This is a genomic window from Marinobacter sp. F4218, from assembly GCF_019443085.1.
GTDB classification, from domain to species: domain Bacteria; phylum Pseudomonadota; class Gammaproteobacteria; order Pseudomonadales; family Oleiphilaceae; genus Marinobacter; species Marinobacter albus.
This window is the reverse complement of sequence record NZ_JAHZIL010000003.1, coordinates 2162000-2277342: the sequence shown is the minus strand read 5'-3', so window position 1 is coordinate 2277342 and position 115343 is coordinate 2162000. Positions and strand designations below refer to the sequence as shown.

Below are 115343 nucleotides of genomic sequence, written 5' to 3'. Positions count from 1 at the left end.
GGGCCAGACCCATCGAACACATGTTGATGTGGCGCTGGGCAAAGCGGAGCTTGTGCCACTCCGACATCAGGTAACTGCCATGAACCTCGCAGAACTCATTGGTGGTCAGCGCGCCAACATGCGGCATCAGGCGGAAGTAGGGAGCCGTGGCCCGCACAACGCCCGGGTTCAGAACCGTGTCGCCATCGACCACTGCCGCTACGGCGTTATCATCCGGCACGTCCCGGGAAATGGCCCGGAACCCGTAGGCCAGACCGTCGCGTTTACCGGTGCCGGGAATCCGGACCAGCCGCAGCTTCACCCGCTCGGGCGGATCCAGACGACGCCAAAGCGCCCGCATCAACATCTCGTCTGAGAGTTCGACGATGGACGCCACTACCGTTGTCGGCCAGCCGCAATCAATCGCCTCCTGAATGATGGAGGCGTACACCTTGGCCGTCGTCTCCGCGTCAATCCGGAAACTGGTCACCATGAGATAGACGTGGGAAGGCGCGGCCTCATCGCCCAGCTTCCTGGCCTGGGCCCGGATTCGGGGGTAGGCAACGTGCAGAAAGTACATGCCCCGGACAAAATGGATGATGCCCACCGAATAGCGCCAGAGGCCGATGCCACCCACCAACAGAATAAAGTGCGCCCCGCCCGGCACGATGAACTCCCGCGGCAGCGAGACCGCAAGGGCACCAAGAATGGCCACGTAAAACAGCCAGCCTGCTGCCCGCGACAGGGCGTTATCCGTCATCCACGACATGCTCATGCTCTCCAGATACCTGCATACATCTCATTCGAACCGGTTCCCCGACCCCGCCGGTGCGGGGCCGGGGCGTGCCTTTACCAGCAGATGCCTTCGAGCACGTCATTGGTGGTGGTCTTCATGAAGCCCACCAGGTCCACCACGCGCTTGCCCTCGGGCACGTCCGCGATGATGGTTTCGAACAGCTCATCGTTGTTGCCCACGACGACAACATCGCCGTGCTCCACCACGCCGCGGAGGTCACTGTCCATGAGGTTGGAGAGATGGGGGATTTTCTGGTTGATGTATTCGCGGTTCGCGCCATGGGTGCGGGCGTAATCCACGTTGCGATCGAAGATCTTGAGGTCGTAGCCTTTGCCAATCAGCATCTCGGCCAACTCAACCAGCGGACTTTCGCGCAGGTCATCGGTGTTGGATTTGAAGCTCAGGCCCAGCATGCTGATCTTGCGACGGCCGTAGCCGGTCACAATATTGAACGCATGGGTTACCTGCTCGTCGTTGCTGCTCATGATGGAACTGAGCAACGGATTGCGAACGTCCAGCTGGTTGGCGCGGTAAGTCAGTGCCCGCACGTCCTTGGGCAGGCATGAGCCGCCGAAGGCAAAGCCCGGGCGCATGTAGTAGCGGGAGATGTTCAGCTTGTTGTCCACGCACATCACGTCCATGACGTCCCGGCCATCGACGCCCATGGATTTGGCGATGTTGCCGATCTCATTGGCAAAGCTGACCTTGGTGGCGTGCCAGACATTGCAGGTGTACTTGATCATTTCCGCCACTTCGATGGGCTTGCGGATCAGCGGCGCATCCAGATCCGCGTACAGCTCCGCCAGCAGCTCACCGGAACGCTCGTCCAGCTCGCCAATGACCGTCATGGGCGGCTGGTCATAGTCCTTGATCGCCGTGCTTTCGCGCAGGAACTCCGGGTTCACACACACGCCAAAGCCTTCGCCGGCCCTCTTCCCTGACACCTCTTCCAGAATCGGGATGACCAGGTCACGGACGGTGCCCGGCAGGACAGTGCTGCGTACCACCACCAGGTGCCAGTCAGGCTTTTCCTTCAGAGCCAGGCCGATATCGCCAGCAACCTTCTCGACGAAAGTCAGGTCGAGGTCGCCATTGCTCTTGCTGGGCGTACCGACACAGATCATGGAAAGATCGGAATTCTGGACAGCGTCATAACCGTCCGTGACGCCACGAATGCGACGACTGCGAACGCCCTCACCCAGCAACTCCTCGAGGCCCGGTTCAACGATCGGGGAACGGCCACTGTTAATCAGATCAATCTTCACCGGCGATACATCCACACCGATCACCTCATGACCGCGGCGCGCCAGACTGGCTGTACACACAGCGCCAACGTAACCCAATCCAAATATGCTTACTCTCATCGCACTCGTCCTCTTCTCGTTACATCAACGATTCATGTATTTGACGTCTTTACCGGACCACCGTCTGGTTTCCGTCGTTCTCAGGCTGGAACGCCTGTATTGGCTCGCCAACTCCAACGTGTTGCCGGTAACAGCACACCTTTACACCGGCTGTCTCAGAAAACTCCTGCAGATCGGAACTGACATTCGGCGCACCCGTACTGCGCTTGAAGTCGGGTGTAACCGTTGCGTTACAGTGCAAAAACGTACAGAAACAAAACCTTAAACTCCTGTTACAAAAGGATAATTTTTTTGAGGTGCCGACATTGACATGTCTTCGATGCGGTTCTGGCGTTGAAAAAGACAGACTGGTGCGCAAACTTATGTTTTGAGGGGAATGAACTGTGAAACTGCGCCAGAAACAGTGGCGGTGCTTGCGGCAGATTTTTGACTTTCGAGGGAATCTTTAATTCAAAAGGAATTAGAAAAGCAGAGAAGTATGCATAATTGATATTAGGGTGCGGAGCTATCCATTACACACTTGTGGCGGTTTCCAAATCGTCATAAACAAGAAACATCTTTTATTCAGGATTCGGATTTTGCAGTCGACCAACCGTAACTGGTGGAAAAGACGGATCGGCGGGAAGGGCTGGACAGAAGGGAGCTTCGCACGTAAGATTGCGCACTCGAAATTGACGCACTGCCGTCAACTTTCGTTCCGCCCGTAGCTCAGCTGGATAGAGCGCTGCCCTCCGGAGGCAGAGGTCAGAGGTTCGAATCCTCTCGGGCGGGCCATTTTTCACTCGAAAACAACTCACACTCTCCTTTCGCAATAGCGACATTTCCTTCGGCAACTCTCAAACATCTTGGGAAGCCTTCTTGCTGCATGGCATAAAAGAATAAGATCAACGTTCAATCGCAGTGGGCATCATCATAAACTCCAAGCTGCCGATCGGTAGTGACCTTAATCCTGAATCCCCCGGCCCGTCTTGATGCTCTTCCGAATGCTATGCTCTGCGATAAGGAAATCGTTATTTCCGCTCATCGCCCTCTGCTGAAATACACTCTAAAAAGCCGGGAACGGTTAAGCTAGAGGGACCCAAGTCAGCTTGGATTAATCGTACGGAAGCGAGTAAGGCCTTGTGACCAAAATCATCGTAATCAACATCGACGAAGCCAAGGACAGATGGGAGCATATCTCGCGACAGCTCAGCGAGATGGGCCTCGTCGCTGAGCGATTTGCTGCAATTGATGGAAGAAAACAAAATCACCCCCTCTTCGATCGCTATGACGATCGCCTGAGAAAGAAGATAAAGGGTGATTCATTGAGCCTTGGACAGCTGGGATGCTTCGCAAGCCACTTCCTTGTCTGGAAGCGTTGCCTGGAGCTTGGTGAGCCCGTGATTGTGTTAGAGGACGACGTTACCGTAGTCGGCGAAAGACTAGAGGAGTTTCTGGAAGTAGCGGGCAAGCTTGACGATCGAATTGAATGTGTTCGCCTTTTCAAAAACAAGACAAAGCACCATAAGGTTCTCCCCTACGCTTCCTGTGGCGACCTGGCCATCGTCAAATATACCAAGGGCCCGATGAGTGCTATGGGTTACTATTTAACGCCCAAAGGTGCCCACAAGCTCATCTCAAACGCCGACAAATGGTATCTTGCTGTTGATATGTATATGGACCGTTTCTGGGTAAATAATGTGGAATGCTTCGGGACCGTACCCGAATGTATAAAACACGATTATCTTTTCGACTCCATGATTGGCTACGAGGACAAACCGAAAAGAGCCCTTTCAACAAAAACTAGAAGGGAGCTGTTTTCGCTCACTGAAAACACTCGTCGCTTTTTTCATAACCTGAAATTCCGGATCTATCATTCCGGTCACCCCTACCCTGTTCGTAACGAAAGAACCGTTTGATGGCGGAAAAAAAGCAGAAAATCCCGAAAAAACTTCATTTCATCTGGGTCGGTGACGACAAGCTTCGCCCCAACGCCTACATCGAAACCTGGCGAAAAATGCACGAGGGCTTTGAAGTAAAGGTTTGGGATAACGATGATCTTCGTGATACTCCCTGGAAGACGAAGCATTTAATGGAGCATGCCCTGAAGGTCGGGGGGCAATATGCCGCGATTGCCGACCTCATGAGGTGGGAGATTCTTTTGGCTGAGGGCGGAATAGCCCTCGATGCTGACTCGGTATGTTTGGAAACGCTACCTGACTGGTTATTGGAGTGTGACCTTTTTGCAGTCTGGGAAAATGAATATAGCCGACCGGGTCTTGTCGCAAACGGGTACGTTGGATGCGCACCTCAACACCCGGTCATTCAGAGTATCGTCGAGGATCTGTCAGAGCTCGAACGCTGGCCAAGAAGATTCTCTTTCTCAAGAAGGGCGTGGCGTTATTCGCCCGCGTGGAAATTGACGGGACCCGGCGCATTTACAAAAGCCTTGATGTCGTCCACTGACAAGACTGCAACGATTTTGCCGAGCCATTTTTTTATACCAGTTCATTACTCCGGGATAAAATATAAGGGCAATGGACCTGTCTATGCGTGCGAGTTCTTCTCCAGCACACCTCAATCTTCTCAAATGATGGACCTTTCCTTATCCGCTGACGAATTAATTGCAGTAGCCAAAGGCTTGCTTAATGAATGATTTTACCTTGAGGAGGCTGGAGGGGCTTGTCGCCGCAGCCGTCTTGTTGTTTTTCGCATGTTCAATACTATTTCCCTGGGCAGAAATTGCTCGTTTCTTTTTCTTCGGGTTGTCGCTCCCGTTAGCTTTTTATTATGTCTACAAACGAAAACTACCCAGTGAGTTTTTGTCTTTTCCAATACTGATAATGATCGCCCTGGTTGGTTATTTGGTCGTTAACTCTTTCCTTTTAAGTGATGTGAGCGGTTATCAGGATTTTCGTCGGCTTCGTTGGGGATTAGAGATCGCTCTTTTCTTACTCGCGATCACGATAGCTTGCCGTTACTGGGTCGCCAACCCTTGTACGATGGGTCGAAGTTTTGCTTTAACCTCGGGTCTGGCCGCTCTGCTACCTGTTGCGGTCTATGTCGTGGACGGGGATTTTTCTCAGAGGATCACCGGCGCGGGCTTCCTCGATCATCCGATCCGGGGTGCCTCGACATTGTTGGTGTTGTGGGCTTTTGGAGCAATTGGGTTCTTGCTGGCAAAAAATCGAGTGGGGCTACTTGACTGGATTCTTCTGGTTATTTCGGGTGCCCTGGTTTTTTTATTCGTTGTGCTCTCACAAAGCCGAGGCCCGATAGGGTCTGCCGTTCTGCTGTTTGGGCTACTGCTGTTCAGTATTTCCATAAAAACCGCGAACAGAAAGAGTCTTTTCCTCTGGGGAAGCGGTCTGCTGGTGGGGCTTGCCGCCTCGTTATGGTTTTCTGGCGCTTATGAATCGATTGTAGAGAAGGCCAGTGATCGAGGGCTCTCATACCGGCTGGAAATCTGGACGGCAGTCATTCAGCATGCTTCGTCGTTCTGGACATTTGGCGTGGGACAGGCGACAGCCTTCAGCGACACGCTTCCTGGAAAGGATCTGGTGACAAGTGTCGGCGTGACGTTTGATCATACTCATAACATCTTCCTTCAGGCACTATTGGTTGGCGGGGTCCCCGCACTGGTGTTGGTTGTCGTGATTATCGGCTCTTTGATGCTCAGGCTCGCATTAATGAAGCAGGAACCACTGGAGGTGCGCGTGGGGATGTTGGCGCTGGTGCTGTTAGTCGTCTCTATTAACGTAACGGATACCGTCCGTTTCCTATCTTCGCCGAAGCCTGACTGGGTTCTTTTTTGGGCGCCCTTAGCATTTTGTGCGGTGTTCACAGGTGCAGCACCAAAAACGGCCTCAGGGTCTGGCGATCATGATTGATCCATCATTGGACTTTCACCACTATAGTGGGACCATCCGGAGTAGGGTTTTACAAACGAATCTATAGACCATCTAATCGCTTGAATCACCTTGTGGCAGCCCAATTAGAGACTCACTAGAACACCCTAAAAACACCCCAAAATAGAGCCCTCCGGAGGCAGAGGTCAGAGGTTCGAATCCTCTCTGGGGGCATTTTTTTGGATGTGTCCACGGTATTTCCAAGCAGTTCAAATCTTCTGCCAACTCTAACCACCATTGACCCTTCCCCAGCTTGTCAATCGCTATCCGGGAACTCTCATAACTTGAACCTTTTTGTGTTAACAAGCGGTTTTTTGGTAGTCACTTTGCATGCATTTCGTCAGCAAATTCAACGAGTAACAGGCCATAGAAATTCGCAACAAGGCCCGGACCCGCCGTTTATGGGCAAAAGTCTGTAAGTAATAAGTTTTCAATTGACGGTCGGTTCGTGATTTACAGGACAGAAACGAACGAGCCGGGTTTCCGTTTTTGGCACCTACATTTCAATCAGAGCAAAATAATGGACCCGAATCCCCTGCTGTAAAATCTCACGTCTTGCAGTAAGCTCGGCTCACACAACAAGAAATGCGGCACTAGAGGGAAACGTTTTGCTCATCCTGACGGGATTTGGTCTCGGCTGTCTGGTTTGCCTGTTCTTCATTATCCTGCGGGATTTTCGACATCAGCTGGTGGGGCAGATCTTTCTGCTGATTCTTCTCTCCGCCACGGCCTATCTCGTTGCTCCGTTGGTTCCACAGGACTGGCGCTGGATTGCCTCCGACCTCCAAACCGCCATGCCCGGCCTGTTCTGGGTTGTCTGCCAACTCATATTCGCGTCGCGCCCCCGATTTCGCTCGGTCTGGGGATTCCTGGCGCTTTACAGCTTCGTGGTCCCGGCCCTGGCAAGACCCCATGTGATCGCTGGCGAATCTTCTGACCTGGCGGTCTTCTTTGGCTGGGAACTGGGCCGGTGGTTTGAATACATAGTGGTCCTGCATGCGCTCATGCACGTCATCCGACACTGGCGAGCGGATCTGGTGGAGTCCCGCCGACGCGCCCGGCTGGCGTTCCTGCTGATTGTTGGCGGCTCCGTCGGTATCGCGACCGTCAGCCTGAACTTCGGCCTCTACCACGAGTATTCCCGAAGCATCATCGTCAGCTTTGCGGCCCTGACCACCCTGCTCTGTTTCGTGTCCGCCCGCGAGGGCATTCTTGAATTGTCGCCCGAAACCCAGACTGAACAGGCGCAACCGTCAGGACACGCGGTTGCGCCCGCCTCGGGGGCAACCGCCGATTTGGAGAACAACGAGGATCTGACTGCCTTGAACAGGCTGATGGACGAAGGGTTTTACACCACCGAGAAACTGACACTAAAGCGGCTGGCCGAATCCCTCCAAATTCCCGAGTACCGGGTGCGCAAAACCATCAACCAGACACTCGGGTATCGCAACTTCAATGACTACATCAACCACCTGAGAATCGAAGACGCCGCACGACGGTTGGCCCGGGAACCGGAAACGCCCATTCTCAACATCTCTCTTGATGTCGGGTATCGCACCCTCAGTTCCTTTAATCGGGCCTTCCGGGACATCATGGAGACCACACCAACTGAATTCCGCCTGGAAAACCATCCTGACAAAAAAAAGCCACCCCTGGGGGGTGGCAAAGGTCAGAGATAACTCTTCAGGTCAGCTTCTGGAATAGGCTCCGGCCCCCGAGAAACCATCCTGAGCCGTCGAGGTTTCCTTCCGCTGGCTCTGGACGGGGCATTCCGGTTCGTCTGGTTGCTTTGCAAGCGAGCGGTCGCGGAACAACACCGCCGCGATCGCCGGCAACAGCAGAATGGCGCCGAACAGGTTCACCAGGAACATGAACGCCAGCAGGATCCCCATATCGGCCTGGAACTTCAGGTCCGAGAAGTACCAGGTCGCCACGGAGACGGTCATGGTCAACGCCGTAAACGCCGACGCCGTGCCACGCTGCTTCAGTGCTTCGAAAAACGCCTCCTGAATGCTGCAGTCGCGGGCATCCAGCTCGTGCTTCATGCGCTCGAACAGGTAGATGCCGTAGTCGATACCACTGCCCACACCCAGGGCGATGACCGGCAGGGTGTTCACCTTCAGGCCGATGCCCAGCAATGACATGAAGGCGTTGCACAGCAGCGTCACCAGGGCCAGCGGCAGGATGATGCACAGGCTGATCCGGAGACTGCGGAACATGGCCAGACACAGCAGGGTCACCGAGGCGAACAGCGCGCCGTTGACCCACGGGTTTGCCGCGGTTACCGCTTCGTTGGTGGCGGCCATCACCCCGACGTTGCCGGAAGCCAGACGATAGGTCAGGGTGTCGTTGTCATAGACGGACTTGAACTCCTTAATGGCCGTGACAATGCCGGATATGGTCTCGGCCTTGTGATCGCTCAGGAACACCGAAATGGCCATCGCGTCACAGGCGGTGTTCATCAGCGTACTGCCATCGCGGGTCGCAAACGCGACACCCTGGGCTACCTGGGCGCGGTTGCCCGGCACCACGTGCCACTTGGGGTTGGTTTCCGCGTAGTTCTGGGTAACGCCCTTCACAAACCCCGGCAGCGCACCGACAGAAGCCACACCCGGCTGCTGACGAAGGAACAGTTCAAATTCTTCCAACTGCTGCATCAGCTCAGGCTGAACACAGGGCATGTTGTCGCCGTCGGCTTCAACCACGACCTGCAGTACGTCAACACCGACGGAATACTGCGAGGTGACCGCCCTGACGTCCTGGTTGTAGCGGGCGTCATCACGTAGCTCCGGTACGCCGTCCCCGAGATCCCCCACGTGCATCTGGTCCGCCTGGTAGATGCCATAGCCCGTCAGAGCCAGAGCGCAGACAATGGGCACCCACGCTTTCGGTGTGGTTGCCAGTACGCTGAGCTTTTCCCAGAACCAGTAGTGAGAGCCTTTACCCGTCAGTCGGTCCAGTGCGTGCTGATCCATCTTGGTAAACGACAGGAGAGGCGGCAGCACCAACGAGTTGGTGAGAATCATGACGCCAACCCCCAGGGTCGCGGTGACGGCCAGCTCATGCACCATCTGGATATCGACGAATGCAATGACCAGGAAACCCAGTACGTTGGCCGCCAACGCGACCACACTGGGAACCACCAGATCGGTCAGGCTGTCTTCAGCCGCGGTGCGGATATTGGCACCGGCCAGCACATCAAGTTTCCAGGAATTGCACATCTGCACCGCGTGCGACACGGCGATGGCAAAGATCAGGAAGGGCACCAGAATCGACATCGGGTCCAGGCTGAGCCCCAGCAGCGGCAGCAGGCCCAACAGCCAGACAACCGGCAGCGATGCGGTGACCAGGGTGAGCAGGGTCAGGCGCTTCGAGCGGGTGTACCAGTACAGCAACACCGCGATAATAACGACCGCAACGGCGAAGAACACGAGCACACCACGGGCGCCGTTGGCGATATCACCAATGGCCTTGGAGAAACCGATGATGTTGACTTCAAGGGACTCGTTCTCAAGTTCGGAACGGATGTCCTCGAGGTTGTTCGCAACGGCTTGCAGGTCAATCTTCTCACCCGTGTCCGGATTCACTTCCTGAAGGGTTGCGACGACCATTGCCGATCGCAGGTCATTGGCGACAATCTGGCCAACCCAACTGGATTTGAGGGTCCGCTCCCGGATTTCTTTCAGTTCTGCCTGTGTACCGGAGTAGTCGGCTTCAATCAGGTTACCCCCGACAAAACCTTCCTCAACCACCTCGGAGTAGCGAACATTCGGCGTGAACATCGACGTCACAGAGCTTCGTTCAACGCCCTCCAGATAAAACACGGATTCGGTCGCCTGCTTTAACGAGCTCAGGAATTCCTTGTCGAACACCGTGCCATTTTCGTTGCGCAGGGACACCATGATCCGGTTCGCACCCACAAACTCGCCCTGGTAGTCCAGGAAGGTGCCCATGTACTCGTGACTGAGCGGGATCATCTTCATGAAGCCCGCATCCACGCGCAAATGACTGGCGGAGTAGCCGAGGGCCAGCGTGATGGCCGCCATGACCACCAGCAAGGTAATACGGAATCGGAACACCCCGCGGGCCAGTACTCGGGTCAAGCCCGTTTTCTTCTGCTCTGAATTCATGACTTATTCTCCCTGACCATTCCAAAGGCGAACGCCCGCGGTGCCGGCCACCAGCCACTTGCCGTTGATTCTGGTCGCGGCGGTAATATCACCCGGCAACCCACTGCGTGAAGCAGGCGAGAAATGACGGCCGTCGTCCTCGCTCACCAGCACCTGTCCGCCATTGCCGAACAGGAAGACCTGGCCCTCGGGCCCGGTTTCATGGGCATTGATGGCGGTGGCGAGGTCCACTTTCGCCTTCTTCCAGGTCGCACCGCCGTCTTCGGTACGCCAGATCTGCCCACGCATGCCATAGAGCAGCCAGGCACCATCGGGCGTCTGCAGGCCGCCAAAGAAGGATCCCTCGTACGGCGACGCGAGTTTTTCCCACTGCTCGCCGCCATCGGCGCTGACAAACAGCGAACCGCTCTCGCCGATCAGCAGCCAGTCATCACCCGCCCGGGCGATGCTGTACAGGTGCCGGTCGAAGTAGTCCTCGGAAATGCTCGCGGGCTGCCAGGTTTCACCGCCATCCACTGATTCCATGACCAGTCCGAACGCACCCACCGCCAGGAACCGCCCGCTTCCCAGGTAGGCGACATCCATGAACGGATCCCCTCGCCCATGCTCGGACACATCCACCGGCGTCCAGGTGGTGCCATGGTCAGTGGTGTACAGAATCATGCTGCCGTGGCCGACCACGACGCCCCGGCCATTCTCCCCGAAGGCGATACCCATCACCGAGTCGGTGGCGGGCAGACGTTGGCTCTGCCACGCATCCGGCACAGGCCCGGTGCTGGTCAGCAGAACGCCCCGCTCACCGACGGCGTAATAGACCTGTTCATTGCTCGCGAGGTCGAAGATGGCCACCCGGTCGGCGGAAATGTCGTAAGACAGGGGCGGCTTTTCAGCCCAAACAGCAGGCGCACACGCCCCCAGAGCCAGAGCGACGGCCCCGGCCCGAAAGTTTGAATTAGCCATGAGAGGTTTACCTGATCGGAAAAGAAGAAACGGCGGGCGTTGAACCCCCGCCGTGGTCACTCAGCGCCCGCTACGACGAAGCGCGTCCGGCTGGAACTCAATGTAGCGACCCTTGACACCAAACTCCCAGGGTTCGTCAATTTCGTTGGCCAGGTTCGATACCAGGTAAGAGCCGTTATTCAGATCGTGGTAAATATTGGCCCGGTACCAGGGCACCATGACATCGTAGAACTGGATGAGCGGGTGGATCGCGACGCGCCACAGGTCACCGCGGGTGTCGTAGGCGTCTTCCATCAGAACGTTCCAGGAGTCCTCATCGAGGTAGAAGGTACGCTTGCCATAGATGTGGCTGCTGTTCTCGCGCAGCGTCGCCTCAACCACCCACACCCGGTGCAGTTCATAACGCATCAGATCCGAATTGATGGTGTTGGTGCGAAGAATATCCTTCTCGTAGTTCAGGGACTTATCGCTCAGCTTATAGGCGTTGTAGGGAACGTAGATTTCCTTCTTGCCCACCAGCTTCCAGTTGTAGCGATCGGGCGCACCGTTGTAAGCATCGAACTGGTCGGTGACACGAATCCCCTCGGTACCGTCGTTGGCGTTGTCGTAGGCCAGATCCGGAGCGCGTCGCACCCGGCGCTGCCCGACATTGTAAATCCAGGCAGACCGTACTTCCTCGACCTGGTCAATCGGTTCGTGAACCAGCTGGACCGTGCCTTCCAGCGTCGGTGGCGAGGTGTACTTCGCGGTGTAGTTCAACAGGCGGTTCTCGGACTGACGGTCCATGTTCTCATCGAAAATCCGCTTCTCGAGGAAGCCCACCTTGTAGAAATCGCCGTCGCCCTGCACCGGGAACCAGTGGTACTGACGCTCAACGCCGCCACCCAGGTAACGGACGTTGTGGTTCCAGATTGCTTCCAGTCCGTTTTCCGGAATCGGGAACGGCACGTTGGCGCCATCCAGGTTCTTGATGCCAAAACCCTCCAGCTTCACGTCCGGCGCCTCGGCCTTGATGGTGTCATACACCTTCTGGGGCAAGGCCGCGGTACGGCGGGTTTCGTACACCGGCATCCGGAAGTTGTCGTACTTCTCGAGCAGGGCAATCTGACCGGCGCTCAGCTTGTCACGGTACTGGTCGAGGTTGTCCCCCGTGATGGTGAACTTCACCTCGTCCTGCGGGAACGGATCGATATACCCCTGCTCCGGCTCCCAGCCTTCCGGGGGCGACGTCAGCCCTCCGGTCCACGCCGGGATGGTGCCGTCGTCGTTGGCATTCGGGTTGGCACCCACCGGCGTCAGTTCCGTTCCCAGCTTTGCCACTTCCTCAGGGGAAAGCTCGGCCATGGCGGGAGCGGTAAAGGCGAAGGCGGCAGAAACCGCCAGCGCCCGATACAGTCTGTTTCTGGAAAATTGCATGTCAGTATCCTCGGATTTTTGTTTTAGAAGGTGTAGCTGTAATTGACGGAGGCATAGTCACGGTCGCGCAGATCGTTGTAATCCGCAGAGTCCGCGAAGTGCACGTAGCTTGCGCCAAACTTGTGTCGCTTCAGGTAGGTGAAGTCGGTCGCCAGGGTGGTTGAGATCCGGCCTTCCTGGAACTGACCATCAAGAGAGTTACCCTTGACGTCGTGACCGACGAACAGGGAGGGCTGCACCAGGAGACCCAGACCAAACGGGTTTTGGTAATCCAGCGAGCCGCGCACCCGGTAGCCCCAGGAGAAGTCCGTGACATAGCCCTCGTTCTTGCAACCGGCCGGGGAGGTGTTTGCGCCCACCGAGCAGGGATCGGCGCCATCGAAAAAGTCTTCGTGCTGGCCGAAGCCGAAGGTAAACCCGCGACCATGCCTGACACCGGTATAGGTGTCAGGCACATCGCCGTACTGGAATCCCACCTCGGCAATCAACAGAGCCGTCTGCGCGCCCAGAATGTTGGACCAAAGGTTCAGACCGTTGATCTGGAACTGGGTCTTGTTGTAGCGCCGGAACCCGTCGACACTCTCATTGGCCTCAGCCGTGGCGAAGGTTTCCCCCAGTGGCCCCACACCCTGGGCCGCACCAACAACCAGGTCTGCGCCGTTGAGGATGACAGGAAAGTTCCTGGAATGGGTCAGTTCCGCGCCCACCGACCAGCTGGCGATGTTGGCGGCAGCACTGATGCCGTACAGCTGAATATCTTCCGGATAGACCCAGGAGACATCCCCCGGCGTGGTGCCGAACTGGGAATCCAGCTGCATGGGAATCAGGGTCGCTACGCCGGTACCGGGACCACTGCCGGTATTGATGCCCAGTACCGGCATCTTGGAGTGGTAGTTAATGGCGTAGAGACCGAATTCAGTGCCGATGGCATCGGCCGGGAAGCGCAAGGCAACACCGAACTGGCCCTGGTCACTGGTATCGTTTCGGGCGGCCTGGGGATAATAGGTGCCGCCCTGCAAGTCATCCGGGGAACTGCCCGGTCCCACGCCCACGGCGCTCACGCAGCCACTGAGGTCAGGCGAGATCAGGTTCTCGGTGACCGCCCAGTAATGGCCACAGCCCTCAATCGGGGAATTCTGCCATTCGAACTGATAGTAGGCTTCAACGGACACGCCACTGCCAAGCCCCATGTTCGCGTAGAGCATGTTCGTGGGCAGCAGTACCTCGCGCAGTTCTGTGCCGGGACGGCGGAAGGCGGGCACGTCAATGGGGTTGATCCCCTGGTTCACGCCCTGGATGAACAGGCTTTCACCCCAGTTCACTACCTGTCGCCCCAGGCGAATCTGCAAGGGCTTGTAGTTAATGTCCCAGGTGTTATAGACAAACGCGTCCATGAGCTGGACACCAGAGAATTTCTGGAGATTCTGATAGCCGCGATCCGACAGCGGTTCACCCTGCTGGTAGCCGTTGGCCTGGTTGCCGAAGCGGACATCCTCGTCCTCCAGGGCCTGGTCGTACCAGCCCTTTACCCGGACGAGCGCGCCCATGTAGTCTTTTTCGAGGGAGAATTCGGTCAGAAACTTGGCCACGGTGGAAAACCGGTCGCCCTTGTCGTAGTTCAGGTTACCGCCATCCGACTTGCCACCGGTGCCCGGCTCTTCGCCAACCAGCGCAGCATTCTGTGCGCTGTACAGGGCAGGATCAGGGTCCTGCATACGCCAGCTCGATCCGAACGAAATGGTGGTATTGAGGCCGCCATCCCACTCGCCCGCATCGAAATTGAAGGCGGTCGCCGTATTGGCACCACCGAGGGTCAGCGCCATCACAATACCCGCACTGAGTCGGTTAACCCGGAAAGACTTCGCATTATTCATGTTTTGATCACTCCGCCACACACCCGATGGGATGCATGGAATGTTGTTTTTGTGTTTCAAGCGAGCGTCAGTATTCCGTAGAAATACCTAGGCACGTTTGCTCTTCAGTGCCACAAATTTGGCTTTTAGCGCCAGTCAGGCCGAATGGTTCTCCCCGCGCTTGAGGAGATTGTTTTCGAGCTCCTCCAGGGCATCAACCATGCCCACAGCCAGCCGCTGCACATGGGGCACCCGGTCCCGGCAGGCCACCATGCCGAAGTTCAGGAAATCGCCGTGACTGACGCAGGTGAAGTTCAAGGGAATGCCCGGCATGATCAGGCTGACGGGGTAGACGTGAAGCAATTCAGCACCATCCAGATAGCGGGCTTCGCGCTGTCCGGGGACGTTAGAGACTGTGGTATTGAACAGCTGACGCCCGGCCCTGCCGATGCCAAGCACCACGGACGACAGAAAGGGACCGGTCGAAAGCAGTGAATAGACATTGACGGCATGGGCAGGAAGCTCGTTCAGCATGGCCTTCCCGGCTTGTGTCGACCGTTTGACGTACTCCAGACGAAGGGCTGGATCAGCAATGTTGGTTCCCAGGCTGCCAAATAACAGGCTCACCTGATTGCCAATACTGACGTCACCGGGTTTTCTCGTGGACACCGGCAGCGCTGCGGTGAGCGAATCCTCAGGCAATGCATTTGCCTCGAGCAGGTACTCGCGCAAGGCGCCACCCACAATCGCCAGCACCACATCATTGACCGTGGCTCCTGTCGTCTTCGCCAGCGTTTTCAGCCGTGCCAGTTCAAAGTGCTGGGTGGCCACCCGGCGATGGGCGCCAATCGGGCCATTCAGGATGGTCTCGGGCGTCGATCTGAACGTTGTCAGGGTCTCGTTTTTGGTGCGCAGCTTCAGGGACGCTGCGACACCCGCCTTCAGGTCTGAGAGGCTTGGCAACGCGCCTCTGTCCGACGCTTTGGCCCCGCCCGTGTCGATCTCCGCCTGCACCTTGGCCCACATCGGGGTACTCAGTGAGTCCGCGTCCGTCGACAGGCTGCCCACCACCAGACGGGTGCCACTGATGCCGTCGACAAGCGCGTGATGGATCTTTACGTAGAGAGCAAACCGGTTGTCGGAGAGCCCTTCGATGAAGTGGCACTCCCAGAGCGGCTTTTCCAGATCCATCGGTAATTCGTGAATCCAGGCGATCATGTGGCCCAGCTCTTTTTCACCACCGGGCGCCGGCAAGGACCACTGCCTCAGGTGATATTCCAGGTCCAGATCGTAGACTTCCCGGGTGGCAGGCCTGAGCTGCCAGCGGGTGGGACGCGTGAGCACCTGATTCCAGGGATAGACGACCCGGGTTTCCTCTCGCCAGCGAGCGATCAGGCTACTGACGAACGTTTTGCGTTCGTGATCGGTCAGCGAGGTGGGATAGGAAAAGGTCATCAGCGCCGCAATGTGCATCGGCATGTTCTTGCCTTCCAGTTGCAGGGACGCGGCATCCAGCAACGGCATTTTTCTCAGGGTCATACCGCCTCCTCGACAGCGTGGGCCACCGCCGCTTTCGCTGGCTCACCAACGCCCAGTTTCTCCTCGAGCTCCCTACATGCCTCCTCCATTCCGAGCGCCAGTTTCTGCATGTGCGGAACGGTATCCCGACAGGCGGTGATACCCACGTTGAGGGTTCCCGCATGGCTGTAGCAGGTGAAGCTCACCGCCATCCCCGGGAACACGATGTTCGCCGGATACAGATTCACCAGGCGCGCGCCCCTGAGGAACTTTTCCTCGCTGCCGCCAGGCACGTTGGACACCACCGTGTTGAATAGCGGACGGGTTTTTCCGGTGACACCAATGAGCATCCGGAGCACCGAAGGCATCATGCTTACCAGGGAATAGGGCACCCGCATTTCCTGGGGCAGACCCAGCACCTGCTGTTTGGCCAGGTCGGTGGACTGATGAATCTTCTGCAGGCGCACCACCGGGTCCGCAATGTTGGTTCCGAGAATGCTGAAGATCATGCCCACGGCATTGCCGCAACTCTGATCGCCCTCGGCACGCAGGGAGATGGGGATGGCCGCGGTCAGGCTATCCCCCGGAAGCGCGGTAACGCGCTGCAGATATCGGCGGAGCGTACCGCCGACGAGACAGAGCAGCACATCGTTGAGGCTGACCCCCGCCTGTCGGGCCACGGCCTTGATCCGATCCATCGAAAAGCTCTGGGTGGCGAAACGCCGCTGGGCTGCAATCGGGCCATTCAAGGGCGTGTAGGGCGCCGAGCGAAAGGTGGTGAGCTCATCATCTCTGCCGAACAACTTGAGGACGTTCGCCGCGGTACTCATCAACGCCTGGGCGGAGGGAATCTGGAGTGGTCCTGGCTGGAACGGTTTTTCCGGTGCCGAGTGAACCCAGAACGGCGCCGTTTTATTGTCGGCGCGGCGCTCTGACAGCCCCTTCATCAGCAGGATATTCGCGCTGATGCCATCGACCATCGAATGGTGGAATTTCATGTAGATGGCGAAGCGGTTGTCGGCCAGGCCCTCGATGATGAAGCATTCCCACAGCAGTTTTCTCAGATCCATGGGCTGGCTGTGCAGGCGGGCAACCAACTGCCCCAGCTCCCTCTGGCCACCCGGCTTGGGCAAGAACAGGTGGCGGACATGGTATTCGAGGTCCGGGTCGTGGCAGGTCTTCAGCCTTGGCGCCAGCTGCCACCGGGACGGAGACACCAGTTTCTGGTTCCAGGGGGCCTTGATCCGGGTTTCGTTACGCCAGTCCTCGACCAGCCGGGTCACGAAATCGGCACCGGCTTTTGCCGGCAGCTCGAAGATCATTAATCCGGCCACGTGCATGGGCGCATTGGGGTTTTCCAGCTGGACAAAGGCCGCGTCCAATGGCGTCAATTTCTTATAATTTGTCATCTTCTCTCTCCCGAGCATCCGGCTCCTTTCTGGAGCTGCTCTTTCATAAACGTTGTTATTTGTTGTCTGGCACCGGAGGCTTCCGGAAACCAATCCTCCAGCAGCGGGAAGGCGTGCGGGAGGTGGGGCCACAGGGCCAGTTCGGTAGGAACGCCGGCCGCGGCGAGTCGGCGGGCAAACAACACACTGTCGTCCCTCAGCAGTTCCGCCTCGCTGGCGACGATCAGGGTCGGTGGCAAGCCCCGGCATTCGCCCAGCAGCGGTGATATTTCCGGGTTGGCGCTGTCAGCGCCGTCCAGGTACCAGTCCAGGGCTTGCGCCAGCGAGGCAACTGGAAGCATGGCGTCGCGACCGGCATTGGCGAACCGGGATGGCGAACCGTGCAGACGGCCAAGGTCAAGCGCGGGCGAGACCGCGATGGCACACGCCGGCATCGGCATTCCGCGACCCCGGATTCGGTACAGCAGCGACACCAGCAGATTACCTCCGGCCGACTCGCCGCCCAGCACAATCCGCTCAGCGGGAATCCCGGAATCAAGCAGCAGACGGTATGCGGCCTCACAGTCGTCGAGGGCGGCGGGAAAGGGGTTGGCGGGCGCCAGCCGGTAATCCGGAATAAAGGCGCTGGCCGCCAGGGGGTCACAAAGGCGCTCTGTGAAGGACAGGTGTCCCCTGGGCATCGCCGGAAGAACAAACGCGCCGCCATGCAACCACAGAAGTACCGGATCACCGGTACTGGTAAACGGTGTACCCAGCGAGTGGCCTGCTACCGCCCCGCCCTCACCCCAGTGGTAGTCATAGCGAAACCGCTCCCTCTGACGGGCGCTTGCCCAGCGACCGGCGATGCCAATCTGCGCACGGGCTACGCGTCGGGGGTGCCCGCGCAACAGGTAGGCCATAAACGGCCGCAGCAGCCAACGCAGCACAAGGAGTTTGCACCGAGTCGTGAATGAGAGTTCGAGCGGGCGCGTTGAATACTTGGTGGGGTCAGGGCCTGAATTCATGTAAAGCCAATCCGTTGGGTAATTTCTGCCCACACTATGACCAATTAGTCGTACTTGCTCCTTGGCTTACAACGTCAACAGCTTGTTATTTCACGCCATAAAATAACTGGCGTGTTTTACCTGTAATTTGTCGTGAATTGAAAAATACGGGCATCAAAAACTACGCACGATAGGAACAACACAATAAACAGAACAGGAGCCACCCCATGTCTCTTCCAACTGGTCGGGACGGGCAGAAGCCCTCCCTCCCCTCAAAAGTCTTCATAACCGGCGCCAACGGTTTCATTGGTCGCACCATCTACCGCCGCTACCGCGAGCTGGGCTGCGAGGTCTGCGGCATGGATTTGCAGGCGGATGAAGAGCGCAACGTCATAGCCGGAGACCTGACCAATCCATCAGGCTGGCGCGATCATGCCAAAGGCTGCGACCTCTTTATCAACACCGCGGCGGTGGTGTCGCTGGCCGCCGACTGGGAGACTTATTCCACCACATCGCTGGTCGGCGTTCGCAACGCCCTGGACGTCGCCATTGCCGGCGGTGCACAGCGCTTCGTGCATTTTTCATCCATCGCGGCCATGGGCTACGACTACGAACCCGGAGCGGACGAGACGGCTCCCGTGGTGATTGGTGAACACTACCGCTACGGCGTGGCCAAGGGCGCCTCCGAACACACGGTGCTCGCCGCCCACGCCGCCGGTGAAATCGACTGCACCATCATCCGCCCGGGTGACGTCTATGGTCCGGGCTCCCGCCCCTGGTTGCTGGAACCCTTGAAGATGGCCCGGGCCGGCCAACTGATCCTGCCCAACCGGGGCAAGGGCATCTTTACCCCTGTGTACATCGATGACCTGGTCGACGGCACCCTTCTCGCCGCCGGCCTGCCCGCGGGAAGCGGCCGTATTTTCATTCTCTGGGGCGACGAGCCCGTGACCTGCCGGGAATTCTTCATGAATCACTGGCGCTGGGCCGGCAACTCGGGTTTCCCACCCAGCATGCCTCTGGCAGCTGCCCTGAAACTCACCCAGGGCATCTGGTGGCTGAACCGCACGCTCAAGCGCCCCAACGAGGTCACGCCCGACGCCATGCTGATGTTCGCGCGCAAGGGCGGATTTTCCATTGAGAACGCACGGAAACACCTCGGCTTCGAACCCAAGGTCAACCTCGAAGAGGGGATGAAACGTTCCGAAGCGTGGCTCAGAGAGATGGGCGAGCTGAGCGGAACCGAGAGTCAGTCCTTTGACAAGGAAGCCCGCACCTAACGCGGGCTTCTGACTATGCCACCAAAAAACACCAAGGAGACACCCAATGCGTAGTGCCATCGTTGAAAACAACAACCTGAAGATCGTGGATCTGCCGGAACCCAAACCACGTGAGAACGAGCTCCTCATCAAATCTCTGGTTTGCGGCATTTGCGGGTCCGACCTGCATTGCCGGCACCACACCCATGAGCTAGCCGACAGCTCCCGCGAGGTCGTCGGTAGCGCCATCATCGACGCCGACAGACCCATATTGATGGGACACGAGTTTGTCGGGGAAGTCCTGGAGACTCGGCAAGGCTCGACGTTCAAGGCTGGCGACCAGGTCGTCTCCCTGCCCTTCCTGATGCGGGAAGAGGGTCTTGCCATGATTGGCTTCAGTTCCGCCGACGTTCCCGGGGGCTTTTCCGAGCAGATGCTGGTCGACAGCCGGCTCACCATGAAAGTCCCCAATGGCCTGAGCCCGGACATGGCGGCCCTGACCGAGCCCATGGCCGTTGCCCTGCACGCGGTCAACCGGGGCGAGCCAACCCGGAACCACGTACCCCTGGTCATCGGCTGCGGCCCGATCGGTCTTGCCGTTATTGCCGTGTTGAAGATGATGAAGATTGGCCCCATCGTGGCGTCGGATTTCTCGAGAGCGCGTCGCGACCTTGCCAGAAAAATGGGCGCGGATGTGGTGGTCAACCCGGCCGAGCATTCACCCTATGACAGCTGGAAAGAAGCAGCCCAGACCGCGAATCCGGAAGAGGCCGGCCCGATCTCTCCCCTGTTCGGAGGCGCGGACCTGAGACCCTCGCTGATTTTCGAATGTGTGGGTGTACCTGGCCTGATCCAGAATGTCTGTGCTGGCGCACCCTACGGGGCTCGGGTCGTGGTTGTGGGTCTGTGCATGGAAAAGGACACGATAATGCCATCCTACCCGGTCATGAAAGAAATCGATCTCCGCTTTGTCAGTTTCTACAGCGGTGAGGAGTTCGGAGCGACCTTGAACCACCTTGCCAACGGCGAGCTCGATGCCGGTGGGTTGATTTCCGACACGGTGGGCCTGAGTGATATCGAATCCGCCTTCGACCGATTGGGCAAGCCTGAAAACGACGTCAAGATTCTGGTAAAACCGTCAGAATAAGCCGTCGAATACGACAAAAAAGCCGCTGTTTCCAGCGGCTTTTTTGTTTATTGCTCCCGCCGGGCCAGCCATCGGCGCAGCAACCGGAGGAGCGCGTCCAGGCGAAGGCTCGGAAGAAACCCGGTCACCCGGTAGGCAAATTTTCGGGGGTACAGAAGCTCTATGCTATTACCGTCCGGATCATTGATGTACATGACTTTGAATATGCCCGCCTCCAGAGCCTTTCCATTAGCCCGAAACCCCGACCAGAGGGCTTGGGCATACACCTCGTCCCATTCAATACGGGACTGGGTGTTAAGGGCAAAGTTCATGAAACCGTGCTGGTACAACGGCGGACGTTGACCTCCCGGAAACGGCTCAGCGGTGCGACAGATTTCCACCACAACGCCGCCGCCACGCAGGTACCTCGGTTCTGACAGACCCTGCTTCACCACGGAAAGACGCTGAGCCCACCCCTCGGGCATCTGCACCGGCGTCACGCCAAGTGAGCCAGACCAGGCACGCGCCACGCCTTCGGCATCGTGGGAATTGAGCCGGATCAGCCGCACTGCGCACGGTTGCTTCCGGCCATTCCAGCCAGCGTCCGGCAGCGGATCCCGTTCATAGATTTCCAGCGCGTTACCCTCGGGGTCACTGGCGTACGCCACCCTGCCACCGGTTTCTCCCTCCACGGCCTGCAGACGCTGCTGGGCCGACAGGGCATCAACGCAACACTGGAACCGTTGGCTATAGATTCCGATACAGGCATAACCCGGCATCGCCGGGCTCCAGTGTTCCGGGCGGGGCCGCATTTCCGGCGACCGGAAGTCGAAGAACTCCAGCTGGAACATATCGGCATTGCCATCGAGAGACCAATAGCAGCGCGTATTTACGCCGTCGATTCCCATCACCCGGGTAGACAGCTTGCCCGCATAGATGGTCCGCCCCGACGACACAAAACCGAACAGGGCGCCGTACCAGGACCGGAGGGCCCTGGCATCCTGACACACGAAGGCAATCTGACTGCAGTATGTGCTCATCGGAATCCCACCTCAGACAACGCGCAGATCCTTCCTCAGGATCTTGCCAACGTTTGACTTGGGCAGCTCCTGCAGCACCTCGATTTCCTTCGGAACCTTGTAGGCGGCGAGACTCTGCCGGCAATGTGCCATCACCGCGTCTTTGTCGATCGCTGATCCCTCGGTCGGCGCCACGAACAGGCGGATGCGCTCACCGGTTTTCTCGTCCGGCACACCGATACAGGCCGCTTCAGCAACCTCGGGCAACTCACTGGCAACGGCTTCCACCTCGTTGGGGTAAACGTTGAAACCCGAGACAATGATCATGTCTTTCTTGCGATCAACAATCTCGAACTGACCGTCCGGGTGCATGACCGCCACATCACCGGTTTTGAAAAAGCCATCTTCGGTGAAGGTATCGGCCGTTGCCTGCTCGCGGTTCCAGTACCCCTTCATGACCTGGGGGCCACGGGCACAGAGTTCGCCCGGCGTTCCGGCAGGCAGGGCGTTGCCCTGCTCATCGATGACCTTGACCTCAGTGGACGGTACCGGATAGCCCACTGTACCGCTGAATGCTTCCTTCCCCATCAGGTTCAGGGTGAGGATCGGCGAGGTTTCGGACAAACCGAAGCCTTCCAGGATGTGAGCGCCGGTGAAAGCCTTCCAGGCCTTGGAGGTGCTCGGGAAGATCTTGGAGCCACCCCCAAATGCCACTTTGTAACGGGACAGGTCCACGTCCTTGAACAAGGGATGCTGGGTCATGCCCGCGTACAGGGTATTGACGCCACCAATAACGGTGAACCTGGAATCCTTGATGGCCTTCAGGTAGGCGTCCATGTCACGGGGATTGGGAATCAGGATGGCTTTGGCGCCGATTGCCGCGTAGGCCACGAAAATCATCAGGCCAAAGATGTGATACATCGGCAGTGCCAGCACCAGCACCTCCTCCCCCGGCTCGTTCGCCTCGGGCATGAAGCTCCGGAACTGGAGGCTGTTGGCAATCAGGTTACGTTGAGTCAGTGTCGCGCCCTTGGAGGGGCCTGTGGTGCCGCCGGTGTATTGCAGAAACAGGACATCATCGCCGGACACTGGTACCGCAGTGGGTTTATTACCCGCGTTGCGCGCCAACAGGTCCGCCATGCCGGTAAACTCGCCCAGTTCGGCGGAAACGTCTCCACCCGGAATCGGGAGGCCGGCCCCATCACCGGGATTGACCACAATCACCTGCGAAACGGACGTGGCGTCACGGATCGGGGTCAGCGACGCCACGGATCCCGAATAGATAAACATCGTTTCGGCGCCGGAATCATTCAGCTGGTGTTCCAGCTCCCTCGACGTGTACAGAGGGTTCACGTTCACCTGGATTGCGCCCACCTTGAGAATCGCCAACATGGCCACCGGATAGGCAAAGATATTCGGCAACATAACCGCGACCCGGTCGCCCTTCTTCACCCCGTATTGCTGCTGCAGGGCGCTGGCTAGGGCATCCGAGGCTTCATCAAGCTGGCCATACGTCATGGTGTGACCAAAGCACTCCAGCGCGGCGTGCTCCGGGAAACGCTTGATGGCGTCATTAAACAAGCTGGTAACGGAGGCGTGGGTGTCAGGGTCAATCGTGGGGGGAACATCCGCGGGGTATGAATCAAGCCAGGGTTTCATGGTTTTCTCTACCTTTATTGACTGTTCGGATACAAAAAAACGCCCTACCCGGGAAAACCTGTTTTGGCCGGGAGGGCGCTTCTGTACTGGCTGTCTTACTTGACGTTACGGACCCGGGCATTGTGGTCCGGCTGGGGCGGCGTAATGTAGTTCGCCGGCTCCAGGCCTCGTTCCCGGATCAGGTTGTCCAGCATGATCATGATGTCGCTGGCATCCATGATGCCCAGGTAGTTGCCATCGTCGTCGAAATTGACGTTGGCGCCGTGCACCACCATCAGGGTCTCTGTCGGCCCGGTGTTGGTCGCTGGCGTGGTGAACTGGTGAATGGAACCGCCCGGCTCGTACAGGTAGCAACCGTCGGTCTGGGGATCGTTGGGGTATTCCTTGTATTCCCAATGACCCGAAATCGTGAACAGGTGCACCGTGCCCGTGTGGTAGTGACGGGGCAGCGTCACACCCGGATGGAACCAGACTTTCAGCACCCAGACACCGTTATGCGGATCAAGGAAAAGCGGTTGTACATCAATGCCTGGCACGCCGGGCATGGCGTCTTCATAAACAGGCTGATTCTTGGAATTCACATAAAGCAGTTCGTGGTGCTCAAAAACCTGGTTTGGCGTCGTCATGGTCGACCTCTCTTGTAGATTGTTTTGCCGTTGGCAATACCTGCCAGATTTCATGGTCACCCGATTCCGATGACGGCACATGATAGAAAATGCCGTTTTCTTGTTATTTCCCGCCAATGCAGCTAGCGTTACCCGTTACAATCGTGAACAACAATTACACCTCATTATGGTTACGACAGATCTCACCAGAGCCTCGTCCCTGGCACGACTGGACGAGTTTTGCGCCAAATACGGCCTGGATTACCGGGCGATGCTCCGTGAAGCCAGGTTGCCCGAGGACGTTCTCGAACATCCCGAAAGCCTGATTTCCTATTCCCGGATGGCAACACTGCTCGAAAACTGCGCCAACCGGACAGAGCACCCATTGTTCGGGTTGGAATACGGTATCTTCCAGGGCACGACCATCTTTGGACGTTTGCTTTATCTATTCAAAAACGCCCAGACCGTGGGCGATTCGCTGAACGAACTGATGCAGTATTATCATCTGCACTCCTCCAGCGGACTGGTGACGGCCACCATCGAGGACAAGATGGCCATTCTCAGCTACGAACCCTTGTTGAGCGAGGGGGTCGCCAGCAAGCAGGCCGTGGAACTGGCCATCGGGGTGGGCAAGGCCTTGCTGAAAATGCTGCTTGGGACCCAGTGGCGACCCAGTGGCGTGCATTTCCGACACGGGCCCAGCAGTTCGCCGCAGGCCTACAGCCGGCTGCTTGGCCTGCCTCCCCAGTTCGACAGCACCATCAATGGCTGGGTGTTTGAAGCCCGCCTGCTGGACCTGCCCCTGAGCGATTCCGATCCGAAGCTGCATGCCCTGATGCGCGAGCATCTGGAAAAAATGGATGAACTGTCAGTCCAGGAATTGCCCGCCTACGTTCAGCATCTCATGAAGAATTTTCTGCCCAACGGCCGGGTGACCATTGATCTTGTGGCGGATTACATGATGCTCAGCTCCCGCTCTCTGCAGCGCTACCTGACTGAGGAAGGCACCTCCTTCCAAAAGCTCCTGGACGAGACCCGCAAGAGCATGGCCGAGCGCTACCTCCAGGAATCCGGCATCAGCCTGACCCAGCTTTCCGGGATTCTCGGCTACTCCGACCTGGCAGCTTTCTCCCGAGCCTTCCAGCGCTGGTACGGTGTCAGTCCGCGGCAATGGCGAAAAAATCAGGGAATCCAGTCGTCCCCGCGACTGCTATCCTTGCGGAAAAAAGCACCCGGCTGGCTTCGCTGAGCGAAAAAGACCCCTTCGGCGCGAAGGGGCTGAAAGGGACACAGTTTTGGGCCGAAATGGCCCGGTGCGAAGTGCGCAGACGGCACAAACAGCAAGGGTAGGAACTTCCGCCTGCGGGATTGCCGGAGCAACCCTCTCCTCACCTGCTCGCACTATACAAACCCGCCTGACCGGTTATTTAACTTTAACCGCCAACAACTTAACCTTTTAAGTATTGACCGGGACATTCGGAGCGCGGCCGTTACTCGCGTGCAATGAAGGCTTCCAGACCTTCCCGGTCCTTCAGATGGATAACGCCGTACCGAAACTCGATCAGGTCTTCGCCGAGCAATACCTGGAGAGCCCGGTATGCTGCCTGCCGGGAAATGCCCAGCATGCTGCCAAGTTGCTCCTGGGTCAGTCGAAGCGACACAGGCGGCTCGGGATTGCCATGCTGAAAGGTGGCAATAAACAACAGTCGTCTGGCCAGCCGGGCCGGAATTCCTCGCAGCGCATCATCCTCAATGACCATCAGAGCGGCCCGCAGCCGTTGCCCCAATTGCCTGACAATCACCGGGTAACATTCGGGAAAGGCGTCCAGCAGCCTCGCGAACGTATCGGACCTGAATTCAATCAGTCTGGTGGACTCATGGGCCACGGCTCCATACAGCCGCGGCGTATCTTCCCAGAACACGCCGTCGCCGAACCAGTTTCCCGGCCCACAAATCATCAGGGTCAGCTCCTTGCCGGCACCGCTGATGGCGTTCACCCGGACCGACCCGGATTCAATCACCGCCAGGGTCTTCTGGGAGCTGCCCTTCCTATAAATGGTCTGTCCCTCGGAAAAGCTCCGCACCGTCGCCAGGCGCGCGGCCTCGGCAATCCCCTCCGGTGGCAACCCGGCCAGAAGGTCACAGCTTCCAAGTGTGTCGGGAACATTGGTCATATTGGATTGTTACTCTGGTTACAGTGTTGCCCGAGGCTCCTGCCGTAGACTCGAAGCAAGCGAACAAAGCCAACCTCTGACAATAACGCTTGCGAGCTTCGACAGGAGAACAAAATGACTACCGGAAGCCTCTACCGGAGTGCCACCCGCCTGATCCTGGGCGTTGGCCTGATCAGCCTCCATTTGGCGTCCGCCGCCGCAGAACGCCCCAATATTCTTGTCATCATGGGTGATGATATCGGTATTACCAATATCAGCAAGTACAGCCATGGCATGATGGGATACCAGACGCCAAACATCGACCGCATCGCCAACGAAGGCATGATGTTCACGGATTACTATGGGGAACAAAGTTGCACCGCCGGCCGGTCCGCCTTTATCACCGGCCAGCATCCAATCCGGACCGGGCTGACCAAGGTCGGCATTCCGGGAGCCCCGATTGGCATCCAGCCGGAAGATCCCACCCTGGCAGAACTGCTGAAACCCCTGGGGTATGCCACGGGCCAGTTCGGCAAGAACCACCTGGGTGACCGGGACGAGTTCCTGCCCACCAACCACGGCTTCGATGAATTCTTCGGCAACCTGTACCACCTGAACGCCGAAGAAGCACCGGAAGACCCGGCCTGGCCCAACGATCCCAAGCTTGCCCAGATGATTACCCCACGGGGGGTCATCCGCTCCACCGCAGACGGTAAGGTCGAGGATCTCGGTCCGTTGAATACCACACGGATGGAGACCATCGACGAGGAATTCCTGCAGGCGTCCCTGAACTTCATGGAGAAAGCCCACAACCAGGACGAGCCCTTCTTCGTCTGGTTCAATTCGACGCGCATGCATTACTACACCCACATCAAGGACGAGACTCGAGGCCTGTCCGGCCAGGGTTTTTACAACGATGGCATGGTCGAACACGACAACCACGTTGGCGAATTGCTGGCCAAACTTGATGAACTCGGGGTCGCGGATAACACCATTGTTCTTTACACCACCGACAACGGCGTTCATTACAACCACTGGCCCGATGCCGGCATTACCCCCTTCCGGGGCGAGAAAAACACCAACTGGGAAGGCGGCTTCCGGGTGCCAGCCCTGGTCCGCTGGCCTGGCAAGATCGATTCCAACAGCATTTCCAACGACATCATGTCCCACCTGGACTGGGTGCCGACACTGATGGCCGCAGCGGGCGTTCCCGACGTCAAGCAGGAACTGCTGGAGGGCCACGAGGCCAACGGCAAAACCTACAATGTGCATCTCGATGGCTATAACTTCCTGCCCTACCTCACTGGCGAGGTCGAGGAAGGCCCTCGCAACGAGTTCATTTACGCAAGTGATGGTGGCGATATCCTGGCCTTGCGGGATGGCCCCTGGAAGCTGGTCTTTGCCGAACAGCGTTCACACAAGTTTAACGTCTGGTCCGAGCCTTTCGTGAAACTGCGCATCCCTAAGGTATTCAATCTGCGCCAGGATCCGTTCGAGCGTGCCGATATCGACTCCAACTCCTACCAGGTCTGGTGGGACCGAAAGATCCAGGCCCGCGGCATGGCGACACTGATCAAGGTCAAACAGTTCCTGAACACCTTCAGGGAGTACCCACCCCGCCAGAGACCGGCGACCTTTACCATTGATCAGATGATGGAACAGTTCCTCAACTACCAGCAATGAGAGTCAGGGGGAACGCGGCCCATGGCGGCGTTTCCCCACTTTCCGGGCACGGTTCTTTTACGAGGACGGTTATGAATACCCACGATTCTGTGGTCACCCTGATCGATCGCCTGAAGTCCGATGTGCTGGGTCAGGAGCAGCTGATCGAGCAACTGGTTCTTGCGCTACTCTCCGATGGCCATGTGCTGATCGAGAGTTTGCCCGGGTTGGCCAAGACTCGCACGGTGAAACGGCTTGCCCATCACCTGGAGGCGCAGATGCGCCGGATCCAGTTCACACCGGACCTGCTGCCCTCCGACCTCACCGGATCGGAGGTACTGCATTACACCAACGGCGTGCAATCCCTGGCGTTCGAACCCGGCCCGCTGTTTGGCAATCTGATACTGGCGGACGAGATCAATCGGGCCCCCGCCAAGGTCCAGTCTGCCCTCCTCGAGGTCATGGAGGAACGCCAGATTACCGTTTCCGGTGCTACCCACCGGATGGACGACCTGTTCATGGTGCTGGCCACGCAGAATCCAATCGAGCAGGAAGGCACCTATCCCCTGCCCGAAGCCCAGATGGATCGTTTTCTCATGAAACTGGTGCTGGATTATCCGAGCCACGAACACGAATGCGACATGCTGAGGCTGGTCAGGTCCGAGCAGGACAACGAATCGCCCCAACCGGTGTCGGCACCGGACTTTCAGCCCGGCATTTTGCTGGCCGCCCGCCGGGAAATCGTCCGGCTTTTTGTCTCCCCGAAAATCGATCAGTACCTCGTCAGTCTGGTCCAGTCGACGCGCCCGGCATTGGCACCCGACGCAACACTCCGTGGCTGGCTCGATACCGGGGCCAGTCCACGGGGAGCCATTGCCCTGGACCGGGCCGCTCGGGCTCACGCCTGGCTCCACCAGCAGCCTCACGTCACCCCGGACAACGTGCGCGCAGTCGCCCTGCCGGTTCTACGTCACCGGGTGAGGCTCAGCTACGATGCCATCGCGGATGGGGTCACCGAGGATCAAATCGTTGATCGACTGCTCGATCAGGTTGCGATTCCCGCCTGAGGGGAGCCACCATGATCCAAAGCCGCACTGACAACACCGGCGTCTTCACCACGACAGATCGGCTGATGGCGCTCGAGCCGGAGGGACGACTCCCCGACTTCCATGGCCGCCAGCGTTCAAACAGCCTGCTGGCAGGGCAACACGGCTCAAGGATGCGCGGACGCGGGCTCGACTTCGATGAGCTACGTCGTTACACCAGGGGTGACGATATCCGCCACGTGGACTGGCGTGCCACCCGCAGGGCCGGAACCCCCTTCGTTCGCAGCTTCACCGAGGAACGCGACCGGCCGACCATGATCCTGTGTGATCAACGCATGGATATGCTGTTCGGTTCGTCGCTCCTGCTGAAAGCGACGGCAGCCGCGGAAGTGTCGGCATTGGCAGCGTGGATAGCCTTCCACGCCGGCGACCGGGTCGGTGGCATTGTCTTCAACGATCAGCGCCTTGATACGGTTACGCCACACCGGAGCCGGCGTCGGGTTGCCGATCTACTCACCCGGATAGCCCGTCAAAACCAGGCCTTGCGTGTCGATAACGACGCTCCGCGCAAGGTCGGACAGCTGGACAAGGTCATCTCGGGCTGCCTTGCGAAAGCCTACCATGACCAGACCGTCTGCATCGTCAGCGATTTTGCCGGCATTACGGAACGAACCCTGGGCCTGCTGCAACAACTCTCCTTTCACAATGACGTGCTTGCCATTCAGGTTTACGACCCGCTGGCTGTGACGCTGCCCGACGCCGGAGTGGTAACCGTTGCCGAAGACCAGGTGGAGGTGACCCTCGACCTTGGCCATGCAGGCATCCGAAACAGCGTCACGGATTTTCTAACCGAACGGTTCCGGATCGTCGAGGAGCACCTCACGCGCAGCCGGGTCGCTCATCTGAAAATCAGCACGGGCGAAGCCACTGTGCCCCAACTCCGGCGGGCTCTTGGACTGGTGGGAGCACCGCGTCGATGAGTCTGGTCAGCGATCTGGAACAGCTCCGGGAACTTCCATCCCCGCCCATGCCCTCACTGTGGCCACAGACCTGGGGCTGGGCCCTGGTACTGACCCTGCTGCTGGTCCTGGTCGTGGCCGGCCTGCTTTTCTGGAGACAACGCCGGAAAACCAACGCCTACCGGGACGCGGCACTGGCGGAACTCGACGTCCTGGAAGCACAGTGGCGCCGGGATCCTGTCAGCACTGCGCCACTGAGGGATATACCCGAACTGCTCAAGCGTGCGGTGCTCAACCGTCCGGGAAACCCGGCACCCGAGTTGGCGCGCATGGGAGGCCCGGACTGGCAAGGCGAACTGCAACGCATGGCCGCCACCCCGCTTTCCGAAACCTTTGCCGAATCTCTGGCCGATTTGGCCTACGCCAGTGACGAGACCCTCACGCGCCTGGATGCGGCAGCCGTGATCGCCGAGTGCCGGCAGTGGCTGGAGACCCATCATGATCCAGTTTGATTTTCCCTGGCTCTGGCTGTTGCTGCCCCTACCCCTATTGGCGTACCACGGGTTGCCCGCCTACCGGGCGCCCCATCGGAAACTCCGGGTGCCGTTCACGGTCGCCTTCAAGGATCGGATAGAGCAGAAAGCCAGCCCAATGGCCGCCGGAATCTCCCGGGCCGCCCTCGCCCTGCGTTGGCTGATCTGGGCCCTGCTGCTGACGGCGGCCGCACGGCCGGCCTACCTCGGGCCTCCGATAACGCACATCGAACCCAGGCGCGACCTGGTTCTCGCCATCGACCTGTCCCAATCCATGTCCGAACCCGATGCCACCACCTCGGACGGAGCTGACACCCCGCGGCTGGTCGCGGTCAAGCGGGCCGCCAGCCAGTTCATTAACTGGCGCACGGATGACCGCATCGGACTGGTCGGCTTCGGGGACCGCGCCTTTGCCCTGGCGCCCCCATCCCGGGAACACGATACGCTGCAACAAATCCTGGCAATGACCGAGACCGGCATGGCCGGCGCCAACACCGCGCTCGGCGACGCCATTGGCGTCACCCTGAAACTGCTGGAGCAAAGTGACCGTCCCGACAAACTCCTGATCCTGCTCACCGACGGCAATGACAACCGCAGCCGGCTCGACCCAATACAGGCAGCGCGTATCGCCAACAATCGGGGCCTGACCATCCACACCATTGGCTTTGGCCGGACCGACACAGGGACTGACGATGCCTTGGATGCGCCAACCCTGGCGCGCATTGCAGGGATGACCGGCGGCCAGTCATTTCTCGCGACAGACCGGACGGCGCTGGAGCGGGTCTACAGGACCATCGATGCCATGACACCGCATAACGCGGAAGAACTGAGAGCCCGGCCCCGCCGGGAGTTGTTCTGGATTCCCGTGCTGATCGCTTCGGGGTTACTGCTTCTGCATCTGCTGGCCGATCTGCGGTCATCGCAGGCACAGCCTCAGGCGGGCTGGCGAGAAACGGAGAGGCGCGAGCCATGACGGAATCGATTGCCCAGTTTCATTTTCTGCGCGCCTGGGGCCTGCTGATCACGCTCGCGGGCCTTGCGTTGCTGCCAGCATGCCACATGATCAGCCGCCGCCGGGATGCGCTGAGCCGGATGATTGCGCCGCACCTGCTGCCGCACCTCGCGCTGAACAGCAACAACCAGACACGTTTCCGGCCCCTACATGGTTTCAGCCTGCTGCTGGTGGTAGCCGGGCTGTCGGTTGCCGGGCCCACCTGGGACCGACTGCTGCCGCCCAATTTCGACGACCAGACCCGGGTGACCGTCGTCCTCGACCTGTCCGCATCCATGGCCGACACCGGTACACTGGCTCTGGCCCAGGACCGCATTCAATCACTCGCGGAACGCCGGCCCGGCTGGCACACAGGCCTGATCGGATACGCCCGAAGCGCCCATCGGGTGTTACCCCACAGCCGGGACAGGCAGCTGCTCAGCCTGTATCTCAACTCCCTTGAGGCGGGCATGATTCCGGGCCAGGGACGCAACCTGGCAGCCGCACTGGACCTGGCCACGGCACCATTCGGAGCTGGTGCCGGCCCGCAAACGGTCATCCTGGTTTCCGATAACCTGGCGTCAGCGCAGTTCTCCCCCTCACAAAGTGAGGGTCCGGGTGGACTAAAGGTGCTGGCACTGCTGCCAGAAGAAACCCTGGCCTCCGGCGCAACCCACGCGGTTCTGAACACGCTCTCTGCCGACACCCGAGCCTTCACGACGACGGAGCAGGACGTCCGCTGGCTCGAGCGTCAGGTCCAGACCCATTTCCAGCGTCAACAGAACCTTGATGACACACTCAAGTGGCGCGACTACGGCTACTGGCTGGTCTGGCCTGCCCTGCTGCTGGCCCTGGTGTCCATGCGCAAGGGTTGGAACCTTCAGTGGTGCCTGGTCGCCCTGCCACTGCTGATGGCTCCGGCGCCACCGGCCAACGCGGACGCTCTGGCCAATGCGTTTCTGACACCGGACCAGCAGGGGCGGCTGGCATTCGAAGCCGGAGACTACGCAGACGCTGCGCGACTGTTCCGCGATCCTTACCTGCGAGGCCTGGCGGCCTACCGCGCTGCCGATTTCGAGACCGCCATCGAGAGTTTCAGCCAACTGGATTCACCCCGGGCCTGGTTTTACCTTGGCAACAGTTACGCCCGGCAACTGGAACTGGGAAAGGCCAAGGTCGCCTTTGAAACGGCACTTGAGAAAGATCCCGGGCTGGAGGCTGCCAGGGCCAACCTCAGGCTCGTCGAAAAGATCTCGGAAGATCTCAATGAAGGCCGGACAAAAGCGCCGGATATTGGCGCTGACGCCGTCCGGTTCGACAAGCAATCCGGTCAGGGAGTGAGCACCAGAATCCAGGGGCAGGAGGCCATCACCGACGCGATCTGGCTGGAGAACCTGAACACCTCGGTCACGGACTTCCTGAAACGTAAGTTCGCTGCGGAGCAGCGCAACCAGACCGGAGAACAGCCATGAGAGTGCCGGGAAAGCCGGTACTCGCCGCTATACTCGTTTCCCATCTGGCGGGTCACACTCTGGCCGCGGAAGTGAGGATTGAGACCCGGCTGGTTCCGGATGCCGACATCCGCTCCGGCCAATCGGTCTCCTACGAAGTGGATGTCCTGACCGACACCTGGCTGACCGGTACCCCGGAATTCCGGCCGCTGGAGGTCGCAGGCGCCTTGGTGTCTTTCCAGGGCAGCCAGGGCCGGAGCATTCAGCGCACGATCGAGGGCAAGCGCTATTTCGGCGTCACCTACAGCTATCGCCTGATTCCCCTGGACCCGGGCGTCACGACACTGCCGTCATTTCGCATCAAGGCCCCGGTGGGTCAGGAAGATGCCCCGGTTGCCGTGACCACCCCGGAGCGTTCGTTTGCCGTTCAGCCACTCCCGGCCGTCGAGTCTGCCGACATTTCACTTCTGGCGGCGGACGTCCAATTGAGCCAGAGCCTCAGCACGACCGGCGGCGGCATCGCCGCCGGCCACCCCGTCGTTCGGGAAATTCGGGTACGGGCCCATCAGGCCCTGGCGCTGTCCATCCCTCCCCTGACTTCTTCCTCATCCGGTGAGGCAGTGGGCACTCGCCTGCCGGCAGACATTCGCCCGATCACCGACGAAGGCGGCTCGATCACCGGCGGGGAGCGCATCGAGCGCATCCGCTACAGCCCTGACCAAGCAGGGACTTATAGACTGCCGGCCCTCTCACTCACCTGGTGGGACATTGACGATGACAGGATCCGGCAGTCGACGTTACCGGCTCTGCCGATCGAGGTCCTGCCCGGAGCCGGCCCATCGGAAACCCGGTTTCCGACAAGCTGGCTCCTTGTCATCCTGGCCGCTGGGGCATCGATGGCGATCCTGACAGGCTACCGGCGGACAATCCGCTCGCGCACAGGACACTTAATCAGGCGGGTTCGCCGCCGGTGGCTGAATTCCCTGCCCGGACAAAAGCAGGCCGCCATCCGACAGCTCAGGGGAACGCCCAGAGAACTGACGGAGCTTTTCCGGCTCGCGGACAAACGGACCGGCGCTCATTCTCTGCGCGGCTGCCCCCAGGAGTCCCGGCAGCGAGAAGCCCTGATGACAGGCATTGCCGAATACTACGCCCCCCGCCCGGAACCGGAAACGAGCACCCGCAGACTGATCCCGCTGATACGAAAGATCAAAAGCGACCCCCGGACCGACCGTGGCCCACGCCCCGCGCAACTCCCACCTCTCAACCCCCGTCAACGATAAAAAAGCCCGGACCAAACGGCCCGGGCGAAAAAGGGAGCACAACAACAAGGGGTTCCTTCTGGTTCAACGGCGGTAGTTCGGATCCAGGCACATCAACACACCGGTAAATTCTTCCAGGGCCTGGACCGGAATCGGGTTATTGGTCATGCAGGCCCAACCTTCTTCCGTGAAAGTGACGTCCCGGGTGTAGGTGCCACGCAGGGGTGCCGGGTAGGCGATGAATCTCTCCTGCTCAGGATCAAACCGGTAAATATGGTCTGTCATGGTCTCATTGACCCAGACATCCCCGGTTTTCGGCGCAATGTTCAGGGAATAGGGACCTGGACGGGCGTCCGGCGCAAATTCCGGCATTTCGTAGACCTTCATATCCATGGTTTTGGTATCGATACGCGCGATCTCACCGTGACCGTAACCGGTCTGCCAGAGGATGCCATCCTCGGCAAAACGCAAACGGCGCGGGCCGAACACCGGGGATTCAATCTCGGTCACTTCCAGGGTGTCCGGGTCGATCCGGCCGATGCGGTTACCCCAGAGCCGGCTGTACCAGATCGAACCATCGAGCGTACTGACCGCCACCCCATAGGTCAGAACCGACGGCGTGATGGCCACCGGGCGCGGCTCCGGCAAATCGATCAGGGTGACTTCCTGGCTTTTTGGATCCAGTCGCCCAATCTGCTCGGTACCAACCACACTGAACCAGAGGATGCCTTTTCTATCCACGCGAATGGTGTGCGGGTAGGGCGCGTTGCCCGGCAGCGGGATCTTCTGTTCCCACGCATTGGTTTCCGGGTTGAACACACCGATGGAGGCGGAGTAGGAATTGGTCACGTACAGCTTGCCATCGTGGCCTTCGGCCAGTGAATGCGGGCCGTGGCGCACGTTGACCTTGTTCATCGCCGGCGGAACACCCAGCACCGTGAAGATGCCACCCAGCGGCATACCTTGCTCCGGATGCGGTACAAACTCCGTCTCGCCCTTCTCCAGGTTGGTAACGTACATGCCATCGGCAAACTGATCCACGGTGTAGACCAGGCCGTTTTCCGAGTGCACATAGGCATCGTGCGGCACACCGGAACTGGGCAACTGGTACTCGTAGACCTTGGTGTGGGCTAACGCGTCATCGAACGGGAATTCCGGTCGCATTTCCGTGGGCTTGCCATCAAACCCCTCCGCAAAGATCTCAGCCCGGCGGCGGTCCTTCTCGGTAATGTCCATGGCGCCCATGTAGGCGTGCATACGCTGCACCGTTTGCTGCCAGGACTCCGCCGGGCGAACGGTACGGGTAAAGGGATTGCCCAGCTGGTGACAGGACAGGCACTCGAGCTGGAACTTATCCCGGGTAAATGGCTCGTCTTCGCCGGTATCGAACGGCAACTCGTTAAAATGATACGACGCCGCCAGACTCTCCGAGACTTCACGATCCGCGTCGAGCGCGGTCATACGGACATCTTTACCAAGGCTTGCTGAAGCATCAGGCAGAACGATCTGTTCCTCGTGATCGGCGAAGTAATGGGCGCGAAACCTCAGGCGGAGTTCGCCTTGCAGGTCCGTTTCCAATACATATTCGCCCCTGGCATCACTGTAAACAGACTCGGAGATTCCCGCTTGCACGTCCGTCAGTCGAATGATGGCACCGGCGATCGCGTCGCCGTCGGCACTGGTCAGTTTGCCGGACACGGTTCCCGCGGACACAGGGGAAGCGGCAAACAGCATGGCCGAGATTACGACCGCGTTCGCGACGGCCTTATTGTTTCTTGTAGTCATAACGCTCTCCGTCAATGGATCTCGAGCCGGGCATAACGAAACCATCGCAGCCCAGATCGCCTTATCCTAGGTCGAAGCGCAATCGATCATTTAACCCATCGCGAACAATTCTTGTTTTTTCACGCCAAACCATACCCTGGCATTTTTTATCAAGCTTTAGGCGCCCTTTATCACTTCTCTGTGTGTTTCCCGCTGTACAACTACCGCTACCCCTATCCGTCCCCCGCTTTGATTCGGGGAGTCCCGGATAACGAATAGTCAAACAACAGATGGGTAAACAGACATGCTTCAAAACAAGAAAACCATTATTACCGGTGGCGCCTCCGGAATCGGAGAACAGGCGGTTCGCCTGTTCCACGAGAACGGCGCGAAGGTGATCATCGCCGACATGAATGAAGACAACGGCACGGCACTGGCTAACGAACTGGGCGAAGGCGTGTCCTTCATCAAGGTCGACCTGAGCATTCCGCAAGAGATCGAGCAGATGATCGCCTCGGCTGTTGAGACTCTGGGCGGCCTGGACATTCTGATCAATAACGCCGGCTTCGGAACCTACGGGCGCACCCATCTGATTGAGCCGGAAACCTGGTACAAGGTGATGGAGGTCAACCTCAATGCCCTGTTCCACACCTGCCGGCACGCCATTCCCCACCTGATGAAAAATGGCGGCAACATCATCAACACCGCGTCTGTCTCCGGCACCCGCGCCGATTACGGATTCAACGCTTATGCCGCGGCCAAAGGCGGGGTAATCAACTACACCCGCAACCTGGCGCTGGATTACGCGACGGACAACATCCGGGTTAACAGCATCAGCCCCGGGCTGATCAAAACGCCGTTGACCGGCCCGCTGACGGGCCAGCCGGACGCGTACCGGGAATACATGCACAACATTCCGATGAGCCGCGCGGGCGAGCCGCAGGAAATTGCCAAGGTGATGCTGTTTCTGGCCTCGGACCTGGCCAGTTTCGTCACGGGCCAGAACATCTGCGTCGACGGGGGGGCTTCCGCCTGGAACGGCCAACCCCGCTTCACCGAGATTTTCGGTGACGTCACCATCCCCTAACGCCGACATCAACGATTTCAGGAGTCCTTCAGACATGACATTCAAAGCGTACAAACTGGCGAAACGCCCGACCGGAAAATTCACCGACGACTGTTTCCAGGCGATTGAACTCGAGACCCCGAAACTCGAGAAAGGCGACTTCCTGGTCAAACAGACCCACATGTCGCTGGACCCGGCCATGCGGACTTGGGTTCAGGACAACGAGGACAGCTACATCGAGCCGGTTCGCCCGGGTGACATCATGCGTTCCTATGGCGTGGGCGAGGTGGTTGAATCTGAGAATCCGGACTATCCGGTGGGTGCCCGCGTCGTCGGCATCACCGGCTGGGCGGAGTACACCCTGGGCGGTGAGGACATGCAGGTGGTCGACAAGTCCGTCGATGTGCAGGCGCTCCTGTCGGTACTTTACGTCCCGGGTTTCACCGCCTATGTCGGCCTGATGAAGATCGGCCGCCCGGTCAAGGGCGAAACCATGGTGGTCAGTGGCGCCGCCGGCTCCGTCGGCTCCCTCGTGGGCCAGATGGGCAAGGCCGAGGGCCTGCGCGTCATCGGTGTCGCCGGCAGTGACGAGAAGTGCCGTTGGCTGGAAGAGGAACTCGGCTTCGACAAGGCTCTCAACTACAAGGATGCGGACCTTGAGGAACAGTTGGCCGCTGCCACGCCGGATGGTATCGACCTTTACTTCGAGAATACCGGCGGTCCGATCCAGCACATGGTGTTCAACCGGATGAATCGCCTCGGCAAGATTGTCGTGTGCGGCAACATCGCCGAGTACACCAACGAAGTTCCGAACCCCGGTCCAAGCTGGGTGGACATCAACCTGAAAGCACTGAGGGTCGAGGGCTTCGTAATCACGGATCACTACGACAAGGTCGATGAGTCCATGGGGGCGATGATGAACTACCTCCAGAACGGCCAGATCAAATTCCGCAGTCATGTACTTCAGGGGCTCGACAGTGCCGTGGAAGGGGTTCAGCTCCTGTTCTCGGGCCAGAATCAGGGCAAGCTGTTTGTCGAGCTCTGATGTGAGGGGATTGACCTAACCTCGGCGATCTGATGACCCCAAAGCCCACCCTCGGTGGGCTTTTTTATTGGCAGCCGGAGTTCCAACGTCTTCCCTTCAGCCGCCAACGCGAGCCGAGAGATCGCGTATCAGCCGATCAACCTGTTGATCATTCGGGTGCGCCGCCTTCAGTTTGCGGGCGAACGCCAGCGCTTCTGACAGATGCCCCTGCTGAAGTTTCAGATAGATCATGGCGCTCAGAAGTCCGTGGTCCTCGGGATGACGCGCCAGCGCCTGACCAAGAACCTGTTCCGCCTCCGGCACCTTGCCCATCTGCGCAAGAACGAGGCCATGGTTGTACGCAACCCGGGGGTTGCCCGGATTAAGCGCACCGGCCTGCTCGAAGCGTGGAAGGGCTTCGGATGGACGCTTCTCTTCGACCAGCGCAAGCGCCAGCAGGTAGGCCAGATGCCCCCGGTCTGCGTCAGGCAGCCCATCAAGCTCCGCCCCCTCCGTCAGCATCTCAACGGCCAGTCCGATCCGGCCCTGTTCGCTGGCAAGCGTCGCCAGGTTGACCCGGGCCGGAACAAACAGCGGATCCATTGCCAGCGCCCGTCGGTACTGGGCGATGGCCTCATCGGGTCGGCCCTCCCGCTGCAGGTAGGTGGCAAGGTTCAGGCGATTGCCGGGCAGCGTCGCCAGCGCTCGCAGCCTCTGCTCATAATCCGCTTTCAGTGCCGCGATCCGGGCCCGGTCCTGGTCCGGAAGGGTCGACAGATCGACACCCGCCAGCGACCTCAGCGCCTGATCCCGCACCGCTACCGCCTGATCCTCTGCCAGCTGTTTACGCAGCCAGTTCACCCGATCGGAGGCAGGCAGTTGTGCCACGCTGTTGGCCGCATACGCCTGGACCAGGGGATCATCGGTCAGCAGACCGGTACGCAGCGCGGATCCGGCCCGTGGCCCAAAGTCGCCGAGATGCTCCGCCGCTGTGGCCCGGGCGATGGCCGGTGCACCGGTATCACGGATCAGTGCCGCCAGACGGATGAAGCCATCGGCTTCGGCCCGCCGGAAGGCGCTCAGGGCGTTGGCGAAATGCGGGGGGCGTCGGGGCGATTCGAACCAGTCATCAATGGCAGCCACCGCCCAGTCGGCACTCTTGTCATCGTGGCAATCGTTACAGGCATTGGGGCTGCCAGTCGTCAGAGTCAGGTCCGGCCGGGGAATCCGGAAGCTGTGGTCACGGCGCGGATCGACCTCCATGTAGGTTTTGTCCGGCATATGGCAATTCACACACTGGGCGCCCTCGGAATCCGCCGGATGCCGGTGATGGCTGCGGTCATCATAATCGCCGGCGGCGAGCTGGGGAAAACGTTCGGGGGGCGAGGCATTGTGGCATTGCAGACACAAGCCATTGCCCTCCACCAGAAGTTCGGTGGTGTGGGGATCATGACAGTCCAGGCAATCCACTCCGGCCGCCGCCATCTTGCTCTGGACAAAGGAGCCGTACACGTAGACCTCGCCCTGGATCTGGCCATCGGCGTGATAGAGATCGGGCCGCAGTGTCGCCGGCAGCGCCTTGTCAAAATAGGGCTCCTGAACGTGCTGGCCATCCTTCAGGCTCTGCCGCCGGCTATGGCAGAAAGCGCAAGTCTCAACCACTTCCGGCCCCGCCAGGGCATCGAAATCAATCTTGAGGCCGTTGCCTTCGTTCCTCGGGTACTCGCCGGGGTCATCAGATTTCGTCCGTGCCCAATCGACGTGATCCTGGCCGGGGCCGTGACAGCCCTGGCAACCGACATTCTGTTCCTGCCAGGTGGTGGCAAAGCTGTCGGTTTGCGCGTCGTAGTTCATGCTCAGATAGGTGGAGTGGCAGTCCGCGCACATGGCGTTCCAGTTCTGGTAACGCCCGGTCCAGTGCAGGGCATCGTCCGGCGCAAAGCGCTCCCCCGGATACAGGGAAAACCAGCGCTGGCCGCCTTCGTCCCGGGTCCGGGTATCCCAGGCGATGGTTAACGCCTGCAACCGACCGCCGGGAAACGCCACCAGGTATTGTTGCAGCGGGAAATGACCGAAGGTGTAGGCGATGCGGAACTGCCCGGGCTTCCCGTCCTCACCTTCGGTCTCGACCCAGTAGTCGCCATCACGTTGGAAAAAGCGGGCGGTGACGGCGCCATCGCTGAACGTCCTGTCGCCGAAGTCACCAAGCACCGATGTGCTGCTGGCCGGGTGCATGGCCCAGGCGTGGTCGGAGTCGGACCAGGCATGTTGCTCTTTTTGATGACAGCTGGCGCAGGTACCTTCGGCAACATAGCCCTGGTCTTCTGCAGACGGTCCCGGCAAGGCTTCGGAGACAACCAACCCCGGCGTCAGAAGCGCCACGACAATGACAACCAAAACCGAAATGAAGGGCATTCAGCGAATTCCTTTTCAACACCTTGCAGGCAAAGCTAAAGCTCAAGGCTAGCAGATAATTCCGGCCAGCCGGAATAATGATGGGTCTGGCACGCTGGCCTTAGGAATTCCCGCTACCCTGATATATGAGTCTCTCAGCCCCGGAAGGTGAGAACCCATGACTGGAACCACCCTGATCCGAGCCAGTGCCATGATGGGCATCCCGGAAACCATCCGGGAACTGGGCGGCGACCCGAAGTCGCTGCTGGGGCAGTTCAATCTGCGCGAGGATTTGATCAACAATCCGAAGCAGATGATGCCCTACAGCAACCTGACTCAACTGATGGAGCAGGCCGCCCGGGAACTCGACTGCAAGGATTTCGGCCTCAGGGTGGGCCTCCGTCAGGGCATGGGCGTACTGGGCCCCATCGCCGTGATCGCCCAGAATTCATCGAACACCGAACAGGCTCTCCGGCACATCATCAAGTACATGGCCTACCACAGCCCGGGCGTTCGCCTGGCACTCGATCCGGTGATACCGGGCAACGTTGCCACCCTGCACTTTGACATAGCCCTGGAGCAGGCGCCCATCCGGAGCCAGACCGTGGAGTTGAGCCTGGTCCTGGCCAAACAGGTCATCGGCGTGCTCGCCGGCCCCGGCTTCCGCCCGACGCAGATACGTTTTCGCCATGCCAGGCAGGCGCGCGCTGCCCGGTACCGCTCGATCTTCCAGTGCCCGGTGCATTTCAACAGGCCCGGCAATGCCCTCTGTCTTTCCGCCGACGACTTGCAGCGCCCCATTGAGCAATCCGATGCCGTGCTTCGCCAGGTCATGGAAGATTACGTTCGGCAAACGCTGGCCCAGACCTCGGCCTCCCTCAGCGCCAATGTACGTTCCCTTGTTATCTCACTTCTGCCCATGGGACAGCGCTGCACCATCTCGCTGGTCGCCCGGCATCTTGCTCTCCATGAACGAACGCTTCAGCGAGCCCTGAAACGTGAGGGCGTGGTGTTCGAAGAACTGGTGGATGACATTCGGCGAGAGCTGACGTCGGACTACCTGAGCGAACCCGGCATGGCCATGAGCCAGGTGGCCGGCCTGTTGGGGTACCGCCAGCAAAGCTCGTTCAACCGCGCCTGCTTTCGATGGTTTGGCCAGTCTCCCAGGGCCATGCGTGACTCCCTGACCTCAGGTGACAAAAATCTGTCGTGAAAAGCGAAATTTCTGCGCCTTCCGACGGGCCATTATAACTGCCTGCTCAAGGCAACCTTCCTGACGCTTCTTTCTTCTGACAGATTTGAACAAACACTGGATTTTACGATGACCCAACCCTGGCTCGAACACTACCCAGAGGGTACTCCGCGTTCAATTGATCCCAATGCTTTCGGCTCCATCAATGACCTGTTCCGGCAGGCAGTGGCCCGGTTTCCAAAACACCAGGCCGTCGAATGCTTTGGCATGACATTGACCTACCGGGAGTTGGACATCCTGTCGGATGCCGTCGCAGTCAGCCTGCAGCAGGACCTCGGCGTTCGAAAGGGCGACCGCATTGCACTGATGAGCCCCAACCTGTTTGCCTACCCGATTGTCATGCTCGGCATCCTCAAAGCGGGCGGTGTGCAGGTTAACGTCAACCCGCTCTACACCCCTCGGGAACTGGCGCACCAGCTCAACGATTCCGGCGCCAGACACATTTTTATATTCGACGGCGCCACACCGGCCCTGGCGGAAATCCGGGCCCAGACACCCCTGGATTCGGCCATCACCATCAGTCCCGGCGATGGCGCGGGCGCCAGTCTGCTCAGCCCCGGCATCGCAGAGAACCTCGGCCAACACCGGACCCTGCAAAGCCTGCTGTCAAAGTACAGGGGCCAGAAGCCTGAACCGGTGGAGATCAACGCAGAGGATGTGCTGTTTCTGCAGTACACCGGTGGCACCACGGGACCGTCCAAAGGGGCAACGCTGACCCACCGTAATCTGATCGCCAATACCCTTCAGTTCCGGGCCTTTATGCCGGATGCCAACACGCCGGGCAAGGAATGCGTGGTTCTGGCCCTGCCGATGTACCACATCTTTGGCCTGATGATATTCGTGGCCTATGCGGCGATCGGCGCCAAAGCGATCCTGATTCCCAATCCGCGGGATATGGATGCGTTCATTCGAGCAATCTGGAATTCACGCTTTTCCGTGATCGGGGGCGTGAACACCCTCTTTACCAGCATGACCCGGCATCCGGATTTCAAAATCATCGATTTTTCGGCCTGCAAGGCGGCCTTTGGCGGCGGCTCCAAGATTTTCGCCAGCACCTCGGCGCGTTGGAAAGCTGCCTCCGGCAATCACATTGTGGAAGGCTTCGGTCTCTCTGAAACCAGCCCGATACTCACTCTTAACCTGCTTGATAACCTGCAGTTCAGCGGCACCGTGGGGTATCCCGTGCCGTCCACGGACATCAAGATCCTGGGTCCGGATGACCAGCCGCTTCCGCCGGGCGAAGCTGGCGAGCTCTGTGCCAGAGGCCCCCAGATCATGAAAGGGTACTGGCAGCGAGCGGACGCCACCCGCGAGGCTTTTACCGACGATGGCTACTTTCGGACCGGTGATATCGCAGTAATGCACGAGGACGGTCAGTTCGAGATAGTCGATCGCAAAAAGGACATGCTGATCGTCTCCGGTTTCAACGTCTATCCCAACGAAATTGAAAGCCTCGTGTGCGAACTGGACAGCGTAGGCGAGGCGGCCTGCGTTGGTGTGCCGGATGAGAAAACCGGTGAGCGGGTGCGCTTGTTTGTCTCGCCATCCGGCTCAGGCGACTTCAACCTCGGCCAGATCATCGAACACTGCCGGGCCAATCTTGCCGCCTACAAGGTGCCGAAAGAAGTCATTCGGCTTGAGGAGATTCCCAAGTCCAACGTTGGCAAGATCCTGCGCAAGGACCTGCGCTAGCGACCCGCTTCGGTGTCGGTAATACGATTCACTGCTACCCTCGTATTAGTCAGGAATCATACCTTGTATGAGGCGAGGCTCCGTCGCAAGGAGTTCGGCGACCGAGGAGCAGCGCGCAACCCGTCTGTTAAATTGGATTTAATGGAGCGCTTCATATGAACCAGACCCACCGTTTTTGGAATCTGCTGGCGACCTGCCTGGTCGCACTTACCTTGTCCATCCTCTCCGCAGGAGCCGCCTACGCCCAAACCGACCGCCCCAACATACTGGTGATCTGGGGGGACGACATAGGCTGGCAGAATCTCAGTGCCTACGGCCTCAGCACCATGGGCTACAGGACCCCCAATATTGATCGGATTGGCATGGAAGGCATCCGCTTTACCGATCACTACGCCCAGCCTTCGTGTACGGCGGGCCGCGCCGCCTTCATTACCGGGCAGTATCCGATCCGGTCTGGCATGACCACGGTCGGTCAGCCGGGCGATTCCCTCGGGCTGCAGGAGGCATCGCCTTCCCTCGCCGAGGTGCTGAAAGCCGAGGGCTACGCCACCGGGCACTTTGGTAAGAATCACCTCGGTGACCGAAACGAACATCTGCCCACCGCCCATGGCTTTGACGAATTCTTCGGCAACCTCTATCACCTGAACACCCAGGAAGAGGCCGAACAGCGTGACTACCAGCGCTTCGGCGAAGCTTACTCGGGCGACCTGGACGCGTATGAAAAGAAATTCGGGACCCGTGGCGTGATCCACTCGTTTGCCACGGATACTGTGGACGAGACCGTGGACCCCCGATTTGGAAAGGTAGGCAAACAAAGAATTGAGGATACCGGCCCGCTCACCCAGGAACGGATGAAAAACTTCGACGCGGGCGAAGTGATTCCCAAAGCCGAAGACTTCATGAAGACCGCCAAGGAGGAGGGTAAACCCTTTTTCGTCTGGCTCAATACCAGCCGGATGCATCTGTACACCCGGCTGAACGATGAGTGGCGCTACGCCGCGGAAGAGTACACCTCTGAAGCCGACTATCACGGCTCCGGCATGCTCCAGCATGACCACGACATCGGGCTTGTACTCGATTTCCTGAAACAGAACGGCCTAGATGAAAACACCATCATCTGGTATTCCACGGACAACGGCCCGGAACACAGCTCCTGGCCTCATGGTGCCACCACCCCCTTCCGGGGCGAGAAAATGACAACCTACGAGGGCGGCATTCGGGTGCCTTCCATGATTCGCTGGCCCGGCGTTATCGAGCCAGGACAGAAACTCAATGGTATCCAGGGGCACCAGGACATGTTCACCAGTCTTGCCGCAGCCGCGGGTGTGGATGACGTGGCCCAACGGATGATGGAGGAGAAGGAACAGTACATCGACGGAGTGAACAACCTCCCCTACTGGAAGGGTGACGCCGAGCACTCGGCGCGTGATCACATCTTCCACTATTACGAGTCCAAGTTAACCGCCGTGCGCATGGGGCCGTGGAAATTCCACTTCTCCACCAAGGAAGACTATTACGCCAACCTGGTTCCCCGCACGGTACCGCTGGTGTTCAATATCCGGATGGATCCCTTCGAAAGCTATGACAGCCCGGATGCCTATGGTCACCTGATGCAGAAAGTGTCCTGGCTGATTCAGCCCATGGGCGAACTGATGGGGCAGCACCTCAAGACCCTGGCCGAATACCCGCCCGTGCAGGGCGGCAAATCCTTTGACATGTCGAACGTCGTCGAAGATTTCATAAACAAGGGCATGCAATAAAAGCGACAGGCCGGCTGGAAACAGCCGGCCTCCTTCCCCTCTTCTCAACGGCGTCACTCCCGGCAAACAGGCTGAAAGACGCTGGTCAAAACCTGTAATTGCACGATTCGCACACCGTCTTCGGAACGCCCAACCGCTGTGCCCAGCCCCTTGTTTTCGCGGCCTTTCATAGTTTGCACAGTGCCTTCCACGATTCGACCACCTGATTATATGGAACCATTCCCACGGCCCGTTTAGCGTCATGCTGGTGGCTGATTGCGGCCAAAGAATTCAAACAAGAACCGTAGGGAGTTGTTTATGTGGACATTGCCCGGCCGTAAAGGCCTGCTTTCGGTCGCTGTGTTATCTGGCAGCCTATTCATCTCAGGCTGCGGGGACGACGGCAAAGACGGTGCGCCCGGACCTGCGGGCTCGGATGGCTCGAATGCCTCGGCCCAGAGCACGACCACAACCACCTCGGGCTTTGCGATTCCCGGGGACGCTATTTTCGTCGCCGCAGACGCACAGCCCGGCGATGACATTACCGAGGCCCTTTTGCTTGCCCTGTTCAACGTTCCGGACGATGCCACCGTGGTGTTGCCAAAGGGCCGCTTCACCGTTTCTGAAACGATTACCATCAACAGCGCCAGTGGGCTGATTCTGACCGGTCACGGCATCAACGAAACCATCCTCGACTTCTCTAACGCCGACGGCGACGACGCCATCCGCTTCGAGGGCGGTACTGATATCACCATCCGTGACCTGGGGGTGTATGAAGCCCGCAAAAACGGCATCAAGACGATCAGCGCCAACGGTGTTCACATGACCTACACCGCCACCGTATGGGAAGGCGAACTGGCCTCCGACAACGGCGCCTACGGCCTGTATCCGCTGCAGAGCCAGAATGTGTTGCTGGAAAACAACTACGCCTATGGCTCCGCAGACGCGGGCATCTACGTGGGACAGTCCAACAACATCGTGATCCGGGACAACAGCGCGATCAACAACGTCGCCGGTATCGAAATCGAAAACTCCACCATGGCCGATGTGTACAACAACCTGGCGGCCGGCAACACCGGCGGTATTCTGGCCTTTGACCTGCCAGGGCTGGAACAGGCGTACGGCGGCAACATCCGGATCTTCAACAACACGGTCTATGCCAACAACGCCGAGAACGTGGGCAGTGGCGCCGTGGGCATTGTGCCGCCTGGCACCGGTGTTCTTGTTTATGCCACCAGCGACGTGGAAATCTACAACAACCAGATCACCGATAACGAAACCACGGCCATTGCCATCGCCAGCTATTTCCTGGCCGATGACGACGTGGCGAACTACCCGGCCAACTACGGTGCGACCATGACCAGGGGCTGGAGCCCACTGGTGAAGAATGTGTATATGCACAACAACACCATCGCCCGGAACGGCGCGGATCCCCGGGGAGCGCTTATCCAGGACATTGTTGATGGCTATACCCTGATGCTGGGGGAAACCATGCCAGCCATCTTGTACGGCGGTATTGGTGAGCTCCTCTCCAACGCCGGGGCAATCGCAGGCTTTGATGGCCTTGTCGGCCCTGAAGCAGCCGCCGACGGAGTCGACTACGACGCCTATGCCAGTGGCGACCTGATCTGCGCCAACAGCAACGTGAACGGCAACCCAGCCCCGGACTATGAAAATGTGAATACCGGTCTGGTCTACGATCCCACCGGGGCGACGACATCCTACGTGGACGGCGCGCCCCAACCCAGCCTGCTGATCGATCAGATGGTGAACAACACCTACCTGGCCTGTGTCCAGAATCGGCTCCCGCCCGCGTCCGTCAACTTCAAGAACAATATCTACGGTTGTGCGGGTGATGACCTCGCCGAGCACGCCTGTTCGCTCTGATCTTCAACCCATCCGACAACGTGAGGGCCGACTCGTTCGGCCTTCACGGCAAGCCAACGTACGAGAGTCTGTGCGATGACAACCTACAAGAACACACTCAAATACTGGATCACCGGTGTAACCGCTGCCCTGACCTTATCGGCCTGCGGCGGCGGTGGTGGCTCCAATAGCGAAACCGGTGCCGGGACGGGAGCGACCGGCTCGGCCTTGAATGCCGGCGCGGGCGCACCTTCCGGAACGCAGGGGGACTGTAATGCGGATACCCAGGGCGTGAACTGGGATGCCCTGATGACCCAAACCTGCCGAAACCTGTCCGACTACGGATTGTTCCAGAACCCGACCGATCCCACCGCCAACCCCTCGACGGGTGGCGTTCCCTACGATCTGTCGACGGCCCTGTTCACCGATTACACCTCCAAGTACCGGTTTGTGTTCATACCGGAGGGCAAAGCAGCCAACTACACCGCTAACGAGGTTCTGGAGTTTCCCGTTGGCACGGTGATTACCAAAACCTTTGCCCTGCCCGAGAACACAGCCTTTCGCGACGGCGCCGAGACAGTCATCGAAACCCGGCTACTGATCCACCGTGAAAACGGCTGGCTAGCAATCCCTTACTACTGGTCAAGCGGGGAGGATGCGACGATTGCCATCTCCGGCAAATCCATCCCGGACATGACCACGAACCACAACGGCGCGGATATCACTTTTACCTACTCGGTACCAACGGCATCAGACTGCACCTCGTGCCATTCGGTCGTGCCGGTGCTTCAGAGCGCCGACGACAAGCGGGAACCCATCTTCCTTCCGATCGGCCCCAAGGCGAGGTACCTCAACCACGACTATGACTATGCCGGCGCCGTCTACAACCAGTTGGCTTACTGGGCAGAGGGCGGCATCCTGACCGGGCTGCCAGCCGACATGCAGTCCGTGACCAAAGCGCCAGTGTTCAACGATCTGACCACGGTCAGTGCGCTCAACGACGAACAGCTGATGGATACGGCGAAGGCCTACCTGGATATTAACTGTGCCCATTGCCATCGCTCGGGCCTGACGCTGCCGGAAAACTATGCCGGGGCGGCCGGCGGAAGCGGGTTACAGGTTGAGTACAACCGAACGTACGCCGATGATCCCGGCAAGTTTGGTACCTGCAAAACGCCGGTGGCGGGAGGGCATCCGGATTATTCCGCGGATGTGGTTCCCCAGGACGCCGGGGATTCCTATCTGCTGTTCCGGATTTCCACCAATGACAACCGGCATCGGATGCCGGAGCTTGGACGGTCCGTGGTGCATCAGGAGGGGGTCGAGCTGATCAAAAGCTGGATAAACTTCCTGCCCGCGGCGAGCTGTTCGCCACCCGCCTGACGTTCATTGGCGCAAAAAAAGCCCGGCGAGGAAGCTCCCCGCCGGGCTTTGGTTTCAGAGCCGATCAGCTCAGGTCGAACCGGTCCGCGTTCATCACCTTGTTCCAGGCAGCGACAAAGTCCTTCACGAACTTCTCCTTCGCGTCGTCCTGGGCATACACCTCGGCAATGGCACGCAGCTGCGAGTTGGAACCGAAGATCAGGTCGACCCGGGTTCCGGTCCACTTCACGTCACCGGTCTTCCGATCCTTACCTTCGAAGACATCAGCGTCATCCGACGTTGGCTTCCACTCGGTGTTCAGATCGGTCAGGTTTACGAAGAAATCGTTCGTGAGCTTGCCCGGGGTCTTGGTGAAGACACCGTGTTTGCTCTGCTGGTAGTTGGCATCCAACACCCGCAAACCACCCACCAGAACGGTCATCTCCGGTGCGCTCAGGCCAAGCAGTTGTGCCCGGTCCACCAGCATTTCCTCGTCGGAAACGGTAAAGCGAGCGCGGCGGTAGTTGCGGAAACCGTCCGCTTCCGGCTTCAACGGCTCGAACGACTCGGCATCAGTCTGCTCGTCGGTCGCGTCGGTCCGACCCGGCGCGAAATCAACCAGCACACTGTGGCCGGCGTCCTTGGCCGCCTTCTCGACCGCGGCGTTACCGCCCAGCACGATCAGGTCGGCCAGCGAGACTTTCTTGTTGCCCGACTGACTGTCGTTGAAGGCCTTCTGGATACCTTCCAGGGTCTGCAACACCTTGGCCAGTTGCTGCGGCTGGTTGGCTTCCCAGTCCTTCTGCGGCGCCAGTCGAATGCGCGCACCGTTGGCACCGCCACGCATGTCCGAGCCCCGGAACGTGGAAGCTGAGGACCAGGCGGTGTAGATCAATTCGGCGGGCGACAAGCCCGAATCCAGGAGTTTGGCCTTCAGGTCAGCGATGTCCTGGGCATTGATCAGCTCATGGTCAACCGGGGGCACAGGATCCTGCCAAATCAGGTCCTCGGCCGGTACTTCCGGACCGAGGTAACGCACTTTCGGGCCCATATCCCGGTGGGTCAGCTTGAACCAGGCGCGCGCGAAGGCGTCAGCAAACTCTTCCGGATTCTTGTGGAAGTGCTCTGAGATCTTGCGGTAATCCGGGTCCAATTTCATGGCCATGTCCGCAGTAGACATCATGATCGGCACTTTCTTGGACGGATCCTCGGGGTCCGGGGCCATATCACTCTCGGTCAGTCCAACCGGTTTCCACTGGTTGGCGCCGGCCGGGCTCTTGGTCAGCTCCCAGTCGTATTTGAACAGGACGTCGAAGTACCCCATGTCCCAGGTGGTCGGATTGGCGGTCCAGGCGCCTTCCAGGCCACTGGTGATGGCGTCGCGGCCCTTGCCGCTGCCGTGACTGTTCCTCCAGCCAAGGCCCATTTCCTCGATCGGCGCGGCTTCGGGCTCGGGACCTACCTTGTCCGGATCACCGGCACCGTGGGTCTTACCAAAGGTGTGGCCACCGGCGGTCAGAGCAACGGTTTCGTAATCGTTCATCGCCATGCGGGCGAAGGTTTCACGGATATCCTTGGCGGACGCCAGCGGATCCGGGTTCCCGTCCGGGCCTTCCGGGTTCACGTAGATCAGGCCCATCTGGACCGCCGCCAGCGGGTTTTCCAGATCTCGGTCACCCGAATACCGGCTGTGAGGCTTGTCACTGGTCGCCAGCCATTCTTCCTCGGCGCCCCAATAGATATCCTCCTCCGGCTGGTAGATGTCTTCCCGGCCGCCGCCAAAACCAAAGGTCTTGAAGCCCATGGTTTCCATGGCGACGTTGCCGGTCAGGATGAACAGGTCGGCCCATGAAAGCTTGTTGCCGTACTTCTGCTTGATCGGCCACAACAGGCGCCGGGCCTTGTCCAGGTTGCCGTTATCCGGCCAGCTGTTGATTGGCGCAAATCGCTGGTTACCGGTACCGGCACCACCCCGACCATCGCCCATCCGGTAGGTACCGGCACTATGCCAGGTCATCCGGATAAAGAACGCGCCGTAATGACCGTAATCCGCCGGCCACCAGTCCTGGGAATCCGTCATCAATGCGGCAAGATCCTTTTTCACGGCCGCCAGATCCAGCTTCTTGAATTCTTCGGCGTAGTTAAAATCCTCGCCCAGCGGGTTGGACTTGGGAGCATGCTGATGAAGGATGTTCAGATTGAGCTGGTTTGGCCACCAGTCCCGAACGGACGTGCCCTGACTGTCCATCTTTGTCATTGCGCCATGCATGACAGGGCATTTGCCGGCGCCCGGTTGATTCGTTGTTGAGCTCATATCTCTCTCCGGTTCTGCGGTGTTGTTTGGGGATCTATCCAAGATAGACCAAGTTCACGATCCAGAAGGCCAACTCACCTTTTTTTGTGGTTGGGAGCATCCAAACACAGGGGCTCAGCCCGACTATGTATACTTATTTGTAGCAGCAGTTCCGGGTGGTCACTATTTGCATTTTCTAACCGAAGCAATAGTTTTTGGTTTTCGGTCCCATGGGCGGTGATAGAAAGTGCCTCACTTCTGGCAGCAGCGATCGCCCGAACAGGATTTACCTAACCTTTACATCGTGTTGACAGTGTTTTGTAGAGCGCTCTGCAACCATAAACACCAACAACAAATGAAAGGTGGCTGTATGACTGTATGGAAAAGCGTACTACTGACATTGGTTCCCATCCTGCTGACGGGGTGCAAGGTCACCGTCTCGTCTGATCACGATCGGTCGGATGACCACTCCTCCTTCACGCCCGGATTTTTCTTTGACGCCCGTGACACCGGAGACCACTTCCCCGATTCGGACTGGAACCGGGACACCCATGCTCAGGCCTGCATCAGCGAGCCCCTGTACTTTGAAACCGACAGCGGCAGGGTCCGCGTCTACGGCTCGCCGGCGTACAGCGAGACTGATTTCCGGGCTGCAGCGACGGAGCTGGAACGTCACATAGATGGGGTGCTGGGCCGTTTCCAGTTGCGTTGGCACGAATTTGTGGAGGATCGCAGTGCGGCGGCGCCCTATCCCGGCCAGATCCTCGCCTGCCTGACCGATTCCGTTTCCCCGGACCAGCTCGCCGAGGCATCGATTTCAGCCGTCAGCATCAGCCCCCATTACAGTCACTGGCCCTATGGAACCGATTCCATCTTCAGCCACCAACTTGCCCACTTCGTTCAGGAAAACCTGAGTCGGTACAGCGCCCGCTACACCCTTCTGCCCTATTGGTTTGCCGAAGGCCAGGCCTCTGTGGTGGCCGGCGAACCCATCGCATCACCCTACCAGCACTACGACTACGATCCGCTGGACGACGCGACCCTGGCGGATGCCGCCCCCGCCGATTATCGCTTCGAGCATTATGCGCTCGCATACCACTACCTCGAGGAGGCCAACGACCCACTGGCGATGACGATACTTCTCGATCTGATTCAACTGATCGACTGGGAAGGGGGATTCGAGGGATACACAGACAGCGGGGAAAGCTGGGCGTTTGTCGAGGCGTTTAATGCTGCGGGACTGGTAGACCACCGCAATCAGGCGCTCACCTGGCAGCGATACAAGACCGACTACCACTACTTGCTGAGCCACAGCTATTGATCGGGAAGCGGGAAGGGATTCCCGGCACGAGCTGGATTAAAAGTGACCAATCAGGGATAATTCTGGCCGATTTTTTATCAGCTGTAGATTTCGGTAGCCTTAAATCATGACCTTTTTATCGATTCTCCAAGTCGTTATCTTTACCGCACTGCTTTTGAACACTGTACACCTGATGCCGGCCTTCGGCCGGTGTCTGCGAAACGCCGAGTCCCTACTCCGGTCCGGCTATCTCGGCGCGATGCTGACCATCCGTCTGGCGCGCAATGCCCTTGGCCTGATTCTGGTCACCGCCAGTACTGCACCCGACCCGAACATTCACGCGCTGGTCCCAAAGGGTATTCTGCTGTTCCTGGTACTGGCAGTGGTTAACGTTCTGCTGACCCATTATCGGCAGCGCGAGGACATTGAAGGGATCCGTTTCTAGAGCTCCCGGCCTCTCAGGCGTACAAGGACTCAATCACCTTCGTGTACTTCTCATAGATGTTGCTGCGACGCACCTTCATGGTTGCCGTCACCTCATCATCGTCATGGTCCAGTTCCTTGGTCAGCAAATGGAAGCGTTTGATCTGCGCTACCTGGGGCAGCTTGTCGTTACCCTTGTCCACCTCGCCCTGAATCAGAGCCCGAACCCGCTCATGTTCGGTAAGGCTCCGAAACGTGGTGTAGGCGATCCGCTCCTGCTCCGCCCACTTGGCAACGGTTTCGAAATCGATCTGGATCAGTGCCGACACGTACTTGCGAGCCTCGCCAATAACGATACATTCCTTGATGTAGGGGCTCGCCTTAATGGTATTTTCAATCTCGGTGGGTGACAGGTTCTTGCCGCCAGCGGTGATCATGATGTCCTTCAGGCGGTCGACGATTCTGAGCTGTCCGTCCTGCCACTCGCCGACGTCTCCGGTGTGCAGCCACCCGTCTTTCAGGGTCGATACAGTGGCCTCGTCATTTTTGTAGTAGCCCTTGAACATGCTGCCACCACGCATGATGATTTCATTCTGCTCGCCCAGTTTCACCTCCACTCCGGCAACCGCAACCCCAACCGTTCCAAGACGGATATCGTCCACAGGCTGCGCAGTCGCAACACCCGTGCTTTCGGTTTGGCCATAGACTTCCACCAGCGGAATGCCAATGGTCCGAAAGAATTGGAGAATGCCCGTTGAAATCGGGGCTGCACCGGTGAGCGCTATGGTGCATCGACGCAGGCCGATAAAGTTTTGCAGTGCCCTGAATACGAGCCAGTAATATGCACCATAGGTCAGGCGGTCAATCAGACTCCACTGGTTTTCCGGCTTCGTTGCCAAGGGCTCACAGGCCTTCATGGCGTGCTTGAACAAGCCTTGTCGGAACCGACCGGTCTCCTGCATCTTGATATAAATAGCAGAATGGAGCTTTTCCCAGATTCGCGGCACGCCCAGGAAAAAGCTCGGAGCTATCTCCCTCAGGTCTTCCTGCACAGTGCGCAGGCTCTCCCCGAAACTGACCGTACTCCCCGCATAGACCGGAGCGATATTGGTCAGAGCCTGTTCCGCCACATGGCACAGCGGCAGATAGGACAAGCTGGAACTGTTTTCGTCCACGCGCAGCAGTTCAAACAGCCCGGGCGCAGCCGCGTGCAGGTTTCCCCAGCTGATCATGGCGCCCTTCGGGCGACCGGTGGAACCGGAGGTATAGATCATCAGCGCCGTGTCTTCCATCTGCTGGTTATCCAGCAGCTCATCAATGAGCCCGGGATGGGTTTTCTCGAATTCCCGCCCCCTGGCCTCGATGTCCTGAAACGATGACGGCGGCGCCGGGTAAGAGCTCAGCCCTTTCATATCAATGACGATGTTATGTTTGAGTTGTGGCAGCCGGGGCCAGGCCTCCAGAACTTTATCTGTCTGCTCCTGATCCTCACACACCACCATCTCGGCGTCACCGTGCTCAAGCACATAGGCTACTTCGTTCCATGGGCTGGTGGGATATACCCCCACACAGATACCGTTCACCAGCCCTATCCCCATCTGGGCGATCACCCACTCCACCCGGTTCTCCGAGATGATTGCGACATGTCCACCCTCAGACAGCCCCAGTGCCCGAAGACCCAACCCGAAATGCCGTGCCCGCTCGTAATAATCCTGCCAGGAATACGCCTGCCAGATACCAAAGTCCTTTTGGCGAAGGGCCAGCATCGCCGGACGCTCTTTTGCGTGCGCCCTGAGCATCTGGGTGAGGGTCAGATCACGAACTTCGGGCGTTATCATGACAGCCACCGTTTACGGCGTTTGTAGTGCTTTATATCTCGGTAACTGCGGGCCGCCCCCTCCTTGCCACCGACCCCCAGGTAGAATTCCTGCACATCTTCATTGGCGGCAAGTTTCTCTGCCGGCCCGTCAATTACAATCTTTCCGTTTTCCATGATGTAGCCATAAGAAGCGATCGCCAGCGATACCGCCGCGTTCTGCTCCACCAGCAGGATCGCCGTGCCCTGCTCGCGGTTAATTCGAGAGACGATCGTAAATATTTCCTCCACCAACAGGGGCGCCAGTCCCAGGGAAGGCTCATCCAGCATGATCAGTTCCGGCTGGGCAATCAGTGCACGACCCAGCGCGAGCATTTGCTGCTCGCCACCGGACAGATAACCCGCCAGCTGCTTACGGCGTTCCTTGAGGCGCGGAAAGTAGTTATAAACCAGTTCGTAGGAGTCAGCGAGAGACTGCTTGCGACCACTCAGGGCATATGTGGCCGCAATCAGGTTTTCCTCAACGGTCAGGTCCTCAAACACCCGGCGCCCTTCCATCACATGGAACAAACCGCTACGCACCAGCTTTTCCGGTGCCACTTCCTTTACATTGGCACCGTTAAACCGGACTTCACCCGCGGTCACTTCACCGTCCTCCAGGCTTAAAAGACCGGACACACTTTTCAGTGTTGTGGACTTGCCGGCACCGTTGGAACCCAGCAGCGCCACGATGGCGCCACGGGGTACCCGCAGTGACAGGCCCCGGAGGACCTGCACCGCCTTGTTGTAAACCACCTCGATATTATCGATTTCCAGCAAGGCTTCCATACAACGGCCTCAGTCGAGTTGGATCCAGTCTGATACCGGCTCGTAACGGCCTTCCTCTGCGTTGACCCGCCAGATACGACCGACCGGGAACGACATGTTTTTCGCCGTCACGGGAACACCGATAATACCGCCGGTGTCCCAGTCCTTGATGGAAGCGAGCGATGCAGCCATGTTCTCCGCATTCAATTCCTTACCGGCATCGAGGGTACGCTTGACCACCTCGGTCCAGACCATGGCGTTGAACCAGCCCTGCATGTAGCCCGTGGGGCGATAACCTGCTTCCGGGTCGCTCTTTTCAGCCTGGGCACGCAGCGCATCCAGCATAGGCCCGCTTTCCTGGCTGTCGTAGTAGTTGTAGGGCATGACGCCCATATAACCGTCGGCATCCGCACCCATCTTGTCGATGATCAGCTTGTCAGACGACCAGAAGGTGCCCATGAACTGGGTATCCAGCCCCATCTGGCGCATCTGCACCATGAACTCGTTGATGGGTGACAGCACGTAGCCATGGAACACCACGTAATCCGGGCGCACGCGCCGCAACTTCAGCACCTCTGCAGACACATCCACGCTGCCCGGTTTGGTGACAATTTCTTCCACCACATCAATGCCCAGTTCCGCAGCTTTTTCCTTGCCATTTTCAATGGGGTCTTTGCCGAACTCGGTGTCACTGTAGACAAACGCCACCGTTGGTTTTTCTCCACCCTCACCCTGGGAGGCAATGTATTCCAGGATGATGCCGAACATCTGGCTATAGTTCGGGCCGGGAATGAACTGATACGGGTACTGTTCATTGTCCGTCAGTGCGGTCGCAAAGGAGGCACCGCTCATAAGTGTGGTGCCTCTGCTATTCAGTTCCGAGGCAATTGTCTTCATGAACCCGGTACTATCGCCGTAGTAAACCGGAACCGTGTTACTGCCGGTGATCTTCTTGAACGCGGCCACGGAACGGTCCACTTCATAACCGGTGTCTTCCATCACGTACTTCACCGGATGACCGTTAATCCCACCCTGGCTGTTTATCCAACTGGTGTAATCCGTCAGCCCGGCATGCAGATGCACACCGGCGAAGGCAAAGACGCCGGAAAGGGGGATCGACCCGCCGAATACGATAGGCTCTTTGTCCTGGGCCAAGGCAGGCGCCGCCACCGTCAGTGCTGCGACAAGACTACCCAGACCTGCCAGTCGGCGGCCGCTTTTGAGGATATTTCTGAACATGTTTCTTCTCCTTGCTGCTTTTTGTTGTTGCTGTTGCGTCGGTTCTGTCTGAAACACGAAAAAACGGACTCGTTTAGTTTCTGAAGGGCCACAAACTGAAAAAGCGTCGAATTCGATGCCAGATCTCCGCCAGCCCGTGCGGCTCAAAAATCAGGAAGCCGACAATCAGTGCGCCGAAGATAATCTCCAGCATTGGCGACATAAATACCGGGGCGTTGGGGTAGAAGGGCGTCAGGGCAGCCGTCAGCAATTTCAGAATCTCCGGAATCAGGGTCATGAAGGCCGCCCCGAGAATCCCGCCCAGCAGATTACCCATACCCCCGACGATCACCGCCGCGAGATAGAAAATGGACATGGACAGAGGGAAACTCTCCGGCGTTACGACCCGGTAGAAATAGGCAAAAAGGCCGCCCGCAACGCCCGCATAAAACGAGCTGAGTGCGAAAGACATGAGCTTGTAGCGCAACAGGTCGATCCCCAGGATCTCCGCCGAAATATCTCGATCCCGGATCGCGATAAATGCCCGCCCGATGCGGGTCCGGAAGACATTCCGCGCTGCAAACACCATCAGTACCGCCAGCGGTACGATGATAAAGTACATCCTGAAATCACTCTGGAACGTGACGCCGAACAAATGGGCGGGTTCCAGGCTCAGTCCGCCCATGCCTCCGGTAACGGACTCCCACTCGGCAAAGATAAAATGCAGGAACACGCTGGCAGCCAACGTGGCAATGGCCAGATACAACCCTTTCACCCGTAATGACGGCAACCCCACCAGAATGCCCACGGCGGCAGCCAGCAGCCCTGCCAACAATAGCGTCACCGGGAAGGGCAAACCGGTATTCAGGGAAAACCAGGCAACGGTGTAACCACCCACACCCATAAATCCGGCCTGCCCCAGGGAGATAAGGCCGGTAAATCCGGTCAGGATGTTAAGGCCCGTTGTGCTGATGACTGCGATGCCAACCAGGCAGCCCAGATACAGAAGGTAGGCATTAGCCATGAGCGGAAAGACCAGAAGCGCAAGCAGAAAAAGAGCGAACCAGAACTTCTGGGTCGGGCTGGTCCAGATGGCCTCATCGGCCTCATAGGTTTGTTTTGCGTCACCGATGCGCATCTTACACTCGCTCTATTTCGTGGGTGCCGAAAAGGCCATAGGGGCGAATCACCAGAATCACCGCGAGCACGGCAAAAGTGGCCGGCATCCGGTATTCACCACCGAGATAGGCGCCGGCAACGGTTTCGAGCCAGCCGATAAACACCCCGGCAATCAATGCGCCCAGAATGCTGTCGAGGCCACCGACGATAACGACGACCAGCACACTGAGACCGATTGCGCCGAATTGCGGGCTGAGGCCACCGGTCGCAGCCACCAGAACGCCCGCCAGAGAGGCGGCCAGTGAGCCAAAAACCCAGGCCAGATTAAACACCCGGCGTACATTGATGCCCATGGAGTAAGCGGCCGCCTGGTCCGAGGCAGTCGCGCGCAAGGCAACGCCCCCCCTGGAGAAGCGGAAATACAACAGGTAAAGGATCAGCAGAGCGGCACCAATGAGGAACCCATAGGCAATTTTTGGCGCCAGATACATCTCACCGATAAACACCGGTTCACGAGGCAAAAAGCGGGGAAGCAACTGAGGATCTGCGCCCCAGATCAGCTCCACCAGTCCCACCAGTATGCTGGCAACACCAATGGTGACCATGACCACTGATATTGGCGATTCCCCAAGCATGGGCCGAATCATCACCTTCTCGATCACGCCACCGAGAATACTGCCCCCCAGCACCGCCAGAGGAAGCGCGACCCAGGGTGACATTTCCAGACCACCGGCAAAGGCCAGGAACAGATAAGCCGCGAACATCATGATCTCGCCGATCGCAAAGTTGATGACGCGGGTCGCCTTGTAGATGATCACAAAGCCCAGAGCAATCAGGGCATAGAGGCCGCCCATAGCCAGGCCGGCAAGACTGATTTCACCAAAGAACAACCAGTCCACTAGGCCACCTCCCGCTGGGGATTCAGTTTCTTGCGCAGGCTGTCCATATCGCTGTTGCCGAGGTATGCCTTGATGACCTCAGGGTTGTTCTGGACGTCGGCCGGCAAGCCCTCGGTAATAACCTGGCCGAAATTGAGCACGGCGATGTGGTCGGAGATGTCCATCACCATGCCCATATCGTGCTCCACCATCAGCACGGTCACGTCCCATTCTTCCCGGATATCGAGAATAAAGCGGGCCATGTCTTCCTTTTCTTCCCGATTCATCCCCGCTACCGGCTCATCCAGCATCAGCACTTTCGGGCGCATGGCCAGGGCGCGAGCCAGCTCTACCCGTTTCTGCAGACCATAGGAAAGACTTGCCACCGGCTGCCGGCGAATATGATCAATTTCCAGAAAATCAATAATGTGGCGCTCTACCTCACGACGCACGGCCATTTCTTCCCGGCGGGCCGCCCCGAAATACGCGAGCGAACTCAGCAAGCCGCTCTTCATATGCACGTGGGCACCGAGTTTGATGTTATCGAGCACCGTCATACCCCGGAACAGGGCAATGTTCTGGAAGGTCCGTGCCAGCCCCATGGCTGCACGGGCTGGTGGCTTGACCCCCGCCAACACCTCGCCCTGATAGCGAATGGTGCCCTGTTGGGGCTTGTAGAAGCCGGAGATGCAGTTAAAAAGCGACGTTTTACCAGCGCCGTTTGGTCCGATGACTGTGGTGATCGTGTTTTCCGGCACCCGAAAGCTGACGTCCTGCAATGCCTTCACGCCACCAAAAGACAGCGACAGGTTACTTATTTCGAGGATACTCAATATTCCTCCCCGCACTCCGGGCACAAGGAAGCAGAGCCATGAACGCTCCGTTTTTGCCTCGCACACAAGGAGATTGTGATTATTGTTGTTGTCGTAAACGTCAGGCCAATGTCCTGAGCCACATACAAAATAGTCCAACCCGGCCATAAAAACCAAGGCGGTCTGTCCTATGCTTCATCAAAGAAGCAAAGACGGGAGACAAACAACAATGACAACCCTGCCTGTGACCCCTGCGTTCAATGAGAAAACCGGTGTGGCTACCCTGACCTTTAATCGACCGGAAGTTCTTAACGCCATCGACGTGCCCATGGCTCAGGCCTTTCACCATGCAGTCAAAGACCTGGCTGGCAAACCCGGGCTTCGATGCGTGGTTCTGACTGGTGCAGGACGCGCATTCATGGCGGGCGGCGATGTCGCCAGTATGTCCGGCTCTCCCGTTCAGACCCGGGAGGCGGTGAACGGAATGCTTGATGCACTGATTCCCGCCATTCTCAAGCTGCGAGCCATGGATGCTCCGGTGATCGCCGGGGTTAAGGGAGCCGCCGCTGGCGCCGGCCTTAGCCTTGCACTGATGGCAGATCTGATCGTGGCCGAGGAAAGCGCCCGGTTCCTGATTGCCTACAATGGGATAGGCACTGTACCTGACTGCGGTGGTACGTGGTTTCTGCCCCACAAGATCGGATCCGCACGGGCCACGGAAATGATGATGCTTGGCCGCACCCTGACCGCAATCGAAGCGAAACAATGGGGTCTGGTGACCGAAGTGTCACCGCAAGGAGAGTTTGACAAAACTCTGGCGGCCGTCGTTCACCGGGTCGCCAATGGGCCAACAAAGGCTTTTGGCGCATTTCGCAGACTGGTGGATGATGCCAGCGGCAGTCCTCTCGAGGCTCACCTGGAGGCGGAGCGACAGGCATTCCTGAAGGCCACGGAATCAGCCGACTTCGCCGAGGGCGTATCGGCGTTTCTCGCCAAGAGGCCAGCAGCCTTTTCCGGCAAATAACTCCCTCGCCTCGCCGTGCGGTTATTCAGCGGGTCAGAAACGTGTTGCTGGCTCGGTCCTGTTCGATCACCACCTCCTCTGTGCGATCCTTCAGCCCCACCCCTGAAAGCCTGAGGCGATCGGCTTCGCGAATCAGGTAGAGGAGGCGTTGGCTGGCGTCGTCAAAACTGAGCCCTGCGGGCCGGACGTTGGAAATACAGTTCCGGCATGCGTCGGAAAGGCCAGGCTCCGGCCCGAACGTGAGGTAGATACCGAGGCTGTCCGGGGAGCTAAGCCCCGGGCGTTCGCCTATCAGCACCACCACCATTCGTGCCCTGAGCAGGTTACCGACCTCATCTCCAATGGCAACCCGACCCTGCTGCACGATTGTCAGTGGCGCCAGTTGCCAGCCCTCACTTGCACGCCCCAGGTCGTTGAGAAAACGGTCCAGAAACGGGACCACGTTGTTCTGAACCGCAGAGGAAGACAACCCGTCTACGATAACGATGGCGAGGTCAGCTGCCGGGGCTTTTGCTTGCCCGGCGGCCACCAGCCGCTCATGCCCCTGCTCGGACAAACGCCGGCCCAGATCGGGCCGCTGCAGGTAGGTGAAGCGGTCCTCAGCCCGGCTGTGCAGCACGACAGGCACGCCAAGCGCCTTCACCTCGCCCAGGCTGTTGAGGGATTCAACCAGCCGGTCCACATCCAGTGGAAAATGCACCGCATCCCGCGCCCGGGCGTGAGCCAATTGGAACGCCAACAATTCGGACGTGGGCAGGCTGATCCCGGCTCGCCCCAGACCGATTCGGGCATCGGTGTAGCGACGCAGGCGCCGCCAGGCATTTTCGGTCACCAGCCCGTTTCGGGAATCAGTCATCTCTGGCCTCCCCGGGCAACCCCTTCAAACTTTTTCGGAACACGTCCGGCAGCAGGGCACTGGGCTCGTGCCGAGAGGTATCCGTGAAAATCTTCATTCGGTCGAGCCAGGCCTCGAACTCGGGCGCCGGCCGCAAGTCCAGCACCCGGCGGGCGTAGAGCGCATCGTGGAAGGAGGTGGTCTGGTAGTTAAGCATGATGTCATCGGAGCCCGGAATGCCCATGATGAAGCTGCAACCCGCCACTCCGAGCAGGGTCAGCAGGTTATCCATGTCATTCTGGTCGGCCTCGGCATGATTGGTGTAGCAGATGTCACACCCCATGGGCAGCCCCAGGAGTTTGCCGCAGAAGTGATCCTCCAGTCCGGCCCGGATAATCTCCTTGCCATCGAACAGGTATTCGGGTCCGATGAATCCGACCACGGTATTCACCAGCAGCGGATCGAACTTCCGGGCGACGGCATAGGCCCGGGCCTCACAGGTTTGCTGGTCCAGCCCGTGATGCGCATCCGCGGACAGGGCGCTGCCCTGTCCGGTTTCAAAGTACATGACGTTCCGACCGACCGTACCCCGATTCAGTGAAAGCGCGGCCTCACGGGCTTCCTTCAGGGTCGCGAGACTGAAGCCAAAGCTCTGGTTGGTCGCCTCAGTGCCGCCGATCGACTGGAAAACCAGGTCAACCGGAGCGCCTTGCTCAATGGCTTCAAGGGTGTTGGTCACGTGGGTTAGGACACAGGACTGGGTAGGAATCTCGTATTTGCTGATGATCTCGTCCACCAGCCGCATCAGACGGGTGGCCTGGGCCACGTTGTCGGTCGCGGGATTGATGCCGATCACGGCGTCGCCACTGCCGTAGAGCAGGCCATCAAGGATGCTGGCCGCAATACCGGTGATATCGTCGCTGGGGTGGTTGGGCTGCAGACGCGTGGACAGCCGCCCGGCCAGGCCTATGGTGCTGCGGAACGCGGTCTCGACCCGGCACTTCCTGGCCACCAGGATCAGATCCTGATTGCGCATCAGCTTACTCACCGCCGCCACCATTTCCGGCGTCAGCCCGGGTCTGAGGGCCGCCAATGCTTCGGGTGTGGCGAGGTCGCCGAGCAGCCAGTTCCTGAAATCGCCGACGGTGAGATGGGAAATGACGCTGAACGCGCCGGCATCGTGATCATCCAGGATCAGGCGTGTGACTTCATCGGACTCGTAGGGGATCAGCGCCTCTGACAGGAAGGTTTTCAGCGGCAGCTCCGCCAACTTCATCTGGGCCACGACCCGTTCTTCGTCTGACCCGGCAATGACCCCCGCCAGGCGATCCCCCGAGCGGGCCGGGGTGGCCTTGGCCATCAGCTCTACCAGGTTCCGGAACTGCCATGTCCGGCCCCCCAGCATAAACGAGTAAGGGTGACGCATCGCATTTCTCCACCAACCGGTTGCCGGTATTGAGCACCGCGGCAAACTCCTCGCCACCAATGCGCCCGACGGTCTCGACATTCCGTAACTCTTCGGCCAGGAGGGCCGCTACAAAACGCAGGGCATCATCACCGACCGCGTGTCCCCAACGATCATTGATCTGCTTGAAGTAATCAAGATCAATCATCAACACCGTGAGCAACTGTCCGCGCTGTCTCGCCTGCTCAAAATCCGGCAGCCCCACCAGGCTGTGGATACCCGCAAGTAACAACAACGGCGACAGGCCAAGGCTCATCAGCTTTGACTGCGCCCGGAGGTATCTGCTTTGTAGTAATTGGTATTATTGTTGTCATCACTTTTACCCGCACAGCAAGACGGATAAGCTCTGATTCGGGTATCGTTCGTACGCTACATCAAAGTCACCGACCGCGAGAAACCATGAACGCCACGATTGACCTCCTGAAGTCTCACCGCTCCATCCGGAAGTTTACCGACGGGAAAATCCCCCGCGAACTGTTGCTCGAATTGATCCGGGCCGGTCAGAGCGCAGCAACCTCCAACCACGTACAGGCTTACTCTGTGATTCACGTGGTCAATGCGGATAATCGCTCGAAAATTGCGGAGTTGGCAGGTGGCCAGGACTACATAGCCGACTGCTCCGATTTCCTGGTGTTCTGCGCCGACATGAAACGCTCCACGGAAGCGGCTGAACGGGCCGGCGCGGACGTTGTCCGCGGCACCACCGAGCAACTGGTGGTTGCCAGCGTAGACACCGCGCTGATGGCCCAGAATGTCGCCATAGCGGCAGAATCGGAGGGTCTGGGCCTGTGTTACATCGGCGGCATTCGTAATAACCCGGCCGAGATCAGCAGCATCCTGAAACTGCCTGAGCATGTTTATCCGGTGTTCGGCCTCTGCCTGGGGTACCCCGACCAGTCCCCCGAGGTAAAACCCCGGCTCCCGCTGGAAACCATACTCAAGGAAGACTACTACCAGGACGAGCAGGACCGGAAACAGGTCGAGTCCTTCGACGCCACCATGAATACCTATTACCGGGAACGCACCGGTGGCAACAAGGACACCACCTGGTCCGAGCAGCTCAAACCGCTGTTCACCACCAAGCTGCGCCCCCATATGAAGAACTTTCTGGAGCGCATGGGCTTTCAAATGAAATAGCCCGCACCGGCTGGATTCAGGCTGGGGTTTTCTGCCAGACCGTGAGCTCGGAGAAACTGTGCTGGAACTTGTTTCGGGTCTCCCGAATCACGAACGGCAGGCTCCGAGGCTCCCCCATCTGGCGGAAATGCGGCTCCAGCATATCCCTCAAACCGTCCAGGGTGGAATATTCCTCGCCATCCTTCATGAAACCGCCAACCCACTCGGCCCGTGGCGTGTACTCCTCCAGCCAGGTGTAGGGTGAGGCGATGACCAGCAGACCGTCGTCGTTGATGCGCTCATGGATGGTGGTGAGAAATTTAGACGGTTGATAAAGACGGTCAATGAGGTTTCCCGCCAGGACCAGATCGTAACCGGCAAATCGGGGGTCGAGGTCACAGGCATCGCCCTGATGGAACGCAACCTTGCCGGCCGTCTGCTCCAGGTCCAACGCAGCCAGTGTTCGCTCGTGATAGCTAACCAGCTCGCCCTCTTCCGGGCGGGCGTAGCGAACCCGTTTGTGTTCCGCCATTTCCTCGCACTTTCGAATAAACGTGGCCGAAAAATCGATGCCATCAACGTGGTCAAACCGTCGCGCCAGCTCGAAACTGGTCCGGCCACAGGCACAGCCAATGTCCAGGGCGCGCCCGAAGGTCCGACCGTCCATGGCATCGATGGCGACGTCGGCCAGTTCTTTCGGGAAATTGGGCTCGCCGTGCCACCGCTCGCCAAAATGGAACTCCGAGTACTGGGCAAGTGTGGTGTCGTTCTCGTAAAACCCGCTGGGCTGCATTTCCCCGGCCTCCGACCCTGTTTGTGAAATGGGTTATGCTCACGGTATCGGGTGAGACTTGTTCACTCATCATACAATGAATACGGCGTTTCCCCGCAAAAGACGCACAGGACACCCACTATGACCGAGCAACCCGTTCTTACGTCACTGACCGAAGGTATCCTCACCATCACCCTGAATCGACCGGGTCAACGCAATGCGGTGGATCGGCCAACCGCGAACGCCCTGCGTCGCGCTTTCACGGAATGTGAGGAGAATGAAGCCGTCAAGGTTGCGGTACTGACGGGTGCCGGCGGCAACTTCTGCGCGGGCGCCGACCTCACCGCCCTCGACGACCCGGACCGACGCAACGAGATTGACCCCCATGGCACTGGACACGGCCCCATGGGACCCACCCGGATGCAGCTGTCCAAACCCGTGATTGCTGCGGTCTCGGGTTATGCCGTTGCCGGCGGCCTGGAACTGGCGCTGATGTGCGACATGCGCGTGGCAGACAGTTCTGCGGTCTTTGGTGTTTTCTGCCGGCGCTGGGGAGTCCCCCTGATTGATGGCGGCACCGTGCGCCTGCCCCGGACCGTGGGCCATGGCCATGCCATGGACATGATTCTGACCGGCCGCCCGGTCCCTGCCGACGAAGCCCTCACCATGGGACTGGCCAACCGGGTGGTTCCGGAGGGCACCGCCCTGGATGCGGCGCTGGACCTGGCCAGAACCATCGCCGGCTTCCCGCAACGCTGCCTGCTGGCTGATCGGGCCTCAGCCATTCGCCAGTGGGACCTCAGCACCCGGGACGCGCTGGCCACCGAGGGTGCGGCCGGCTACCCCGTCGTTTTCGAGGAGGCCATTGCCGGCGCCCGCAAATTCAAGGCGGGGGCGGGTCGCCACGGGCAGTTCTGACCAGAGCCGCCAACCAGGGTTCCAGCTCCTGATAGGCTGCCAGATCGAGGACGAATTCCTGGCCCCGGGCTGCGCCTTTCAGATAGCACCATGGGGGCGCCAGTTGCCAGCGGTCGGCCCTGGCGTGGTAGCTCAACGGCACCCGGGCGGCGCCCGGATAGAAGCCGGCTGGCAACCGCCACTGGGTCGGCAGACGGGCGTCCGGATCGCTCAGCAACAGGCGCTCATCGAACCGGGTAAAGACACCGCTGCCGGGTAGCACCTGCCGCTGTTCCGGCAACCGGAACTCATTACTGGCCACATACAGAGTATTGCCCGCATCGGGCTGGCCATGAAAATGTGGATGGTACCGGGCCCAGGGCAAGGCGTTCTCCGGGAGCGCATCAATGGAGTGAATATCGGCAATGTGCAACCAGCCCCAGATGGCATGAAACGGCCGTGACCCCGGGACGAATCGCCAGCGTCTTCGCCAGAGCTCGGCCTGGCGAAAGACGGCGAAAAACAGGAACAGATCGCCCGGAGCCACGCCCTGATTGCGCAGGTGGCCCTGGGCCGACCCCGTCTGCCCCAAGACCGGCCGCCACCCGCCCTGACGGGGGTAGGCATCCGCGATCAGATCCGGATCCAGATGGGCACCGTCACCACCTCGCACGCGCCCACCGCTGAGATCCCGAACCAGCTTGCCCAGACGGCGTTCGCCGAAACGCACCTCGTCATAACGGATTCGCGACTGGTCATCCGGAATCGGCAACACGCACAGCGAACTGTCCGGCAGAACCGGGCTGGGGCATCCACCGGCGGAGGAATCGAAGCCTTTGCGACTCAGTATCAGGCGCATCGGGGTCACCATAAATGCGTGGACGGGTCTGGGGCGACAGATGCTATCGTAGAATACGATGGATTGCCCGATCGAACCGCCATTGTCATCCAGGACACGCCGAACCATGAGAATTGTCTGTATCTCCGACACCCACAGCATGCACCGACAGATCGAGGTGCCGGACGGGGATCTGTTGATTCACGCCGGGGACTGTCTCGGGGTCGGCACCCTGGAAGAGCTCGAGGATCTGGATCAGTGGTTTTCGGAGCTGCCCCATCGCCACAAGATCCTGATCGCCGGCAATCACGACTGGTGTTTTCAGGACGAGCCTGCCGAAGCCCGGGCCCTGGTCCAACACGCCCATTACCTGCAGGACAGCCCACTGGAGCTGGGGGGGCTGAAATTCTGGGGCAGCCCCTGGACACCGGTATTTTTCAACTGGGCTTTCAACCTCGAGCGGGGCCCGGCGATTGCCGAGCGCTGGGACCGGATTCCCGAGGATACCGACGTGCTGATTACCCACGGCCCTCCGGCCGGAATACTCGACCGGATCATTTTACCCACCGGTACGGTCCGACCCGGCTGCGATGACCTTGCCCGAAAGGTTGAAACCCTGTCCCTCCGGCTCCATGTTTTTGGTCACATTCACGAAGACCACGGACAGCAACTCATCGGTGACTGCCTGTATGTCAACGCCAGCACCTGCACCGGCAGTTACAAGCCGTTGAACCTGCCGGTTGTCGTGGATCTCTGACTCACCAACATGCACACCGATCCGGAGCCCCATGCCTAACCGACCCGACTATTCCCTGCTTGAACTCGCCTCCGTTCGTGAAGGCGATTCCGTCAGCACCACGCTGGCCAACAGCGTGGCCTACGCCCAACATGCCGAGCAACTGGGTTACCGGCGTTTCTGGCTGGCCGAGCATCACAACATGGAAGGGATCAGCAGCTCCGCAACCTCGGTGCTGATCGGACACATCGCCGGCAAAACCAACCGGATACGGGTGGGGTCTGGCGGGGTGATGCTGCCCAATCATCCGCCCCTGGTGATCGCCGAACAGTTTGGAACACTGGAAAGCCTCTACCCCGGACGCATCGACCTGGGGCTCGGGCGTGCGCCCGGGACCGACCCGATCACGGCCCGGGCCCTGCGTCGGGAAGGGCTGGGCGCCGAACAATTCCCCGAGGACGTGGCCCGCCTGCAACAACTGCTGGGGCCACTGCAACCGGACCAACCCGTGAAGGCCATACCCGGTGCCGGCACCAGGGTGCCCGTCTGGCTACTTGGCTCAAGCCTCTACAGTGCGCAGTTGGCCGCCATGCGCGGCCTTCCCTACGCCTTCGCCGGGCACTTTGCGCCGCGACTCTACCGGGAAGCGCTGCGGGTCTACCGGGACAATTTCCAGCCCTCCGAGCAGCTCTCCAGCCCCTATGCCATGCTGGCCGTCCCGGCTATTCCCGCCGACTCGATGGATGAGGCAAAGCTGCTCGCGACCACCAGCTACCAGAGGATTCTCGCGCTGTTTCGGGGCCAGCCGCTGTGGATGCGCCCACCGGTAGAATCCATGGAAGGGCTCTGGAATGCCGGTGAGAAGGCGAGCGTGCAGGATTTCCTCACGCTGCAGCTGCTGGGCAACGCCGACGATCTGAACCGGCAACTGGATGAATTGCTCGGGACGATCGAGGTTGACGAACTGATGTTCACGATCGACATATACGACCCGGCCAAACGCCGTCACGCCCTGGATGTTCTGGCCCAGACGCAGCGTTCCTAAAGCACCGATTCGACGGCCCGGATCAGGGCCGGATCGTCCGGTGTCACCCGGCTGGGGAAGGCCTCCACCACCTGGCCATCGCGATCAAGGACATACTTGAAAAAGTTCCAACGTGGTGGCTGGCTCTGATCACTGACGTGCTGGAACACGGGGTTGGCGTCCGACCCCGTCACCGGACCCGGGGCAATCATGGTGAAGGTCACTCCAAAATTCTTGAAACAGACCCTGGCAGCCTCGGCCTCGGTGTCCGCCTCCTGGCGGAAATCGTCACTGGCAAAGCCAACCACGACCAGCCCCCGATCCCGGTATTTCTGGTGCAGCGCTTCCAGGCCCTCGAACTGCCCGGTGTAACCGCAGCGACTGGCGGTGTTCACAACCAGCATAGGCTTGCCCGCTGCCGAACCACACAGATTCACATTGTCCCGGGAGTGCAGCTTACGCAGTTCGTGGTCGAGGAAAGCCGGGCAGGCCGCCGGCTCTGCGGCGTAAGCCCAGCCGGTTGATAAGGCGATAAGGGCGACTAAGACCAGTCTGACCATGGTTGATTGCTCCTGTTTCACTGGGAGTGTCTACGTTATTAACCGCCAAATGGTTTCAGTGACGCCCCCATCACGAGTGGACAGGGCGTGACTAACCCACCATCCTTTCTATAGCTTTCCCATGAGTCTAAAACCTCACAGAGTTCCAGTTATGCCCACACCCCAGCTGTTTGTTTTCCTTTCCCACGGCCTTGAGAGTGGGCCCGGAAGCACCAAGATCCAGGCGATGAAAGACGCGGCCGAGACCTTTCCGAATGTCACTGCCATTGCCATCGATCACCGCAGCACAAAAGATCCGGCAACGCGTCTGACACAGATGGCAGCGGCAATGGACGAAGCAGGGGCAGATCCGGCGTGTACCGTGCTCGCCGGGTCGAGTATGGGAGGCTGGGTGTGCGCACAGACCAGTGAATCACAGCCGGTTCTCGGCTGTTTCCTGCTGGCCCCCGCCTTGGCGATGGCAGGGTACCCCCAGTCCAGCCCCCGGGTTCGGGCCCGGTTCAGCCAGGTGATCCACGGTTGGGCGGACGATGTGGTACCGGTAATGCCGGTTCTTGAGCTGGCCCGTAAACAGGGGCTTCCCACGCTGGTCTTACCGGATGGCCACCGGCTTGAGAACAGCGTCGACCGGGTGGTCAGTGAGTTCCGCTGGTTCCTGGAGATGTGTCGTTCGAATCTGAATGAACCGTGATTTCATGAACTTGCGATACAGGTTCGGCACCGGGTCTGAAATTTTTGTTTTGGCCATTTCCTTGCGAAAACCCCGTTGTTTTGCCAGTCTTTAATAATGTAACAATAATTGTCAGTAAAAAAACGGACGGAGAAAACCCGATGAGTAGCATGAGTAAATTCAAGAAACTGGCCGGAATTTCAGCGTTCGCTTTTGCGGCGATGACGGCCGCCAATTCGGTGAATGCCGCCAACTGGCGCTACGCACACGAAGAATATGAAGGCGACGTACAGGATGTGTTTGCATACAAGTTCAAGGAATACGTCGAGGAAAACTCCGATCACAGCCTGCAAATTTACCGTTTCGGTGAGCTGGGTGAATCCGACGATATCATGGAGCAGACCCAGGCCGGCATCCTCAACTTTGTGAACCAGTCTCCTGGTTTCACCGGCGCCCTGATTCCGGAAGCGCAGATTTTCTTCATTCCCTACCTGATGCCGACCGACATGGATACGGTCATCAAGTTCTTCCGCGAGAGTGAAGCCATCAACGAAGATTTCCCGAAGCTGTATGCCGACAAGGGACTTAAGCTTCTGAAGATGTACCCGGAAGGCGAAATGGTGGTCACTGTTGACGAACCGGTCACCAAACCGGAGGACTTCAACAACAAGAAGATCCGCGTCATGACCAACCCGCTGCTGTCCGAAACCTATGCAGCCTTTGGTGCCACACCGACGCCGCTGCCCTGGGGTGAAGTGTATGGTGCACTCCAGACCAACATGATCCAGGGTCAGGAAAACCCGATTTTCTGGATCGAGTCCGGTGGTCTGTACGAAGTGTCTCCGAACCTGGTCTTCACCAGCCATGGCTGGTTCACGACCGCGATGATGGCAAACCAGGATTTCTACGAAGGCCTGTCCGATGAAGACCAGAAGCTGGTTCAGGACGCCGCCGATTTTGCCTTCGAGGAAATCATTGTCCACATCGATGGCCTGGCTGAGGAAGCCCTTAGCAAGATCAAGAAAGCATCCGACGAGGTTACCGTTACCCGTCTGAACGACGAACAGATCCAGGCCTTCAAGGAGCGCGCTCCCCAGGTTGAGGATAAGTTCATCGAAATGACTGGCGAGAGCGGCAAGGAACTGCTTAACCAGTTCAAGGAAGACCTGAAAGAAGTTCAGAACGACTGATCTGATTGATCAGTGCCCGCCGGCGCCTGCCGGCGGGCCTACCCCTTAACCCCGCCCCGCCGGGGACCTCCTACCGGCCGGGAGCAGAAAGTTCTGGAGCGGAACCCATGTCCGAGAACTCCCCGGATCTAGAAGACGACACTGGCACCTACGAGTCTGGCCTGCCCGGGTTTCTGGGAACCATCGATGTATGGATCAGTAAAGTTGAGGCGGTGATGCTTGCCGTCGGTGTCATTTTGATGGCCGTAAACACTTGTGTGAACGTCATCGCGCGCTTTGTCTTTGGTGAGGGCCTTTTCTTTTCCGGCGAGATCAACCGGATTTTGATCATCCTGATTACCTTTGCGGGCATCGGCTATGCAGCCCGCCACGGTCGCCACATTCGAATGTCTGCGATTTACGATGCCATACCCGCAAAAGGCCGCAAGGTGCTGATGATCTTTATCGCCCTGGTTACCTCCGTGGCGATGTTTTTCCTCTGCTATTACTCGTTCGGTTACATCGAGACGCTTCACGGTCGCGGCCGAATCCTGCCAGCCCTTGGTTTTGAGATTTGGTGGATCTACATCTGGGCGCCTATTGGCTTCGCCATCACCGGCATCCAGTACCTGCTGACAGCGATCAAGAACCTCACCAGCAAGGATGTCTACCTCTCCACGGGTGTGATTGACGGCTATTCGGATACCGAATCGGAAGTATGAACCCAGCAGCTGACGCGAGATAAGGAAAGAACACCATGGCAACTATAATGATGTTGGTCATGATCGGGTTGCTGCTGCTTGGCTTCCCGATGATGGTCCCGCTGATCGCCGGTTCGGTGGTTGGCTTCGTAATGATGTTTGACGGCTTCGGCCAGATGGGCACCTTTGTACAACAGATGATGGGAGGCATCCGACCCGCGTCGCTGATTGCGGTACCGATGTTTATCCTTGCTGCCGACATCATGACCCGAGGGCAGTCTGCAGAGCGCCTGATAAACATGGTCATGGCCTTTATCGGTCACGTGAAAGGCGGCCTGGCCATCAGTACCGCCACCTCCTGCACGCTGTTTGGCGCAGTATCCGGCTCAACCCAGGCCACGGTGGTCGCCGTGGGCTCGCCTCTGCGACCAAAGATGCTGAAAGCTGGTTATTCCGATTCCTTCACGTTGGCACTGATCATCAACGCCAGCGACATTGCGTTTTTGATCCCGCCCAGCATTGGCATGATCATCTATGGTGTGGTCTCCGGAACCTCAATTGCGGAGCTTTTCATCGCCGGCATCGGACCAGGTGTCCTGATCCTGTTCATGTTCTCAATGTACTGCCTGATCTACGCCTACAAGAACAATGTGCCCACTGAGGCGAAGTCAACGTGGGGCCAACGTGCCGTGTCGGTACGCGAGGCCCTTTGGCCCCTGTTCTTCCCAGTCATTATCGTGGGCGGCATCTACGGCGGCATTTTCAGCCCGACCGAGGCCGCCGCGGTCTGTGTTCTTTACGCGTTCCTTCTGGAATTCTTAGTATTCCGGTCGCTTAAGCTGGCCGATGTCTACCGGATCGCCAAGTCTACCGGCCTGATTACTGCCGTGGTCTTTATCCTGGTCGCCGTCGGGAACGGCTTCTCCTGGATAATCTCGTTTGCCCAGATTCCACAGGCTATTCTGGCCGCTGTTGGCGTGAATGAGGCCGGTCCTGTGGGCGTCCTCATTGCCATCTGCATCGCATTTTTCGTTGCTTGCATGTTCGTGGACCCCATCGTGGTGATCCTGGTGCTGACGCCCATCTTTGCACCGGCCATTGAGTCCACCGGACTGGACCCGGTTCTGGTGGGGGTACTCATCACCCTACAGGTCGCCATTGGATCCGCGACGCCACCCTTTGGCTGCGACATATTCACGGCGATTGCAATCTTCAAACGGCCCTACCTGGAAGTGATCCGGGGCACGCCGCCGTTTATCTTTATTCTAGTTGCTGCGGCCGGGCTGATCATCGCATTCCCGGACATTGCCCTGTTCCTGCGCGACGTCGCCTTCAGGGATTGACGCGCAACCGCATTGCCGTTTCAAGGAGAAAGCTATGTTCAAACGGATCCTGGTAGCCATTGACGGTTCCAAGACATCCCTCAAGGCGCTGGACAAGGCGATTGAACTCCAGAAGCTGACAGATGCCGAGATCTACCTGATCTGCGTGTACAAACATCACAGCCTGTTTGAGGCGTCACTGTCGATTGGCCGGCCTCCGGGAATGGATATTCCGGACAAGGTCCTTTCGGAGTGGGCCAAGGAAGTGGTCGATCATGCCAAGGAAGAGGCAAAGTCACACGGAGCGAGCAAGATTCGTGCTTTCGTGAAAGGCGGGCGGCCATCCAGCGTAATCGTCAAGTTCGCACAGGATAAAGAGGTAGACCTTATTGTCGTGGGCACCAGCGGCACCCACAGCGACAAGGACGGCATGCTTCTTGGCAGTGTCTCCCACCGCGTGGCCTCCCGCGCCAAGTGTCCGGTGTTGGTGGTCTGACTTCAGGCCGCCTTGCTTTTCGAGATACTGACCCGGTTACGTCCCTCTTCCTTGGCCCGGTAAAGGGCCTGATCAGCAAGACTCAGGAGCTGTTCGGGCGCTTCTCCGGTCTCTGGCCAGCAGGCCACGCCCACCGAGACCGTGATAGGCCCCAGGTCTTTGCCCTGAAATACGACAGAGGCGTCACCAACCGAATCGCACAGGGATTGGGCGCGCTCGGTTGCATCCTCCGTCAATGCCCCCGGCATGATGACCACGAATTCCTCCCCGCCATAACGGCAGACAATATCGCTCTCCCGGAACTGGCGCTGGAGTGTCAGGGCGACTGACTGCAGGGCCCGGTCGCCGGCCTCATGCCCATGGGTATCGTTGAAGTGCTTGAAATGATCGATATCGATCACCAGCAGGGACAGCGGGAGATGACCGCGCTGGGCGACTGCACATTCATGCTCAAACAGCTGATCGAAGTAGCGCCGGTTCTTCAGTCCGGTGAGCGCATCCTCGTAGGAGAACTTCTGCAGTTCCTCCCGCAGGGCAATGCTGGAGAGGGTGATGCCAATCCGCTGGATGGCCTGGTCCAGTCCGGAAAATAATCGCTCCAGGCCATAGTCAGCCTCCTCGGTCCCGCACCGGCCATGGTACTGCAGCAGCAGGACACCCTCTGTCACCACCCCTTCGCTGGCAGACTCTACATTTATCCAGAAGCACAGTGGCCCGGCAGACGAACCGTTTGACGACGCCGGGATCGCCTGCCCGGACCGTACCGGCATGTTCGAGGGCCGAGGCAGACCTTTGCTGGCATCAAGGCTCCGCGGCATGGAACTCTGCTCGCTGCTGTCCCCCCAGCTTGCAACCGGATCGTAGAGGCGGGCCGTGGAACGGCGGTAAAGTACACCTGCCAGAGGGCTGCAGAGGTCCGGTGCAACCCTGCCCAGCAAGGAAAAGGCCTGCCCGAGGGTGATGCAATCCTGCAGTTCGGCAATCATGTCACCCAGAATCCGGTTCTTCTCATTCTCGAACGTGAGCATGCGCACTCGTGCCTGTTCACGACGGGCCAGGGATTCCGCCCTTGCAGTGCGTTCCGCCACCTTCTGCTCCAAAGAGATCGCCAACCGCTTCAGGGCATTATGGGTCCTGGCGTAATGCCAGAGAGAGATCACAACCACCGCCAGTGAAAAGGCCAGGAGGCCCCAGCTTACGGGTACCCGCTGCCAGGGCAGGACACCGTGCGCCACAGCCATGTCGGCTATCAGGAGGCCGCAGAAGATCCCATAGGTCAGTACAAGCACCTGCTGTTCCCGCAACATATGGCGGAACCGGCGCACCACCGTAGCGCCAATGGCGGCGATGGACACCAGGAACAGGGCGTCAAACACCGGGAAGGTTGACGACAGGTCAACGACGCCGGCGAGGGCTAGACCGATCGCCCCCACCACATAGCCCAGATGGAGTTTCCAGATCAGGTTTATCAACCAGGGACGATGGTCGGCCAGCCATTGCTCCAGCATCAACGCCAGCGCTACCGGCAGCATGTAATAGGAACCGGCCGCCAGATAATCCCACAGTAACGGCCGGTAGGTGATCAGCAGGCTTGCCTGACTCTCCGCCACCAGCATCACCGCGGCGGACAACGCAAACACCGCGATGCTGACAAAGGTCTTTCGTTCGGTTTGCAGCACAGAGAAGACTAACGCAAGCAGGGCAATCAGCGCGGAAAACCCGGCAACGATCAGAGATTTCAGGGAATTTTCCAGGATGAACAACACCAGGTCGGCACGATCCATGATCGACACTTCGCCCCACAACCCGATGTCGGTGTAATCCGAGAACACCCTGAAATAGATCGGCTCGTTCTGATACCCGTCGGGAAGGGGAATCGCATGCCACGGCCAGCCCTCAAAGGATCCCTGCCCCCGGGAATCGAAGGTACCGTACTGATAGATCAGCTCACCGCCGAGGAAGGCCTGAACAATGATGTCGACACTGAAAATATATAGGACTGGCTCCTGCCATTCGCCAGCAGGCAGGGTTACCCGGTACCAGACGTTCTCCCGGCCGTTGCGGGCCGGCGGATTGGAAGGGAATCCAATGCCTTGCCACTGCCCGGTGTCCGTCTCAAGCGTCCAGTGGGGTACGCCGTCATCATTGAAAGTGGAATCGCCCCAGCGGTATTCCCAGCCATCGGTGACCGGCTGGGACGCAGCATGGGTCGCGCCCGGCAGGAAAAACGCCAGCAACAGTGCGACGATCAGGATTGGGCGGAGCACATGCATCAGATGAGCAGGCCTGCAATGTATAAAGGCTGGAGCCAATTATAGGTCAATAGACCACAAACCGGGCCGATGGGCCACTGCAGATGACAAAATTTGATCAACCGAAAATCGGCACCTTGCGTCCCCGGCTCGCCCCACCCAACCAAAAAGGGCGCCGGGATCAGTTGAAACCCCGACGCCCTCGGGCCGGCCTTATCAGCCGGCGCATTGGGCAGTCTTACTCGCCGGCAACGCTGTCCAGGTAGGCCTTGTCCGAAATATTGGTCCACTGGCGAACCTGACGCAGGTACTCGCGCTGGGAGCTGATGATCTCCTTCGCCAGTTCGTCCTTTTCCGCGGCTTCCTTCAACAGTTTATCGGTCGCATCGCGCAGGGCCTCGATCACTTCCGGCGGGAAGGTCTTGTGGGTGACATCCGGATAATCTTCCTTCATCCGGTCCCAGGCCACGCCACTTTCGTGTGTGCTCTGGATGTACATGTCATAGGCGGCTGTGCGCATGGCAACGCGCAGAATTTCCTGCAGATCTCCGGGCAGACTGTTCCAGGTTTTCTGATTGACCAGGAACTGGACTTCGGCGCCCGGCTCCTGCCAGCCGGAATAGTAGTACTTGGCAATCTGGTGGAAGCCCATATTGAAATCGAGCGCCGGACCTACCCATTCAACCGCATCAATGGTGCCCCGTTCCAGAGCGCTGTAGAGCTCGCCCGGCGGAATGTTGGTCACGGCCACGCCCAGCTCGGACATCACCTCACCGGCAAAACCCGGGGTCCGCATCTTGATGCCCTTGAGGTCATCGAGGGAATTAATCTCCTCCCGGAACCAGCCACCCATCTGGTTGCCGGTGTTACCCCCCGGGAAGGACAGCAGGCCATACGGCTCATACACCTTCTGCATCAGCTCCATGCCGTCACCATAGTAAAACCAGGCGTATTGTTCCGGCGCAATCATCCCGAAGGGCACCGTGGTAAAGAACATGGCATTCGGGATGGTGCCCTTGTAGTAGTAGGACGCGGTATGGCCCATGTCGTACTGGCCATTCCGAACCAGGTCAAAGATACCGAACGGTGCCTTGTGCTTGTTGGAAGCATCAATCTGGATCTGCAGACGGCCGCCGGACATGGTGTCGGCCATCTCCGCCATATGTTCAACGGTTTCCCCCAGAATCGGAGAGTTAGGCCCCCAGGTCTGCGCCAGGCGCAGTGTAAACGTATCCTCAGCGAGGCTGAGTGAACTGACTGAGAACAGCAGCGCGAATGCGGCCATTCTGAACAGGTGAGTCATCATTGTTGGCACCCTTTATCCTATTATTATGTAATGCATTTTTTTGAAGCCATCCAATATTAGCCCGGGAACATCATTAGCGCCAAGACTTGTTCTCATCCACCGGAGGGGCCAAAGTGATTATAGGTTCCACGGGCTTTGGTAACGCTAAGGCCGAACGTCACTGAGGGATGCAGGAAATCGGCGATGGAAAACACCGACGAGTTTGACAGCCACCGGTCAAGGCTGGAGCAGCTTCGGGATAGCTACCTGGAGAAACTGCCGGGACGACTGGACCGGATGGAGTATCTGGTCATGGCCATTCCGGTCGACGGCGATTACCGGGAAGATGGTGGCAAATTGCGCTCCTCCCTGAACACAATCTATCAGGAAGCCCACAAAATAGCCGGCGCGGCGGGTTCTTTGGGGCTTCTGCCTACCTCCCGTGCCGCCAAACAGATGCTGGGCATGGTGGATGCCTGGTTTGACGCTTCAGCCGAGGATCCGGTGTCAAAACAGGAAGCGATCCTGGCCCTGGTCAGAGCCATGCGCGACGTGGAGATCACAAGCGAGCCGGAACTGGGCTCCGTTGCATTGTCGGGCTCACGTTCCATCCACATTGTCGAAGAGGACGACTTGGTTGCTGGTGAGATTCTGCATTGGCTGGAAGAAGCGGGCTTTGATGCCCGGGTATTCATGTCCGCAACCGTTTATGGCGACACCTTCGAGATTCTGCCACCGCCCGACCTGATCATCATGAACATCAGCTTCGGCGACGACGCCTGTGCGGGCCCACGAATTATCCGGTTCCTCAAGCAGAAACTCGGAAACCTGCCCCCCGTGGTGTTTCTGTCGGCCCGGGATGACATGGACACCCGGCTGGATGCCCTGAGGGCCGGGGCGTCCCGCTACCTGACCCAACCGGTTCGCCAGAACGAACTGGTCGACGTGGCCCGGGATTACGCCGACATCGAGCGTGCTCCGGCCTTCAGGGTGTTGATGGTCGATGACGATGAGGCCGTGCTGGCGGTGAATCAACTGGTGTTGGAGCGGGCCGGACTCGAGGTCCGTACCGTTGTCGATCCGAAGAAAGCGCTGGAGGCTGCAAAAGCATTTGAACCGGACGTCGTGATTCTCGATGTGCTGATGCCGGAAGTTTCCGGCATCGAGCTGGCAGCAATCCTCCGTCAGGACAGGTTCTTTGACCCGATCCCCATTCTTTTTCTGACCTCCGACGCCCACCCGGACCAGAAAGTCATGAGTGCAGCTCTTGGCGGTGACGATTACATCAACAAGCCCTTCGACCCGGATTACCTGCTGACCACCATCTTCGCCCGGGCACGGCGCTCCCGCCGGCTCCGGGAGCTGCTTCGACAAAGCCAGACCACCGGAATCAGACCTTGAACTGACTGACCAGGCCTCGCAAGGTTTCACCCAGCCGCGCCAGTTCCTGGCTTGCTTCGTTGGTCTGGGTGACACCGGTGTCGCTGCGCTGGGCGGCATCAACGATGCGCACGACATTCTGGTTGATTTCTTCTGCCACCTGACTCTGCTGCTCGGCAGCAGTGGCAATCTGGGTCACCTGGTCGTGGATCTGGCCAACCGATTTCTCGATCGTGCCCAACGCCCCCGTGGCGTGATTGATGCGCTCAACCGTCTCCGATGACCGATCACGGGACCGGTTCATGCGCTCAACCGCGGAACGGGACTCGGAGACAAACCCGTCAATCATTTCACGAATCTGGTCTGCGGACTCGGCACTGCGCTTCGCCAGCTGACGGACCTCATCGGCAACCACCGAGAAGCCACGGCCATGCTCACCGGCCCGGGCCGCCTCAATAGCCGCGTTCAGCGCCAGCAGGTTGGTCTGTTCGGTCACGGCGTGAATCACATCGAGAACCTGCTGGATGTCGTCAGACTTCTCGGCCAGGGCGTCGATGGTCCGGGCGCTGTCCTGGATTTCCTCGGACAGTTTGTTGACCGCGGCCTGGGCATTGGTAATGGTTTCCCCGCCATCCCGAGCCATGCGATCGGCATCTGAGGCCGCACTCTCGACCTCGTTGGCATTGCCGGAAATCTGCTGGATGGTTGCCGCCATTTCATTGATGGCCGAGGCGATCTGGTCGGTCTCTGAACCCTGTTCCTGAACCGACGCTCGGGTTTCATTGGCTACCCGACTCAGTTCCTCGGCGGCCGAGGCGACCTGATCCGTGGTGGCGCCCACTTCCCGGATGGTGTCCTGGATCTTGATCACAAAGGCATTGAAGCGCCGCCCCAACTCGGCCAGCTCGTCGGTGCCGTCCTCCGGCAGACGGTGGCGAAGATCGCCCTCACCGTCCGCGATTTCCTGCATCATGTCGCTCACGCCTTTGAGCGGCCTGGTCACGGTGCGACCAACCAAAAGGCCAACCAACAGTGAAACAACCACAACGATCACCGTCACCACCAGAATGAATCCGAGGGTTGAGGCAATGTTGTCCTGAATTTCAGCCTGCGCAGCGGCGACTTCACGATCGATGTTGGTCACGTACACACCGGCACCAATCATCCAGTCCCAACCCGGAATAATCGTCGAGTAGGAGACCTTCGGCTCTTCATTGCCCGATGCCGGGTTCATCCACTCGTATTCGTAGTAGCCATCGGTCTCGGCGGCATCGAACAGGGCACCCACCAGCTTCCCGAGGGTTGGGTTGCTTGACGGTCCTTCCTTGGAGGGATCGGGGGCATAGGCCAGGTTGTAGACGTCCCGGGTGTAGGCGAAGACGTAATTGGACTTGTCGAACCGGATGGTCCGGAGGCGCGATGCCGCTTCGGCCTTCGCCTCCTCTTCGGAGAGCTCAGGGTCGTTCTTTGCCTCCAGAACGACCGCCCGGGCCGCATCGATCAGATTCTTGAGTCCGGCTTTCCGGGACTCCAGCAGACTGGCCTCAAGACGCTTGAGCTCAGCCTCACCACTGGCCTGAATCTGGCTGACCGTGATCCAGGCGATGGTGGCCGCGGTGATGAGGACCGGCACCAATACGGCCAGCAACAAACGGGTGCGTATGCGCAAGTTGTTCAGGAGGTTCATTACAACGATCCTTGGGAACTGGTCAGAGTTGTGAATTATCCACAGAGATGCGTTGAGCACTGTTCCAGTTTGTTAAGGCTATGTTGCGCACGAGACAATGAAGGTCGCCCGCACTGGCACTAGACTGGTACTGTTCACGCATTTTCAGATAATTGACATATCGGCGGTTCTGCCCCGATCTTGAGCGCGTTCTCGACCAATGTCTTAACACCACGGTTGCAGCATGAAGGACCTCTACCTGATCCGACACGCCAAATCCAGTTGGGCCGACGACAGCCTGCCTGACCGGGCACGCCCCCTGAGTGCCCGGGGGCAGAGCCAGCTGGCACCACTGGGGCGGGCCCTTGCTCGGCATGGCGGTTTCGAGGGCCAGATGTACGCCAGTCCGGCAACCCGGGCGCAGGCGACGCTGGAGGGCATACTGCCCGCCACCGTTTCCCCGGAACGGGTGCATGTCTGCCCTGAGCTCTACACCTTCGACTTCCGACGCCTGGCCAGATGGTTGATGGATCGGGAAGATGATGGCCCGGTCGCAGTGATCGGACACAACCCGGCACTCCTGGAGCTTGCCCAGTGGCTGGTCAAACACCCGCCGACACAGCTTCCCACTGCCAGTTTCGTACACATTCGCGCACCCGTCCGCCATTGGCGTCAATTAGCGAAGGGCAAGGGCAAACTGGAGACACTCCTGACGCCGAGCCAGTTCAGCTACAGCCATTTTGCCCGCAAACTGAAAAAGCGGGCAGCGACCGACGGCACCCGGCCAGGCCGGGACATTCCAGTCGCACTTCAACACCAGCTGGAGCTCATGCATCAACTGGCACCGGGGGTGATCATCGGGCTGGATGACGAGTTCCTGCACCAGTACCGCATTGCCATCCGTCGCAGCCGCGCCATTGCCGAGTCGGTCCAGGAGGTTACCGGCAACAACCTTCTGGCGAAGCCCGTCAAGGAGCTCAAACGGTATGCCAACGCCACCAGCCGACTCCGGGACCTGCACGTGTTCCTGCAACAGCTGCCGACGCTGAGCGCTGCCAATGACGAGCTGCGTACCGCCCTGCACACCTATTTCGAGAAAGAGGCGGACAACGAGCAACAGCGGCTGGTGAAAAAACTGACGGGCAAGCGCTACCGCAAGAGTCTGACCGACTGGCAGAACCGGATCGAATCCGGAAAACTGGAAAAACTTGCCACGTCATTGAGCCATAAAGACATCCGAAAAACCGCCGGGCGACGTATTGATGAGATCAACAGGCGTTCTGCGGTGCTGACTTGCTCCTCGCCGGACGAGGATTTCCACCGACTGCGTAAGCTGTTGAAGCGAACACGCTATCTGATGGAGCTCGACAGGGCAGGCTGGAAGAAGCCCCTGAAGGTTTTGAAAGAACGCCAGAAACACTATGGCCGCTTTCAGGACCTGCACGTTCAGATTCAGTTGCTGGAGCAGTTCCGGAGCAATGCCCCCGACATTCTCCCGGCGGCCTTGCGGACCCTCGAAGTCAGGCTGGAACAGCAGAAAGCAGACGTTCGGAACCAGATACTGGCCCTTGGAGGACTTGATGGCACCCCGATATGACACCCTTTTCTACGACAGTCACTGCCCGCTGTGTGCCCGCGAGATCCGGACCCTGCGCAAGCTCCAGAACGGCAATTTGATCTTCGCTGACATCCACGAGCAGCATGGCAATAATTCGCAGGTGCCAGGCCACGAGGAGCTGCTGCGCCGTCTGCACTTGCTGGCCTGGAGCGGGGAGTGGGTAACCGGTCTGGAAGCGACTGCGCGCGCCTGGTCCCATACAGCTCTGGGCTTCCTGTTCAAACCCTTGCTCTGGCCCATGGTCTTCCCGATTGCCTCGCGGATTTACGAGAACTGGGCGGACCGCCGTTACGAGCGCAAATACACCTGCGCCCTGGGCGCCAACGACCACAGACATCAGCCCTGAAACCCGATCTGCTCCAGATTTGGTGGGCGATAGTCCGGGTCGAGGCGCCAACGATCCGTCACCGATGGGTGAATCGAGGTTTCAGCATCGGCCACTTTCAGGGGCCTGATCAGGGGTGTTGAGAATCGGAAAATGTGCCGCCGGGAATTGTGCAGTTTCGCCCGAGGATCGGGCCTGGCCGCAGCCGGCAGATGTGGCTCGATCTCAAGGCCCGCCGTTCTCGCTTCCTGCACCATCCAGTCCAGCGCAATGTCCGAGGCGAACAGTCCTGCCTCATCCGCCGGATACCCGCCACCGATGTCGCTATGAGACCCTGCGAACCATACCTGTTTCAGATCGAGCCCCGGCCTCGGGTGCCACAGGGTGGGTTCGAAATCCTCCCGGCGTTCATCAATGGCCAGTGCGTGTCGAGCCACCCGGACATTACTGCCGAGTTTGGTGTCGTAAAACTCGTCTTTGCGATCAAACAATCCCAGCAATGAAAACGGCACGCCAAGGGCTCCGACGGTGTCCCACACCCCGACAAAACGAATTTCCCGGGACGGATGGCTGTGCTCAGCGCGGAATTTCAACGACTCCGTTCCGGACGGCGCGAACTCCTTGCCCGCTTTTTTGTAATGGTCGAAGGCTTTCTGGATCAGCCGCGCATCGGGCCGCCTGAGGATGCCACAGTTATTGATCAGGCCGCACAACGAGCGCACCGTGTAGGCGCCGCGACTGAAGCCAAAGAAATACAGTTCGGTTTCGGGCTCATAGTTCTGAACGATGTAGCGGTAGGCATCCATGATGTTCTTGTGAATGCCCTGGCCCGTCGCGCCACCAATCACGGCATTGTAGTAGGAGCCGATGCCCCAGTCGTAAAACACGTGCTGGGGCCAGCCTCTGGCGGTCAGCGGACTGATGGCCCGGGCCATTCGAAGAACATTGGTGGGAACGTCTTTCTGCAGGTCTTCTTCGGGACGATTCCATGTGCCATCGGCACAGATGACGAGACGCTCGACCATGGCAGACTCCTTTGCCATCAGAACGATCAGGGTTTGACCGGATTATAGCTTATGGCTGACGATCCGGCGGCGCGCCCTGATCGCACTTGTTGCAGTCCAGTTCATGGCCCAGCCTGGATTGCCGGCCCTCGGGCGTGATCACCCAGGGCCGGTTAATCCAGGGCGGGTCATGGCGCACGTGCTGGTTATGACCGCACGCCAACTGGGCAACCCAGTGGTTCTCCTCGTCCCGATGGTAGCCGGTTATGGGTTGTTTCATGACCGCGCCTGACCGGTTTTCAAACAACAGGTCTTGTGCTTTTTCCCGCTGCCGCACGGGCAGGGCTCATTGCGGCCGGGTTTCAGCGTCCCTTCGCTGGTGTCACCCGCCACATAGAACCAGCGACCCTGTTCGCGGACAAAGTCCGACTGTTCCTCAAGGTAACCCCAGCCACTGCCCGCGCGGTAGATCGCCCGGAAGTGCACCGTTCCCGCATCGCCGTCCTGCGAACTGCCGAGGATTCGAAGCGACGCCCAGTCCGGCGACGATTCCAGGCTGAGGCTGTCCGGTCGGGTGCTGGCGTGCCAGGTAGCCAACAGGTAATCCGTCAGGCCCAGCACAAAGGCGCAGTAGCGGGAACGCATCAGCGCTTCCGGAGTGCCGGCCGGCTCGCCGAGATGGAGCCGTTGGCAGCAGTTCCCGTAATCCTGGCCGGAGCCGCAGGGACACGGAGTCTGGTCGGGGGAGAGTTGTTCTGTCATCCGCGCTGGTCCGTTGTTCCACTATGGTCTGATTAAGGAGTGACAGTCTATCAGTTCCAACCCGATACCCGCTGTGTTATCAAGGCAGATTCCCCCGGTCCGGTGATTTGCCTTGAACGACATCAGCCTGTTCCAGATCCTGCTTGCCAATCTCGCCCTCCTCGCCGGCGCCTGCCTTCAGGGCGTGGCGGGCTACGGCATCGGAACCCTGTCGGCGCCGCTGTTGTTCCTGGTCAGTCCGCTGTTTTTGCCGGGGCCACTGATCCTGAATGCCACCGTCCTGACCGTGTTTATGCTGGTCCGCAATCGGGGCGCCCTGCAGGTGCGCCAGGTTCGCTTTGCCATTGTCGGCGGGGCGATCGGCACCGTATTGGCTGGGTTGACGCTGCTGGTTTTGTCGCCCAAGGGGTTCGAGCTGATTTTCGGCGTACTGATCCTGGCCGGCGTCGGTCTGAGCATTGGCGGACTGCGCCCGGCGTTGAATGCACGCAACAGCGTCATGGCGGGCGCCGCGTCGACCTACATGGGCACCATCACCGCGGTGGGCGGACCGCCCATTGCGCTGATCTACCAGAACGAGAAGGGCCCTCTGGTCCGGGCCAACATGTCGGCCTTTTTCCTGATGGCCAGTTTCCTGAGCCTCGCCGCGCTGCTGTTTTCCGGCTACCTCGGTCTCCGGGAGCTGAAACTGTTTGGCCTGACCCTCCCCGGGGTACTGGTCGGCTTCTGGCTGTCCGGACGCCTGGTGAACCGCATGCCCTTCGACGGGCTTCGCCCGGTGATACTGGCCATTGCCGCCGTGGCCGGCGCCGCAGCCCTGGTGCGCGGCTTGCTTTCGCTGTAACCGTCAGCCCACCCAGAACCGCACCCGGAACCGGCTCTTTCGCCAGAGCCGGGCCAGCATCAGTGCATGCACGTTTATCAACAGGGCAAAAACCCACTCAAAGGCGTCATCCGTCCGGCTGTAAAACCCGGGCGCAACGCCATTGAGAATGACAGAAAGAATACCGATCGCGAGCGTCAGCTGGCAAAGCGCCAGCAGCCATTTCCCCTCTCCCCGCCACACCGGGTGTTCCCGGAGCGCGGCACTGATGAGCAGCTCGCAGAGAAAGGTCAGGGACAGGTAAAGCACAACGCCGGTTCGACGCATGAGGTTGAAGCCATCCCCCTCATGGCCGAGCGCCACCGTGTAAGCCGCCAGGGCGGCGCTCGCTATCAGCCCGAGCCAGGGTACCCAGACAATGGCTGCCGACCGCACGCCGAGCTGCCTGAGCCAACGGCCATTGAACCACCAGAACAGCAGGCCAAGTAAGGCGGCAGGCAGCATCGCACCCTTGAAAATGAAATAGGACGTGCCGTGGCGCCCGGTCTTGCTGATGCTGGTGCAGCTATCCCAATAGGGGATACAGAACGAGACGTGCCCCTCCAGCACCGAGACCATAAATGTCAGGTGGATGGTCAGCAGCGGTATCAGGCCGGCAGCGAGCGCCAGCCACCAGAGCCGAACACTGTTGGGATCTGTCATGGCGGAAGCCCTTGTGCATTCCCCGTTCAGACACTCGGTTAGCGTATCCACGACGGACGGACTAACCTGATGGGTGTGTGATATTTGACCAGATTTTACAGGCCGAGTCGTTCGTTATGGAGCGATTGCCCTAAAAATGGACCAGAATGTCCTCAGGGATGACCGGGAACGTGTTATGGGTACACCGCACCAGGAAATCGTAGAGACCTGTATCGATGTCGCCGATCTGGCCGTGGGCATGCATGTCGTCCGTCTGGACCGCCCCTGGGAGGACACCAACTTTCTCCTGCAAGGCTTCGTGATTCGCGACACGTCCGAGATCGATGCACTGCGCTCACAGTGCGAGTTCGTGTACATCGAAGGCCGCGTCGAACGGCCGGAACCCGCTCCAGCCCCCGAAAACACCAATCGCACCCAGCCTTCCGGGGGCTTTTTCGGTTTCTTCAAACGCGGTAAGCAAACGACGCCCCCCAAGGCAGAGCCGGCCCGGACGGCTCTGCCTCACCGGCGTGTCACCTATATCAACAAGGTGGACCTGGGCACCGAAATGAAAACGGCGGCCATCCGGTTTGAAGATGCCCAGAAAACCGCCAAGTCGATCATGTCCGGTTTGCGGTTGGGACGAACGCTCGACCTGAACAACGCCCGGGCCGTGGTCAACGGCTGTGTCGACAGCGTGCTTCGCAACGAAAACGCCCTGTTGCTGCTCACCAAGATCAAGAACCAGGATGAATATACCGCAGAGCACTCCATCAACGTTTCGATACTGTCTGCGGCGTTCGGCAAACATCTCGGCTTGCTGGAGGGTGAGATCCGCAACCTGGCGCTGTGCGGACTGCTCCACGACGTGGGCAAGGTGAAGATTCCCGAAGAGGTCCTGAACAAACCGGGCGCGCTGACACCCGACGAATTCCAGATAATGCGCAAGCACACCACCCACGGCCGTACCATCCTGATGGGCACCAGCCAGTCTCTGAATTCCGCCGTGGACGTCGCCTACAGCCACCACGAGCGCGTCGATGGCCAGGGCTACCCTCGGGGCCTGGTAGCCCGGCAAATCCCCTACTTTGCCAAGCTCGTCGGGCTGGTGGACACCTACGATGCCATCACCAGCAACCGGATCTACGATACCGGCCGGGCCTCGATGCAGGCGCTGGAAATCATTCACAAGCATCGCGACAGCCAGTTCGACAAAGAACTGGCCGAGGCGTTCATCCAGATGATTGGCGTGTACCCGCCCGGTTCTATTGTGGAAATGCTGAACGGCGAGGTGGCCATCGTGGTGGAGACGCACCGCAAGCACAAACTCAAGCCAAGGGTGCTGCTGGTGCGGGAGGCGGATAAATCCGTGATGATGCCGTTCAGACACCTGGACCTGATGCAGGCCCCCCGGGATGGCGCAGGACACCCCTACCAGATCGCGCGGGAGGTACCGGACGGTACCCATGGCATTGTGCTGAAAGAGTTTGTCGATGAGGGGCTGATTCTCTCAACCCCCGTTCCCGAGGATCCGGACCGGTCGTAACTGCCCTGGCTAGCGCTGCGGGAGCCTGGTCACAGCCATGGTCAGGCGGGAGATACAGGTGGGCTTGCCGTCTTCGTTTTCCAGCCGGATCTCCCAGACCTGCGTGGCACTGCCAATGTGGATGGCTTTGGCGGTTCCGTATACCCAGCCCTTGCTGACCGGGCGCAGGTGATTGGCGTTGATATCCAGGCCCACCGCCACAGTTTCCGGATCCTTCAGGCAGCAGTTCGCGGCCATGCTGCCCAGGGTTTCCGCCAGCAGCACCGAGGCACCGCCGTGGAGGATACCGAACGGCTGAACCGTGCGCTCGTCCACCGGCATCCGGCCCCGGACATAATCTTCACCAACCTCCAGATATTCGATGCCCAGATGGCCGACCGCGGTGTTGCTACTCGCCTCCCTCATGTGTTCAAGGTTCGGGGTCTGAGTCCAGATTGCCATAGTGCGAGGGCCTCCAAAAAACGGTGCGTGTGATTGACGAGGAGTCAGTCTAACCAGATAGGATGCGAACGACTACCAGAATTTGGTCGGTGCTCACTCGACCCGGACCAACGCTTGTTTGTCCCACCCCAGCCGACCGGTCTCGGCAATCTGCCGCCGCATGCCCGGTACCGGACGGATCATAAACAGATCACCGTTGCGACCCACCAGAGTCCTGGGAACACCACAACCCCTGGCGATACCGGCGTGGGTGTCCATGTGTTCGGCTTCCCCGTGTACCGGGATGGCGATGTTCGGGCGCACCCACTGGTACATGGCCCGCAGCTCTTCCTGGGCGGGATGACCAGAGGCATGGATGGGTATCCGGGAATCTTCGGCGGTGATGACGGTGACCCCCAGTTCCCTGAGCCGGCCGATCAGCGTTTCAATCTCCTCCTCGTTGCCGGGAATCGCGCGTGCACTGAAGATGACGGTATCTCCCGCCTCCAGCTCAAAGTCCGGATGCGTGCCTGCCGCCAGGCGGCGCAAGGCGGTGCGCGGCTCGCCCTGACTACCGGTAGCCACCGCCAGCACTTCACCCCGGGGCAGGTAACCCAGGTGGGACGGGGCGATCAGCCGATCGGCAGCATCCCAGACCCCGGCAGCCCTGGCTGCGGCGCTCATATTGACCAGCGACCGTCCGAGCAGGCCCATATAGCGCCCGGTCTCCCGGGCAATCAGACCCAGGGTATGCAATCGTGCGATATTACTGCCGAAACAGGTGACCACGACCCGGCCCTGCGCGGACTGCACCGCCTGCAGGAGCCCTTCGTGCAGGGCCGCCTCAGACACCGAATGCCCGGCCACCGTGGCGTTGGTGGAATCGCACACCATGGCTGCGACGCCCTCGTCCGCCAGGTCGGTGAAGGTCTTGCGGGAATAGCCGTGCCCCACCAGGGGCTGGTCATCCAGCTTCCAGTCACCACTGTGGAAGATATTGCCGATCTCCGTTCGGATCATCAGCGCATTGGGGTCAGGGATGGAGTGGGTAAGCGCCAGCCACTGCACGTCGAACGGCCCGATCTGCCGGCTCTCACCGGTCTCCACCACGATGATCGGGACCCGATGCAGGAGATCGAATTCCGCCAATTTGCGGCGCAATATCTCGGCGGTAAACCGGCTGGTGTAAATGGGGCACTGCAGCAGCGGCCACAGGTAAGGCACGGCCCCCACATGATCTTCATGGGCATGGGTAATGACCAGCCCCGCCAGCTGGTCGCGGCGATCGGCGATAAAGGCCGGATCTGCCATCTGGACCGGCGGCTCGCCGCTGTGATGAATGGTGCCATCGGCTGCCACGCGCCCGGGCCTGGGGAAGGTCACGCCACAATCCACCATGAGCCACTGGCCATCGTGCCCATACAGATTGAGGTTCATGCCGATCTCGCCGGTTCCACCGAGCGGCAGGAACCAGAGGTCGTTGTGATCTGGCGTCATTGGCTCTCGATTTCCAGGTATTTCAGGACAAGATCCTCGTAGATACCTTCCATTTTGATGAGTTTAAAGGCCGCCCGTATGTCGTCGGCATATTCCAGCACGTTCGATTTCTTCGAAACGGCGATGAATGATCGCTCACCCGGCACAAAAAAGGGCGAGATGGAGGTACTCACCCCGAGTTTGTCAACGGTGTACTTGCCCACCAGCTCCGGAGCAATGACCACGTCTACCCGCCCCCGTTCCATCATCAACATCAGATTTTCGTAACGGGGCGCACGCTCCTTCATCAGCTCGTCGTCCTCGTCGAAACGGGGAAAGTAACTCGACCCGTCCAGGACACCGATCACCCGGCCGTATAGATCGGAATAGCCCTCAATCCGGTGGGTATCGGTCTGGTAGAAAAACAGTCGGCGCTCGGGCGGGAAGGCCGGAGCCACGAACTCCAGGAAGCGCTCCCGGCCCTCCGTTCGAAGTGGACCCAACACAATGTCCACCTGGCCCTCTTCCGCCAGGCGGAGCACCCGACGAAACGGCGCTTCCCGATAGCGCACATTCCACCCGAGCCGGGTGGCGATCTCCTCGAAGATATCTACGTAAAGACCGGTACGCTCACCATTGCGGATGATTCGATAGGGTGGCGCATGATTCACGCCGACTGTGACGGTCAAGGGCGCGATCGTTTCCGTGCCCTGCTGCGCCCATACCGGCATGGCCATGAGCGCAAGCACCATCAGTGTCAATGCTCGCATGCTTGTTGTCCTTCCATGTAGATCTCGCACGTGCCGTCTGAGGTTACCAGACAATACTCAGTATAGCCGCCAACAGATCTGTCTCGCCGCGATCGGCGTACCGAACGGTTGAAATTACTCAGCCCGGCACAACCTTGGGTGACAGGCGCAGTTGAGATTTGCCATTCATTCGTCAATACAAAGGACGGACTTACTATGAAAATTCTGATGGTTCTGACTTCCCATGATCAAATGGGCGACACAGGCCACAAAACCGGCTTCTGGCTGGAAGAATTCACCGCCCCCTATTACGTCTTTAAAGATGCCGGCGCCGACATCACCCTTGCGTCCCCGAAAGGTGGCCAGCCGCCCATCGATCCGAACAGTGAAACGGACGACGCCCTGACCGAGACCACACGCCGGTTCCAGCAGGATGCCCATGCCAAGGAATCGCTTGCCAGCACCAAGAAGCTGAGCGACGTCGACATGAACGACTACGACGCCATTTTCTATCCGGGCGGCCATGGCCCGCTGTGGGATCTGGCCAACGACAAGAAATCCGTTGAACTGATCAAGACGGCCTACGAGCAGGACAAGGTCATTGGTGCCGTCTGCCACGCCCCCGCCGTGTTCCGGGACGTGGAAATCAAACCGGGTCAGAACCTGGTTGGTGGCCGCAATGTGACGGGCTTCAGTAACAGTGAGGAAGAGACTGTCGGCCTGACCAATGTAGTGCCCTTTCTGGTTGAGGACATGCTCAAGGAGAAAACCGGGAGCTATACCTGCGGTGACGATTTCACGCCCCACATCGTGGTGGACGGAAAACTGATCACCGGTCAGAACCCGCCCTCCTCGGAAGGTACCGCCAAGGCCGTGATCCAGGCCCTGCAGGAGAGCTGATCAGCCCTCCTGTACCTGCTCCCCGGCGTGACTGATGAGCACGCCGGGAGCTCCTGCCTCCAACAACCCCCTGATTTTCTCCGGAATCGACACCTTGGCCATCTGCGAGGGCTGGATCATCACGTAGGTGATGTCGGCATCCGCAATCAGCAGGCCATCGCCGTAGCGATGGAACTCCAGGTGCAGGGTGAACGAGGTGTTGCCGATGCGCCCTGCCCGGATGCGGGCCTCCAGCACGTCATCGAATTTTGCCGGCGCCTTCCAGTTGACCGTCAGGCTGACCACCTGAATGTCCAGATCCTGATCCAGCAACCGCTGGTAATCGCCGAACAACGTCCGGATGTATTCGTTGACGGCAATATCGACAAAGTCGCCGTAGCGGGCATTGAAGACAACGCCCTGGGCGTCGCATTCACCGTAGCGCACGCGGAAACGGAAGCGGAATGGCGGATCAAGCTGTTCGGTCATGGTTCACCCGGCACAGAAAATGTGAAGCCAGAGTAACTGATCCGCTCACGATTTTCCGCCAGCCCTGCCATTGAGCACCAGATAGCAGCCATAGCCGATCACCACGCCCCAAAACGCCGAGGACAGCCCGAAGAGGGACATGCCCGAGGCGGTGACGATAAACGCAATCAGCGAGGCCTCCCGGTGGCTGGCGTCTTCCAGGGCCGAGAACAGGTTGCCTGCAATGGCACCCAGCAGGGCCAAACCCGCCAGTACGGCGACAAACGCGGCCGGCAGGGAGGTGAACAGGCTGACGATGGTGCCGGCAAACAACCCGCCCACCAGGTAGAACACGCCGTTGGCGACCCCGGCGATGTAGCGTTTGCCCGGGTCCTTGTGAGCATCCTCCCCGGTGCAGATGGCCGCCGTAATGGCGGCAACGACGGTGGTGATACCGCCAAACAGGGCCATGGGCAGCGACACCAGGCTGGCGACACTGATCACCGGCTTGGCTTTGACGTGGTAGCCGGCCCCGTTAAGGATCGCCATGCCCGGCAGGAACTGTCCGGTCAGGCTGACCAGCACCAGCGGGATGGCCAGGCTCAGGGTCGACCCAAGGTTCCATTCCGGCGCGATGAACTGCGGCACCGCAATCTTCCAGTGCACACCGGAGAGCGAGGCGCCTTCCAGCACCACCGCCAGGATCACGCCGGTGATCAGCAACAAAACCAGCGTGTACTTGGGTAGCAGGCGCCGGAACACCACGTACGCCACCAGCATCCCCAGAGCCAGGGCCGGGGTGGTCTCAATGGAGGTAAACGCCGCGACTCCGAACTGGAACAGGATGCCCGCCATCATGCCCGCGGCGATGCCCTTGGGAATGGCCCTAACAAAGGCGTCGAAGGTGCCGGTTATACCGATGACGAAAATAATAATGGCGGCGGTGATGTAGGCGCCAACCGCCTCGTTCAGGGAAAGTTCGGGAAACAGGGTGACCAGCAACGCCGTGCCGGGGGCAGACCAGGCGGTCACGATGGGCGCCTTGAGCCAGAGACTCAGCACGATGCCGGAGATGGCTGCGCCCATGGAAATCGCCCAGACCCAGGAAGTCATCATTTCCGGCGAGATACCGGCGCTGCTTCCGGCCTGGAAGAAAATGGCCAGCGGGCCGGAATAGGACACCAGCACCGCGAGGAACCCGGCCACCACCGCAGATAACGACAGGTCTTTCATAACATCAGGCATGAAAAATCCTTACTGAGGGCCAATCAAAAATTAAAAAAAGGCCCGGCAAGCATACGCTCTCGGGCCAAAGAGGGGTACGACTGACTGTCTACCCAGACACAACGACAACGCTCAATCAGTTACTCGCAACCGCGGCCGAACGCCGCACCGGCTCTGTGGTTCTGAACCGGGAAGCCTTGCGCCCCACCAGCGCGACGGCAACGGTTGCGATGACGCCCGGAATGGCCAGCGCCAGGAAGTTCATGTGGTGCGGCAGCGCCAGAGCCAGCAGGGTTCCGCCAAGCATGGGCCCGACAATCGCACCGTTGCGGCCGATACCCGACGCCCAACCCAGGCCAGTGGAACGGATACTGGTCGGGTAATACTGGGCCACATAGGCGTACAGCAGGATCTGGGAGCCAATGGTGGTCGCGCCCGCCACGCCCATCAGCGTGTACAGGAACCACATCGGGCTCTCATAGCCGAGCAGGACCAGCGAGCCCGACCCGAGTACAAAGAAACTCACCAGCACCGAGCGCAGGGAAAACCGGTCGGCCAGCCAGCCCCCACCCACGGCACCGATGATCGCGCCTACGTTCAGGACCATCAGGAACATCAGGCTTGAACTCAGGGCATAGCCGGCGTTGGACATCAGCTTGGGCAGCCAGGACCCCAGCGCATAGACCATCAGCAGGCAGCAGAAGAACGCGGTCCAGAACATCAGGGTGCTCATGGCCCGGCCACCCCGGAACAGCTCCAGTACGGGCGCCTTGCTGTCGGTGGTGGCTGGAAAAGTCAGCCGGTCCAGCTCGTTGATGTCCCTGAAGGGTGCAACCTGCTGGAGAATACGCCGTGCTTCATCGTCCCGCTTTTTCGCCATCAGGAAGGCCACGGACTCCGGCAGGAATTTCAGCATGAATGGCAGCATCAGCATGGGCACGACGGCCAGGTAGAACATGATCTCCCACCCGAAGTTGGGCACGATCCAGATACCCAGGCCGGCCGACATCATGCCGCCCACGGCGTAGCCACTGAACATCAGCGCCACCAGCGTGCTGCGCTTGCGCGCCGGTGAGTATTCACTCATCAGTGAGACCACGTTGGGCATCACACCGCCGATACCCAGGCCGGCAATGAAGCGCAGGATACCGAACTGCCAGGGCGTGGTGGCAAACCCGTTGATCACCGTGGTAACGCTGAACAGCACCACACAGGCAATGATCACGTTCTTTCGGCCCAGCCGGTCCGACAGCATGCCAAAGCCCATGGCCCCGAACATCATGCCAAACAGAGCGCTGCTGCCCAGAAGCCCGGCAACATAGGGGTTCAGGCCCCACTGCTCCATCAGCAGCGGCAACACCACACCGTAGATCACCAGGTCGTAGCCATCAAAGATGATGATCAGGGTGCACCAGAAGAGTACCTTCCAGTGGAATCGGTTGAAGGCGGCGTTATCGATAACGTCGTTTACGTCGATGTTTCTCATGATCTCTCACTCCCGCTGTTGTTCTTGTGCGGAGTTAATGGAATGGGTTGATCCGGGCGGTTCTAGCCCAGGTCCCCGCCTGCCACCGGCAGGACGGTCCCGGTCATGTAGGACGAGGCGTCTGATGCCAGAAACAGAATCGGTTCGGCCTGTTCGTCCAGGGTTCCGTAACGGTGCATGAAGCTGTTTTCCGTGGTCTGGTCGACCAGCGTCTGGTACCACGCCTTTTCCTGGTCGCTCTGCTCGCTGGCATTGCGCGGTGTCAGACGCGGTGGCGCCTCGGTACCGCCCGGTGCCGCAGCATTCACCCGGATGTTGTGGCCGGCATACTCATACGCCATGTTCACGGTCATGGCATTGACGCCGCCCTTGGCTGCGCCGTAGGGCACTCGCATCAGCCCCCGGGTTGCCACCGACGACACGTTCACGATTACCCCGCCTTTCTGCTCCAGCATGTAGGGCAGCACGGCGCGACAGCTCCACAGGGTGGTGAACAGCGAGCGCTGGATTTCCTTTTCGATCTGCTCCGGCGTGTAATGCTCGAAAGGCTGGGCCCAGATCGTTCCGCCGACGTTATTGATCAGGATGTCGATGCGGCCGAAATGCTTGTGGGCCTCCGCCATGACGGTTTCGGCGCCGGCCCAGGTTTCCAGGTTGGCCTGGACCGCCACGGTGTCCGCGCCCTGATCACGAAGCTCCGCCGCCACACCCTGGACGTAGTCCGCAATGTCCACCACCAGCAGCCGCGCGCCCTCGGCGGCGGCCAGCTCGGCAACGCGCTTGCCAATGCCCTGGGCCGCGCCGGTGATCACCATCACCTTGTCCGTGAATCGCGCTTTCATGCGACCTTCTCCTCGGCGGCCGGCGCACTCGGGGTGAACTTCTCGTAGTGGAACGAGTTCGGCTGGATGCCTTTCTCCCGGAAGAATCCAAGCACCGAATCCACCATCGGTGGCGGCCCGCACAGATAGACGTCCACATCGCCGTCGTTCAGCGGGGCCTGGTCCATGTGATGGGTGACATAGCCCTTGCGCGGATGATCGCTGTCGTCGCTGGAGACACAGGTGACATAACTGAAGTTGTCCAACTCCCCGGCAAAGCGGTCGAGGATATCCAGGCACACCAGGTCATCCTCGTTGCTCACGCCATACACCAGGTGCGCTGGCAGGTCACAACCATTGGCCTTCATGTGTTCCAGCTTGGCCAGGAACGGCGCCAGGCCGGTACCGCCTGCCAACATCAGGACCGGTCGCTCGATGGGGCGCAGGTAGAAACTGCCCATCGGGCCGGTCAGGGTGACCTTGTCACCGGTGCGGGCCTTGCCCACCAGCCAGGAGCTCATCAACCCGCCCGGCACGTTCCGGATCAGGAAGCTCAGATCCCGGCTGCCGGGTTTGGAGCTGAAGGAATAGGCGCGGGTCTGATCCGTACCCGGCACCTGGATATTCACGTACTGCCCGGGCAGGAACGCGATGTCGTCGTCCGAGGTAATTTTCAGCTCGATGGACGTGGGCGAAATCAGGTTCACCTCGGCCACCGTGCCGGTGACTTCGGCATTGCCGGTCTTGCACAGGGTGGACGCCACCGGGACTTCGACCACGCAATCGCTGGAGGGCACCATCTGGCAGGTCAGGATCATGCCCTGCTCGAGTTCCTCGTCGGACAGCGCCTCGTCGATGTATTCGTCCCCCAGGTCGAAGTTGCCCTGATGGCAGGCACCCTTGCAGGTGCCGCAGACGCCATCGGAACAGTCCATGGGCAGATTGATCTGCGCACGGTAGGCGGCATCCAGAACCGTCTCGCCCTCGTTGCAGGAGACAAACCGGGTAACGCCGTCTTCAAAGTTCAGTGCGATGTTGTAACTCATGATGCTGCTCTCCCCATCAATTACAGGTGGTAAACGTCCACCACCTGATTGATGCAATCGTTGGTCAGAACGATTTTCTTGAACCGGATCAGTGGCTCGCCGCCACGCACATCCAGGGTGTAGAAAGACGTTCCGTAGTATTCCTGGGTTTTCTGGTACCGGTAGGACTTGGTCAGCCAGTTGAACCGGAGCTGCACTTCGTTGTCGTCCTGGGACAGAATTTCCAGGCCGCTGATGAAGTGATTGGTACGCGGTTCCGGCAGGGAACTGGCGCCGGAGCGCTCCGTCTTCAGTCGGTAGACCCGATCCTCAAGACCATCCTTGCTGGGGTAATAGATGAGCGAGATCTCGCTTTGCGGATCCTCGGTCAGCTCGTCATTGTCATCCCAGGCCGGCATCCAGTAGGTGACGTCCTCGTGGTAACACTCCAGCCAGCGGTCCCAGTCGCGATCGTCCAGGTAGCGGGCCTCACGGAGGATGAACTGCTCGATATCGTGGTAGCTAAGGCTCATGCGGACGCCTCCTCTTCGGTCACGGGGATGAAACGGGCACGCTCGGCATCAATGGCACGGATCATCTCGTCCTGCCAGTGCTTGTGATGGTTCACGTACAGGCCTTCGTCTTCGGGCTTGGAGCCACTCATGGTCGGCTTCATGTCCAGCTGGTTGGCATGGTCGTCCGGCCCGTCGATCCAATGAGCGGCGCCCCGGCTCATGTCGTTCCAGCGCGCGTCGCGGGCTTCGTAGCCACTCTGGCAGGCGCGGAATTCCTCCAGGTCGTCCGGTGTGCCCATGCCGGACACGTTGAAGAAGTCCTCGTACTGTCGAATGCGCTTGGTGCGCAGCTCAGCCGGCTCGTTCTTCGGACCGAACGCGTAGATGGTGACCTCGGTCTTGTTCACGTCGATCGGGCGGGTGACCCGGATCTGTGTGGAGAACTGGTCCATCAGGTACACGTTCGGATACAGGCACAGATTCTTGGTGGTACGGACGATGGAATCGGCACGGGCCTCACCGTAGGTTTTTTCCAGTCGCTCCAGCTGGCTGAAGATCGGACGAACCTCAGGGTTGAGCAGGCGCGTCCAGAGCATCATGTGGCCGTTCTCAAAGGAGTAGAAACCGCCTTCGGCCGACCAGCTCTTGGCGTCCACGGCCTCGGTGCCGCCCTTTTCATAGTTGCGCTGGCCCATGGTGGACAGGTAGTTCCAGTGCACGGTGCTGACGTGATAGCCGTCGGCGCCATTCTCGGCAGTCAGTTTCCAGTTACCCTCATAGGTGTAGGTGGAGCTGCCGCGCAGAATCTCCAGACCGTCCTCGGACTGGTCGACGATGTTGTCGATGATCTTGGTGGTCTCGCCCAGGTGCTCCTCCAGGGGCAGTACATCGGCATTCAGGCTGCCGAACAGGAAACCACGGTAATTGCCGAACTTGGGCATCTCTTTGAGATCGTGGGAACCGTCGGTGTTGAACTGTTCCGGGTAGCCGCCCTTCTTCTGGTCCTTCGCTTTCAGCAGTCGACCATCGTTGCTGAAGGTCCAGCCGTGGAACGGACAGGTGAACGAGGTCTTGTTGCCGCGCTTCTTGCGGCAAAGGGTGGCGCCACGGTGGGAGCAGGTGTTCAGGATGGCTTTCAGATCGCCCGCCTTGGTCCGGGTGATGATCACCGGCTGACGCCCGACGGTCACTGTGAAGTAGTCGCCCGGGTTCGGGATCTGACTCTCGTGGGCCAGGTAGACCCAGTTGCCTTCGAAGATGTACTTCATTTCCAGGTCAAACAGTTCGCGGTCGGTGAAGATACCGCGATCGCACTGGTAGCGACCGGTTTCCGGGTCCGCGACCACCGCATTGCGGACCTTGTCTGCGAGTTGTTCAAGTTTGTTGCTCATGTCATCTCACTCCTCTTGTTCTTGTGATGCCCGGTTTCGGGCGTGAGTCTCCCCGGGCCACCCCGTTTTCGGGGTGGCCGATCACAAAAACGATGAACCTTGGGTGTCGGTGGAAGAGGCCGTTCAGGCCGCCTCACCCTCCAGTGCGCGCTTGCGCTCGTGACGGGTCTGGAGCTCCGGCTTGTCGGTCGACACCAGCTGGATATTGAACTCCACCTCGGTGAACGGCGCGTTCAGGCCGAATGCCTCGGCCCTGGCGGGGTCCTCAATGCGGTTGGCGTCAACCACCAGCTCGTCCCGGGTCGCGAAGGCAAAGTCATCGTAGGTGTACTCATCACCAGCCAGGTTGATCTGGGTGGTCAGGTGCTTGAAGCCCGGCTTGGAGATAAAGAAGTGGATGTGCGCCGGACGGTTGCCATGACGGCCCAACAGGTTCAGCAGCGCCTGGGTGGAACCCTCGGGCGGGCAGCCGTAACCGGACGGGATGATGGAGCGGGCGGTGTAACGGCCATTCTCATCGGTGACGATCCGGCGACGCAGGTTGTACTCGCTCTGGGACTGATCGAAGTAGGAGTAGGCACCCTTGGTGTCCGCGTGCCACACGTCAACCACGGCGTTGGTAACAGGCTGACCGTTCTCGTCAGTCACCTGACCGGTCAGGACCATGGTCTCGGCGTTCTCATCGGAGCCATCGTCCATGCGGGCGAAACCGTCGCTTTTGGGCGCACCGGCCACGTACAGCGGGCCTTCGATGGTGCGCGGCGTGCCGCCGTCCAGGCCTGCCTGCTCATCTTCCGCGTCAAGCCGGATGTCCAGGTACTTGTCCATACCCAGGCCCGGTGCCAACAGGGCGGCCTCACCGTTCTGGCCCAGTTCGTTTACGTAGTACACGGCTTGCCAGAATTCATCCGGAGTGACATCAAAGTCTTCGATAATCTGAAAAACATCGTGCATAACCCGGTGAACAATCTTCTTCACCCGTTCGTTCCCACCGTCCGTGTTGAAGCCGGCAACTTTCTCCAGCAGGTCCTTCACTTCCGCAGTTTGCATGGTTTTAACGGTCATTGTTGGTCTCCTCGTACTCTTGTTGTTGTTGCTCAAAACAGCTCTTCGGTTGGCAACGGTGCGTTGGGTTTAACGGTCGTCCTCATGGATCGAGGACGGATGTCGGCACAGGGGCGCGACAGTGATATCCATGTAGGGGAACAGCGGCAGGTTGCTGATCAACTCCTGCAATTCGGCGTTGTCCTCTACATCAAAGATGCTGACGTTGGCGTAGCTGCCGGCCACCCGCCAGAGGTGACGCCACTTGCCCTGGTCCTGCAGACCCTGGGCGTAGGCTTTCTCCCGGGCCTTGATGTCCGCGGCTACGTCGGCGGGCATGTCGTGGGGGATGTTCACCTTCATCTCAACTTTGAACAGCATGTACTTTCCTCCGTTTTCAGAGCGTTCCGGTGCCTCAGGCTTTCCGGCGGTAATGGGCCAGTTTGTCTTCGTCGAGTGCGATGCCCAGGCCCGGGCCTTTTGGCAGGTCGACCCCGTTGTCATGGAAATTCAGGGGCGTGGCCACGATGTCGTCTTTCATCAGCAGAGGACCAAACATCTCGGTACCCCAGTGCAGGTTTTCGAGGGTGGACCAGGCGTGCAGCGACGCGGCGGAACCGATGGTGCCCTCCAGCATGGTGCCGCCATACAGACCGATACCGGCGGCCTGGGCGACCGCTGCCTGCTCCAGGGCGCGAATCGGACCACCGGCCTTGGCAATTTTCATGGCGACGGCGCCGGAAAAGCCGGCTGCGGCCAGGTTGTACAAATCCTTGGCATCTGCGACGGCTTCGTCCGCGAGAATGGGGATATGGAATTTGTCCGACAGGCGCGCCAGGGCGGCGTAGTCTTTCATCGGTGTCGGCTGCTCCACCAGATCAATGCCTGCGGCCTGCAGTTCCGCCATCCCCCTGGCGGCGGTGGCCTCGTCCCAAGCCTGATTCACGTCCACCCGGACACTGGCACTTTCGCCCACCGCATCCTTGATTGCCGCCACGTGGCGCACGTCGTCCATCAGGGCGCGGGAACCGATCTTCAGTTTGAAATCGCAGTGACGACGGGTTTCGATCAGGCCGAGGGCTTCCTCGATGTCCTTGCCGGTATCGCCACTGGCCAGAGTCCAGAGCACCGGAAGGTGCTGGTGGACGGAACCGCCAAGCAGATCGGAGACCGGGCGATTCAGGCGCTTGCCCTGAAGATCCAGCAACGCGGTTTCAATGGCCGACTTGGCCAGGTTGTTGCCCCGGGTCGAGCGGTTTAACATTACCCTCAGGGTATTGATGTTGCCGGCGGGCTGGCCAATCAGTTGCGATTTGAAATAGGTATCAATGGTAAGTTTCACGCTTTCGGGGCTTTCCGGACCGTAGGCCAGTCCACCGATGGTCGTGGCTTCGCCCAGTCCCTCGATGCCATCGGAGTCCTTCATCCGCACGATCACCATGCTCTGAACCCCCATGGTTGTCATGGAAAGCTTGTGAGGGCGGATGGTCGGGATATCGACCAGTATCGCTTCGATGGATTGAATGGTGGCGGACATGGGCTCTCCGAATCGCAAGTTAGAAATCCTGTGATTCGAACAGTACGAAGTTTCACGGATGTGAACCAATATTGATTAAGTAATAACCGATACCCTGGAGGTATGGATGGAGCTGAGACACCTGCGGTACTTCGTGGCAGTGGGAGAGGAAGGCAACCTGACCCGGGCCGCCGAAAAGCTGTTTATTGCACAACCACCGTTGACCCGGGCCATGAAGCAGCTTGAGGAGGAAATCGGGGTCGAGCTGTTTGTCCGCAAACCCAGGGGGCTGGAACTGACCAACGGCGGGGAGTACTTCCTGGAGCAGGCGCGACAGATTCTGGACAAGGTCACCGCAACGGTCGAAGACACCCGACGCATCGCCCAGCACCGCAAGACCATTTTCTCCATCGGCTTCGTGCCGTCGGTGTTCTACGGCCAGCTACCGCTGATGGTCCGGCGTCTGCGCCGGAACAAGAACCTGGAGATTGTGCTGCACGAGCTGAAAACCCGGGAGCAGGTGGAGGCCCTGAAAACGGGCAAGATTGATATCGGCTTTGGCCGCATCAGCATCGAAGATCCCGACGTGGAGCAGGAACTGCTGTTCGACGAGCCGATCATTGCGGCCATTCCGGCCGGCCACCAGCTGACCCGACACCCGCCGTCCATGAAAGAACTGTCGGCCTGGCCCATGGTGACCTTTCCTGCGGGCCCGGGTCCGAACTTCGCCGACATCACCCAGGGCCTGTTCCACCGGCGCGGCCTCAAGATCCACGTCAGCCAGCAGGTCAATGATCTTCAGACCGCGCTGTCCCTGGTCGCCTCCGACATGGGCTTTACCCTGGTACCGGAACAGGTCCGGAAACTGAACCGCGAGGGTGTGGAGTTCATGCCTCTGGAGGACAACAACATCACCACACCGGTCATCGCCTCGCGCCGGCGCGGCGAGAACCCGAATGCTGTCATGCGCCTGGCCAACACTATCCTCGCCGAGCTGGTGGAGAACCGGCTGACCGGACGCTATCCCTGATCAGCGGGTGGTCTGCCGGACCTTCTCGGCAATGGCCTGAAGCCGCGGAAGGTAGACACCCATGAGGGTTTCCAGGGTCACCCGGGCCGCATTGGTGCTGATATTGATCGCCCCCAGCAGCTCGCCACTGCCCGCGAACACCGGAACCGCCACCGACCGCAAGCCCTGGTCCAGCTCCTGGTCCACGATGGAATACCCCTGCTCCCGGGCCTTGTAGATTTCGGCGCGCAAGGTCTCCTTGCTGGTGATTGAGGATGGCGTGAGCGCCTTCAGGTCGACGCGACGGAGAAATTGCTCCAGCTCATCCTCCGGCAACTGGCCAAGCAACACCCTGCCCATGGAAGTATAGGCCGCCGGCAATCGGGTCCCCACGGAGAGCGTGATCGCCATCAGCCGCTGGCGCGCGGCCGAACGCACGACATAGACCACTTCATCACCGTCCAGCACCGCCAGTGACGAGGATTCACCCAGCTCGGCGGTAATGTCCTCCAGGTATTGCTGAATCACCGCCCGGTACTGGTTCGAAGCCTGGTAGGCGTAGCCCAGCTGCAACACCCGGGGCGTCAGCTCGAACTGGCGACCGCTGCGCTTGACGAACCCGAGCGCGTGCAGGGTGAGCAGAAAACGCCGCGCCTTGGCCCGGTCCATGTCCGTTCTTGCGGCCACTTCACTGAGGGTCATGCGCGGGTGCTCGGCATCGAAGGCCTGGAGCACGTCCAGCCCCGAGGCCAGCGCCCCCACATAGTCCCGATCCCCGGGCTTGAGAATCTGTTCGTCCATTCCGGCTCCTTCAATGCCTTGCGCAGTCAATGTCAGCGCATGGTACCAGCTCGTTCGCAGTCCGAACATCCGTGCACTTTTCGAAATTGGTGAAAATTTGTACTTGACGATGCAAATCGAATCGCGCCATTATGTTCGCATATTAAACTTATGTTCGCATATCGAACTTATCAACCGAGACACGAAGGAGACACTGCGATGGCTGAATTCCTCTCCCTCCAGGAAGCGGTGAGCAAACACATCAACAACGGTGACACCGTGGCGATGGAAGGCTTTACCCACCTGATTCCGTTTGCCGCGGGGCACGAAATCATCCGTCAGGAAAAGCGCGACCTGACCCTGATCCGTATGACACCGGACCTGGTGTACGACCAGATGATCGGTGCCGGCTGCGCGAAGAAACTGATCTTCTCCTGGGGCGGTAACCCGGGCGTGGGCTCCCTGCACCGGCTGCGAGACGCGGTTGAGAAAGGCTGGCCGCACCAGATCGAGATCCTTGAGCACAGCCACGCCGCCATGGCCAACGCCTATGAAGCCGGCGCCGCCGGCCTGCCGCTGGCGGTTCTGCGTGGTTACGTCGGTAGCGACCTGCCGAAGGTGAACGACCAGATCAAATTCATCGAGTGCCCGTTCACCGGAGAGCGCCTGGCTGCCGTGCCCTCCGTTCGCCCGGATGTGGCCGTGATTCACGCCCAGCGGGCTGACCGCAAGGGCAATGTGCTGATCGAGGGCATCGTCGGTATTCAGAAGGAAGTGGTCCTGGCCGCCAAACGCAGCATCGTCACCGTAGAAGAAGTCGTCGACGACCTCGGTGCCTCCGTAAACGCCTGCGTGCTGCCGTCCTGGGCGATCACCGCCATTGCCGAAGCCCCGAAAGGTGCCAAACCCTCCTACGCCCTGGGTTACTACGACCGGGACAACGCCTTCTACAAGGACTGGGATGGCATTGCCCGTGACAGAGACACCTTCCAGGCCTGGCTGAAAGAAAACGTTTTTGAAAAAGGAGCTGCGTGATGAGCCTCGAATTTACCTCTTCGGAAATGATGAGCGTCACGGCCGCCCGGGCGCTGACCAACGACATGACCTGCTTCGTGGGCATTGGTCTGCCCAGCGAGGCCGCCAACCTGGCGCGCCTGACCCACGCTCCGGACGTCACCCTGATCTATGAATCCGGCACTCTGCAGACCAAGCCGGACGTTCTGCCCCTGTCCATCGGTGACGGCGAGCTGTGCGAATCCGCGCTGACCACGGTGTCGGTCCCGGAGATGTTTCGCTACTGGCTGCAGGGCGGTCACATCAGTGTCGGCTTTCTGGGTACCGCCCAGATCGACCGTTTCGCCAACCTGAACACCACCCTGATCGGCGATTACCGGGAGCCCAAGGTCCGCCTGCCGGGCGGTGGCGGTGCACCGGAAATAGCCACCAACGCGAAGGAAGTGTTCATTACCGTCAAGCACTCCAAGCGCACTTTCGTTAAGGACGTGGACTTTGTGACCACCGTCGGCTTCGGTCGGGACGGCAAAGCCCGGGATAACGTCCCTCACATCGGCCGCGGCCCCACCGTGGTGATCACCGACCTGTGTATCCTCAAGCCGGACCCGGAAACCAAGGAACTGGTGGTCACCTCCCTGCACCCGAACGTCACCCGGGAAGATGTGATCGAGGCCACCGGCTGGGACATCCGCTTCGCCGACGAGCTGGTAACCACCCCGGCTCCCACGGCCAGGGAACTGGACGTGCTGCGGGATCTGAAGGCACGCACAAACGCCCATCACTCTTCAACTCAATCTGGCCAACAGTGAGGCAAGTTATGACTGACGTATTTCTCTGCCACCCCCGCCGTTCGGCCATCGGCCGCTTCGGCGGCACCCTTGCCAGCGTGCGCCCGGACGACCTGGCCGCCCACATTTTCAAGGCCGTGCTGGAGCAGGCCCCGGAGCTGGACCCGGCCGCCATCGACGAAGTGATGATGGGCAGCGCCAATCAGGCCGGTGAAGATAACCGAAACGTGGCCCGCATGTCCGCGCTGTTGGCTGGTTTGCCCACTTCCGTACCCGGTACCACCCTCAACCGGCTGTGCGGCTCCGGCATGGACGCCGTGGGCACCGCATTCCGCGCCATCCGCGCGGGTGAAATGGAGCTGGTGCTGGCCGGCGGCGTGGAATCCATGTCCCGCGCCCCGTACGTGATGGGCAAGGCCGACACCGCCTTCTCCCGCGGCCAGAAGATCGAGGACACCACCATCGGCTGGCGCTTCGTGAACCCGTTGATGAAAAAGCAGTACGGCATCGACTCCATGCCAGAAACTGCGGAGAACGTCGCCGAAACGTTCAATATCTCCCGGGAAGATCAGGACCTGTTTGCGTTTCGCTCCCAGCAGAAAACGGCCCGGGCGCAGCAGGATGGTGTGTTCGCCGAAGAGATCGTGCCGGTTTCGATTCCGCGCCGGAAACAGGATCCGCTTGTCTTCGACACCGACGAACACCCTCGCGAAAGCACCCCGGAGAAGCTCGCCGCCCTGCCCACGCCTTTCCGTGACAATGGCAGCGTGACGGCCGGCAACGCCTCCGGCGTCAACGACGGCGCCGCCGCCATGCTGGTGGCCAGTGAAGCTGCCGTGAACAAACAGGGCCTGAAGCCGATGGCAAAGATCCTCGGCATGGCCACGGCCGGCGTGGAGCCGCGCATCATGGGCATCGGCCCGGTACCGGCGGTTCGCAAGCTGCTGGAGAAACAGGGCATCGGCATCGACCAGCTTGATGTAATCGAGCTGAACGAAGCCTTTGCCGCCCAGGGCCTGGCCGTGCTGCGTGAACTGGGCATTGCCGATGACGATCCCCGGGTTAACCCGAACGGCGGCGCCATTGCCCTTGGCCATCCCCTGGGGATGTCCGGCGCCCGTCTGCTGATGACCGCCGCTCATCAGTTGCAGCGCACCGGCGGCCGCTATGCCCTGTGCACCATGTGTGTCGGGGTAGGTCAGGGCATTGCTACACTCATCGAACGGGTCTGAGCCGGGGAGCAAAACATGGCATTTCTCAAACACAACGGCCGTACACTCTGTTACCGCCTGCTCGGCGACAGCGCCAAGCCATTGATTCTGATGGCCCACCCCCTGGGCATGACCCAGGGTGTCTGGGACGACATGCTGCCGTCCTTACTGGGCAAATTCCGGGTGCTGACCTGGGATTTGCCGGGCCACGGCGCAAGCGCCGCCTGGCCGGCCGGTTCCAGCCGGATCACCCCGGACGACCTGGCCCGGGAAGCCCTGGCGCTGGCAGACAACGCAGGGGTCGAGCAGTTTCACTTTGTCGGCACCTCAATCGGCGGCGTTATTGGCCAGCAACTGGTCAGCCAGCACGCCGACCGCCTGCTGTCCGCCACGCTCACCAATACCGGAGCGGTCATTGGCACCGCCGACGCCTGGAACACCCGTTCGGCCAACGTACTGGAACTCGGGCTCCAGACCATGGCCGTGGACATCGTGCCACGCTGGTTCGGACCCAACGCCTGTGAACAACAGCCAGCGCTGGTGGAAGGCTGGCGGGTGATCATGGGGCGCGGTGATAACCGCAGCTATGCCCTGCTGTGCGAGATGCTGGGCCGGGCCGATTTCCGTGAGCAACTCGGGCACCACCAGGTGGCACTGGCATTGATCGGCGGCACTGACGACGTGGCCACACCCCCGGAAACACTTCAGGCACTGGCCCAGTGCAGCGGCGCGCAGGAACCGGTCATCCTGGAAGGGATTGGCCATGTTCCCTCGGTGGAATGCCCGCAAAAATTCAGCCAGATGCTGATTCGTAACCTGGTCTGACCATCGGCCAGGCGAGACCGTCCTGGTGGCGGTGTGTTGTCTTCCCAGGGTCTTCTCCATGTGACCCCTTGCCCAGCGGCTCAGCCCCTGGGCTTTTTTGTGCCCCAATCCACTGAAATCCATCGCTTCCATCCCGGCTCTGCAACCACCGGACACGCCTGTGCAGAAAACGGATATTTCTTAAGCCCCTTCCCGCCTCTAATGACAGAACCCACAACAACAAAATTGAGGTGAGCACATGAACCCCATTAAAACCCTTGCCAGCACTGCCTTGGCAACCACCCTGGCCGCCGGGCTTTCTACCTCTGCCCTGGCGGCTGCCGGCGACCCGGTGAAAATCGGTGTCATGCTGCCGTTCAGCGGCATCTACGCCCAGCTGGGTGAGGCCGGTCGGGACGGCCTCAGGCTGGCCCTGAAACAACGTGTCGACCAGTTGCACGGTGCCGAAATCGAGTTCGTTGAGCTGGATACTGAGGCCAAGCCCTCAAGGGCCCCGGAACTGGCCTCCTCGCTGCTCAACCAGCACAAAGCGGACTTCGTGATCGGTCCGGTTCACTCCGGTGTTGCCATGGGCATGATCAAGATGCTGCGCGGCAAGGACACCATCATGATCATCCCCAACGCGGGTTCGGCCGCCGCAACCGGCCCCCTGTGTTCGCCCAACGTGTTCCGGACCTCCTTCTCGTCCTGGCAGCCGTCCTACCCCATGGGCAAGGTCGCTCTCGATAAGGGCTATAAAAAGGTCTACGCCATCAGCTGGAACTACGGCATGGGCCGCGAGAGCCTGGATGCCTTCGCCGAATCCTTTGAGGCCGGTGGTGGTGAAATTGTCGAGAAGGTGCTGCTGCCCTTCCCGTCCACCAACTTCCAGTCCCACGTCAGTGACATCGCCGACGAGCAACCCGACGCCGTGTTCACCTTCTTCGCCGGCGGTGGAGCCATCAAGTTCGCCAAGGATTACGACGCCATGGGCCTGCGCGGCAAGATCCCGCTGCTGGGTTCCGGCTTCCTGACCGAAGGCACCCTGGAGGCCCAGGGCCCTGCCGCCGAGGGCATCATGACGGGCCTGCACTACGCGGAGCAGCTCGACATTCCCGAGAACCACGAATTCCGTGAAGCCTTCAACACCGAATACGGCCACTACCCGGACATCTACGCCGTCCAGGGCTATGACGCCGGCCAGGCCATCGCCGACACCATCGACCAGCTGGAAGGCGATATATCCGACAAGCAGGCCGTGATCAGCACCATGGAGAAACTCACCATCGACAGCCCGAGAGGTGCATTCACCTTCTCCAGGGCCCACAACCCAATCCAGAACATCTACCTGCGGGAAGTGAAAGATGGTGTGAACGTAGTGCAGACCGTCGCCGCCCAGGCGCTGGAAGATCCGGCCCGGGGCTGCAAGATCTGAGCAAGGGTCCCAATGACTCCCGGCAGCCGCCGGGAGCTTCCCTGCCCCCCCCCTGAACTGACTTATCCGTAAAACCGTTGGGTATCGCTATGTCTACCGAACTTTTCTTCGTGCAACTCATTAATGGTATCCAGTACGGGTTGCTCCTGTTTCTGATCGCCTCCGGCCTGACCCTGGTCTTCGGCGTGATGGGGATCCTCAACCTGGCCCATGGTTCCATGTACATGGTGGGCGCGTACCTGGTGTGGTATTTCGTCGCCGTGACCGGCAGCTTTACCGCATCCGCCCTTCTCTCGGCGGCCATCGCGCTCGGCCTGGGCATATTGATCGAAAGGCTATTGATCCAGCGGCTCTACAACCGCAATCATCTGGATCAGGTACTGCTGACCATCGGCATGATCTTCGTCTTCAACTCGCTGCAGAGCATTCTCTGGGGCAACGACCCATACGGCGTTGCCGTGCCCGAGGCCCTGAGCGGCTCGGTCCCCTTCACCGACAACTCCAGTTATCCGGTATACCGCATCTTCGCGGCCCTGATCTGCATTGCCATTGCCGTCGCGCTTTACTTTGTCGTGAGCAAAACCCGCCTCGGCATGCTGATCCGAGCCGGTGAATCCAACCGGGAGATGGTGGAAGCCCTGGGCGTCAACATCAAAAGCCTTTACACCATTGTGTTTGCCATCGGCGTCATGCTGGCCGCCGTTTCGGGAATTATCGCCGCCCCCATGCGTTCCATCGTTCCCGGCATGGGCGAGAGCGTGCTGATCACCTGCTTCGTGGTGGTGGTGATCGGTGGCATGGGCTCCATCAAGGGCGCTTTCGTGGGGGCCCTGATGGTCGGCATTATCAGCACCTTCGCCACGGTGCTGATGCCCACCCTGTCCAACATGATCATCTACATCTTCATGATCCTGGTGCTGCTGGTGAAGCCCCAGGGCCTGTTCGCCAAGTAAGCGGGAGCCGAATATGATTTTCGAGAAACGCACCGAGCGCATCTTCCTGGCGATCTTCTTTGTCGTCGCCCTGTGCATTCCCCTGTTCCTGGAGGACAACTCCTTCTTCGTGGGGAAAGCCACCACCGTCCTGATCCTGGCGGTGTTTGTCATGTCGCTGGATTTCCTGGTGGGACGGGTAGGCCTGGTTACCCTGGGGCATGCTCTGTTCTATGGACTGGGCGGCTATCTGTTCGTGATCCTCACGCCGGAGTACGAAGCCGTCAATTTCTGGACCTACGCCATCTATATCATGGCAATCAGTGCACTGATTGCGCTGATCGTTGGGGTTGTAGTCCTGCGGACCTCCGGTATCTACTTCATCATGATTACCCTGGCCATATCGCAGATGGCCTACTACTTCTTCTTCGACTCCCTGGAGTTCGGCGGCAACGACGGCCTGTTCATTTTCATGAAGCCGGAGACCAGCATTTTTGGCCTGAGCTTCCTGAACCTGGACAACCCCTCGCACTTCTATTACCTGGCGCTGCTGGCCGTCCTGGTGACGTTGCTGGCCATCAAGATCATCCTGCGTTCGCGCTTTGGCCGCATCGTGGAAGCCAGCCGACTGAACCCGGAGCGTACCGAGGCCCTTGGCTACAACATCTTTGCGTTCCGCCTGATCAGCTACGTCATCGGCAGCACTCTCGCGGCTTACGCCGGTCTGCTGTTTGCCCTGCAGTACGGCTACGTGAATCCGCAATTCATGACCTGGGAAATGTCCGGTACCGCCCTGGTGATGTCCATCCTCGGCGGCCTCGGAACCATTTACGGGGCCATTCTCGGCACCCTCACCTACGAGGGTCTGCAATATGTCTTCGAGCACATGAGCGAGGACTGGATGCTGCTTATGGGCGGCGCCATCATCCTCATGGTCCTGCTCCTGCGCAAAGGCCTGGCCGGTTATCTTGAAAAACTGCTGGAGAAATAATCATGGCCAACGACATCATTCTGGAAACCGAATCCCTCAGCAAACACTGGGGCGGCATCAAGGCACTCGATAACATCTCGTTGCAGTTCCGGGACCGGGAACTGCACGGCGTGGTGGGCCCCAACGGGGCCGGCAAAAGCACCTTGCTGAACATGCTGTGTGGGACCCTGAATCCTACAAGTGGCTGCATTTTTCACAAAGGTGAACGGATCGACGGCATGAAACCCTGGAAGTTCGTGCGTCGGGGCATCGGCCGCAGCTTCCAGAAAACCAATATCTATGCCGAGGTTACCTGTCTGGAAAACTGTGCGGTCGCAGCCCAGCGCCGTTTCACCGGCAGTTTCAACCTGTTTGCCTCGCGCCATGCCAACAAATTGGTCCGGGAAGCCGCGGAAAAGGCACTCTGCCAGGTGGGCCTTGATCGCCGCATCCACACGATTGCCGCTGAAATCTCCTACGGAGAACAGCGACAACTCGAACTCGCGATGGTGCTGGCAACCGATCCGTGCATCCTGTTGCTGGACGAGCCCATGGCGGGCATGGGCCACGAGGAATCCCTGCGCATTATCGAGCTGCTGAACGAACTCAAGAAGACCTACAGCATTGTGCTGGTTGAACACGATATGGACGCCATTTTCGAACTGTCCGACCAGCTGACCGTGCTCGACAACGGCACCCATCTGATCACCGGCACGGTGGACCAGGTGCGCAACGAGCCCCAGGTAAAAGAGGCCTATCTCGGTAAGGAAGAGGAGGAGGAAGCGGCATGACCAACAGCCTTCTGGAAGTGAAGAACCTCAACACGCTCTACGGTCGCAGCCACATCCTGCACGACCTGTCGTTCCGGCTTGATAAAGGGCAATCCATGAGCCTGATGGGGCGCAATGGCATGGGCAAGACCACTACCCTGAAATCAATTCTGGGCATCGTCGGGCCACGCAGCGGCCAGGTTGTTTTCGACGGCCAGGACATCAGCCATCTGCCCACATGGAAACGGATGCGCCGGGACATAGCCTATGTCCCGGAAGGCCGGGGCATGTTCCATAACCTGACGGTCAAAGAACACCTGCAGATGGCCGCCCGCCCGGACAGCAACGGCAAATCCGGCTGGGACTTCGACCGGGTCATGGCGACCTTTCCCCGCCTCCAGGAACGGTTAGCGAACCTGGGCACGGAGCTGTCGGGGGGCGAGCAACAGATGCTGGCGATCGGTCGTGCCCTGGTGACCAACCCCCGGCTGATGATTCTGGACGAGGCCACCGAGGGCCTGGCCCCACTGATCCGCCAGGACATCTGGAACGTCATCGCCACCATCCGGGAATCCGGCATTTCGACCCTGATCGTCGACAAGAACATCAAGGCCCTGAAAAAGCTCTGCGACCGTCATGTCGTTGTTGTTAAAGGAAAGGTTCACTTTGACGGCAGCTCCGAAGAGCTGGACCGGAACCTGGAAGAGGTCGAAACCGCGCTCAGCGTCTAAATGTACAAAATACGGATAACGATGTTCATTTTCGGGATATTTGAGCCTCACTGAATCACCGATAGTTCACTTGCCAAACAACAAGGAGAAGGCAAATGAACTATCAGAAATCACTCATGGCGCTGGCGGTTGCCTCAACCTTCAGCGCAACGCCAACCTACGCCTTTGATCTCGGCACCTACAACGACACCAGCGTCAGCATCGGTGGCTACCTGAAAGCGGAAGGCATTTACGAGGACCCCGAACAGGGTGAATCCCGTTTCTTCGGTCGCGCCAACCAGAGCCGCATCAACCTCAAGACCGTCACCCAGAAACAGGGCCACACCATCGTGGGGTTTGTGGAGGGCGATTTTTACGGTGGGCTCTATCCGGGCGAGAACAACGACCTCAGACTGCGCCACGCCTTTATCAAGGTGGACGATGCCACCGTCGGCCAGACCTGGACCGGCCAGTTCTGGGCCGTCGCCTACAACGATTACCTGGATTTCCTGGGCGGGCCTCGCGGTACGCTGGGTGGTCTTAACTTCCGCACCACCCTGGCCAGCTACCAGTTCAGCGGCTTCCGGATCACGGCCCAGGATCCCGTCAACAACGACGCGGACGTGCCCGACCTGGCCATCAACTACAACCTGAACTTCGACGGCGGCCACCGGCTGATCCTGACCGCCAGCGGCCGGGAAGTGGCCAACGGCGATTTTGTCGGCGGCGGCGCCATCGGTTCCGAGATCAAACTGGGGCGCCACAGCCTGACCCTGAACGCCCACCATGGTGACGGACTGGGCGCCTTTACCGGCGTCGGTGTCGGCGGTTCCCTGGCCACCGATGTGGAGAATGGTGATGCGGTCAGCCAGACCGGGTTCAACGCTGGCTTCCGGTTCGTCTTCAACGACCAGTGGCGCGCCAATGTGGCGTACACCATGGTTGAGGTGGATGATCAGGCGGACACCGACTACGAGTCACCTCGCGTCAACCTGATCCATAACATTATTCCGGAGCTGGAAGTTGGGGTAGAGTGGCGCAAGTACAATCTGGCCTTCGGCCCACTCATCCCCGAAGGTCAGCAGGTTGAGGTAATGGCGAAATACTCGTTCTGAACTGAGCACTCAGAATTGGTACCCTTACCGCACGCGGACACAGGCGCCGACCGTCTTCCCGGCACCTGTGTCCGATCCGCGTCCGGAACGATCAAACACTTCATAGCGACCGCCTACATGACAGATGAAAGCCCCAAGCGGCAGGGAATAGGATCTCTCGAGATTGGTCTGCACATCCTGAATTACATTGCCAGTGCGCCCCGACCACCGACACTGAAGGAGCTGTCCGGCGCTCTGGATCTCTCACCCAGCCGGGCCCACAAATACCTGGTCAGTCTGTTGCGCGAAGGCTACATCAATCAGGTCAACCAGACCCAGTACACGCTCGGAAACTCCAGCCTGACCCTCGGCATTTCAGCACTGCGCCGGATCAATCCGATCCAGCTGTCCTACGAGGCCGTGGACCAGCTCAACGAGGACACCGACAAGACCGTATCGGTCACGGTCTGGAATGGATCCGGGCCGCTGATCATCAAGTGGCTGGACTCGAGTCAGCCGATCTCGGTCAACGTGCGTCTGGGCGCAGAACTGTCGCCCCTGAATTCCGCCGCCGGCCGGATCTATCTGGCCAGCCTCCCGGACGAACGCCGGCGACAGATCATCGACCGGTTCTACAAGCAGTCGGCGACGCTGCCGAAGCACAAGGGCAAGGACATCCCGCGGGAACAGCTTGGGGCCCACCTCGAAGCCATCAGGAAAGCTGGCTACTGCGCGTTTTTCAGTGATTACCTGCCAGAGATCAACGTACTGAGCATGCCGGTTCACGACCTCAACGGCTCCATCGTCACCGTCATTACCCTGCTCGGCCTTGAGCGGGACACCGACATCAGCGAAGGTTCGGAACTGTTCGAGCAGGTCAGAAACTGCGCCAGCAAGGTCACCCGGCAGATCTGCGGGCACCAGAAAACCGAGCAGGGCGGGAATTAACCGGCCATGCGCAGGGTCTCCGAAGGCAGCTCCCCGAACATTTTCCGGTAATCGGACGAGAACCGCCCGAGATGGCTGAAACCGTAATCCAGGGCAACTTCCGTTACGTTACGGCACTGGCCCGCCAGCAGGTCCTCCCGTAGCTGCTGCAGTTTCCGCTGTTTGACATAGCATTTCGGGGTGGTGGCAAACCCCTTTGAGAAGGCGTTGTAGATGGACCGGACGCTCATGTTGGAAATCGCGGACAATTCCTCGACATCAATGTTGCGCTTAAGGTTCTGGTCGATGTAGCGAACCATCCGGCACACGGCGGGCGAAAAAGCCGGCTGACCGTCGTCGCTGGCACAGTTGCTTGGAAACACCTTCAACAGCTTCTTCAGGATGATTTCCCGATACGGCAAGGAGACCAGGCCGACCTCTTCATCCCCGCCCTCCTCCAGCTCGCAGAAGACCGCACTCAGGATATTTGCCAACGTGGGACACAACTTCAGATCCACCGGCGTCCGCTCAAATCGGACCTTCTCTTCCCCATGCCTGACCGGTCGTGCAGACCGGGCCGATTCCAGAACCGGCTCCGGCACCTTGATGATCAGCTTTTCGCAATCCGCGGAATACTCCAGGTCAATCTTTTCATAGGGGTTGACCATCATCGCCTCGCCAGTGCGAAGCCGAAGCCGCTCTCCGGACTGATGCCACACGCATTCTCCCCGGGTAACGATCTGAAAATGGTAGATCGAATCCAGCTCCGGACTCTTCACCCGGACCTGATTGCCGTAACTGATCCGGGAAAGCCCGAACCCGGCAAATTCGCGGAAACTGAGGCTGGCCGCCGCCGTGCTTTGGCCTTTCAGTTCCAGACGGTGATGCCCGATGTGGTCATTCACAAAGCCGGAAACCTCTTCCGGATGGGCGCCATTGAATACTGTGTTGCCGGCGAGCGTTTGTCCAAACATAGCAAGACCCGTTTTCTTTATTATTAATTCGTTCACTTTATATAAACTTAATCGATCAATCAACAACCAACCGCCGGGCGCGATCTGACCATACCGTCATTTCACTGCGCCCGGGCTGTGCTATGTTTTCCTGATACTTCCATCAAAGACTGGCGATGTTCATGAGCAATCCAAAGCACACTCTTTTCTGGATGACGCTTTTTCTGGCCGTGGTTGTGGTCGTCGGCGCTCTGATCCACAAACCACTGGCGACCGCGTTCATGGCGAACTGGGTCTTCAACCTGTTGATTGTCGGGGTGCTGATCGTCGGGATCGGCCTGACCTACCGCCAGGTTTTCGTACTGTTTCCGGAGTTGCGCTGGATCTCCCAGTTCCGGACCGGGCATTCCGGGCTCTCCGTCCTGCAGGAGCCTCGCCTGCTCAAGCCCCTGGCACGACAGCTCGGCGAGGAGTCGAAGCGCGACCGGTTCAAGCTCTCCACCCTGGCCCTGCGCACCGTGCTCGACGGCATTCACTCGCGAATGGACGAACAGCGGGAAATCACCCGTTATTTCATAAGCCTGCTGGTATTTCTCGGGCTGCTCGGGACCTTCTGGGGCCTGCTCGGCACGATTAACGCGGTGGGGGATGTCATTGCCAACCTCGACATGGGCCAGGGCGATTTCGGTACGGTGTTTGCGGATCTCCAGTCCGGCTTGCTGACGCCACTGCAGGGCATGGGCACCGCCTTCAGCTCGTCCCTGCTTGGTCTGGGCGGTTCCCTGATCCTGGGGTTCCTGGACATCCAGGCCGGCCATGCCCAGAACCGATTCTATGACGGCCTCGAGGAATGGCTCACCGGTGTCACCACTCTGGTGGACATCACTGGCGAAGACGACCTGCAATCATGATCGGATCCAAACGCCGGGGCCGCAGCGCCACCAATGTGTGGCCAGGCTACGTGGATGCCCTGTCGGCCCTGCTGATGCTGGTGATCTTCATGCTGCTGATCTATGTCGTCAGCCAGCTCTACCTGTCACAGACCCTGTCGGACCGCAACACCGAACTGGCCCGTCTGAACCAGCGTCTGAACGAGATTTCCCAGCTGCTGGGTCTGGAAAAAAGCCGGTCCGAAGCCCTGGAACAGCAGATCAGCGCCAGTCAGGAGCGCAGCGACGACTTGCAGCAACGGCTGGAACTCACCCGCAACCAGCTGATGCAGCAGACGGCCACCGCCGAGGCTCAGTCGGAGCGACTGGCGAACCTCAATGACGAGGTGTCGGAGAAGGATGAACTGTCGGCCAGCCAGCAGGCCATGATCATGCGGCTGTCCAACCAGATCGCTTCGCTGCAGGCGCAACTGAAACAGATCACCGCCGCCCTGAAACTTCAGGAGCAGGAAACGGCCGAGAAAGAGGGCGAGCTGGAGGAGGTCAGCCGCCGCCTGAACACCTTGCTGGCCGAGCGGGTCAACCAGCTTGAACAGTACCAGTCGGAGTTCTTCTCACGGCTGCGGGACATCCTGGCTGACAACGAAAACATCCGTGTCGTCGGTGACCGTTTCCTGCTGCCCTCGGAGTTGCTGTTTGCCTCGGGTTCGGCTCAGTTGGGCGAGGATGGCAAGCGCGAGCTCGACAAACTCGCCGGGGTGCTACTGGATGTGGTGGGATCCATTCCGGAAGACATCGACTGGATCCTGCGGATTGATGGTCACACCGACCTGATTCCCATCAACACGCCCCAGTTCCCGTCCAATTGGGAGCTGTCGACCGCCCGGGCCGTGGCGGTGGTCCGTTATCTGGCCGATCAGGGCGTACCGGAGAATCGCATGGTGGCCGCCGGTTTCGGGGAATTTTTCCCGGTGGCATCGGGCACTTCGCCGGAGGCCCTCCAGAAAAACCGGCGCATCGAACTCAAGCTGACCGACCGCTAGGCGCGCTGCAGGCGGGGAACACCCCGCCTGCAGCGGCCCTGGCTCAGAAGTGAATGACCGAGCGAATGCTCTTGCCCTCGTGCATCAGGTCGAACGCCTTGTTGATGTCTTCCAGCTTCATCTCGTGGGTGATGAATACATCCAGCGGGATCTCGCCCTTCTCGGCCTTTTCCACGTAGGACGGCAGCTCGGTACGGCCTTTCACACCGCCGAAGGCGGAACCGCGCCAGACCCTACCGGTGACCAACTGGAACGGGCGGGTGCTGATTTCCTCGCCGGCACCGGCCACGCCGATGATGGTGGATTCGCCCCAGCCCTTGTGACAGGCCTCCAGTGCGGCCCGCATCAGTTTGACGTTACCCACACACTCGAAGGTGTAGTCGGCACCGCCATCGGTCATCTCGATGATCACGTCCTGGATCGGTTTGTCGTAATCGTTGGGGTTGACCACATCGGTGGCGCCCAGCTGTTTGGCGATGTCAAACTTGCCCGGATTAATATCGACACCGATGATGCGACCCGCCTTGGCCATCCTGGCGCCGATGATGGCCGCCAGGCCAATGCCTCCGAGACCGAAGATAGCCACAGTCGCACCTTCCTCCACCTTGGCAGTATTCAACACCGCACCGATGCCGGTGGTGACACCACAACCGAGCAGGCAGACCTTGTCCAGCGGGGCTTCCTTGGGAATTTTGGCCAGGGAGATTTCCGGCAGAACGGTATACTCGGAGAAGGTGGAGCAGCCCATGTAGTGATACAGCGGCTGGCCCTTGTACGAAAACCGGGAAGTGCCGTCGGGCATAACACCCTTGCCCTGGGTCGCCCGTACCGCGCCACAAAGGTTGGTTTTTCCGGAGGTGCAGAACTTGCACTTGCCGCACTCGGCGGTGTAAAGCGGGATGACGTGGTCACCCACTTCCAGGCTGGTTACCCCCTCGCCCACCGCTTCAACGATGCCGCCACCCTCGTGACCGAGGATGGTCGGAAACAGGCCTTCGGGATCGGCGCCGGACAGGGTATAGGCATCGGTGTGGCAGACACCGGTCGCGACGATGCGCACCAGAACCTCGCCTTTCTGCGGCGGCGCCACATCGACTTCGACAATTTCGAGCGGTTTGTTGGCCTCGAAGGCCACCGCAGCGCGGGATTTAATCATGGGAAAACTCCTCTGCAAAAAAGCACCATTC

Annotated in this window: 103 protein-coding genes, 1 tRNA gene and 1 pseudogene (1 of these 105 cut by a window edge); 54 read left to right on the top strand and 51 right to left on the bottom strand. The window is 59.4% G+C overall.

What is annotated here, in order from left to right; genetic code table 11:
- Positions 1-748: the 5' portion of a glycosyltransferase family 2 protein gene (locus K0B93_RS14380; protein WP_219867850.1), read on the bottom strand. The gene continues 737 nt to the left of window position 1, outside the view; 748 of the gene's 1485 nt are visible here — the first part of the coding sequence; the start codon lies at positions 746-748; its stop codon lies beyond the left edge, outside the window.
- Between the two features lie 80 nt (positions 749-828).
- Positions 829-2139 (bottom strand): nucleotide sugar dehydrogenase, encoded by a 1311-nt coding sequence (locus K0B93_RS14375; protein WP_219867849.1) that lies wholly within the window; start codon positions 2137-2139, stop codon positions 829-831.
- Positions 2140-2836: 697 nt separating this feature from the next.
- Between K0B93_RS14375 and K0B93_RS14370 the strand changes: the two genes are divergently transcribed.
- From K0B93_RS14370 to K0B93_RS14350, 5 genes are all read left to right on the top strand, one after another.
- Positions 2837-2913, top strand: a tRNA-Arg gene (locus K0B93_RS14370).
- Between the two features lie 347 nt (positions 2914-3260).
- Positions 3261-4037, top strand: coding sequence for a glycosyltransferase family 25 protein (locus K0B93_RS14365; RefSeq protein WP_219867848.1), 777 nt, complete (start codon positions 3261-3263; stop codon positions 4035-4037).
- Positions 4037-4774 (top strand): glycosyltransferase family 32 protein, encoded by a 738-nt coding sequence (locus K0B93_RS14360; RefSeq protein ID WP_219867847.1) that lies wholly within the window; start codon positions 4037-4039, stop codon positions 4772-4774. Before K0B93_RS14365 ends, K0B93_RS14360 begins: the two co-directional genes overlap by 1 nt.
- Positions 4767-6008 carry an O-antigen ligase family protein gene (locus tag K0B93_RS14355; RefSeq protein WP_219867846.1) on the top strand — a complete coding sequence of 414 codons (1242 nt, stop codon included), beginning with the start codon at positions 4767-4769 and terminating at the stop codon, positions 6006-6008. Before K0B93_RS14360 ends, K0B93_RS14355 begins: the two co-directional genes overlap by 8 nt.
- 626 nt (positions 6009-6634) lie before the next feature.
- Positions 6635-7705, top strand: a complete 1071-nt coding sequence (locus tag K0B93_RS14350; protein ID WP_219867845.1) for a helix-turn-helix domain-containing protein — start codon at positions 6635-6637, stop codon at positions 7703-7705.
- Between the two features lie 9 nt (positions 7706-7714).
- Here the strand turns inward: K0B93_RS14350 and K0B93_RS14345 are convergent, their stop codons facing one another.
- The 7 genes from K0B93_RS14345 to K0B93_RS14315 all read right to left on the bottom strand — a co-directional run bounded on the left by K0B93_RS14345 (position 7715) and on the right by K0B93_RS14315 (position 18316).
- Positions 7715-10156 (bottom strand): efflux RND transporter permease subunit, encoded by a 2442-nt coding sequence (locus K0B93_RS14345; protein WP_219867844.1) that lies wholly within the window; start codon positions 10154-10156, stop codon positions 7715-7717.
- 3 nt (positions 10157-10159) lie between these two features.
- A complete protein-coding gene (locus tag K0B93_RS14340; RefSeq protein ID WP_219867843.1) occupies positions 10160-11116 on the bottom strand; it encodes a WD40/YVTN/BNR-like repeat-containing protein in 957 nt (318 codons plus the stop codon).
- 60 nt (positions 11117-11176) lie between these two features.
- Positions 11177-12532, bottom strand: a complete 1356-nt coding sequence (locus K0B93_RS14335; RefSeq protein WP_219867842.1) for a DUF1329 domain-containing protein — start codon at positions 12530-12532, stop codon at positions 11177-11179.
- Between the two features lie 23 nt (positions 12533-12555).
- Positions 12556-14406 carry a DUF1302 domain-containing protein gene (locus K0B93_RS14330; protein ID WP_219867841.1) on the bottom strand — a complete coding sequence of 617 codons (1851 nt, stop codon included), beginning with the start codon at positions 14404-14406 and terminating at the stop codon, positions 12556-12558.
- Positions 14407-14541: 135 nt separating this feature from the next.
- Positions 14542-15924, bottom strand: a complete 1383-nt coding sequence (locus tag K0B93_RS14325; RefSeq protein ID WP_219867840.1) for a WS/DGAT/MGAT family O-acyltransferase — start codon at positions 15922-15924, stop codon at positions 14542-14544.
- Positions 15921-17312 (bottom strand): WS/DGAT/MGAT family O-acyltransferase, encoded by a 1392-nt coding sequence (locus K0B93_RS14320; protein ID WP_219867839.1) that lies wholly within the window; start codon positions 17310-17312, stop codon positions 15921-15923. The genes K0B93_RS14325 and K0B93_RS14320 overlap by 4 nt, the downstream gene beginning before the upstream one ends.
- A complete protein-coding gene (locus K0B93_RS14315; protein ID WP_219867838.1) occupies positions 17309-18316 on the bottom strand; it encodes an alpha/beta hydrolase in 1008 nt (335 codons plus the stop codon). The genes K0B93_RS14320 and K0B93_RS14315 overlap by 4 nt, the downstream gene beginning before the upstream one ends.
- Positions 18317-18522: 206 nt before the next feature.
- Here K0B93_RS14315 and K0B93_RS14310 point away from each other — a divergent pair, with 206 nt between their 5' ends.
- Both K0B93_RS14310 and K0B93_RS14305 read left to right on the top strand, forming a co-directional pair.
- On the top strand, positions 18523-19575 hold the full coding sequence (locus K0B93_RS14310) for an NAD-dependent epimerase/dehydratase family protein (RefSeq protein WP_219867837.1): 1053 nt from the start codon (positions 18523-18525) through the stop codon (positions 19573-19575).
- Between the two features lie 46 nt (positions 19576-19621).
- Positions 19622-20701 carry a zinc-binding dehydrogenase gene (locus tag K0B93_RS14305; RefSeq protein WP_219867836.1) on the top strand — a complete coding sequence of 360 codons (1080 nt, stop codon included), beginning with the start codon at positions 19622-19624 and terminating at the stop codon, positions 20699-20701.
- A gap of 47 nt (positions 20702-20748) precedes the next feature.
- Here the strand turns inward: K0B93_RS14305 and K0B93_RS14300 are convergent, their stop codons facing one another.
- The 3 genes from K0B93_RS14300 to K0B93_RS14290 form a co-directional block, all read right to left on the bottom strand.
- Entirely contained in the window at positions 20749-21720 is a 972-nt protein-coding gene (locus K0B93_RS14300; protein WP_219867835.1) for a VOC family protein, read from the bottom strand.
- 12 nt (positions 21721-21732) lie between these two features.
- A complete protein-coding gene (locus K0B93_RS14295; protein WP_219867834.1) occupies positions 21733-23358 on the bottom strand; it encodes an AMP-binding protein in 1626 nt (541 codons plus the stop codon).
- Positions 23359-23453: 95 nt separating this feature from the next.
- A complete protein-coding gene (locus K0B93_RS14290) occupies positions 23454-23984 on the bottom strand; it encodes a 2,4'-dihydroxyacetophenone dioxygenase family protein (protein WP_137437001.1) in 531 nt (176 codons plus the stop codon).
- Between the two features lie 166 nt (positions 23985-24150).
- On the opposite strand from K0B93_RS14290, the gene K0B93_RS14285 reads away from it, so the two are divergent.
- The gene (locus tag K0B93_RS14285; RefSeq protein ID WP_219867833.1) at positions 24151-25212 is read left to right on the top strand and encodes an AraC family transcriptional regulator; all 1062 of its coding nucleotides are present in this window, start codon (positions 24151-24153) and stop codon (positions 25210-25212) included.
- Positions 25213-25453: 241 nt separating this feature from the next.
- On the opposite strand, the gene K0B93_RS14280 is transcribed toward K0B93_RS14285, so the two are convergent.
- Positions 25454-26137: a Crp/Fnr family transcriptional regulator gene (locus tag K0B93_RS14280; protein WP_219867832.1), complete on the bottom strand. Its 684-nt coding sequence runs from the start codon at positions 26135-26137 to the stop codon at positions 25454-25456.
- Between the two features lie 114 nt (positions 26138-26251).
- On the opposite strand from K0B93_RS14280, the gene K0B93_RS14275 reads away from it, so the two are divergent.
- The 7 genes from K0B93_RS14275 (at position 26252) to K0B93_RS14245 (ending at position 34041) form a co-directional block, all read left to right on the top strand.
- Positions 26252-27799 (top strand): arylsulfatase, encoded by a 1548-nt coding sequence (locus K0B93_RS14275; protein ID WP_219867831.1) that lies wholly within the window; start codon positions 26252-26254, stop codon positions 27797-27799.
- Between the two features lie 71 nt (positions 27800-27870).
- Positions 27871-28845, top strand: coding sequence for an AAA family ATPase (locus tag K0B93_RS14270; protein ID WP_219867830.1), 975 nt, complete (start codon positions 27871-27873; stop codon positions 28843-28845).
- 11 nt (positions 28846-28856) lie between these two features.
- The gene (locus tag K0B93_RS14265; RefSeq protein WP_219867829.1) at positions 28857-29804 is read left to right on the top strand and encodes a DUF58 domain-containing protein; all 948 of its coding nucleotides are present in this window, start codon (positions 28857-28859) and stop codon (positions 29802-29804) included.
- Positions 29801-30295 carry a DUF4381 domain-containing protein gene (locus K0B93_RS14260; RefSeq protein WP_219867828.1) on the top strand — a complete coding sequence of 165 codons (495 nt, stop codon included), beginning with the start codon at positions 29801-29803 and terminating at the stop codon, positions 30293-30295. The genes K0B93_RS14265 and K0B93_RS14260 overlap by 4 nt, the downstream gene beginning before the upstream one ends.
- Positions 30282-31289 (top strand): VWA domain-containing protein, encoded by a 1008-nt coding sequence (locus tag K0B93_RS14255; RefSeq protein WP_219867827.1) that lies wholly within the window; start codon positions 30282-30284, stop codon positions 31287-31289. Before K0B93_RS14260 ends, K0B93_RS14255 begins: the two co-directional genes overlap by 14 nt.
- On the top strand, positions 31286-32779 hold the full coding sequence (locus tag K0B93_RS14250) for a VWA domain-containing protein (protein WP_219867826.1): 1494 nt from the start codon (positions 31286-31288) through the stop codon (positions 32777-32779). The genes K0B93_RS14255 and K0B93_RS14250 overlap by 4 nt, the downstream gene beginning before the upstream one ends.
- A complete protein-coding gene (locus K0B93_RS14245) occupies positions 32776-34041 on the top strand; it encodes a BatD family protein (RefSeq protein ID WP_219867825.1) in 1266 nt (421 codons plus the stop codon). The genes K0B93_RS14250 and K0B93_RS14245 overlap by 4 nt, the downstream gene beginning before the upstream one ends.
- Positions 34042-34104: 63 nt before the next feature.
- Here the strand turns inward: K0B93_RS14245 and K0B93_RS14240 are convergent, their stop codons facing one another.
- The gene (locus tag K0B93_RS14240; RefSeq protein ID WP_219867824.1) at positions 34105-35805 is read right to left on the bottom strand and encodes a carboxypeptidase regulatory-like domain-containing protein; all 1701 of its coding nucleotides are present in this window, start codon (positions 35803-35805) and stop codon (positions 34105-34107) included.
- Positions 35806-36088: 283 nt separating this feature from the next.
- On the opposite strand from K0B93_RS14240, the gene K0B93_RS14235 reads away from it, so the two are divergent.
- Together K0B93_RS14235 and K0B93_RS14230 are read left to right on the top strand one after the other, a co-directional pair.
- On the top strand, positions 36089-36871 hold the full coding sequence (locus tag K0B93_RS14235) for an SDR family NAD(P)-dependent oxidoreductase (protein ID WP_219867823.1): 783 nt from the start codon (positions 36089-36091) through the stop codon (positions 36869-36871).
- 34 nt (positions 36872-36905) lie between these two features.
- Positions 36906-37895, top strand: a complete 990-nt coding sequence (locus K0B93_RS14230; protein ID WP_219867822.1) for an NADP-dependent oxidoreductase — start codon at positions 36906-36908, stop codon at positions 37893-37895.
- Between the two features lie 96 nt (positions 37896-37991).
- Here K0B93_RS14230 and K0B93_RS14225 read toward each other — a convergent pair whose 3' ends face one another.
- Positions 37992-40289 (bottom strand): tetratricopeptide repeat protein, encoded by a 2298-nt coding sequence (locus K0B93_RS14225; RefSeq protein WP_219867821.1) that lies wholly within the window; start codon positions 40287-40289, stop codon positions 37992-37994.
- Positions 40290-40446: 157 nt separating this feature from the next.
- Between K0B93_RS14225 and K0B93_RS14220 the strand changes: the two genes are divergently transcribed.
- The 5 genes from K0B93_RS14220 (at position 40447) to K0B93_RS14200 (ending at position 48200) form a co-directional block, all read left to right on the top strand.
- Complete coding sequence (locus K0B93_RS14220) at positions 40447-41481, top strand: AraC family transcriptional regulator (protein WP_219867820.1); 1035 nt, start codon at positions 40447-40449, stop codon at positions 41479-41481.
- A gap of 108 nt (positions 41482-41589) precedes the next feature.
- Positions 41590-43212 (top strand): AMP-binding protein, encoded by a 1623-nt coding sequence (locus tag K0B93_RS14215; protein WP_219867819.1) that lies wholly within the window; start codon positions 41590-41592, stop codon positions 43210-43212.
- Between the two features lie 155 nt (positions 43213-43367).
- Positions 43368-44972, top strand: a complete 1605-nt coding sequence (locus tag K0B93_RS14210) for an arylsulfatase (protein WP_219867818.1) — start codon at positions 43368-43370, stop codon at positions 44970-44972.
- A gap of 297 nt (positions 44973-45269) precedes the next feature.
- Entirely contained in the window at positions 45270-46838 is a 1569-nt protein-coding gene (locus K0B93_RS14205) for a parallel beta-helix domain-containing protein (RefSeq protein WP_219867817.1), read from the top strand.
- A 75-nt stretch (positions 46839-46913) separates the two neighbouring features.
- Entirely contained in the window at positions 46914-48200 is a 1287-nt protein-coding gene (locus tag K0B93_RS14200; protein WP_219867816.1) for an SO2930 family diheme c-type cytochrome, read from the top strand.
- 64 nt (positions 48201-48264) lie between these two features.
- On the opposite strand, the gene katG is transcribed toward K0B93_RS14200, so the two are convergent.
- A complete protein-coding gene (gene katG, locus K0B93_RS14195; protein ID WP_219867815.1) occupies positions 48265-50493 on the bottom strand; it encodes a catalase/peroxidase HPI in 2229 nt (742 codons plus the stop codon).
- Between the two features lie 349 nt (positions 50494-50842).
- Here katG and K0B93_RS14190 point away from each other — a divergent pair, with 349 nt between their 5' ends.
- Together K0B93_RS14190 and K0B93_RS14185 are read left to right on the top strand one after the other, a co-directional pair.
- Positions 50843-51793 (top strand): hypothetical protein, encoded by a 951-nt coding sequence (locus K0B93_RS14190; RefSeq protein ID WP_219867814.1) that lies wholly within the window; start codon positions 50843-50845, stop codon positions 51791-51793.
- 106 nt (positions 51794-51899) lie between these two features.
- The gene (locus tag K0B93_RS14185; RefSeq protein WP_219867813.1) at positions 51900-52217 is read left to right on the top strand and encodes a hypothetical protein; all 318 of its coding nucleotides are present in this window, start codon (positions 51900-51902) and stop codon (positions 52215-52217) included.
- A gap of 13 nt (positions 52218-52230) precedes the next feature.
- Here K0B93_RS14185 and K0B93_RS14180 read toward each other — a convergent pair whose 3' ends face one another.
- From K0B93_RS14180 to K0B93_RS14155, 6 genes are all read right to left on the bottom strand, one after another.
- Positions 52231-54033 carry an AMP-dependent synthetase/ligase gene (locus tag K0B93_RS14180; RefSeq protein ID WP_219867812.1) on the bottom strand — a complete coding sequence of 601 codons (1803 nt, stop codon included), beginning with the start codon at positions 54031-54033 and terminating at the stop codon, positions 52231-52233.
- Positions 54030-54839: an ABC transporter ATP-binding protein gene (locus tag K0B93_RS14175; protein WP_219867811.1), complete on the bottom strand. Its 810-nt coding sequence runs from the start codon at positions 54837-54839 to the stop codon at positions 54030-54032. The genes K0B93_RS14180 and K0B93_RS14175 overlap by 4 nt, the downstream gene beginning before the upstream one ends.
- Before the next feature lie 9 nt (positions 54840-54848).
- Positions 54849-56057 carry an ABC transporter substrate-binding protein gene (locus tag K0B93_RS14170; protein WP_219867810.1) on the bottom strand — a complete coding sequence of 403 codons (1209 nt, stop codon included), beginning with the start codon at positions 56055-56057 and terminating at the stop codon, positions 54849-54851.
- A gap of 73 nt (positions 56058-56130) precedes the next feature.
- Complete coding sequence (locus K0B93_RS14165) at positions 56131-57174, bottom strand: branched-chain amino acid ABC transporter permease (RefSeq protein WP_219867809.1); 1044 nt, start codon at positions 57172-57174, stop codon at positions 56131-56133.
- Position 57175: 1 nt separating this feature from the next.
- Positions 57176-58054, bottom strand: a complete 879-nt coding sequence (locus K0B93_RS14160) for a branched-chain amino acid ABC transporter permease (protein WP_219867808.1) — start codon at positions 58052-58054, stop codon at positions 57176-57178.
- Positions 58054-58866, bottom strand: coding sequence for an ABC transporter ATP-binding protein (locus tag K0B93_RS14155; protein WP_219867807.1), 813 nt, complete (start codon positions 58864-58866; stop codon positions 58054-58056). Before K0B93_RS14155 ends, K0B93_RS14160 begins: the two co-directional genes overlap by 1 nt.
- A 208-nt stretch (positions 58867-59074) precedes the next feature.
- Between K0B93_RS14155 and K0B93_RS14150 the strand changes: the two genes are divergently transcribed.
- A complete protein-coding gene (locus K0B93_RS14150) occupies positions 59075-59869 on the top strand; it encodes an enoyl-CoA hydratase-related protein (RefSeq protein ID WP_219867806.1) in 795 nt (264 codons plus the stop codon).
- Between the two features lie 25 nt (positions 59870-59894).
- On the opposite strand, the gene eutC is transcribed toward K0B93_RS14150, so the two are convergent.
- From eutC to K0B93_RS14135, 3 genes and pseudogenes are all read right to left on the bottom strand, one after another.
- Positions 59895-60725, bottom strand: a complete 831-nt coding sequence (gene eutC, locus K0B93_RS14145; protein WP_219867805.1) for an ethanolamine ammonia-lyase subunit EutC — start codon at positions 60723-60725, stop codon at positions 59895-59897.
- Positions 60718-62130 (bottom strand): ethanolamine ammonia-lyase subunit EutB, encoded by a 1413-nt coding sequence (locus tag K0B93_RS14140; protein WP_219867804.1) that lies wholly within the window; start codon positions 62128-62130, stop codon positions 60718-60720. Before K0B93_RS14140 ends, eutC begins: the two co-directional genes overlap by 8 nt.
- A 37-nt stretch (positions 62131-62167) precedes the next feature.
- A pseudogene (locus K0B93_RS14135) lies at positions 62168-62425 on the bottom strand (GGDEF domain-containing protein); the annotation flags it as partial.
- 143 nt (positions 62426-62568) lie between these two features.
- On the opposite strand from K0B93_RS14135, the gene nfsA reads away from it, so the two are divergent.
- Complete coding sequence (nfsA, locus tag K0B93_RS14130) at positions 62569-63306, top strand: oxygen-insensitive NADPH nitroreductase (protein WP_219867803.1); 738 nt, start codon at positions 62569-62571, stop codon at positions 63304-63306.
- A 16-nt stretch (positions 63307-63322) separates the two neighbouring features.
- Here nfsA and K0B93_RS14125 read toward each other — a convergent pair whose 3' ends face one another.
- Positions 63323-64078, bottom strand: coding sequence for a putative 4-mercaptohistidine N1-methyltransferase (locus K0B93_RS14125; protein WP_219867802.1), 756 nt, complete (start codon positions 64076-64078; stop codon positions 63323-63325).
- A 120-nt stretch (positions 64079-64198) separates the two neighbouring features.
- Here K0B93_RS14125 and K0B93_RS14120 point away from each other — a divergent pair, with 120 nt between their 5' ends.
- Positions 64199-64975: a crotonase/enoyl-CoA hydratase family protein gene (locus K0B93_RS14120; RefSeq protein ID WP_219867801.1), complete on the top strand. Its 777-nt coding sequence runs from the start codon at positions 64199-64201 to the stop codon at positions 64973-64975.
- Here K0B93_RS14120 and K0B93_RS14115 read toward each other — a convergent pair.
- A complete protein-coding gene (locus K0B93_RS14115; RefSeq protein ID WP_228743378.1) occupies positions 64941-65921 on the bottom strand; it encodes a hypothetical protein in 981 nt (326 codons plus the stop codon). The two genes, K0B93_RS14120 and K0B93_RS14115, sit on opposite strands and share 35 nt — an antisense overlap.
- On the opposite strand from K0B93_RS14115, the gene K0B93_RS14110 reads away from it, so the two are divergent.
- Positions 65920-66549, top strand: coding sequence for a metallophosphatase domain-containing protein (locus K0B93_RS14110; RefSeq protein ID WP_219867800.1), 630 nt, complete (start codon positions 65920-65922; stop codon positions 66547-66549). The genes K0B93_RS14115 and K0B93_RS14110 overlap by 2 nt on opposite strands.
- Before the next feature lie 31 nt (positions 66550-66580).
- Positions 66581-67573: an LLM class flavin-dependent oxidoreductase gene (locus K0B93_RS14105; RefSeq protein WP_219867799.1), complete on the top strand. Its 993-nt coding sequence runs from the start codon at positions 66581-66583 to the stop codon at positions 67571-67573.
- Here the strand turns inward: K0B93_RS14105 and K0B93_RS14100 are convergent.
- Complete coding sequence (locus tag K0B93_RS14100) at positions 67570-68112, bottom strand: glutathione peroxidase (protein ID WP_219867798.1); 543 nt, start codon at positions 68110-68112, stop codon at positions 67570-67572. The genes K0B93_RS14105 and K0B93_RS14100 overlap by 4 nt on opposite strands.
- Positions 68113-68263: 151 nt before the next feature.
- Here K0B93_RS14100 and K0B93_RS14095 point away from each other — a divergent pair, with 151 nt between their 5' ends.
- The 5 genes from K0B93_RS14095 to K0B93_RS14075 all read left to right on the top strand — a co-directional run bounded on the left by K0B93_RS14095 (position 68264) and on the right by K0B93_RS14075 (position 72470).
- Complete coding sequence (locus K0B93_RS14095) at positions 68264-68803, top strand: YqiA/YcfP family alpha/beta fold hydrolase (RefSeq protein WP_219867797.1); 540 nt, start codon at positions 68264-68266, stop codon at positions 68801-68803.
- A 140-nt stretch (positions 68804-68943) separates the two neighbouring features.
- Positions 68944-69972: a TRAP transporter substrate-binding protein DctP gene (dctP, locus tag K0B93_RS14090; protein WP_219867796.1), complete on the top strand. Its 1029-nt coding sequence runs from the start codon at positions 68944-68946 to the stop codon at positions 69970-69972.
- Between the two features lie 107 nt (positions 69973-70079).
- Positions 70080-70673: a TRAP transporter small permease gene (locus K0B93_RS14085; RefSeq protein ID WP_219867795.1), complete on the top strand. Its 594-nt coding sequence runs from the start codon at positions 70080-70082 to the stop codon at positions 70671-70673.
- Positions 70674-70708: 35 nt separating this feature from the next.
- The gene (locus K0B93_RS14080) at positions 70709-71995 is read left to right on the top strand and encodes a TRAP transporter large permease (protein WP_219867794.1); all 1287 of its coding nucleotides are present in this window, start codon (positions 70709-70711) and stop codon (positions 71993-71995) included.
- A gap of 34 nt (positions 71996-72029) precedes the next feature.
- A complete protein-coding gene (locus K0B93_RS14075) occupies positions 72030-72470 on the top strand; it encodes a universal stress protein (protein WP_219867793.1) in 441 nt (146 codons plus the stop codon).
- Between the two features lie 2 nt (positions 72471-72472).
- Here K0B93_RS14075 and K0B93_RS14070 read toward each other — a convergent pair whose 3' ends face one another.
- Together K0B93_RS14070 and K0B93_RS14065 are read right to left on the bottom strand one after the other, a co-directional pair.
- Positions 72473-74743, bottom strand: coding sequence for a diguanylate cyclase (locus K0B93_RS14070; RefSeq protein WP_219867792.1), 2271 nt, complete (start codon positions 74741-74743; stop codon positions 72473-72475).
- Between the two features lie 217 nt (positions 74744-74960).
- Positions 74961-76025 (bottom strand): TRAP transporter substrate-binding protein, encoded by a 1065-nt coding sequence (locus K0B93_RS14065; RefSeq protein ID WP_219868138.1) that lies wholly within the window; start codon positions 76023-76025, stop codon positions 74961-74963.
- Between the two features lie 186 nt (positions 76026-76211).
- Between K0B93_RS14065 and K0B93_RS14060 the strand changes: the two genes are divergently transcribed.
- Positions 76212-77408, top strand: a complete 1197-nt coding sequence (locus tag K0B93_RS14060; RefSeq protein ID WP_219867791.1) for a response regulator — start codon at positions 76212-76214, stop codon at positions 77406-77408.
- On the opposite strand, the gene K0B93_RS14055 is transcribed toward K0B93_RS14060, so the two are convergent.
- Entirely contained in the window at positions 77398-79074 is a 1677-nt protein-coding gene (locus K0B93_RS14055) for a methyl-accepting chemotaxis protein (RefSeq protein WP_219867790.1), read from the bottom strand. The genes K0B93_RS14060 and K0B93_RS14055 overlap by 11 nt on opposite strands.
- A gap of 223 nt (positions 79075-79297) precedes the next feature.
- Between K0B93_RS14055 and K0B93_RS14050 the strand changes: the two genes are divergently transcribed.
- A complete protein-coding gene (locus K0B93_RS14050) occupies positions 79298-80650 on the top strand; it encodes a CHAD domain-containing protein (protein WP_219867789.1) in 1353 nt (450 codons plus the stop codon).
- Complete coding sequence (locus K0B93_RS14045) at positions 80634-81017, top strand: thiol-disulfide oxidoreductase DCC family protein (protein WP_219867788.1); 384 nt, start codon at positions 80634-80636, stop codon at positions 81015-81017. The genes K0B93_RS14050 and K0B93_RS14045 overlap by 17 nt, the downstream gene beginning before the upstream one ends.
- Here the strand turns inward: K0B93_RS14045 and K0B93_RS14040 are convergent.
- The 3 genes from K0B93_RS14040 to K0B93_RS14030 are packed head-to-tail and all read right to left on the bottom strand — an operon-like array spanning position 81008 to position 82762.
- Positions 81008-82021, bottom strand: coding sequence for a DUF2235 domain-containing protein (locus K0B93_RS14040; RefSeq protein WP_219867787.1), 1014 nt, complete (start codon positions 82019-82021; stop codon positions 81008-81010). The genes K0B93_RS14045 and K0B93_RS14040 overlap by 10 nt on opposite strands.
- 49 nt (positions 82022-82070) lie before the next feature.
- Positions 82071-82280, bottom strand: coding sequence for a DUF3565 domain-containing protein (locus K0B93_RS14035; protein ID WP_219867786.1), 210 nt, complete (start codon positions 82278-82280; stop codon positions 82071-82073).
- Positions 82277-82762 (bottom strand): YchJ family protein, encoded by a 486-nt coding sequence (locus K0B93_RS14030; RefSeq protein ID WP_219867785.1) that lies wholly within the window; start codon positions 82760-82762, stop codon positions 82277-82279. The genes K0B93_RS14035 and K0B93_RS14030 overlap by 4 nt, the downstream gene beginning before the upstream one ends.
- A gap of 112 nt (positions 82763-82874) precedes the next feature.
- Between K0B93_RS14030 and K0B93_RS14025 the strand changes: the two genes are divergently transcribed.
- Entirely contained in the window at positions 82875-83606 is a 732-nt protein-coding gene (locus K0B93_RS14025; RefSeq protein WP_219867784.1) for a sulfite exporter TauE/SafE family protein, read from the top strand.
- Positions 83607-83609: 3 nt separating this feature from the next.
- On the opposite strand, the gene K0B93_RS14020 is transcribed toward K0B93_RS14025, so the two are convergent.
- Positions 83610-84287 (bottom strand): hypothetical protein, encoded by a 678-nt coding sequence (locus tag K0B93_RS14020; protein WP_219867783.1) that lies wholly within the window; start codon positions 84285-84287, stop codon positions 83610-83612.
- 136 nt (positions 84288-84423) lie between these two features.
- On the opposite strand from K0B93_RS14020, the gene K0B93_RS14015 reads away from it, so the two are divergent.
- A complete protein-coding gene (locus K0B93_RS14015; RefSeq protein ID WP_228743377.1) occupies positions 84424-85812 on the top strand; it encodes an HD-GYP domain-containing protein in 1389 nt (462 codons plus the stop codon).
- 9 nt (positions 85813-85821) lie between these two features.
- Here K0B93_RS14015 and K0B93_RS14010 read toward each other — a convergent pair whose 3' ends face one another.
- The 3 genes from K0B93_RS14010 to K0B93_RS14000 all read right to left on the bottom strand — a co-directional run bounded on the left by K0B93_RS14010 (position 85822) and on the right by K0B93_RS14000 (position 88478).
- A complete protein-coding gene (locus K0B93_RS14010) occupies positions 85822-86253 on the bottom strand; it encodes a hotdog fold thioesterase (RefSeq protein ID WP_219867782.1) in 432 nt (143 codons plus the stop codon).
- Positions 86254-86346: 93 nt separating this feature from the next.
- Positions 86347-87729, bottom strand: a complete 1383-nt coding sequence (locus K0B93_RS14005; RefSeq protein WP_219867781.1) for a ribonuclease J — start codon at positions 87727-87729, stop codon at positions 86347-86349.
- Positions 87726-88478: a substrate-binding periplasmic protein gene (locus K0B93_RS14000; RefSeq protein ID WP_219867780.1), complete on the bottom strand. Its 753-nt coding sequence runs from the start codon at positions 88476-88478 to the stop codon at positions 87726-87728. Before K0B93_RS14000 ends, K0B93_RS14005 begins: the two co-directional genes overlap by 4 nt.
- A 195-nt stretch (positions 88479-88673) precedes the next feature.
- Here K0B93_RS14000 and K0B93_RS13995 point away from each other — a divergent pair, with 195 nt between their 5' ends.
- Positions 88674-89357, top strand: coding sequence for a type 1 glutamine amidotransferase domain-containing protein (locus tag K0B93_RS13995; protein ID WP_219867779.1), 684 nt, complete (start codon positions 88674-88676; stop codon positions 89355-89357).
- Here the strand turns inward: K0B93_RS13995 and K0B93_RS13990 are convergent, their stop codons facing one another.
- From K0B93_RS13990 to K0B93_RS13945, 10 genes are all read right to left on the bottom strand, one after another.
- Positions 89358-89825, bottom strand: coding sequence for an acyl-CoA thioesterase (locus K0B93_RS13990; protein ID WP_219867778.1), 468 nt, complete (start codon positions 89823-89825; stop codon positions 89358-89360).
- Positions 89826-89870: 45 nt separating this feature from the next.
- Complete coding sequence (locus K0B93_RS13985; protein ID WP_219867777.1) at positions 89871-91049, bottom strand: benzoate/H(+) symporter BenE family transporter; 1179 nt, start codon at positions 91047-91049, stop codon at positions 89871-89873.
- A 115-nt stretch (positions 91050-91164) separates the two neighbouring features.
- Complete coding sequence (locus K0B93_RS13980) at positions 91165-92514, bottom strand: MFS transporter (protein WP_218636434.1); 1350 nt, start codon at positions 92512-92514, stop codon at positions 91165-91167.
- Between the two features lie 62 nt (positions 92515-92576).
- Positions 92577-93356, bottom strand: coding sequence for a benzoate diol dehydrogenase BenD (gene benD, locus K0B93_RS13975; RefSeq protein ID WP_218636433.1), 780 nt, complete (start codon positions 93354-93356; stop codon positions 92577-92579).
- Positions 93353-94381 carry a benzoate 1,2-dioxygenase electron transfer component BenC gene (gene benC, locus K0B93_RS13970; protein ID WP_218636432.1) on the bottom strand — a complete coding sequence of 343 codons (1029 nt, stop codon included), beginning with the start codon at positions 94379-94381 and terminating at the stop codon, positions 93353-93355. Before benC ends, benD begins: the two co-directional genes overlap by 4 nt.
- Before the next feature lie 20 nt (positions 94382-94401).
- The gene (gene benB / locus K0B93_RS13965; protein ID WP_218636431.1) at positions 94402-94893 is read right to left on the bottom strand and encodes a benzoate 1,2-dioxygenase small subunit; all 492 of its coding nucleotides are present in this window, start codon (positions 94891-94893) and stop codon (positions 94402-94404) included.
- On the bottom strand, positions 94890-96266 hold the full coding sequence (locus K0B93_RS13960) for a Rieske 2Fe-2S domain-containing protein (RefSeq protein ID WP_218636430.1): 1377 nt from the start codon (positions 96264-96266) through the stop codon (positions 94890-94892). Before K0B93_RS13960 ends, benB begins: the two co-directional genes overlap by 4 nt.
- A 123-nt stretch (positions 96267-96389) precedes the next feature.
- A complete protein-coding gene (catA, locus tag K0B93_RS13955) occupies positions 96390-97331 on the bottom strand; it encodes a catechol 1,2-dioxygenase (protein ID WP_219867776.1) in 942 nt (313 codons plus the stop codon).
- 69 nt (positions 97332-97400) lie between these two features.
- Positions 97401-97691 (bottom strand): muconolactone Delta-isomerase, encoded by a 291-nt coding sequence (gene catC, locus K0B93_RS13950; protein ID WP_218636428.1) that lies wholly within the window; start codon positions 97689-97691, stop codon positions 97401-97403.
- A gap of 34 nt (positions 97692-97725) precedes the next feature.
- Complete coding sequence (locus K0B93_RS13945; RefSeq protein ID WP_218636427.1) at positions 97726-98847, bottom strand: muconate/chloromuconate family cycloisomerase; 1122 nt, start codon at positions 98845-98847, stop codon at positions 97726-97728.
- 106 nt (positions 98848-98953) lie between these two features.
- Between K0B93_RS13945 and K0B93_RS13940 the strand changes: the two genes are divergently transcribed.
- Positions 98954-99856, top strand: coding sequence for a LysR family transcriptional regulator (locus K0B93_RS13940; protein WP_218636426.1), 903 nt, complete (start codon positions 98954-98956; stop codon positions 99854-99856).
- Here the strand turns inward: K0B93_RS13940 and K0B93_RS13935 are convergent, their stop codons facing one another.
- A complete protein-coding gene (locus K0B93_RS13935; protein ID WP_219867775.1) occupies positions 99857-100636 on the bottom strand; it encodes an IclR family transcriptional regulator domain-containing protein in 780 nt (259 codons plus the stop codon). It lies immediately after the preceding gene.
- 198 nt (positions 100637-100834) lie between these two features.
- On the opposite strand from K0B93_RS13935, the gene K0B93_RS13930 reads away from it, so the two are divergent.
- From K0B93_RS13930 to K0B93_RS13880, 11 genes are all read left to right on the top strand, one after another.
- Entirely contained in the window at positions 100835-101650 is an 816-nt protein-coding gene (locus K0B93_RS13930) for a CoA transferase subunit A (protein ID WP_218636424.1), read from the top strand.
- On the top strand, positions 101650-102438 hold the full coding sequence (locus K0B93_RS13925; protein WP_219867774.1) for a CoA-transferase subunit beta: 789 nt from the start codon (positions 101650-101652) through the stop codon (positions 102436-102438). Before K0B93_RS13930 ends, K0B93_RS13925 begins: the two co-directional genes overlap by 1 nt.
- An 8-nt stretch (positions 102439-102446) precedes the next feature.
- Positions 102447-103649, top strand: a complete 1203-nt coding sequence (pcaF, locus tag K0B93_RS13920; protein ID WP_219867773.1) for a 3-oxoadipyl-CoA thiolase — start codon at positions 102447-102449, stop codon at positions 103647-103649.
- Between the two features lie 15 nt (positions 103650-103664).
- Positions 103665-104453: an alpha/beta fold hydrolase gene (locus K0B93_RS13915; protein WP_218636421.1), complete on the top strand. Its 789-nt coding sequence runs from the start codon at positions 103665-103667 to the stop codon at positions 104451-104453.
- A 238-nt stretch (positions 104454-104691) separates the two neighbouring features.
- A complete protein-coding gene (locus tag K0B93_RS13910; RefSeq protein WP_219867772.1) occupies positions 104692-105867 on the top strand; it encodes an ABC transporter substrate-binding protein in 1176 nt (391 codons plus the stop codon).
- A gap of 89 nt (positions 105868-105956) precedes the next feature.
- The gene (locus K0B93_RS13905; RefSeq protein WP_219867771.1) at positions 105957-106820 is read left to right on the top strand and encodes a branched-chain amino acid ABC transporter permease; all 864 of its coding nucleotides are present in this window, start codon (positions 105957-105959) and stop codon (positions 106818-106820) included.
- Between the two features lie 13 nt (positions 106821-106833).
- A complete protein-coding gene (locus tag K0B93_RS13900; RefSeq protein WP_219867770.1) occupies positions 106834-107790 on the top strand; it encodes a branched-chain amino acid ABC transporter permease in 957 nt (318 codons plus the stop codon).
- Positions 107791-107792: 2 nt separating this feature from the next.
- Positions 107793-108560: an ABC transporter ATP-binding protein gene (locus K0B93_RS13895; RefSeq protein ID WP_218636417.1), complete on the top strand. Its 768-nt coding sequence runs from the start codon at positions 107793-107795 to the stop codon at positions 108558-108560.
- Entirely contained in the window at positions 108557-109270 is a 714-nt protein-coding gene (locus K0B93_RS13890) for an ABC transporter ATP-binding protein (RefSeq protein ID WP_219867769.1), read from the top strand. The genes K0B93_RS13895 and K0B93_RS13890 overlap by 4 nt, the downstream gene beginning before the upstream one ends.
- 95 nt (positions 109271-109365) lie before the next feature.
- A complete protein-coding gene (locus K0B93_RS13885) occupies positions 109366-110364 on the top strand; it encodes a porin (RefSeq protein ID WP_219867768.1) in 999 nt (332 codons plus the stop codon).
- Between the two features lie 117 nt (positions 110365-110481).
- On the top strand, positions 110482-111291 hold the full coding sequence (locus tag K0B93_RS13880; RefSeq protein WP_219867767.1) for an IclR family transcriptional regulator: 810 nt from the start codon (positions 110482-110484) through the stop codon (positions 111289-111291).
- Here the strand turns inward: K0B93_RS13880 and K0B93_RS13875 are convergent.
- Positions 111288-112244, bottom strand: a complete 957-nt coding sequence (locus K0B93_RS13875; RefSeq protein ID WP_219867766.1) for an AraC family transcriptional regulator — start codon at positions 112242-112244, stop codon at positions 111288-111290. The two genes, K0B93_RS13880 and K0B93_RS13875, sit on opposite strands and share 4 nt — an antisense overlap.
- Before the next feature lie 161 nt (positions 112245-112405).
- Here K0B93_RS13875 and K0B93_RS13870 point away from each other — a divergent pair, with 161 nt between their 5' ends.
- Positions 112406-113134 carry a MotA/TolQ/ExbB proton channel family protein gene (locus K0B93_RS13870; RefSeq protein WP_219867765.1) on the top strand — a complete coding sequence of 243 codons (729 nt, stop codon included), beginning with the start codon at positions 112406-112408 and terminating at the stop codon, positions 113132-113134.
- Positions 113131-114156, top strand: a complete 1026-nt coding sequence (locus K0B93_RS13865; protein WP_219867764.1) for a peptidoglycan -binding protein — start codon at positions 113131-113133, stop codon at positions 114154-114156. The genes K0B93_RS13870 and K0B93_RS13865 overlap by 4 nt, the downstream gene beginning before the upstream one ends.
- 43 nt (positions 114157-114199) lie before the next feature.
- Here the strand turns inward: K0B93_RS13865 and K0B93_RS13860 are convergent, their stop codons facing one another.
- Positions 114200-115312: an S-(hydroxymethyl)glutathione dehydrogenase/class III alcohol dehydrogenase gene (locus tag K0B93_RS13860; RefSeq protein ID WP_219867763.1), complete on the bottom strand. Its 1113-nt coding sequence runs from the start codon at positions 115310-115312 to the stop codon at positions 114200-114202.
- Positions 115313-115343: the final 31 nt, after the last annotated feature.

Excerpts from the sequence above, each read along its gene's own strand:
- K0B93_RS14200 (WP_219867816.1), top strand. The coding sequence starts at position 46,914 with ATGACAACCTACAAGAACACACTCAAATACTGGATCACCGGTGTAACC.
- K0B93_RS14210 (WP_219867818.1), top strand. The coding sequence starts at position 43,368 with ATGAACCAGACCCACCGTTTTTGGAATCTGCTGGCGACCTGCCTGGTC.
- K0B93_RS13900 (WP_219867770.1), top strand. The coding sequence starts at position 106,834 with ATGATTTTCGAGAAACGCACCGAGCGCATCTTCCTGGCGATCTTCTTT.
- K0B93_RS14230 (WP_219867822.1), top strand. The coding sequence starts at position 36,906 with ATGACATTCAAAGCGTACAAACTGGCGAAACGCCCGACCGGAAAATTC.
- K0B93_RS14040 (WP_219867787.1), bottom strand. The coding sequence starts at position 82,021 with ATGGTCGAGCGTCTCGTCATCTGTGCCGATGGCACATGGAATCGTCCC.
- K0B93_RS14175 (WP_219867811.1), bottom strand. The coding sequence starts at position 54,839 with ATGGAAGCCTTGCTGGAAATCGATAATATCGAGGTGGTTTACAACAAG.
- K0B93_RS14250 (WP_219867826.1), top strand. The coding sequence starts at position 31,286 with ATGACGGAATCGATTGCCCAGTTTCATTTTCTGCGCGCCTGGGGCCTG.
- K0B93_RS13860 (WP_219867763.1), bottom strand. The coding sequence starts at position 115,312 with ATGATTAAATCCCGCGCTGCGGTGGCCTTCGAGGCCAACAAACCGCTC.
- benC (WP_218636432.1), bottom strand. The coding sequence starts at position 94,381 with ATGAGTTACAACATCGCACTGAACTTTGAAGACGGCGTTACCCGGTTT.
- K0B93_RS14075 (WP_219867793.1), top strand. The coding sequence starts at position 72,030 with ATGTTCAAACGGATCCTGGTAGCCATTGACGGTTCCAAGACATCCCTC.
- K0B93_RS14320 (WP_219867839.1), bottom strand. The coding sequence starts at position 17,312 with ATGACAAATTATAAGAAATTGACGCCATTGGACGCGGCCTTTGTCCAG.
- K0B93_RS14265 (WP_219867829.1), top strand. The coding sequence starts at position 28,857 with ATGATCCAAAGCCGCACTGACAACACCGGCGTCTTCACCACGACAGAT.
- pcaF (WP_219867773.1), top strand. The coding sequence starts at position 102,447 with ATGACTGACGTATTTCTCTGCCACCCCCGCCGTTCGGCCATCGGCCGC.
- benB (WP_218636431.1), bottom strand. The coding sequence starts at position 94,893 with ATGAGCCTTAGCTACCACGATATCGAGCAGTTCATCCTCCGTGAGGCC.
- K0B93_RS13910 (WP_219867772.1), top strand. The coding sequence starts at position 104,692 with ATGAACCCCATTAAAACCCTTGCCAGCACTGCCTTGGCAACCACCCTG.
- K0B93_RS14140 (WP_219867804.1), bottom strand. The coding sequence starts at position 62,130 with ATGCGTCACCCTTACTCGTTTATGCTGGGGGGCCGGACATGGCAGTTC.
- K0B93_RS14000 (WP_219867780.1), bottom strand. The coding sequence starts at position 88,478 with ATGCGAGCATTGACACTGATGGTGCTTGCGCTCATGGCCATGCCGGTA.
- K0B93_RS14360 (WP_219867847.1), top strand. The coding sequence starts at position 4,037 with ATGGCGGAAAAAAAGCAGAAAATCCCGAAAAAACTTCATTTCATCTGG.
- K0B93_RS14220 (WP_219867820.1), top strand. The coding sequence starts at position 40,447 with ATGACTGGAACCACCCTGATCCGAGCCAGTGCCATGATGGGCATCCCG.
- K0B93_RS14315 (WP_219867838.1), bottom strand. The coding sequence starts at position 18,316 with ATGAATTCAGGCCCTGACCCCACCAAGTATTCAACGCGCCCGCTCGAA.
- K0B93_RS14085 (WP_219867795.1), top strand. The coding sequence starts at position 70,080 with ATGTCCGAGAACTCCCCGGATCTAGAAGACGACACTGGCACCTACGAG.
- K0B93_RS14005 (WP_219867781.1), bottom strand. The coding sequence starts at position 87,729 with ATGACGCCAGATCACAACGACCTCTGGTTCCTGCCGCTCGGTGGAACC.
- nfsA (WP_219867803.1), top strand. The coding sequence starts at position 62,569 with ATGAACGCCACGATTGACCTCCTGAAGTCTCACCGCTCCATCCGGAAG.
- K0B93_RS13915 (WP_218636421.1), top strand. The coding sequence starts at position 103,665 with ATGGCATTTCTCAAACACAACGGCCGTACACTCTGTTACCGCCTGCTC.
- K0B93_RS14050 (WP_219867789.1), top strand. The coding sequence starts at position 79,298 with ATGAAGGACCTCTACCTGATCCGACACGCCAAATCCAGTTGGGCCGAC.
- K0B93_RS13885 (WP_219867768.1), top strand. The coding sequence starts at position 109,366 with ATGAACTATCAGAAATCACTCATGGCGCTGGCGGTTGCCTCAACCTTC.
- K0B93_RS14245 (WP_219867825.1), top strand. The coding sequence starts at position 32,776 with ATGAGAGTGCCGGGAAAGCCGGTACTCGCCGCTATACTCGTTTCCCAT.
- K0B93_RS14165 (WP_219867809.1), bottom strand. The coding sequence starts at position 57,174 with ATGCGCATCGGTGACGCAAAACAAACCTATGAGGCCGATGAGGCCATC.
- K0B93_RS14150 (WP_219867806.1), top strand. The coding sequence starts at position 59,075 with ATGACAACCCTGCCTGTGACCCCTGCGTTCAATGAGAAAACCGGTGTG.
- K0B93_RS13925 (WP_219867774.1), top strand. The coding sequence starts at position 101,650 with ATGAGCCTCGAATTTACCTCTTCGGAAATGATGAGCGTCACGGCCGCC.
- K0B93_RS13865 (WP_219867764.1), top strand. The coding sequence starts at position 113,131 with ATGATCGGATCCAAACGCCGGGGCCGCAGCGCCACCAATGTGTGGCCA.
- K0B93_RS14035 (WP_219867786.1), bottom strand. The coding sequence starts at position 82,280 with ATGAAACAACCCATAACCGGCTACCATCGGGACGAGGAGAACCACTGG.
- K0B93_RS13875 (WP_219867766.1), bottom strand. The coding sequence starts at position 112,244 with ATGTTTGGACAAACGCTCGCCGGCAACACAGTATTCAATGGCGCCCAT.
- K0B93_RS14260 (WP_219867828.1), top strand. The coding sequence starts at position 29,801 with ATGAGTCTGGTCAGCGATCTGGAACAGCTCCGGGAACTTCCATCCCCG.
- K0B93_RS13990 (WP_219867778.1), bottom strand. The coding sequence starts at position 89,825 with ATGACCGAACAGCTTGATCCGCCATTCCGCTTCCGTTTCCGCGTGCGC.
- K0B93_RS14215 (WP_219867819.1), top strand. The coding sequence starts at position 41,590 with ATGACCCAACCCTGGCTCGAACACTACCCAGAGGGTACTCCGCGTTCA.
- K0B93_RS14105 (WP_219867799.1), top strand. The coding sequence starts at position 66,581 with ATGCCTAACCGACCCGACTATTCCCTGCTTGAACTCGCCTCCGTTCGT.
- K0B93_RS14120 (WP_219867801.1), top strand. The coding sequence starts at position 64,199 with ATGACCGAGCAACCCGTTCTTACGTCACTGACCGAAGGTATCCTCACC.
- K0B93_RS14125 (WP_219867802.1), bottom strand. The coding sequence starts at position 64,078 with ATGCAGCCCAGCGGGTTTTACGAGAACGACACCACACTTGCCCAGTAC.
- K0B93_RS14030 (WP_219867785.1), bottom strand. The coding sequence starts at position 82,762 with ATGACAGAACAACTCTCCCCCGACCAGACTCCGTGTCCCTGCGGCTCC.
- K0B93_RS14115 (WP_228743378.1), bottom strand. The coding sequence starts at position 65,921 with ATGGTTCGGCGTGTCCTGGATGACAATGGCGGTTCGATCGGGCAATCC.
- K0B93_RS13980 (WP_218636434.1), bottom strand. The coding sequence starts at position 92,514 with ATGAGAAACATCGACGTAAACGACGTTATCGATAACGCCGCCTTCAAC.
- K0B93_RS13985 (WP_219867777.1), bottom strand. The coding sequence starts at position 91,049 with ATGCCTGATGTTATGAAAGACCTGTCGTTATCTGCGGTGGTGGCCGGG.
- K0B93_RS14330 (WP_219867841.1), bottom strand. The coding sequence starts at position 14,406 with ATGAATAATGCGAAGTCTTTCCGGGTTAACCGACTCAGTGCGGGTATT.
- K0B93_RS14015 (WP_228743377.1), top strand. The coding sequence starts at position 84,424 with ATGGACCAGAATGTCCTCAGGGATGACCGGGAACGTGTTATGGGTACA.
- K0B93_RS13995 (WP_219867779.1), top strand. The coding sequence starts at position 88,674 with ATGAAAATTCTGATGGTTCTGACTTCCCATGATCAAATGGGCGACACA.
- K0B93_RS13905 (WP_219867771.1), top strand. The coding sequence starts at position 105,957 with ATGTCTACCGAACTTTTCTTCGTGCAACTCATTAATGGTATCCAGTAC.
- catC (WP_218636428.1), bottom strand. The coding sequence starts at position 97,691 with ATGCTGTTCAAAGTTGAGATGAAGGTGAACATCCCCCACGACATGCCC.
- K0B93_RS14295 (WP_219867834.1), bottom strand. The coding sequence starts at position 23,358 with ATGAAACCCTGGCTTGATTCATACCCCGCGGATGTTCCCCCCACGATT.
- K0B93_RS14275 (WP_219867831.1), top strand. The coding sequence starts at position 26,252 with ATGACTACCGGAAGCCTCTACCGGAGTGCCACCCGCCTGATCCTGGGC.
- K0B93_RS14055 (WP_219867790.1), bottom strand. The coding sequence starts at position 79,074 with ATGAACCTCCTGAACAACTTGCGCATACGCACCCGTTTGTTGCTGGCC.
- K0B93_RS14095 (WP_219867797.1), top strand. The coding sequence starts at position 68,264 with ATGCCCACACCCCAGCTGTTTGTTTTCCTTTCCCACGGCCTTGAGAGT.
- K0B93_RS14335 (WP_219867842.1), bottom strand. The coding sequence starts at position 12,532 with ATGCAATTTTCCAGAAACAGACTGTATCGGGCGCTGGCGGTTTCTGCC.
- K0B93_RS14240 (WP_219867824.1), bottom strand. The coding sequence starts at position 35,805 with ATGACTACAAGAAACAATAAGGCCGTCGCGAACGCGGTCGTAATCTCG.
- K0B93_RS14110 (WP_219867800.1), top strand. The coding sequence starts at position 65,920 with ATGAGAATTGTCTGTATCTCCGACACCCACAGCATGCACCGACAGATC.
- K0B93_RS13935 (WP_219867775.1), bottom strand. The coding sequence starts at position 100,636 with ATGGACGAACAGATTCTCAAGCCCGGGGATCGGGACTATGTGGGGGCG.
- K0B93_RS14020 (WP_219867783.1), bottom strand. The coding sequence starts at position 84,287 with ATGACAGATCCCAACAGTGTTCGGCTCTGGTGGCTGGCGCTCGCTGCC.
- K0B93_RS14355 (WP_219867846.1), top strand. The coding sequence starts at position 4,767 with ATGAATGATTTTACCTTGAGGAGGCTGGAGGGGCTTGTCGCCGCAGCC.
- K0B93_RS13940 (WP_218636426.1), top strand. The coding sequence starts at position 98,954 with ATGGAGCTGAGACACCTGCGGTACTTCGTGGCAGTGGGAGAGGAAGGC.
- K0B93_RS13930 (WP_218636424.1), top strand. The coding sequence starts at position 100,835 with ATGGCTGAATTCCTCTCCCTCCAGGAAGCGGTGAGCAAACACATCAAC.
- katG (WP_219867815.1), bottom strand. The coding sequence starts at position 50,493 with ATGAGCTCAACAACGAATCAACCGGGCGCCGGCAAATGCCCTGTCATG.
- K0B93_RS13895 (WP_218636417.1), top strand. The coding sequence starts at position 107,793 with ATGGCCAACGACATCATTCTGGAAACCGAATCCCTCAGCAAACACTGG.
- K0B93_RS13945 (WP_218636427.1), bottom strand. The coding sequence starts at position 98,847 with ATGTCCGCCACCATTCAATCCATCGAAGCGATACTGGTCGATATCCCG.
- K0B93_RS14325 (WP_219867840.1), bottom strand. The coding sequence starts at position 15,924 with ATGACCCTGAGAAAAATGCCGTTGCTGGATGCCGCGTCCCTGCAACTG.
- dctP (WP_219867796.1), top strand. The coding sequence starts at position 68,944 with ATGAGTAGCATGAGTAAATTCAAGAAACTGGCCGGAATTTCAGCGTTC.
- K0B93_RS14010 (WP_219867782.1), bottom strand. The coding sequence starts at position 86,253 with ATGGCAATCTGGACTCAGACCCCGAACCTTGAACACATGAGGGAGGCG.
- K0B93_RS14310 (WP_219867837.1), top strand. The coding sequence starts at position 18,523 with ATGTCTCTTCCAACTGGTCGGGACGGGCAGAAGCCCTCCCTCCCCTCA.
- K0B93_RS14375 (WP_219867849.1), bottom strand. The coding sequence starts at position 2,139 with ATGAGAGTAAGCATATTTGGATTGGGTTACGTTGGCGCTGTGTGTACA.
- K0B93_RS14180 (WP_219867812.1), bottom strand. The coding sequence starts at position 54,033 with ATGATAACGCCCGAAGTTCGTGATCTGACCCTCACCCAGATGCTCAGG.
- K0B93_RS14065 (WP_219868138.1), bottom strand. The coding sequence starts at position 76,025 with ATGACTCACCTGTTCAGAATGGCCGCATTCGCGCTGCTGTTCTCAGTC.
- K0B93_RS13960 (WP_218636430.1), bottom strand. The coding sequence starts at position 96,266 with ATGAGCAACAAACTTGAACAACTCGCAGACAAGGTCCGCAATGCGGTG.
- K0B93_RS14070 (WP_219867792.1), bottom strand. The coding sequence starts at position 74,743 with ATGCATGTGCTCCGCCCAATCCTGATCGTCGCACTGTTGCTGGCGTTT.
- K0B93_RS13880 (WP_219867767.1), top strand. The coding sequence starts at position 110,482 with ATGACAGATGAAAGCCCCAAGCGGCAGGGAATAGGATCTCTCGAGATT.
- catA (WP_219867776.1), bottom strand. The coding sequence starts at position 97,331 with ATGACCGTTAAAACCATGCAAACTGCGGAAGTGAAGGACCTGCTGGAG.
- K0B93_RS14235 (WP_219867823.1), top strand. The coding sequence starts at position 36,089 with ATGCTTCAAAACAAGAAAACCATTATTACCGGTGGCGCCTCCGGAATC.
- K0B93_RS14345 (WP_219867844.1), bottom strand. The coding sequence starts at position 10,156 with ATGAATTCAGAGCAGAAGAAAACGGGCTTGACCCGAGTACTGGCCCGC.
- K0B93_RS14280 (WP_219867832.1), bottom strand. The coding sequence starts at position 26,137 with ATGACCAATGTTCCCGACACACTTGGAAGCTGTGACCTTCTGGCCGGG.
- benD (WP_218636433.1), bottom strand. The coding sequence starts at position 93,356 with ATGAAAGCGCGATTCACGGACAAGGTGATGGTGATCACCGGCGCGGCC.
- K0B93_RS14190 (WP_219867814.1), top strand. The coding sequence starts at position 50,843 with ATGACTGTATGGAAAAGCGTACTACTGACATTGGTTCCCATCCTGCTG.
- K0B93_RS14270 (WP_219867830.1), top strand. The coding sequence starts at position 27,871 with ATGAATACCCACGATTCTGTGGTCACCCTGATCGATCGCCTGAAGTCC.
- K0B93_RS14170 (WP_219867810.1), bottom strand. The coding sequence starts at position 56,057 with ATGTTCAGAAATATCCTCAAAAGCGGCCGCCGACTGGCAGGTCTGGGT.
- K0B93_RS14305 (WP_219867836.1), top strand. The coding sequence starts at position 19,622 with ATGCGTAGTGCCATCGTTGAAAACAACAACCTGAAGATCGTGGATCTG.
- K0B93_RS14205 (WP_219867817.1), top strand. The coding sequence starts at position 45,270 with ATGTGGACATTGCCCGGCCGTAAAGGCCTGCTTTCGGTCGCTGTGTTA.
- eutC (WP_219867805.1), bottom strand. The coding sequence starts at position 60,725 with ATGACTGATTCCCGAAACGGGCTGGTGACCGAAAATGCCTGGCGGCGC.
- K0B93_RS14080 (WP_219867794.1), top strand. The coding sequence starts at position 70,709 with ATGGCAACTATAATGATGTTGGTCATGATCGGGTTGCTGCTGCTTGGC.
- K0B93_RS14255 (WP_219867827.1), top strand. The coding sequence starts at position 30,282 with ATGATCCAGTTTGATTTTCCCTGGCTCTGGCTGTTGCTGCCCCTACCC.
- K0B93_RS14045 (WP_219867788.1), top strand. The coding sequence starts at position 80,634 with ATGGCACCCCGATATGACACCCTTTTCTACGACAGTCACTGCCCGCTG.
- K0B93_RS14060 (WP_219867791.1), top strand. The coding sequence starts at position 76,212 with ATGGAAAACACCGACGAGTTTGACAGCCACCGGTCAAGGCTGGAGCAG.
- K0B93_RS13890 (WP_219867769.1), top strand. The coding sequence starts at position 108,557 with ATGACCAACAGCCTTCTGGAAGTGAAGAACCTCAACACGCTCTACGGT.
- K0B93_RS14100 (WP_219867798.1), bottom strand. The coding sequence starts at position 68,112 with ATGGTCAGACTGGTCTTAGTCGCCCTTATCGCCTTATCAACCGGCTGG.
- K0B93_RS14185 (WP_219867813.1), top strand. The coding sequence starts at position 51,900 with ATGACCTTTTTATCGATTCTCCAAGTCGTTATCTTTACCGCACTGCTT.
- K0B93_RS14225 (WP_219867821.1), bottom strand. The coding sequence starts at position 40,289 with ATGCCCTTCATTTCGGTTTTGGTTGTCATTGTCGTGGCGCTTCTGACG.
- K0B93_RS14290 (WP_137437001.1), bottom strand. The coding sequence starts at position 23,984 with ATGACGACGCCAAACCAGGTTTTTGAGCACCACGAACTGCTTTATGTG.
- K0B93_RS14340 (WP_219867843.1), bottom strand. The coding sequence starts at position 11,116 with ATGGCTAATTCAAACTTTCGGGCCGGGGCCGTCGCTCTGGCTCTGGGG.
- K0B93_RS14300 (WP_219867835.1), bottom strand. The coding sequence starts at position 21,720 with ATGAGCACATACTGCAGTCAGATTGCCTTCGTGTGTCAGGATGCCAGG.
- K0B93_RS13870 (WP_219867765.1), top strand. The coding sequence starts at position 112,406 with ATGAGCAATCCAAAGCACACTCTTTTCTGGATGACGCTTTTTCTGGCC.
- K0B93_RS14285 (WP_219867833.1), top strand. The coding sequence starts at position 24,151 with ATGGTTACGACAGATCTCACCAGAGCCTCGTCCCTGGCACGACTGGAC.